Here is a 115,343-nt window from a genome sequence, read left to right on the forward strand (position 1 = left end):
GTTGCGGTTGATTCTGTTCCATCTCTTCGCCCTCCAGACAACAGTTCCGTGTGTATTTTTCACTCTCATGTCAGTATAACATAAAAAAAGAGCCAGCTTGATGGAAGAGCCTCCCAACCAAGCTGGATCTTGAATTAGACTTGTGATGATTCCTGTAATTCTTCAAGCAAGGCTTCGATGTAGTGTTGCGCGTTTTGCGCAGCAATCGAACCGTCGTTCGTCGCTGTGACGACTTGACGAAGTGTTTTTTCACGTACGTCGCCGGCTGCAAAAATGCCTTTGATGTTCGTTTCCATTGCTTCGTTTGTCACGACATAGCCTTGGTCGTTCAGAATACCAAGATCCTGCACATATCCTGTGATCGGGTTCATCCCGATGTAGATGAAGACGCCATCGATTGGATACGTCGTTGTTTCCGCTGTTTTCGTATTGATCAATTCAATGCCGCCGACTTTTCCGTTATCTTCGTTGATCTGTTTGACCGTATGGTTCCAGATGAAGTCGATTTTCGGATTGTCGAATGCCCGTTTTTGAAGAATTTTTTGAGCACGTAATTCTTCACGACGGTGAACGATCGTGACTTTTTTCGCGAAGCGCGTCAGGTAGACACCTTCTTCGACAGCCGAGTCACCGCCACCGATGACGAACAGTTCTTTTTCTTTAAAGAACGCACCGTCACAGACTGCACAGTATGACACTCCGCGTCCGCCGAGTTCTTCCTCACCCGGAACACCGATTTTCTTGTACTGCGCTCCTGAAGCGATGATGATCGCACGGGCATGGTAATCCTTGTTGTGAGCATGGACGGTCTTGAAAGCCGGACCGTCTTCAATGCTGCGGACGTCGCCGTATGCATATTCTGCACCAAACGCTTTTGAGTGGTCGAACATTTTTTGTGAAAGATCCGGTCCGAGAATGCTGTCGTAGCCGGGATAGTTTTCGATGTCTTCCGTATTGGCCATCTGTCCGCCCGGAATACCGCGTTCGATCATCAATGTTGAAAGGTTCGCACGTGATGCGTAAAGTGCTGCTGTCATTCCAGCAGGACCGGCACCAATAATGATAACGTCATAAATTTTCTGTTCAGTTTCTGTCATGATTCCACCCCATCTGTATTTTCGTTGTAACTTGAGTATAGGTGAGAATCGTACAAACGTCTAACACTTTGCACGGGCCGGGTTTAAAAGTCGTTGATAGGCACGGATCATCGCTGCCGTATCCTCAAAGGAAACGTGGACGAGTGCCGCACAGTCCTCAATCAACATGCCGTCGCGGACATCATGGAATAAATAAATCAGAGCCGCAGCCGACTGTTCGACCGAATCAAACGTTTCACCGCTTAAGACGAGTCGCGCAAACCGTTCGTAAAAATCACCTTCGAGGCTCATCCGTTCTTCATCCGAGACAAATCGTTCCGCAAGGCGGATCGTCATCAAGGCACGGTGAATCCGGGCATCGACGACGTCGTGCTCCCCGTTCATCTCATGAATGATTTGTTCCGTCAGCAAGAGGACCTCCGGATGATCCGTTACTTCCGGCATCATCGACAAAGCAAGCTTGGCTTCTTCATCGTTCAGCTTGCCGAGTAACAACGCTGTAAAAATCCGTGAGACGTCGTCTTCCGTCTTCAAGGCTTGAATCAAAGCCGAGCGGAACTGGAGGTTATGACGGATGTCGTAAGCTTCCTGTTCTTCCCGCATACTTTGCGCTTCTTCTGATTGAAGGAACGCAGCCGCTTCTTCGACGTGTCCCGTCTTGAAGGCCGAGATCGACAGCCAGTGTCCGAACAACGGATCTCCACGGTAACCGCGGCGTTCGAGCAACTTCAGTTCTTCGTAGGCCAAATCGTGACGACCGATGATGGCAAGCGTCGAAGCGACCTTGTAGCGTGTCTCAAGGTTGACGGAGCGAACGTGCTCGAGTTTGTTCGACAAACGGTGCGCTTCTTCATCCTGTCCCATCTCGTGCAACAGCACAAGCGTGTTACAGAGAGCATGCAGGTTTCCGGGATTTCCATCGAGAACCTGTTCCAGTGAAGCAAACGCCCGGTCGTTTTCACCGAGGTAAAACTCAACGATGGCAAGATTGTTGTACGCCGGCCAGAAGGTCGGATACTGGACGATCAGGGATTCAAGCGTTTCCTGTGCCGCAAAGAGCATCCCTTTATCGATTTGGCGTTGTGCCTGAGCATGTAAACGAATCAATTCATCCTCATCGTCATCTTCCATCTCTTGTTCGAGATCGATTAATTCCACGAGCGCGGCCGATGCCTCTGCGTGTTTCCCGTTTGGTGCACTAGATAAATATTCAAGCGCGTAATTTTTTGCCTCTTCATATAAAGAGACGTGCGCGTAGTTATTCGCTAAATAAAACAATGATTCGGTATTTGACTGGTCGAGCGTCCGCACTTGCTTCAAGACATCATTGGCATGATTGATCTCGCCTGTCTCGAACAAAACACGAGCGTAACGTAAAAGATAACGGACATCACTCGGCTGAAGCGTCGTTGCTTCATCAAGGTGATAAACCGCCTCTTCCAGTCGCCCTTCCCGGTGCGCCTTCCGTCCGCGGAAATAAAAAAGCTCCGCTTGGCGCGTTGTAATCGCAAAGGGGTCTGCTTTGTATTCAGTTAATTCCATCATGATTCAAGCCCCCATAGATCTAAATCTGGTTTCGTAGTTGCAGAGACAAGAATAACCTATCTCGGAAACCGTTGCAACAGAAAAAAACGCCGGGGTTTATCCCCAACGTTTCGCATAAATCGATTCCAGTTCCTTGTAATTCTCTAAGCATTTTTGTACGAAAGCATCCGTTTGCGGGTTTTGTCCATTCAACCGTTCAACTTCTTTGTCGAACGCTTGCCGTAGGCTTTCGGCGTAGCACGGAATCTCGCCTTCATAGGCATAAACGACACCGGGAGCAACTGTTACTTTTTCGTGCGGGTGTAAGGCAGTACGGACATGGAAGAGCGGCACGTCGACCTGATTCGGATTGTGCAGATCACCTTGAACCGGGTGTTTCTCGACGGCCAGTACCTCGACGACCAATCCTTGCGGACGTTCGGCAAATAATCTTCCGAAATACTTTCCTGTTTTATACGTAAAGCGGATATGACTCATCTTGTCCTCTCCTTCCTCTCACATTTTCGTCACATTTCGTGCCGGCGGAGCGGCTGACTCGACACCCGTTCCCCGGGCAGAATATCCCGATGGACGACGGAACCGGCTCCGACCATCGCACCGTCCCCAATCGTCACGCCGGGTAAAATCGTCACGTTTGCGCCAATCAAGACGTCATTTCCTATCGTCACGTTGCCGATCCGGTATTCTGTCGTCAAATATTCGTGACAGAGGATCGTCGTATTGAAGCCGATGATTGTATTGGAGCCGATCGTAATCCGTTCCGGGAACATCGTATCCGGCATGACCATCAAGGCCAGTGCCGTCCGGTCGCCGATCTTCATCCGTAAACACGTCCGGTAAAGACTGTTCTTGAAGCGGAGCGACGGCGAGAAGCGGCCGATCGTAATGATGATGAAACACCACATGACTTTGAAGAACGATACTGTCCGATACATATGCCAGAGCGGATTTGTCGCTCCGACGTGATACCGGTCAGTCCGCCTTGGCATTTTCAGCCTCAATCCAGTCGCCCAACTGTTCCATCGAATCAATGATCAAATCCGGTTCGAGCGCTTCGAGATACGGACGTCCTTTGATGGCCCAGCCGACGGCAACGGTTTTGAGACCGGCATTTTTCCCGCCGTGGATGTCCGTATCGTTGTCACCGACCATGATTGTTTCTTCGCGTGTTGAACCGAGCAACGCCATCGCCTTTTCAAACGGTTCGACGGCCGGTTTTTCTTCCGTCACGTCGTCTGCCGCGATGACAGCGTCAAACAGATGCGACAGTCCAAACAGTTCGATTCCTTTTAACGCCACACGCCGGCTCTTTGAAGTGACGATTGCCATCTTATAACCTTGTTCCTTTAATCGGCGTAATCCGTCGAGCACACCCGGATACTCAAGAACAAGTGCATCATGCATCGCAATGTTGTAACTCCGGTAAAACGCGACCATCTCTTTCCATTGGTCGGCGTTCAATTCCGAGAACGACTTTTCAAGCGTCGGTCCGATGAACGGAAGCAGTTCTGCTTCCGTGAAGGTCCGATCCGGATAATAATAATCGAGCGTATGAGCAAAACTTTTTAAAATGAGGGGATTCGTATCAATCAACGTCCCGTCGAGATCAAAGAGAATCGTTTGAATCATCGGTTCATTTCGCCTCCCGTTTTGTTCCATCCAAATAACGGACAGCATTTTTGCGGATAAACAGCATGATGACGCCGAAGATGATCAGACAAATCGACACGATTTGCGCCGTCCGGAGACCGCCGCCCATCATTAAGCTGTCCGTCCGTAAGCCTTCGATGTAAAAACGTCCAATCGAGTACCAGATCAGGTAACCGAGGAAGACGTAACCGCGTCGTGGATTGAACTTCATCCGCCAAACAATTAACAGAATGACACCGATGATATTCCAGATACTTTCATATAAGAACGTCGGAATATAATAGACCCCGTCAATGTACATCTGATTGACGATCCAGTCCGGTAAGTGCAACGTATCCTGCAGGAAGGTCCAGGTCGTCTCGCCACCGTGGGCTTCCTGGTTAAAGAAGTTGCCCCAGCGTCCGACCGCTTGTCCAAACAAGAGCGACGGTGCCAAAATATCGGCAATTTGCCAAAACGAGATGTTTTTCTTGCGTGTATAAATCAGGACAGTCAAAATCGCACCGATGATGGCACCATGAATCGCAATCCCGCCTTGACGGATGTTGATGATTTGATCGAGATTCTGACCATAATAATCCCATTCGAACGCCACGTAATAAATCCGGGCGCAGATGATACTGATCGGAATCGACCAGATGACGACATCAACGGCATATTCTTCGTTAAAGCCGATCCGTTTAGATTCAAAGATGGCAATCATCAGACCGACGACTGCGCCAAGTGCGATGACGATCCCGTACCAATAGATCGGGATTGGCCCGATTTCAATCGCCACCCGGTCAAACGTCGGTTGGACACTCGCTAATGTTCCCATCAAAGACCACCGTTCCCATCTTCAATCGCTTGCGCGAGACGTCCCGCAAACTCTTCTGCTGTATTGATGCCCATGTTTTTCAGACGATAGTTCATGGCAGCCACCTCGATGATGACGGCCAGGTTTCGTCCGGGACGAACCGGAATCGTCAAGAACGGAATTTCCGTATCGATGATTTGTAAAGTTTCCTGGTCCAGTCCTACCCGGTCGTAGACTTTCGCCTGATCCCAGATTTCCAAATTACAGACGAGGCTGATTTTCTTGTGCGAGCGAACGGCACCGGCACCGAATAACGTCATCACATCAATGATACCGATTCCGCGAATCTCAAGCAGATGCTGAATCAATTTCGGAGCGGTCCCGACAAGGATGCCGTCGCCGGTCTGACGAATCTCGACCGAATCATCAGCGACTAAACGATGTCCCCGTTTGACGAGTTCAAGGGCTGTCTCGGATTTCCCGACGCCGCTTGCCCCTTTGATGAAGACACCGACGCCGTAAATATCGACGAGCACGCCGTGCATTGCCGTTGTCGGTGCGAGCTCCGCTTCAAGGAAGTTCGTAATTTGTGATTCGACCGATGTCGTATGTCCCTTCGTCGTCAAAAGAGGGACGTTCGTTTCGTCCGCTGCCTTGACGATGGCTTCCGGTACATCAAAACCACGTGTAATCAAAATTCCCGGTGTCTCATCCGTACAGAGGACGTTTGCCCGCTCGAGCTGTTCCTCATACGTCAGGTTGTTGAAAAACGTCAATTCCGTTTTCCCGAGAATCTGCAGACGTTCTGCCGGGTAATAGGCATAATAGCCGGCGAGGACAAGACCCGGTCGACAAAGATCAGCCGTCAGAATCGGACGGTGCAGTCCTTCTTCTCCGGTGACGATTTTTAAATTGAATTGCTTTACGATTTCAGCTGTTCGCACTTTTGGTTGCACGCTCAATCAGCCCCTTTCACTTGAAGTATTGTACCATATTTTTCTCAAAATCAAGGATTTCGATTAGAAGTGGGCAATCTTGGGAATGGAGTACAGACAGGAAAAAAAGGAGGTTTTATCATGATGGAATCAACAGGTAGCGGAATCGGCATTATTATCATCATGATTTTATTCGCAATTCTCGCCATCGTCGGCTTTGTTTACCTTATCATCGCCTTGATCGATATGTGGAAAGCCTATTCGCGCAACCAGGATCAAACGGCATTATTATTCTTCATTATCTCGATTATCGGAATCTTCATCAGCGGTTCGTTTATCTCGTACATTTTAGCTATCATTTTCTACTGGAACCGCTCACGCCGCAAGAGTTGGATGGGAATCGGCTTAATCATTCTCTCGATCGTACTTGCCATTGTCGGTGTCATCACACTTTTATCGTTTGGATATGACATGAATAACTTCGAAAACATGAATTTTGACGATCCGATGATGGATCAAGACTACAATTATTAATCCATACCGGCATTTCATCCGGCGACTCCCTATCTTCTGATAGCGGGTCGTCTTTTTTCGGCAAAAAAATCCTGTCCCTTAAGAATCAAGGGACAGGACTCGGATTATAAAGCTTGCGGACTTAAGTGAACACCGTGCGTGACGGAAATCGTACCCGTCTTCGTATCAGCGGCGACTTCAATCTTCGGAGTCCGACCACGACCTGACAGGAAGTGGAGTTTCCGGTTGACGACTTCTTTTTGATCGCGAATCAATTCCATTTCGTCAAGGTTACAGTTCAGCCCGCCGAAGTTCGTTTCCAGTTCACCGTAGACTTCCGCACCGTGCGGCAACATCAAGGCGATGCTTCCGGCAAGCGACGACGCTTGAATCTTCGCATCCTGGACTGTCTTCAGTTCGCACCGGACGTTACCGTTCGCCGTCTTCAAGTCAGACCGCTCAAACACGCCGGTCGCAATGACTTGACCGTTGGCCGTTTTCGCTTTTAACGACTTGATTTCCGATTCCTCGATTTCGATGGAACCGTTGGCGGTTGACGTCTTCACTTCTTCGCTGAACAGGTCACGGACATGAATCCGTCCGTTGGCTGTCATCAGCTGCACTGACGTCGCATCAAGCGAAGATAACGTGACTTCACCGTTTAACGTCTGCAAGACGAGTGATTCATAGTGACGGCGTGGAATCTTCAAGTGAACCGTCGCGCGAACGCGTTTATCCTTCAGACGAATCGACAACGTGTTCGCAGAAACAGAGTGCTGAAGTGCTGCTTGCAGTTGCTCCAGCGCTTGTTCTTCGTTCACTTGACGGAGCGGACGACCGGTAACGGTCAGTTCACACTCTTCCAAATCACCCGGTTCGACAATCGCATTGGCATTAAATAAATCCAAATGAATCGTCTCGCCGCTGAACGGGAATTGTTTGACATACGTGACGTTCGGTCCGGACGTTTGATTGAGTGACAAGTCACTCTCTTTGATCCGGTTGACGAGGCCGTCAAAAGCTGACATGACTTTTGATGTCAAGGAGTCGACCGTATAATGATCGACCCGGTCGTATTGTTCCGGTTCGTCCACGTATTTATGCTCACTTGCCGGCGACTGCTTCTGATCGATCGCTTCGAAGCGTTCGAGTTTATCGAGCGCTTCGTCAATCGTCAACTTTCCTTCTTTCACTTGTTCAAGTATCAGTTGGCGCATATCCTGCTTCATCAATATTTCCCTCCTCTGATCTGGTACACGTTAATCGATAGGACTTGCTTGTTTACTTCGTTCTACTTCCCTTACTTCCCTTTTTACGATTCCTGAATCAAAAAAGTTTCATGATTCGATTCGGGCGGCGTCCCGTTCAAGGACCGGCGCCAGATAATGACCGGTATATGATTCCTTGACGGCTGCGATGTCTTCCGGTGTTCCGGTCGCGACAATCTTCCCACCGCCGTCTCCGCCTTCCGGTCCAAGATCAATCAGATAGTCGGCTGTCTTGATGACATCGAGGTTGTGTTCGATGACGAGCACCGTATCGCCGTTGTCGACGAGTCGTTGCAAGACTTTCAGCAGACGGGCGATATCATGGACGTGGAGTCCGGTCGTCGGCTCATCGAGGATATAAATCGTTTTCCCGGTCGACCGCTTATGCAACTCGGAAGCCAGTTTGACCCGTTGTGCCTCTCCACCGGACAGTTCCGTCGCCGGTTGTCCAAGACGCATGTAGGTCAGACCGACATCGGCAATCGTCTGCAGTTTCCGGCTGATTTTCGGAATCTTATCGAAGAATTCCAAAGCATCTTCAACCGTCATCTCAAGCACATCGGCAATCGTCTTCCCTTTATACTTCACTTCCAGTGTTTCGCGGTTGTAGCGTTTGCCGTGACAGATTTCACACGGTACATACACATCCGGCAGGAAGTGCATCTCGATTTTGATGATTCCGTCCCCGCGACAGGCTTCACAGCGTCCGCCTTTAATGTTGAAGCTGAAGCGGCCTTTTTTGTAGCCACGGAGCTTCGCTTCGTTCGTCGAGGCAAAGACGTCGCGGATATCGTCAAAGACGCCGGTATATGTCGCCGGGTTCGAACGTGGTGTCCGACCGATTGGTGACTGGTCGATATCGATGACTTTATCAATTTGGTCAAGTCCGGAAATCCCTTTATGGGCACCCGGTTTTTCCTTCGCCCGGTTCATCTCGTGAGCAATCGTTTTATAGAGAATCTCGTTGATCAACGTCGATTTCCCGGAACCGGATACACCGGTCACGGCGACGAACAAACCAAGCGGAATGTCGACATCGACGTTTTTCAAATTGTTTTCCGACGCTTTGTGAATCCGTAACGCCCGGCCATCCGGTTGTTTCCGTTCAGACGGGACCGGAATGAACTTCTTGCCTGACAGGTATTGCCCCGTCAAGGAGTTCGGGTCTTTCATCAGTTCTTCCGGACGTCCGGCTGCCGTGACGAATCCGCCGTGGTCACCGGCTCCCGGTCCGATATCAATCAGGTAATCCGCTGCCATCATCGTATCCTCATCATGTTCGACGACAATCAAGGTGTTTCCGAGATCGCGCATCGTCTTGAGGGTATTGATCAGCCGGTCGTTATCGCGCTGATGGAGTCCGATTGACGGTTCATCGAGGACATACAGAACACCGGTCAGACGTGACCCGATTTGCGTCGCCAGACGGATCCGTTGCGCTTCCCCGCCGGACAATGTGCCGGCAGCCCGGGAAATCGTTAGATAATCGAGTCCGACGTTTTCCAGGAATGATGACCGTTCATGAATTTCGCGGACGATCATCCGGGAAATCGTCTGATCCTTCTCGGATAGTTTGCTTGGCAACTCTTCAAAAAAGACGACGGCCTGTTTGACGGACATCTTCGTCACTTCACCAATATGGATTCCTGACACTTTGACCGCGAGGGATTCGCGTTTCAAGCGGTGTCCTTTACAGGTCGGACATGCTTTTTTCGCCATGTAGCCTTCCATCTGTTCCCGGATGTAGTCGGACGATGTCTCTTTGAAGCGGCGCTGCAGGTTATTCAGGACCCCTTCAAAGAACAGCGACGTATTGCGGACCATCCCGAAGTCATTTTCATAACGGAACTGTATTTCTTCCTTGCTGCTGCCGTTTAACAGAATATCGCGGTGTTCATCTGACAGCTGTTCAAACGGTGTATCCATGTCGATATTGAAGTGGCTGCAGACAGCCGCAAGCAACTGCGGATAGTATTGTGAACTGGTCGGTTCCCAGGCGATGATCGCCCCTTCGTTCAACGATTTATCCGGATGCGGTACAACAAGATCAACGTCGACTTCGAGTTTCGTCCCGAGTCCGTCACATGATGTACAAGCTCCGAACGGTGAGTTAAACGAAAACATCCGCGGTTCGAGTTCTCCGATTGAAAAACCGCAGATCGGGCAGGCATGATGTTCGCTGAACAACAATTCGTTTCCATCCATTGTATCAACGATGACACGACCGTCCGCAAGACGAAGCGCCGTCTCAAGTGAATCTGCGAGGCGGGCTTCCACGTCCGGACGAACAACGACCCGGTCGACAACAACTTCGATCGAGTGTTTTTTATTTTTTTCGAGCTCAATGTCATCTGTCAAATCGATCGTTTCGCCATCAACGCGGACGCGGACGAACCCTTCTTTTTTCAGATCTTCGAAGACTTTGACATGGGCACCTTTGCGGCCGGAAATGATCGGTGCGAGAATCTGAAGACGGCTACGCTCCGGCAGTTCCATCACCTGGTCGACCATCTGACTGATCGTCTGGCTCGAGATCTCAATCCCGTGATTCGGACAGATCGGTTTCCCGATCCGGGCATACAACAGACGGAGGTAGTCATAGATTTCCGTGACGGTCCCGACCGTCGAACGCGGATTTTTACTAGTCGTCTTTTGGTCGATCGAAATGGCCGGACTGAGTCCTTCGATTGCATCGACGTCCGGTTTGTCCATCTGTCCTAAAAACTGGCGAGCATAAGCGGACAGACTTTCGACATACCGTCGTTGTCCTTCCGCATAAATCGTATCAAATGCAAGAGACGATTTCCCGGACCCGGATAAGCCTGTCAGGACGACAAGCTGATCGCGCGGGATTTCGACATCGATGTTTTGTAGGTTATTGACGCGAGCGCCCTTGATGATGATTTTGTTCTTTTTTTCTGCCAACTTAGGCACCTGCTTTCAATTCTAAGATAAGGTCACGCAATTCTGCTGCCCGTTCAAACTGCATATCTTTCGCTGCTTGACGCATCTCTTGATCGAGTTGTTCGAGCAGTGTTTCGCGTTCCGGTTTTTTCAGTTTGTTGAACTTCTCGAGTTTTTCGACTGTATCGTCGCTCTCGATCGTCGTACTGATGACACCACGGACATCCTTTTGAATCGTTTTCGGCGTGATGCCGTGTTCTTTATTAAAGGCGAGCTGAATGTTGCGCCGCCGTTCCGTTTCATCAATGGCCCGTTGCATCGAGTCGGTCATCTTATCGGCAAACAGAATGACATGCCCTTCCGAGTTCCGCGCTGCCCGACCGATCGTCTGAATCAGCGACCGTTCCGAACGCAGGAACCCTTCCTTGTCGGCATCAAGTATCGTCACGAGTGAGACTTCCGGAATATCCAGTCCTTCCCGCAACAGGTTGATTCCGACGAGGACATCGTATTTCCCGAGCCGTAAATCGCGGATGATTTCAATCCGCTCGAGCGTCTTGATTTCCGAGTGCATGTAGTTGACCTTAACGCCATGCTCCTTCAGATAATCCGTTAAATCCTCCGACATCTTTTTCGTCAATGTCGTCACGAGAACCCGTTCATTTTTCGCAACCCGCTCGCGGATGTTATCCATCAGGTAGTCGATTTGACCGGTGATCGGATGAATCTCGATCGTCGGATCAACAAGTCCGGTCGGACGGATGATTTGTTCGACCATCTCTTTTGTATGTTCGATTTCGTAAGGACCGGGTGTCGCCGAGATATAAATCGCTTGGCTGACCTTCTCCTCGAATTCCTCGAACCGGAGCGGCCGGTTGTCCTTCGCTGACGGCAGACGGAAGCCGTGGTCAACGAGGACTTGTTTCCGGGCCTGGTCGCCGTTGTACATCCCGCGGATTTGCGGCAACGTCACGTGCGACTCATCGGCGACCAGTAAAAAGTCTTTCGGGAAGTAATCGATCAACGTGTACGGTGTCGAGCCCGGCGGCATTAAGTTCAAGTGACGGGAATAGTTTTCGATCCCCGAGCAGTAACCCATCTCGCGCATCATCTCAAGGTCATAGTTCGTCCGCTGTTCGAGCCGCTGAGCTTCAAGCAGCATACCGTCTTCCCGCATCTTCACGAGTTGCGTCTCGAGTTCTTTCTCGATGTTCGCAATCGCTTTTTGCAACCGGGTATCCCCGGTCACGAAGTGGGACGCCGGGAAAATCGAGATGTGCTCCCGGTCGGCGATGATTTCACCGGTCAATGGGTCCATATCACGGATCCGTTCAATCTCATCTCCGAAAAATTCAACCCGGACACACTGTTCGTCACGCGACGCCGGGAAGATTTCGACGACGTCTCCCCGGACGCGGAACCGTCCACGCTGGAAATCGATATCGTTCCGTTCATATTGAATGTCGATCAGACGACGCAACATCTCGTTTCGTCCCATCTCGTTTCCGACACGTAACGACAGCACATGGTTGTTGTACTCTTCCGGATTACCGAGACCATAGATACACGAGACCGAAGCGACAATCAGAACGTCTTCGCGTTCAAACAATGCTGACGTCGCCGAGTGACGCAGCTTATCGATCTCATCATTGATCGACGAGTCCTTTTCGATGAACGTATCCGTCGACGGCACGTACGCTTCCGGTTGGTAATAATCATAAAAGCTGACGAAGTATTCGACCGCGTTGTTTGGGAAGAACTCTTTGAACTCCGAATACAGCTGACCGGCAAGTGTTTTATTGTGCGCGAGGACAAGTGTCGGCTTCTTAATCTCTTTGATGACGTTCGAGACGGTGAAGGTTTTCCCCGTTCCCGTCGCTCCGAGCAACGTCTGATGGCGCTCGCCGTTCTTGACGCCTGCAATCAATTTTTCAATCGCTACCGGTTGATCGCCACCCGGTTCAAATGGTGATACTAACTCAAAATCCATCGTATTCTTCCCCCTCATCCAGTTCACAAAATCTATTTCTATTGTACCACTTTACGAACAAACATTCGATTTTTAAGTGCTCCATTTAAAAGTTACCCGTTTTTCACGAAAAGAAAAAGTCCAGCCCGCAGGCTGAACTGTTTTTTACGCTGAATTTTAAGTTTGAGTCACTGCAGGGTCCGGATTTTCGTCCGTTTGTTGCCGGGTTCACTGACGAACAAAATCCCGAGATCGTGATGATCCTGTTCATAAAAAGCCCGCTGTGCGAATCGGACGTCCCCATTGTGATTCATGACTTCGAGACGAAGGTACGGTTTGTGTTTTTGAATCGCTTCGTAAAACGACTTCTCCGACTCGACGAACTCTCCGTTGACTTTATAAATCGCTTCACCCGGGACGAGACCCATCTCAGAAGCCGGCTTCTCCGGTAACGTTCCGAGGATGACGACCCCGCGTTTTCCGTTGAGGAACAGCGGCGTCTGCGAGCGGTTGAGTCGTTTAATCCGCTGATGCAAAATCAGGTGCACGATCAGCAGGACGGGCAGCCCGTATAACCAGGCAGCCTGTCCGGTCAGGAAGGCGCCTACCGCAAGCACGACGGACAAGCCGAACGTCAGCAGTCGCCCCTGGATCAGCGGACGGATTAACTGGTCCGGCAACTGTCCGGTAAAGAGGAAACTGAATCCGATTGGCAAGAACATCACAATCGGAACAAACTCCGGAAACGACCATTGTGGAATGAGCGTTTCCAGACTGCTGCCCGGTACAAAGACGACGAGCGGAATCAGCCACAGTTTATTCGACGAAAGTCCGCCGATGTAACGTCCCCGCTTCGATAAGACCAAGGAAGGTGATAAATTCTTTTTCCCCCGCCAGATCAGCAGGACCAGTTCAGCACCTAAGGACAAGGCCGCAAGCAACAGCCAGTCGCTGACCGTGACATCCCGGAGACTGTCAACCCGGTCGCCCGTCATGAACCAGGTGACGCCGGCGAGCAGGACGAGCGGTCCGAGCGGTAAATTGAAGCGGATGACACCGGTCAACAAAATCAGGAACGTCAGCACCATGAAGGCGATCAGAAACTCTGTTGAGACCGTCAACGTCAGGCTCACACTGATGACGGATAAGACAAGACCAACCACGAAGCCCGGAACAAGCGTTTCGAAGAGATCGGTCCGTTTGCTACGCGTGCGTGACCGGAACAGATTCCGTTCACGTTTGACACGTCGCATACTGAGTAAAAAACTGACTAGAACTGCTAACCACAAGATTGGACTAGCGAAGAGACTAATCACTGTCCAACCGATTCCATCGAGTAATTCCACGCCCATTCAGACCTCTTTCTGTAAGTTATTGTGCAGCGACTTCCAACGCCTTGATGCGCTGGACATCATTTTTTTCGTCTTCCAGTTTCTTCAGGAGACGTGTTTCCATCTCGGAAGCCGTCACCTGATCGATTTTACCGGTCACCTCAAGCTTCGCGTCTTTTTGGAGACGCTCGACCGCCTGCTTCATCGTATCGCCGAAGTAACCGTCCTGTCCTTTCGGATCAAAACCGATCGCTTCAAGAACCAGGTGTGCGTTTTCGACAGGCTTGCCGTAACCCCCGCTTGCAAGCGTCTTATTATCCGTCAGAATCTTCGTGACGTTAAAGTAATCCGGCTGTTTGACTTCGACCGTCGGCTTGACGCCTTTTTTATGAATCCAGTTGCCATCTGGTGTCAGCCATTTATTTGTCGTCAGCTTCAAATCACTGCCGTCTTTTAAATCATAAGCGCTTTGGACGATTCCTTTTCCGAACGATTTCGTCCCGACCACTTCAGCACCGGCGCCTTCTTTTAATCCGGCGGCCAGAATCTCCGAAGCCGAGGCCGATCCGCTGTCTTCGAGGACAACGAGCTTATAAGGTTTCTTCTCTTCCGCTTTCCCGAATTCCTGCGTCCGTTCCCCTTTGTTGTCTTCCACCTGGAAAATTGGTGTGTCCTTGGGGATGAACGGCGCAATCATTTGTGAAACGGCTGTCAGCAAGCCACCCGGATTTCCCCGGACATCGATGACAAGACCATCAATGTTTTTCTCCTCGAGGGCTGCGAGTTGTTTCTCGAACTCTTTTGCCGTCGGATCCGAGAATTGTGTCACTTGCAGGACACCAATCGTCTTCCCGTCGATTTTTTCTGTTTTCGAATAGACCGTTTCGATCGGGATCGTATCGCGGACGATCGTAATCTTCATCGGATCCTGTCCGCCGCGTTGAATCGTCAAGACCACTTTCGTGCCTTTTTCACCGCGGATTTTTTTGACCGCCTGATCCGTTTTCTGACCCTTCGTCGATTTACCGTCGATTTCTAGGATGACATCCCCCGGTTTGATGCCGGCTTTTTCAGCAGGCGATCCCTTGATCGGCGAGACGATGACGATCGATTCACCTTTTTGTTCAAGCGTCGCACCGATTCCTTCAAATGAAGACGATAAGTTCGTATTAAACGATGCCGTTTCCGATTCATCCATGTAGACTGAGTACGGATCGTCGAGGACTTCCGTCATACCGGTTAATGCCCCTTCCAGCAATTCCTGATCCGTCACGTCCTCCAAATAATTTTGTGAAATCATCTGCCGGACCTGATCGATCTTTTTCCAATCCCCCGTTGCATTGGATGAAGAACTTGTTGCCACTGAATCCGTTCCACCTGTCGCTAACATCCCGACAGCACCTGCTCCGAGACCCAGGCCAAACGTGCTGACCGCTATGACGGCCGTTGTCGATTTTTTCACGCGTAATTCCTCGTTTCTGGTCTAAACCTGCTATTTTTTTCAGTATAGCAAAAAAAGATAGGTTACCCTATCTTTTCGTCAGTCGCGTATTGAAGTTATAAGATGTAAGGCGCCGGATCGACCGCATTTGGTTGGCCGACGGCCCATTCACCGCGATGAATTTCAAAATGAAGATGTGGTCCCGTCGACCAGCCCGTCGAACCAAGTTTACCGACGATGTCGCCCGGCATGACCGTTTGCCCGGCTTTGACAGAAACCGAATCGAGATGCCCGTAAACGGTCGTCCAGACTTTGCCGTCAATCAGGTGCGTAATCATGACGACATTTCCGTAACCGGTCGCACTGCCGGCCCGGAGGACAATCCCGCCGGCCGCCGCTTTGATCGGCGTCCCTTTCGCATTAACGAGATCGAGTCCGGTATGCCGTTCCGACTTTCCGGTCAATGGATTGGTGCGGGGACCGAAGGGTGACGAGACGTAGCCGGTTACAGGCAACAGGAACGGTTTGACCGACGTACTTGGACTAGATGTCGCCGGTTGGGACGGGGCTTCCGACACCGGTTCTGAAGCAGCCGGTGGACGAGACGTCGTGTCGTTCCGTTCTTTCTGCGCTTGTGCTTCCTGTTCCGCCTGTCGCTGCGCTTCTGCTTCTGCCTCTGCTTCCCGGGCAGCAGCTTCTGCAGCTCTCTGTGCCGCTTCCGCCCGTTCTTTCGCTTCCTGTTGCGCCCGTAGTTCGACAGCCCGCAACTCTTCCAATTGACGGCTGATCAGACGTTGTTGATCTTCAAGAATCGCCGCTTCTTCCGCTTTTGTAAACTGTTCCTGTTGCAACTGTTTGACCTGGCTGTTCAACCGGACGACCAATGTCCGTTTGATTTCCGATTCCGCGATGATTTGGGTCTGCAGAATCAGCAGTTTCCGTTGCTCTTTCTTTAATTGTCCGAGAACCAGTTCCTGCTCGGATCGTTGTTCGGTTAATTGTTTGACGTTTGCCTGATAGGTCTGCAGGACACCGTCATCCTGCTTGATGATTTCACTGACAGTGCTGAAACGCGAAATCAAATCTCCAAAATCCTTTGCATCAAGCAATACTTCGATGTATTTGACGTCACCGTCCCGTTGAACGGACCGCAGACGGTCTCCGATCAACTTTTCCTGCGCCCGGAGTTTCGATTCGGTTTGACCAACGGCACGGGTGACGGTCGCCAATTCTTCTTTGGCAACAGAAACAGCCGCCTGTTGATCCGCAATCTTACTCGCTAAATCTTCCAGACGGCTGTTGACTTCATCAAGACGCGCTTTTGCTTCCTTGCGCTCCTGTTTCGTCAAGATTAACTTCTCCGACGTCTGATTCTGCGATTGTTCCGTCTCTTGCAGACGGGACTCGACCTCCTGTTGTTCCTTCAACAAATCTTCCTTGGACGTTGCCTGAACGGACACACTTGAACCAATTAATGCCAAGCTTAGGACGGTGGAACAGAATCGGACCTTCATGAGAAGCATCTCTCCTCTATACTTTTATTTGATTTTTAGAATTTAAATCTTCAAGAAGCGGCCAAGCGACGTCGTTGATCCCCATACACCGATGAAAGCACCGAGTGCAAGCAGAATGACAGACACTTGAATCGACAGTTCACCGGGTGGAATCAAGGTGAAGATCGACGCATTCAAGGATACGAGTTGCGGTTGCAACGCATTGTACGTCACTTCATAACCGAAGTAGACGACGGCAATCGGGATCAACGCCCCGAGGACACCCATCAACAGTCCTTCAATGAAGAACGGAGCACGGATGAAGCCGTTTTTTGCACCGACGAGGCGCATGATTTCAATCTCACGGCGACGTGAGAAAATCGTAACCTTGATCGTATTCGAAATGAGGAACATCGCCATGAATGTCAAACCGACAATCAGGATGATACCACCGATCCGAACCCCTTCAAGGAAGTTGAACATCTTCTCAACATAATCTTCGCCATATTCGACACTATCTATATTTTCCATTTTTTTGACTGTATTTGCAATAGTTTCTGTCTCATTTGGTGAAGTTGCCTTGACGATATACCGGTCATGGAGCGGATTATCCTTCTCAACCGACTGGTAGGCTTGCGATCCTTCGCCAAGCTGTTCCTTGAAGCGGTCCAGTTCTTCTTCTTTTGAGCTGTAACGAACAGATTCAACACCCGGCATCTGTTCTAGTTTTTTCCCAACTGCATCGATTTTTGCCTGATCGGACTCTCGTTCGACGAACACCTGGATTTCGACGTCTTTTTCGACGTTATCGGAAATCTTGTTGACGTTGAACATGACCATCGCAAAAATGCCTACGAGTAATAAGGTCACGGTAACGGCACTGACGGAAGCGAATGTCATCCAGCCGTTTCGGACGAGACCTTTTGCCCCTTCACGTAAATGACGGAATCCATTAAACTTCATAGCCGTACATTCCTTTCTCTTCGTCTCGGACGATTTTTCCACCGTCAATCGCAAGAACGCGATGACGCATCTTATTGACGATATCTCGGTTGTGTGTCGCCATTACGACCGTTGTCCCACGGCGATAAATCTCTTCAAACACTTCCATGATCTCCCATGCTGTATCCGGGTCGAGGTTTCCGGTCGGCTCATCGGCGATGACGAGTGACGGACGATTGACAATGGCTCTCGCGATCGAGATCCGTTGCTGTTCTCCACCGGATAATTCATCAGGATAGTTCCGTTCCTTGTGCTTCAGTTTTACGAGTTCGAGTACTTCAAGTACTTTCTTGCGGATCTGAGATTTGTCTTCACCGACAACTTCAAGGGCGAACGCGACGTTTTCATAAACCGTCAAGGACGGGAGTAGTTTAAAGTCTTGGAAGATGACGCCGATTTGGCGACGAAGTTCGGGGATTTGGCGGTTTTTTAACTTACCTACTTCAATTCCTTTAAATAAAAACGAACCGCTGGTCGGTCGTTCTTCGCGATACATCATTTTCATGAACGTCGATTTTCCGGCTCCGGATGGACCAACGATATAGACGAATTCGCCTTGGTTGATCGTCAAATTGACTTCACGAAGTGCCGTGACACCGTTCGGATAAATCTTGCTGACTTGTTGCATCTTGATCACTTGCTTCACATCCTTACTTGATTACTGATGGTGATCAGATAGGTCTTAACGCCTACCGAACCCCATTATAACAGGCAATAATTTTTAAGCACATTACAATCAAATGTCATTTCCGGCGGATTTACATAAAAAAAGGGAGCCGGATAACAAACATTTGTCATGTTCGTCATCTCTAGCCCCATACTATCACATATTTATTTTTTGTCAGCTAACCAGTCTGCCACCGCGACGATTTCTTTATCGTCTTTTAAGACGCCGGCCGGCATTTGACCTTTACCGTTTTTGATGATTTTTTGAATTTCTTCTGATGAGTACTTCGCGCCGACTTTCGTTAAGTTCGGTCCGACATTCCCTTCAAGGTTTTTCCCGTGGCACGTCGCACAGTTATTGGCAAAGATTTTTTCAGCGTCGACGGCTGTATTTGTTTTTGACGAATCATCGCTCATCGTCGATTCGTCCTTCGATGTATCCGATGAACTCGAATCATCACTGCCACATGCACCGAGTACAAGTGTCGCACCGAGTCCGGCTGCGAGTAAAAGGTTTTTCAGTTTCATTCTTATTCCCCCTTAGTTAAGTACAAAACGACATCGTTATCTACTAGAGTATAACCGTTATCCGTACTTTCTAAGCGTGATTTCACAAAAACTTCACTCTTTCCAAACGTTTACGGCACATTCCGGTAACGTTTGTCGTCCGAGAAACCGAGCCCAAGCACTTCGTGGGCCTCGCTGACGACCAGAAAAGCGTTCGGGTCGATATGTTTGACGATTTCTTTAAGCGTCGTGATTTCTCCCTGCCGGACGACGACCATCAGCATCGGTTTGCGCGTCCGGGTAAATGCACCGGCGGCTTCAATTTCCGTCGCTCCCCGGTCGAGTGTCTGGAAAATCTCTTTGACGAGTGCTTCCCGTTGATCGGAGATGATATAGGCCAGCTTATCGTTCGTGATACCAAGTTGCACGACATCAATCATCTTGATCGTAATGAACAAGGCGACGAGAGCATACAACCCGATTTCGAGCGAAAAGATGATGGCGGCACTGATAACGATCGTTCCGTCGAGCAATGCGATACAGAAATGGAGCGGAATTTTCGTGAAGCGGTGCAGAATCTGGGCAATCAGATCCATCCCGCCGGTCGAGGCACGGGCTTTAAAGATCAGACCGAGACCAATCCCGACACCGGCTCCGCCGAAGATCGCAGCAAGCATCGGATTCATCGTCGCTGCCGGCACCTCAAACCGTTCATAAACTAAGATGACGACCGGTAAAAAAATCGAGCCGACAAGCGATTTGACGCCGAAGCCCATCCCGAGAATCATCCAGCCGATGGCCAGCAAAACGATATTGGCAATCAGCTGAAACAAGCCCGGTGAAATTCCGAACAGATCGTTCAAAACGATCGACAGACCGCTGACGCCTCCGGAGGCCAACTGGTTCGGTGCCAAAAATAAACTGAAGGCACTGGCGACAAATACTGAGCCGAGTAATAAATACACATAGTCGCGGACGACTTCCTGACGTGTTGATGTCATAACGTTACATTTCCCCTTATATAAGTTCTACAACCCGTTTTTCATTTTAGCGGAAAAACAGAGGAGCGACTAGAAGGGCTGAGCAACTCGCAGTGGTTCTCTTATACCGCACTAAAGGGTTTCGAGTACCTGACTATCCCCGTGACTCCTTTTAATGCCTGCCGTTCAAGCGGCATGACTAGAAAGACATCCGTCGGAACCGGGAACGGGGCTTCGATGCCGTAATCGACCGCCCGCTCGAATCCGAACTGCGGATAATAACTGTCATGACCGAGGACGACGATATGCGATTCACCGGCTTCTCGCGCATCTTCAATCACTTGTCGGATCAGTTCCGAGCCGATGCCTTTCCGTTGCCAGTGTGGTTTGACACCGACCGGAGCTAACGCAAGCGACGGAATGTCCTCGATGTAAATCCGGCTCAGTAAGACATGACCGACGATTTCTCCCTTATCGGTGACGGCGACGCGGCTGTAGTGCGGCAGCGACTCCTCCTCTTCCCGCAACGCTTCGACGAAATCGGCTTCCGTCCGTTGACCAAACGCAGCCTGATGCACAAGCCGGATTCCGGCCGCATCCTTGAATATTTCTGTACGAATCTGCATCTGTTGCACTCCTTCAATCGAATTGGTAGAAAAAAACCGCCGACACAAAGGCCGACGGGATATCCACTTACATATTCATTAAGCGCAGGTACGCATCGATGAAGCCCATGATGTCCCCATCCATCGCGCCTTGCGTATTCCCGACTTCGTAGTTCGTCCGGTGATCCTTAACCATGCTGTATGGGTGGAAGACGTATGAACGAATCTGACTGCCCCAGGCGATGTCTGATTTTTCGCCGCGGATTTCGTCGAGTTTCTTTTGTTTTTCTTCGATTTCACGTTGGTAGAGTTTCGCTTTCAACATCTTCATTGCCGCTTCACGGTTCTTGATTTGCGACCGTTCCTGCTGACATGACACGACGACACCTGTCGGAACGTGCGTAATCCGAACGGCAGAGTCCGTCGTATTGATGTGCTGTCCACCGGCACCGGATGCCCGGTACGTATCGACACGCAAGTCTTCTGTCCGGATCTCGATATCGATATCATCGTTGAATTCCGGCATGACGTCACACGATACGAACGACGTATGGCGACGGCCTGACGAGTCGAACGGAGAAATCCGCACGAGACGGTGAATCCCTTTTTCCGCTTTCAAATACCCATAGGCGTTGTGCCCTTGGATCCGGAGCGTAACCGATTTAACACCGGCTTCGTCACCCGGCTGATAGTCCATCGTTTCGACTTTCCAGCCCTGCTTGTCGCAGAAACGTTGGTACATCCGAAGCAACATCGACGCCCAGTCCTGCGACTCGGTTCCGCCGGCGCCCGGGTGCAATTCGAGAATCGCGTTGTTGGCATCGTATTCGCCGTTTAACAGGATTTGCAGTTCGAACTCGTCAAATTTCTTTTTGATGTCGCCGAGTTCCGACTCCAGTTCTTCCTGGAGTTCAACATCCGGCTCTTCTTTAATCAATTCGTACGTCAAGACGATGTTTTCGTGACCGTCCGCGAGGTGCTGGTATTTATCGACCATCGCTTTCAGACCGTTTGATTCGTCGATGACTTTTTGAGCCGACTCCTGATTGTTCCAGAAGTCCGGGTACGTCATCTCGTTTTCAAGCTCCTCGATGCGTGAGATCTTCGTCTCGAGATCGAGTGATGCTTTGTATTCATCGAGTTTCTTTTCCATCCACTCGGCGGTATTACGTATTTCTGCTAATTCCATTGTGTTCCACCTTCTCTTTCCGTCAAAAGAGGCAGGAATCTCCCGCCTCTTTCAGCCGCTTCGCCACTTATGCCTGACGGCCGTGACAGTTCTTATATTTTTTACCGGATCCGCACCAACATGGGTCGTTACGTCCGATTTGTTCATTTGGATTTTTCCGGACCGGTGCTTTCTTGACGACCTTGTCCTCTTTTCCGGAAACAGCGACTTCGTCTTTAACGACTTTTTCGCGTTTCAGGTTCGGATCAAGATCTGCCCGGAGAACGAACTGCGTCACTTCTTCCGCAATCGCTGCGTTCATCGTATCAAACATCATCGAACCTTCCGATTGATACTCACGAAGTGGATCATTCTGACCGTAGGCGCGTAAGTGAATTCCTTCACGCAATTGATCCATTTGATCGATATGGTTCATCCAGTGCTGGTCGACGGCGCGGAGGACGATGACTTTCTCGAACTCGTCAAACGCTTCAGCCGGCACTTCCGAGCGTTTGTGCTCGTAATGGGCGAAAGTCCGTTCTTTTAACAGTTCGATGATTTCTTCGCGTTCCTTACCGAACAGATCCTGCTCGGAGACTTTTTCTTCGAGTGCAAGCGTCTGGTTGGCCCACTCTGCTAACGCAGCGATGCTCCACTCTTCCGGAACGAACTCGATTGGCGTGTACTGATGGACACCCGCTTCAATCGTCTGTTCGACCATTGGACGGACGATGTCAGAGACCGACTGGGCATCAAGAATCGCCGCCCGGTCCGCATACATGACTTTCCGTTGATCGGCCATGACGTTATCGTATCCGAGAACCTGTTTCCGCGCATCAAAGTTATTTCCTTCAACCCGTTTTTGAGCCGATTCAACGGCACGTGAAACCATCCGGCTTTCGATTGGTTGCGAATCATCCATTCCGAGACGATCCATCATCGATTGCAGGGAATCCGATCCAAAACGACGCATCAATTCATCTTCAAGTGACAGATAGAACTGGGATGCTCCCGGATCTCCCTGACGTCCGGCACGACCACGGAGCTGGTTATCGATCCGGCGGGATTCGTGACGTTCCGTCCCGAGGATGTAAAGACCGCCTTTTTCGATGACGCCTTGTCCGAGCTTGATGTCGGTACCACGACCGGCCATGTTCGTTGCAATCGTGACCGCGTTCGGTTGTCCCGCATTCTCGATAATTTCTGCTTCCCGCGCATGGTTTTTCGCGTTCAAGACTTCATGGCGGATGCCACGTTTCTTGAGGATGCTGCTGAGCAACTCTGACGTCTCGACGGCAACTGTACCGACGAGGACCGGTTGTCCTTCACGGTGAGCACGTTCGATTTCGTCCGCGACTGCGGCAAACTTCCCGTTCATCGTCTTGAAGATCAAGTCAGCGCGATCATCCCGGACGATCGGTTTGTTCGTCGGAACCGGTACGACGTGCATGTTGTAAATGTTACGGAATTCTTCTTCCTCGGTTTTCGCTGTCCCGGTCATACCGGCAAGCTTCGTGTACATCCGGAAGAAGTTTTGGTACGTGATCGTCGCAAGTGTCATCGATTCGCGTTGAATCTCGACGCCTTCCTTCGCTTCAATCGCCTGGTGCAGCCCTTCCGAGTAACGGCGGCCTTCCATGACACGACCCGTGAACTGGTCAATGATCATGACTTCGTCTTCACGAATCATGTAATCGACGTCCCGGTGCATGACAGAGTTGGCACGGAGCGCCAGGCTCAAGTGATGGTTCAAGGCAATATGATCGAGCGCAAACAGGTTATCGATGCCGAAGTATTTTTCAGCACGATCGATTCCTTGTTCCGTCAGCAATACACTTTTCGTCTTGATGTCGACCGTATAGTCTTCATCCGCTTTCATCATTTTCGCGAACATGTCGGCTTGCGAATAAAGCGCTGTTGATTTTTCGGCAGAACCGGAGATGATCAACGGTGTCCGTGCTTCATCGACGAGAATCGAGTCAACTTCATCGACGACGGCAAAGTAAAGCGGACGCTGTACACGGTCTTCTTTGTAGAGGACCATGTTGTCACGCAGGTAATCAAAGCCGAACTCATTGTTTGTTCCGTATGTGATGTCACAGCTGTACGCCGCTTGTTTTTCCTGGCGCGACATGCTCGACAAGTTCAGACCAACCGATAAGCCGAGTGCTGCGTAGAGGGGTTCCATGATGTCCCGGTCACGTTTTGCCAAGTATTCGTTGACGGTGATGACGTGAACGCCGTTGCCGGCGAGGGCATTCAAATAGACGGGAAGTGTCGCGACAAGCGTTTTCCCTTCCCCGGTTTTCATTTCAGCGATATCGCCGTTATGCAGGACGTATCCACCAATCAATTGGACACGGTAATGACGCATCCCGAGGACACGTGTTGAAACTTCGCGACAGACCGCAAAAGCTTCCGGTAAAATATCATCGAGGTCTTCCCCGTTCTCAAGACGAGTCCGGAATTCGACCGCTTTTCCTTCTAATTCCTGATCCGATAAGGCAGCGACTTGTGCCTCAAATGATTCCACGGCATCCGCCGCTTTTTCTGCTTTTTTCAGAACACGTTTCGTCGGTGCGAATAACTCTTTTAGAAAATTAGCCATGCCTTACAGTCCCCTTACTTCGAACGATTCTTTAAACGAACAGAATTCCGAGATTTTTCCTTTATTCAGTGTACCGAATACGCCGTCAAATTTCAACAAGCGGAGCGACTGCGTCTTATGAAATCCAACTTTAGTCTGAGACATGTTCTATTCATAAATAGTTTTTCATCATACCAAAAGAGGACTTACTCCGGAGAGTAAGTCCTCTGTAGATTCATTATTCTGGTTCAATCAAGCCGTAACGGCCATCTTTCCGACGGTAGACGACGTTCGTGTTACCCGTTTCAGCGTCTGAGAAGACGAAGAACGTGTGACCGAGCATATCCATTTGAAGAATCGCTTCTTCCGTGTCCATCGGTTTGAGTGTGAAACGTTTTGTCCGAACGAGTTCGAGTTCCGCTTCATCCTCTTCGTAGACAGGTGCTTCTGCCTCCGGTCCTTCGAGCGTTTTGAAGTACTCTCCAATACCGCCGTCTTTGGCACGGCCTCTCCGGTTGATTTTCGTTTTATGTTTCCGGATTTGACGTTCGAGCTTATCGACGACGAGGTCGATTGCTGCGTACATGTCGCCATTGACATCCTCTGCCCGTAGCAAGAGGTTTGGCATTGGAATCGTCACTTCGACTTTTTGTTTCTCATTGTTGACTTTGAGATTGACATAAGCCGTTTGCGCTTCCGTAGGAGTTGTAAAATAACGAGTTAACTTTTCAAGCTTTTTCTCGACGTAGTCCTTGAGAGCATCTGTGACGTCCAAGTTTTCACCGCGAATGTTGTAGATCATGTAAACTCCTCCTTAAGTAACCGGTTGAACCTATGAATTCGTCATTGCTTCAGTCGTTTCCTTCTGAAGATTCAAAATTCTTTTGGTTCGTAATTATTATACCACGATAAGCCTTACAAGGAAATGAAAACGGTGACATTCTGTTGAACATCTCCTGCTAAACCTAGCGCACTATAATAGTTGTTGCTTGTTGATATTAGCGTATATACCCTTAACAAATTGAGATGAAACAAAAAAACCGCTTTTAGGAAATTCCTAAAAACGGTGGTGGCTGCTAACGGAATTACAGTTTCGAGACGTTTGCCGCTTGCGGTCCACGATCGCCGTCGACGATTTCGAATTCTACTTCTTCGCCTTCTTCAAGTGATTTGTAGCCATCTGCTTGAATTGCCGAGAAGTGCACGAAGACGTCTTTTGCATCCGATGTCTCGATGAAGCCGTAACCTTTTTCAGCATTAAACCATTTTACTTTACCTTGTTCCATTCGAATTCACGTTCCCTTCGCAAACTGGATTGCGAGAGCAAGCTCTCTACCGAGTATACTATCAAAAGAAGCAATTATTGACAATTAAAAATTCTGATTAATTTGAATTAAATATTCAATTGAATTAAATTCCCTTATGTATTGCTCTATTTTTCAAAAAATTACATTGTCATTACAGGTGTAGTATTGTATTATATCGTTAGTAATTACCTATTTTATCCATTGTCCTATCTAAGGAGGATGTAGTCGAATGCGACCATTCCATAATGACGAAAAGTATCGAATCACGAAACGGACCGTTGCGATTTTACCGTGCTATGACATGATGAAACAATCCATCATCGTCCTAGAAGACGGATCAACGATCATGACACCGCTTCGTCCGTATCAACTCCTGCAGCTCTCTTGCAGACAGTACAACAGTTCCATCGAGGAACGGATCGTCACCGCCAAACGTGTCGCTTCCGTGAAAGGAAAAGTCCCTGTCGTCATCGAACCGACACTCGGTCTCGTCTTTTTCCCTACCAAATCACCAAAACGTGATGATTGCGAGTGGTACGCCTGGAGCCACATGTCCGAAGTCATCGAGGAAGACGGACAGACTAAACTCAAAACTCGTAACGGCATGATCCTTCCCGTAAACGCCTCTCCTTACATCGTCCGCAACCAAATGAAAGCAACCGGCGAGCTGATGGCTCGTTACCAGCAATTGAACGCGATGACATTAGAGGACCGCTTTAATGCAATCAAATCGTAAAAAAAATGGGTTGGGCGATGATTTCGCTCAATCCTTTTTTGTTTGTGCCGATATATAATAAGATGAAGAATTTTTCAAGAAAGGAGGTTCATCGATGAATATCCAGATGAATCCAACGAGTCCGACCCGTTCCGCCCCCACCACCACCTTATCGGAGACTAAAACATACAGCGGGACCGTCCTTGAAAAGACGGGTCCGAATACGGCCCTCGTTCAGGTCGGCCGCGAGAAGATCGAGATGACCTTCACCGGCGATGTTCCGGAAGGCACGTTTCAATTCCAGGTCAAAGGCCAAACGACAGAAGGTTATCTGATCGAGCAGGTAACGGAACAGACCGAGCCTGATGTCCCGGTGACCGGACCGGCTAAACCGGATTCGTCTGGTGTCGATGCCACCTTACTCGACAATCTCCCACCGGAATTAAAACAGGCCGTCGCCCGGCTGCTTGCGACCGGTCAACTGCCGCAGACACCGGAAACGGTCGCCCGACTCGTCGCTGCCCTGCAAGGGACTTACAAGGACCTGGTCCTCCAGCTCGTCACACGTCCGTCCGACAGTGCGCTGCCGGCTGACGCCGACGTCCTGATCGCCCAGTTGCTCGGCTCAACCGATTCGCTGGTGGAAGTCTTACCGGAACGGCAAGCGGTGATCGAGAAACCGACGCTCAGCAATGTCATCGCACTCGACGTCGCCCGCGCGACACTTCCGACACACCATGACATCGATCAGGCGACACCGGTCGCCCTCCGGCAAATCGCAATGCATGTTCCGGCAGACGTCCGACCGGACATCCTCGCCCGGATCGACCGCGGTGACCTGCCGGCGGTGCGGGAACAACTCCGGTCTTATTTCCCGAGTGAACGACCGGTACTTGCGGAACGTCCGGCACCAAGTAAACTCGAACAATTGACGGCTGTGATTGCTCAGGCACAAGCAGTGCCGACGGAAAAAACCATTCCGGCTCTATCCGTCGCTCCCGTCCGGTCAAATTTGACGGTCATTGCTGAAGTGACACCACGGCTGGCCGAAGTGACAAATGATTTCCGCAGCCAACAGCGGACGATCGTCTCGCAACTGCGGCAAATCGAACCACTCGTCGAGGAACGGCCGCTCCAGATGGCACAAGTGATTGAAAGTACGGCGAACCGGCTACGGCAAACGTTTCAGCAGACCGATGCCATGTTACATACGAGCATGCGTGACGAAAAACAACTGATCCAACTGTTGTCGAAACTCGAACGTGGAACGGAACTGGCCCTGCTCGGACGCGGGACGGAAGCGAAAGCCGTCGTCCAGGAAGTCCGGCTGGCGCTGGAAGCATTCCGCTATGCACCGGCAAACGTCCGGACCGCCTACTTACCGGAACTGAGTCCAGGCTTACGGCCAGCTGTTGCCAACCCGCAACAACCACTGGTTCCACAAGCGAACCAGTCTGTTTCATCAAACCAACCAGCTCCAGCGCAACGACCGATTCCGTACGAACCGGGTCAAAACAGTCCACGTGTCTTACAGGAGACGGTTCAAAAAACGCTTCAGTTACAGACGGCGGAGTTGAAACTTGCGACACCGGCCGCGAATCCGGAAGCCGCTAAACTGCAGACCTTCCTGAACACGCAGCAGCAGGTCAATAAACCGGACAACAATCAGCAGTTACAGCAACTGTTGCTCGCGCTGCCCGTTCAGCTTGTCGAAGGGACGGCCGGACTGCACGTCCACTTACAAAATAAACGACCGGATGAAGTGATCGACTGGGAAAACAACACGTTGTATGTCCAGCTCGAGACACCACGCCTCGGCGACATCGGCGTCCGCGTCGAGACCGTCAACCGGAAGATGCAGATTACGATTGAAAATGATTTCCCGCTCCTCGAGCGCCTGGCGACACCGTTCCTCGAACGGACGACGGAAGCCCTGCAGGCGACCGGTTATCAGGACGTCCGGATCCGGTTTGATGCCTTTACGAAAGATCAAACGACACCGGAAACCGTCAAACCGGACGAAACACCGACCGGTTACGACTACCGGATTTAAGGAGGCCCTATGTACCAGAAAATTGATTTAAAACATCGAAAATCAGCGGCCGTCCTCCGGTATGATGAAGCGTCGGGGAATGCCCCGATCGTCGTTGCCCGGGCAACGGGTGCCGCAGCGGACCGGATTTTACAGGAAGCCCGAGCCAGCGGCGTCGCAATTGAACAGGATACGTCGTTGCTCGGTCACCTGCTTGACCTGGATCTCGGAACGGCGATTCCCCCGCAACTGTATGATGTGATGGCAGAATTGCTACTGTTGATCGAAGAACTCGATCACGCGAAAGGACGGAACACATGACCGAACAAGAACTGTACCAAATGACTCCACAACAATTGACGGAGACGATGTTAAAAGGCCTTGTCTTTCAATATGACCAGGCGATGATCAGTCGTGACGAGCGCCGATTCGATCGCGTCAACGTCCGTCTGCAAAAAGCGTACCAACTGCTCGAGAAACTGCAGGCCGGTCTGAACGACGAAGGCGGCATCATCACGGCCCAGCTCGATCAACTGTATTATTACTTAGCGGAACAGACGTTACAGGCTTACATTGAGCCGACACGCCTCGAAGAACTGTTGCAACTGACGGAAGAACTGCTCGTTACCTGGCAGGCAGCCAGTCTGAAGAAAGACCGTCCCCTCGTTCGGGCGGCACACCATGAGCGTTACGAAGGGATGGACTATTAATGCGGATTTCAAACAACGTACAGGCTTTAAAAGCCTACCGAAACCTAAGCGCCAATCAGGTGAACGTCAAGACGACGATGGATAAACTGTCGAGCGGTCAAAAAATCAACCGTGGCGCTGACGACGCGGCCGGTCTCGCCATCTCGGAAAAGATGCGCAACCGTCTCAAAGCACTTGATAAAGCGGAACAAAACGTCCTCGACGGGATTTCAATGGTCCAGACGGTCGAAGGCGGTCTCGGCGAAACACACAACCTGTTGCAACGGATGCGGGAACTGGCTGTCCAGGCCGGGAACGATACACTCGCGACAGAGGACCGGACGGCAATTCAGGAAGAAATCAACCAGTTGACGAACGAAGTTTCACGCATCGCTGAGACGACGCAGTTCAACGGCAAAAAATTACTGACGGGCGCTTATGATAAAGACAATGCCGTCTTCATCCAAACGAATGCCGGTGCAAGTGAAGGTATCTCTTTGACAATCGATGATATGCGGGCGCGCAACATCGGTATCGCCTCAACGACACAACCGAACGAAAGCGTCCGCGCCCTCGATTTCCCGAGTGACGACGGTCAGCCGGAATACGCCCTCAGCGTCATGACGAGCGATGATGCCGAAGAGGCGATCAGCCATTATACGAAAGCGATCGATACGATTTCCCAGCAACGGGCACAGCTCGGAGCCGTTCAAAACCGGTTCGAAGCGATGTCGTCCGTCCTCAGCGTCAGCAAGGAAAACCTGACGGCGTCCGAGTCACGGATCCGCGATACGGATATGGCACGGGAAATGATGGAGTACGCCAAATACAACATCCTCAATCAATCCGGTATGGCGATGATCGCCCAGGCCAATGCCTTGCCGCAAGGCGTCTTACAACTACTTAACTAATCGAAGGAGGAATCACTGATGGACATCCGGCGCATCCAAGAAACAAGCCGCCTGCAGACACCGAAGACCGGACCACGTGAGGTCGAAGCCTCGACTACGTTTTCGGCGTTAATGCAGGGCAAACGCGAACATAAAGGGTACGAACGCCTGCAACAAAAACTGATGCTCGTCGAAGAGCACGGTCAGTTGCTCGCGGAAAGCCAAACAATTGAGCATCTCGAAGCCTATAAAGAAAAAATCAAAGACTTCTTAAAAGATGCTCTCGACCAGTCGCAACAGCTCGAAGAAAAACGCGGTTTTAACCGCCGCGGCCGCACAAAAATCTACAAAGTCGTTGAACAGGTCGATACGAAATTACTGCAGTTAACCGACACAGTCATTTCCGGCGAATCCCGCCGACTGGAAATTCTTGATCAGATCGGTGAAATCAAAGGAATGCTCGTCAACGTATTTGTCTAAATTTATCTCGAGGAGCAAGCATCATGCCCGATCTTTATCTTAAAAAATGCCGTTGCCCCTACTGTCTCAAAGAAACGGAGACGAAACGTGTCCTGAGCCGTCACATCCGCGTCGACAAGACGGATAGGGACGGTATGATTCATTACCAAGGACCAAACGTCTACTTTTATGAACCGGTTCAGTGCAACCACTGCCGGTTTTTATTTCACGATACGTTCGGCAAGTTACCGCTCGATGTCCGAGAGACACTCGCCGTCAACATCCTGCCGACGTTACCGATCCTGCCGTTCGCTGCAACCGAACGGACGGCGGAACAAGCGCTTCAACTTTATAAACTCTGTCTCTACACGGCACAAATCACCCGTCAAAAAGACGCCGTTCAAGCGATGCTCGGCGTCCGGATTGCCTGGCTGTACCGTTTGATCGGCAATCACGAACAGGAACTGCTCTGGATGGAGCGGGCTGTTGTGAAGTATGAAGCACTTTATGAATCGTATACCGATCCGGTCGACACCGGAATTCCGGAAGATGTTCTGTTGCTCCGGCTCGCCGATCTGCACGCCGTCCTGGAACGGACGTCAGAAGCGCGGACCTGGTACAGCATCATTTTCCAAAGCAAAACAGCCTCGGACCGGATTAAAAAAGATGCCCGGCACCACTGGGAACTGTACCGGGAACAGCACGGCCTCTAACCCTGTTCGTCTTCGATGTGCGAGATGAAACAGGGTTTTCTGACTTCATGCCGAAACAGAACTATAACTACTTTATTCAGAAAGGAGGCGAACCCATGACCCGACGCCCCGCCCTCATCCTGTATCTCGGTCTCATCTATTTGATTTTATTCACCACGTTTGATCCGGTCCTCACACCGATGATTGCCGGCATCAGTACGTTAATCGGTTTAAGCTATTGTGCCCGCTTGGCTTATCTCCACTTTCTTAAGCCGTCCGAGCACACATATCGTTTGATCGGTCAGGCCGTGTTGCTGTTTTGGCTTGGTCTTGTCATCAACTTCGTATTGGCTTTATTACCGGACCGGTTTCATCCTGTCTGGTCGGATGCACTGGCAAACGTCACGTTGACGCTCTTTTTATTCATGACGGCGCTTGTTCTGTTCCGGCTGATTGACTGGTCGTCGTTCCAGCAAAACCGCTTGCTGTATCTCGACGGTTTTATCCTGTTTGGCATGGTGTTCGTCTTCAGTTATGTTCTGATTTTACGGCGGCTCCCCGACTTCGCCCGGACGCCGCTTGAACTGGTCGCGATGACGGTGTATTGCTGTTGTTTTTCACTCCTGTTACTGGCCTTTTTAATGCTCTATACGACCGGACTGCGCGGGAAAACACAGCATCTTTTGATCCAGGCGGTCACCCTGTTTTGCGTGACGAACCTTGGGTATTATATCTTTTTAGTCCGCAATCAACTCGATCTCGCAGCGTTCTTTTTACCGCTTTATCCGGTCAGTCTTTGGGGGCTGTTGCTGTATTTCCATGATACACCGCCTGTAACATCAGGACAGCGGCAATTGTCACGACCGTACCTGCCTTACCTCAGCCTTGTTTCGCTGTTGATCTGGATTACGTTTTTTGATGTCCCCCGGATCGTTTACCTCTTAGCGGTGACGATTTTATTTTCACTGTTCTTGATGCGGCAAGTCTTATCGGAACGGTTGAACCGACAACTGTTACAGGAACACGAAGTCGTCCAACTCGATCTCGCCGATCGGGTCAAAGCAAAAACCGCCCTGCTCGAAATCCGGAAAGAAGAGTACCGCCGGCTGTTTTTAGACCATCCGCAACCGATTCTCCAAGTCACGCGGACCGGCGCTGTGCAAGCGATGAATCCGGCGGCATACGTCAGTTTCGGCGAACAGATCCCGGAACGTTTATTGGATCAGGTACAGCAGAAAATCACTCAACTGGAGAGCAGTCTGAAACTGCTCTTACAGGACCATGATTTGACCTATGAAACGACGCTGATTCCGGTGCCGGACCAGGATTATGTCTATGTCCTGTTATCTGACATTACGGAAAAACTCGAGCAGCAACAGTGGCTGGAGGAGCTCGGCTATCATGACGTTTTGACACGGTTACCGAACCGCCGGTATTTTGAAGATTTTCTGCAGGAACGACTGGCACAGATTGACGCCGGTTCGTTGCTGTTCGTTGATCTCGACGGTTTCAAGCAGGTCAATGATTCGTACGGTCATGATGCCGGTGACTATGTCCTGCAAGAGACGGCGAACCGGCTCCGGCTCCATCTCGAGGAACAAGAAGTCGCGGCCCGGCTCGGCGGTGACGAGTTCATCGTCTTCTTACCCCGTTCGAAAGCAGAAACGATTCGCTACACGGAAGACTTGATTGATCAGCTCAACCAACCGTTCTGGTTCCAGGGGACGGCGATGTCGGTTACACCGTCAATCGGGATTGCCCGCTATCCGGAAGACGGCGCGACGACAAGTCTGCTGTTGATCCGGGCTGACGAAGCGATGTACAGTGTCAAACAGCATGAAAAAAATGCCTATCGGTTCAAATGAAAAAAGGATCTTCCGCAGGTGGAAGATCCTTTTTTCGTTACAACGACTCGCGCCGATATTTTTCTTCTTCATACGCATCCGGTAAATCAGAAATCGGCCGTTCCGCTTCTTCCCAGGATTCCGACTCGACATCCGGTTCGATAAACTGATCGTACGAGCCGTCAGAGCGATAAAATGGTTTGACGACTTTTCGTTTCTTGTCTTCACGTTTTGTCACGCGCGATCCCTCCCTAAGGCTAGAAAGTTACTGACGAGAATCAAAATACGGTGAAAAGCTGCCTTCGACTTCTTCATACGGATCGATATACGATTTCCGACTCGTTTTCGTCTGACGCAATTGATTGATTTGTACCCCTAATTTAGCGGTTTCTGACGATAATTTCAAGTCGATTTTTTGACTGTCGGCGACAAGCTCCTGAATAATGGCTTGATTGGCACCGGCCAGTAAGTTCGAATGGGCCGCAATGAACGCTTCCCGTTCATTGAGCAGGTTCTGAATCTTCACTAGCCACTCGTCGTAGACGTCCTCTTCCGGTGTTTGTTCCAGCAGTTCCATCAGATGTTTCGTCTTCAGACGGAGCGGATCAAGCGGACTCATCGTTGACGCGCGAGCTTCATCGCTTCTTTCCACGTCTCCCGGAATTCTTCTGCAAAACCGATCACTTCGTCGATCGCCACGACGTCATTCTTAACGTTGGCATCAATCAAACGACCCTGCATGTAGTCGTAGAGATTATTTAAGTCTTTTGATAAGGCAATCGACTGGTTGAGCGTCAATTGCAACTCCAAGATAATCGCCTGTGCTTTTTGGATGTTTGTATTTTTTTGTTCGATTAAACCTTGTTCGATTGCCCGTTTTGAAAGCATTGAGAACTTAATCAGTCCTTCATACAGCATTAACGTCAAATCTTGCGGTAGTGCTGTCGTAACAGAGTTCGTTTGGTATGTTGCATACGGGTTTGCCATCTGAAGTCCTCCTTATTGTCCTAAGTATGAAGCGAGGGTCGCCGACTGGCTGTTCGCCTGGTTCATCGCCTGTTCCATCGCGGCAAAGCGACGGTAGTAGGCATTCTCTTTTGTTTTTAGCTTATCTTCCCACGTCACCATACTCTTATCGAGATCGGCTAACGATTTACCGAGACGATAGGTCGTCGCAACGGCACCATCGAGCCCGGCCACCTTTGAGATTTTATCGCGCATCGTCGTCGCAAACCCTTGAATTTGACGGACAAATCCATCGAGTCCACCTGGATTTGGCGTAACGGAACCATCAGAATTTTTAACCGGTTCCGGCGCGTCCGCCGTGAACAGCTTATAGACACCATCCGGATGTTCTTCCAGCATCTTTTTCAGTTTCGTTTCGTCGATTTTGAGTTTCCCGCCGTCACGGAAGTCACTGGTCGATGTGATGCCGATTTGTGACATGTAGTTCAATTCTACTGATTTTGAGTCGACCGTATAGGAATAACCTGTATCAATTTTCGAAGAAATAGTACTACGAAACGCGTCCATTCCTTCACGCAGGAAACTATCATTTTTCAGGACACCACTCATCGCCTTTTCTTCCCACTTCTTGACTTCATCTTCACTCAGTTCTTTGCGTTGTGCATCCGTCAACGGCTGGTAGTCACGGTATTTTTCTTCCCGGACTTTTTTGTTCATTTTGTCGATTAGATCATTATACTTATCGACAAACTTCTTAATCGAATCAAAGTTTGCTTGTGTGTCGAGTTTCGTGTTGATTGTTGTAGCTGAATCTGTCGTCCCGTTTAACGTTATCGTCAGACCGTTTTGGGTGAAGGTGTTCGTTTTTTGTTCCAACTCTGTTCCACCAATGCTATAAACCGCATTTTCCCCTGCGACTGTTGTTTTACCAGGTGCTAGTGATGTATCCATGATTTGATTTTTATCCGTCCATACGATTTCATTGTCTGCTGCGAGTTTACCGGTACTTTGACGTGTTAAAACTAATTTCCCAGTGATATCGTTGAAAATCGCACTAAGACCCAGTGACTTATCATTGTTGATCTTTGAAACTAAATCACCCACTGTCGCTGTTCCATCAAACTTCATCGTCACTGGTGTTCCCGCCGTTCCATCAGCTTGATACGTTGTGAGTTCCAACTCCATATTACCGGCACCGTCTTTTCCAACGAGTCCACTAGTATCCAGTTTTGTTTGACTGGAAATGGTTCCCGGAAGTGATGCATTACGAGAAATGACAAGCGAAGAGGCTGATGCAAGCTTTGTCACGCTGTCGATCGTGACACTGCCTGCCGTTGCACCCGGACTTGCGGTGGCAACAACTTTTGATGGGTCCGAACTGGTTGCTGTCTTCGCCGTGTAGTTTTTAGATAACAGCATATCACTTGCTGCTGTTCGTAAATCCAGTAACCCCCGGTTCATTTCGCGGTAAGCATCACGTTGCCATGTCAACGTCTGTTTCTTTTGTGACAGACGATCGACCGGTGCCCGTTCCGCCTGCATTAATTGTTTAATCATCGTTTCTGTATCAATCCCACTTGCCAAACCACTGAGACGTATCCCCGCCATCCAATCAGTCCTTTCCGTTAAATCCGTTTATCGATTAATTGATTAAATTCCATGAAAGCCGCGAAAAAATCGAGTTCTTTTTTACTCGGAATTTCTTGAACAACGTTATTATTTGTATCGACGACTTGAATATAAAATTCATTGAGTTTTTCATGTTTGACGAACTTTAAGCCCGTTCGTTGCGCTTCAAGCTGGACGTTCGCTTTTTCGATTGCCGTTTCAAGTTTTGTGATATGCTGCGGCGTCGGCAAGATGACAATACCGTCCTGTGCTAAATCTTCTTGATTTGCTTCGACGAAGACATTTCGTGTCGCTTCGTATGGTAAGACATTTTCAGGCAGGTGAAGCCGGATTTCCGTATTGATGGAATTCATGGACAAACACTCCTTTTTCTTCTCTATGTAGTATATCGGTTTAGATCATTCTTTTTATTAGTTTTATTTTAAAGTTCTTAAAATCGGGAATAAAGAACATATGTTCTTTCGGAGAGGAGTTTTATTATGCTGATTGATACATTATCAAAGGCTCAACAAGCTGTTCTGTTAGCAAGTATTTTAGCAGATGGTGAAATCACAAAATGTTATCCGAAATCTCGGCGAAAAAATAATAGTTATCGAGAGCATTTTGGCGAGCCTCAACGATTTTATCGGGAATGGAAACAACGTCAACTGACCGAGATTTTATACATTAGGCAAAATAATCTCGTCTCTAAATCGCTCCCATTAATGACCGAGCTGTATCCCTACTTTTATCCAAATCATAAAAAGATGATTCCCTTTGAACTGCTCTCACGTTGTGCACATCCGTTATTTTTGCTGACACTCTATTTAGATGACGGCTCACTTATGATTTCTAAGCGAACAAACAAATCTAATCAATTATATGTCACACCTTCCATCGCCCTCTATTTACAGTCGTTCTCAAAAGAAGAATTGACTCCTTTCTGTAATTGGTTGAATCAGACATTCCATCTCAACTTTCGTTTGTCACGAACACCAAATGGTTGTGGTTATTTCTTAAAAACAACTCGTGTCGCAGATACACTCGCCTTTTTGAAGCAAGTTGCATCATATACAGTGGACTTACCGAAGTTTGCTTACAAGTTAGACTGGGAGCATCGTCTCAATCAACTTCAGCATGATCATCCACAGTATCGTGTACTATCATCATGCCCTTCTCGACCATATACACTAGAAGAGTGCACTACCATTTCGGAACTCAAGACAAGCGGATGGACGACGCAGGCAATCGCTGAAAAACTCAATCGGACATACTGGTCCGTCACCTATAAATTTGAACAACTAAAAAAGGCCATGGAACAAGTCCATGACCTTTAAGTAAGCTATACGACCAATTACGATTAACGGAGTAATTGGAGAACGCCTTGCGGCTGTTGGTTCGCTTGCTACGCGCATTAGCTTTCGCTAATGATAAGACTATATCTTCATCCTAGATACACTAGGAGCTGGGCACTTCCCCCGCCGCTTACGGAGTACGGATTTCATAACCATCGGACATGTCCATTAGGTCGTCTATCCTAGTCGTTGAACCTTCACCAAGGTTTCCCTACAGGTGCTTGGCTGCTGATTGTCCAATCCTTGATGTTTTTCAAAACGATCACGCTCGCCGTTTCCAGCCACGTTGTCGTACATCAAGGCTCTCAGGAGTTCCAGCAATTCACCCAGTCATGCTCTGATCAGTTACCCGATCAGACGCCCGGTGGAATCAAATTACCGAAGGAGTTGAAGCACGCCTTGGGGTGTTTGATTCGATTGAGCCAACATTGCTTGTGCAGCTTGTCCAAGAATCGAGTTCTTCGTTTGGTTCATCATCTCTTTCGCCATATCAACGTCACGGATACGTGATTCCGCAGCTGTGAGGTTTTCAGACGATGTTTTCAAGTTGTTTGTTGTATGCTCTAAGCGGTTTTGGTATGCACCTAAGCGCGAACGCTCAGAAGATACATTTTTGATTGCTTGGTCTAATACTTTGGTAGCAGCAGAAGCTTTAGTAGCATCTGAAATATCAAGCGCTGTTTCGCCTGCTGTCGATACATCACTTAAAGTGTTAGCTGCTGATGCACCTACGAAGCTTGCTCCACTGACACCACCGTCTTTACCAGAAGCAGCTCCAGCAGCAGTTCCAGCAATACCAAGTGCACTCGCACGCATATCGTTGATTGTTACTGTGAATTGTTGAGATTGATTCGCACCAATTTGTAATGAAGCAGCTCCTTCTTTAACAGAAGCGGCAGCACCAGTTGCTGTAGTTGCCGTGAGTCCTAAATAGCTTAAACTTGCAGCCGTTGAGGAAGCATCAATACTAATTGAAGAAGAAGTCCCCGTAGTTCCAGATGTCAACTTTAATTTTCCAGAATCTATTGATGCAATAGTAGAACCAGCAGCTGTATTAATTTTTCCGACTACCGCAGCCAAAGTATCTGAAGTAGCGATTGTAGCTGTTTTACTCGCTCCACCATCAACTTTAAATACTAAGTTTCCAGCATCTCCTGCGACTGCTGCTCCAGGTGAAACAGCCCCCGTAACAGTTCCCGCAGTAGCAGCAAGATTAGTAAGAGAACCTTCTTTGTTACCATTCAACAATTTTTGTGTGTTGAACTCAGTGTTATTACCGATACGGCTAACTTCAGAAGTCAATTGATTCATTTCTTTCTGAATTTCAGTGCGATCGTCCGCATTGTTTGTATCGTTGGACGCTTGAACCGAGAGTTCGCGCATACGTTGAAGGATATCGTGCGTTTCGTTCAATGCACCTTCAGCTGTTTGAATCATTGAGATACCATCTTGTGCGTTACGTGACGCTTGGTCAAGTCCACGAACCTGCGAACGCATTTTTTCAGAAATCGCAAGACCAGCTGCATCGTCGCCTGCTTTGTTGATACGAAGACCTGAAGCCAGTTTCTCCATTGATTTACCTTGAGCAGCAGTTGCGCTCGAAAGTTTGTTGTGTGTGTTCAATGCTGTAATGTTGTGATTGATAATCATTTTGAGTTTCCCTCCATAGGAATGAATTTTTTGTCTCTTTGAAGATCCGTCTTCTCCGAGATGTGCCCCCTGGCCGGCCCAAGAGTAGCACGGTGGTTGTAGTCGATGACTGCTTCCACTCTATATATCGTCGTCGCGCTGAAATGTTTAACAGTTTCTCTCAAAAAAAATAAAAAACTTCAAACAAAAATCGCAGACGCTGATGTCGTCTGCGATTTCTGATTTACAGACGCGTTGCGCCTGTCTCTTCCTGTAATTGTTCGGCGACGGCAACAAGTTCTTCCATCGCGCCGTTGACTTCACCGAGTGAAGCTGCCTGATGGCTAGATGCCTTTAAGACCTGCTCGGCATGTTTCGATGCTTCTTCCACCATCGCGAGGATATTCGCTGTCGTTAAACCAACCTGATCGATTTCCTTATCCGACTTAATGACGAGTTGGTCGACCGACTGAACACGCGAATAAACGCTTTCCGTCGACTGATGAATCTCTTCAAACGATGAACCCGCTTGTTCAACAAGTCCGACACCGGTCGCAACTTCTTTTTGAACATCCGTCATTGCATTAGCCGTATCGTTAACAAGACGTTTGACACCGGAAATTAAATCGGTGATTTCTTTTGCTGATGTCGCTGTTTGTTCCGCGAGTTTCTTGACTTCGGCCGCAACAACCGCGAAACCACGTCCGGCATCCCCGGCACGTGCTGCTTCAATCGACGCGTTCAGACTGAGTAAATTCGTCTGGGCTGAGATATCACTGATGACATCGGTAATCCGTGAGATTTCACCTGTCATATCGGTCAAGCGACCGTTGAGTGTCGCCGATTGTTCCATCTTGCTTGAAATCATATGCATTGCTTCGACCGAATCGGTTGCCAGTGTCTTCCCGTTCTCCGCTTCCGTCTGCATGACCGTCGCCGATTTTAAGGCTTCGTTCATCTCTTTTGCGACTTCATCCATCGTTCGTTTAACGGCACCGAGCGCGTCCATCGACAGGTAAGCTTGATCGACGTTTTCGTTCATCTTTGTCGACAGCTCAGCCATCGCCGACTGGATGCTTTCACCGGATGCATTGCCTTCCTGAACCGCAGCTGCGATTTCCTGCGCTGACGCCGTCAATTTATCACTCGAATTGCCCATCTGTGTTGCTTGTTTACGGATATGTAAGACCATGACTTCAAGTTCATGCATCAATTGATCGACTTCGTCGCCGCGTTTTGCTTCTTCAAAATCAACGTTGAAGTTGCCGTTTGCGACTTCCCGTGCTGTCTCCGTTGCCTTTTCAATCGCTTTGATTGGTTGACGGAGAATCAACTGGATCAAGGACGAACCGATAATCGATAAAATCAAGCCGATCCCGGCCCCAATCCAAATCGATGTTCCGTCGGCAACGTTTAATCCCCGGTGGAGGAACAACGTCAATTGAGCTGAAATTCCGCCGGTCACAATTGAAATTCCGAGTACCCAGACAAATAACCGCATTTTTAAATTTTTCCGTAACTTGTTCATCTTCGAAACTCCCTTTCCTGTTTCAAATCTCATCATCTTCTTTATCGGTCACTTCTGAGAACGCTTTAATAGAATTGACCTGATTTTGCAGTTGCTGCTTATCACGCTTTTGTCACATCTGAAATCGACAGCATAAAAAAACATCCAGTCAACGCTTTCTCATTAGAAAGCAGTCAACTGGATGTCAGTTCGTTTCATCTATTATTTACGGTCAATCTCGACATACTTATACGAAATATCTGTTCCGACATTGTGACGGGCCAGGTTTTTGACTTCCGTATTTTGGAGGAAGGCATTTTTTCGTTGGTAAACCGGTGAAATCGCTTGATCGTCGAGCAACATCGTTTCCGCTTTGCTTAAGAGCGCCAGGCGTTTGTCTTGATCAAGTTCGTTTTCCGCCTGTTTCAAGAGACTGTCATATTTCTTGTTCGAGTAGTCCATCATGTTGAACGGGTTGCCGGTCATGAAGAGGTTCAAGTACGTTGTCGCATCTTGATAATCGGGAGCCCAGCTCGCGAGTGACAGGTCATAATCCCCTCGTCCTTCTCGCGCCAACCGTTCTTTTTTCGGGAGGGACAACAGTTTGACGTCGACGTTTTGTTGTTTCAGCGAGCCTTGAATGTACTCACCGATTTTCTTTGAGACATCGTCATCTTCAATAATCATCGTCAGTTCGAGATTTTGATCGGCGAGGACTTGTTTCGCTTGTGCCGCATCAAACGACGGTTCAATCTGACGGGTCTTGTCGTAGTTCGGGTCGAGTTCTTGCGGGACGATGTAATCCGCCGGCAATGAACCGTTTCCGAGTAACGTTTCCGTCAGTGCTTTTTTATCGTACGCTGCGTCAATCGCTTGACGGGTCTTCTGATCTTTCAAGGCATCCGTTTTTTGATTCATCCGGATAAAGAACATCCGTGAGTCACTGAACGTGTTGTACTCTTTTTTGTTTTTGTACGTGACGACGTTTTCCGAGTTCAGTGGTGCGACATCGAGTTCGCCTGTCTCAAACAGGTTGATCGCAAGCATCGGGTCCTTGATGATTTTGACGTCGACTTCGTCAATCTTAACGTTTTTCCGGTCCGCGTAGTCAGCGTTTTTCGCGAGCGTGTAACCTTGCTCGGCCTGATATTTCTTGAACGTAAACGGTCCGTTGTAGACGTTTGTTTTCGGATCGGTTCCGAACTTGTCGCCTTGCGCTTTGACGATATCTTCCCGGACCGGCATATATGTGCCGAACGTCGTCATACTGAGGAAGTACGGTGTCGGGCGTTTCAGTTCGATCTGTAACGTCTGATCGTCAATGACTTTTGTTTCCTTGACCGGCTCAAGCAGATACGCGAACGGTGAGTTCGTCTCGATGACACGCTCATACGCATACCGGAAGTTTTCCGCTGTGACCGGTTTACCATCCGACCATTTCGCGTTCGGGTCGAGTTTAAACGTATAGACTTTGCCGTCTTCCGACACGCTGTGTGACTTCGCTGCTGCCGGTACGAGTTCGTTCTTGGCATCAAAGCGGTAGAGCCCTTCGTAAATCTGGTTGAAGATGTTTGACGTGATGGCATCGGCCGGGTCGACCGACAAAAGGTCATAACTTTCCATCGTGTGCAAAACTTTCTTTTCGTTTTTATTAGGTGTTTCTGTTTCCGTATCCGTTGTGGAGCATCCTGCCAGCAGGAACGCCGTACTTGCCGCCGCGATCAATGTCTTTTTCATCAAAAATTCCTCCTAAAGATAATGTGCGTTGGATGATTCGGCGTTCCTTGACGTAAAACAAAAGACGCCCTCTATGCACAGCAAAAGCTGATGCATAGAGGACGCCTGTATCCGCGCGGTGCCACCTCTAGTTGAGATTAAAAATCTCCTCTTGTCGCTGGTCCAACAACCAGCTAGCCCGGTAACGGGGGCAACCGTCCTGTCTACTGAATCGTTCAACAGGCTCTCAGCGGTCCATTCCCTGATCAGCTTACCGCGTCAGGCTCTCACCTTTCCTGACTCGCTTTGTCGGCAGTGTTGACGGTACTTACTCCGCGTCGTTGATTTGTTTGATATGGCTTAACTTGTTGTTTACTTTACACGGCTTGTTTTATCCTGTCAACGAAAAAAGCTTAGAACGGATGATCCTCTTTGCGTTCCTGTTCTTTCCGGACCGGACGCGGACGAATCGGTTCGACGCGTTGTACATGTGTCCGTGTGAGAATCCGGCTTCCGAATGCCGCATCCAGTAAAATCGTGATCGCTGCCGCCATGTGCAACAGCATCCCGACGACCGGAATGACACCGACCGTTGACGCGACAATCCCGACGATGTTCCCTTTTGACACGCGACCCGCTCGTGCCGTCAATACGACAACGACGATGTGAAACGCGAGCATTAACCAAAGGGCATTGTAACCTGAGAAAATAACAATCGAACCACCTAAAAACGGAATCCCGAGCATTGCCTCTAAACCACCTGATACCCACTTCAACGTCCGTAATGAATCTTGTCGACCGTCCATGACGTCGCCTCCTCTTTTTTTCCATATGTGTAGTATACGACAAATCCTGGAGAAGGTTTCAGATTTCTTTTAGAATGTGAACTTGTTTTTTCCTGTTGTTCACTTCACCACTTGTCATCAGTTTCCTAAAAAAAAGTTTCCGTTGTCCGGGCTCGACTCCTACGGGAAAAGGAAGGGCCTGTCCCTTCCGTCAGGAAAAGGCAAGACCCAATCGTCCGAAAAGGACGATCGCGGCTTGCGTTCCGCCCGAGGAAAGCGCGCCAACGGACGAGCGGAAACGATATCGTATTTCTGTAATAAATAGAAAGACCTATGGTCTATTAAAAAAAGCCCACTCGCGTGGACTTTCTGCAAAACGATTATAAGCCGAGCACGTGGAACTGATAACCACGTCCGACAACGAATCCGGCATCTTTATACAAATCAAGCGCCCGTGCGTTGTCTGTCTCAACATCAAGTTCAAGCTGTGTCCGACCAGTCCGGAACATCGCCTGGACCATCAGCTTCAGCATCTTCTTGCCGTATCCGTTGCCTTGTGCTTCCGGACGGACGGCAAACGCGTGAATGCTCGCTTGCGTCTCGGACGCCAAGTAGGCCCGAATGACACCAACCGGTTGACCGTTTGCGACACCGATATACGTCACACGATCGTCTGACTCAATCGCCTGATAGATCGATTCTGCTTCATCCGCTGTATTGCCGAATGACGAACCGAGTGTCTCGACGATGAACGGGCGATCGTCCGCTGTCGCTTCCCGCAGTTCAAAATCCGGATCCGCTTTTAAGAACAACTGAGCTTTTTTCAGGACCATGTTGTATTCCGTCATCCGGTACTCGGCACCGAGCTGACCAAGAACGGCTTGGCCGGACTTGCTGGCGTCATCGATGACGAACGTAAATGCTTCGACGCCTTGCGGACGGGCTGCTTCTTTTGCCGCTTCGACGAGTTGTGTAAAGATACCTTGTTTCCGGTAATCCGGATCAACAAAGACATTGATTTCCCATTCGGTTGGCAAGTAGGCAAAGGCCTGCAGGTATCCGACCAGTTTCGTGTCGTCGTAGACTGCAAAATCATTTTGTCCAACCCAGTCCGCCGCGACTTTCAGTTCAATCCCGTCGTGATCGTTGACACATTTCTCAAGTTGTAAAACTTCTGTTGTTTGTTTGACTTCTGTTGCTGTCCATTCCATTTCACTTCACCTCAACCTTTACTATATCGGACCATCAAAAGAAGCACTAGCAAAAGCTGGTGCTCCTTGCAGTTTCCTTATTTTAATTTAAATGTTTTCATCATCGTCGGAACATCACTTGTGATGAGCTTAGCAATTTTCTCTTTGCCGGCTGCCCCTTTAACCGCTTCCGTCGGTTGGACATAATAGTACGTTTTATTGCCTTTTGTCCCGAGATAGGTGCCGAATCCGACTTGTTTCTCAAATTGTTTTTTCGTTAATTTTTTCGGTTCAAAGTTCAAGTTCACGAGCATTTGATCTTTGCCCTTTACTTTATAGTAGAGCGAAAACGTTCCGCTGCGTGTCACGGTACCGTATTTCGTCTTGACCGTTTTGTTTTTGACGACATCGACTTTGTCCTGCTTGATCGCTGTCTGTAAGGCGGTCGTCGCCTTGACGGAGTAGCCGAAGTCCTTATTTTGGATCGTGCCTGTTTTATACGTCACGTTACTTGCGCCGAAAGCTGTCACTGGAATTAGACATGCTCCGATTAATACCCCTGTCATTGCTACTCGTTTCATGCTAACTCCCCCTTAACTCTTCGATAGTAAATCAATTCCCTTTTGTGAAATAGGTAAACTCTATTCTTGAAAAAGATTTGACGGAATTGTCTAAATTTCTTACGATAGAACTAACGAAACGAAATGGGGTTAAACTGATGGCTGAACAAGAACTATTAACGCAAGAACAGCTCGATAATCTGCTGAAGAATTCGTTTGCGATGCAGGTACCAATCCTCGAGAAGTTCATGAAAGATACACATGACCGCTACGCACTCGCAACGACATCGTTCAAACGTGATATGGATACGATGAAAGAATCAGAGTGGCACCAGTTCTTCGCCGGTAAGTTGTTACCGCACTTCTTCCTCGAGCACCTCGGATTCGGGGCGTCGTTCCGCTTTAACGGACACGACAAGGAAGTGGATCTTCCGGAAAACGTCGTCCCGGTCCGCAATGATGCCGATGACCAAATCGCGAAAGTCGTCCTTGGTGTCGAAAAAGCGATGAAAGACATGCACATCAAAAACCATAGTCTGGTCGCAAAATTCTACCAGGAGACACTCGAACTAGCTTGCCAGATGGGCAGCCGTGTCGGGATGAGCGATGAGTTCTATACGCTCGTCAAACCAAGTCTCGTTCAAGCAAACGACTCCGAATAACCAGCAGGTCCCGCTCTTCACTCCGGTGAAAGACGGGACTTTTTTTGCACAGATTATTTGAATTGAATATAAAAACAGGCACCGCCAAGTGAACTGTCCCGGACACCGTACGCTAAACCGTGACTGTCGAGAATCAACCGGCTGATGGCGAGACCGAGACCATGACCGGAGCCGCCGGTCTGTTTGACATACAAATCCCAGATCGTTGACCGGTCGTTTTCTGCGACACCGGTTCCAGCATCCTCTACCGTCAACTCGGTTGCTGTCAGCCGGACTAACACCTCGCTTCCGACCGGCGCCGCGACCCGGGCGTTCATCAGAAAATTGACGAGAACCCGTTCGAACATCCGGCGATCAAGCGAATACAAAACCGGTTCTGTCTCGATCGTCAAACGAAGACCGTCTTTTTGGAACGTCGATTGTAACCGTTCCGCTGTTTCTTCGAGTAATCGCTCGAGTGCCACTTCGGTCCGTTGTAGCGGCATCATTCCGCCGGCCAATTTCGAGTAAACCAACGTCTCGTCAATCAGCAGACCGAGCCGATCCGTTTCTTCGATGATGCTGGTTGTGACGTCCGGCAGTTCGTCGATTGGAATCACGCCCGCTGCCAAAGCTTCCGTCTCATTACGGATGATGGCGAGTGGTGTCCGCAAGTCGTGGGTGATCCCGGCAATAAACGATTTCTGCAATACTTCTTTTTGGACAAGCTGTTCCTGCATCTCATCGACGGCATGAATCAGATCCCCGACTTCATCATTCGGGCGGTCCGGTAACAGAACGTCTTTTCGTCCGTCGCCAATCTGTTTGGCGACCATCCGAAGCTCCATGATCGGCCGGATGAATTGCCGTCCCATGTAATAAGCCAGTCCGGTTGCCAGCAGTAAGGCGGCAAGTAACGCTACACCAATCGCCAGATAGACACCGTCCAACGCACTGCTTGCGAGCGGGGCTTCACGGATTGTCGTGATGACGGTATCACCGCTCGTCAACTGATACGTCAACAGCCGGTTTCCTTGGACTTCGATACTGTCCTGTTGTTGCAGGTCATTCAAAATCGGCAGTTCGACGACTTGCCGGCCCCGTCCTCCGATTCGTTCCGTCACCCCGTCACGGGTGATAAATCCTTGAATTTCCCGGGGCACCGGACGGTCTTCTGCCAGTGCCTCCTTGATGATGTTCGCTTCCCGTGTCAGTTGACTGTAACGTTCATCTTCCGCAAAGCGGTTGACGAGAAACGCCGTCAGACTAAAGCTGAGTACACCCATAATTAATAACGGCGCAAGGACCGCCAGTAAAAACTTACGCATCAATTTGCTCATTCGATCGCCTCCAACCGATAGCCGACCCGGTGAACCGTCTTCAACTGCTGTTTAATCGTCGGCAGTTTATCGCGCAACTGTTTAACGTGTGTATCGACTGTCCGGGTATCACCGCCGAACGTATAGCCCCAAACTTCATCGAGAATCTGATCCCGCGTCAATGCTTCCCCAAGATGCTCAAAGAAGTAGACCAGCAGTTCGAACTCCATCTTCGCGAGACTAATGGTCTCCGGTCCATTTTGGACACGACGCGCTTTCTCATCAATCGTCACGTCACCTAACCGGCGACCGACCGGTAACCGTTGTTTCAACGCCCGCTCGAGCCGGATGATCAGTTCCTTGAGGACAACCGGTTTGACGAGATAATCATCTGCTCCAAGTTCCAGTCCAAATACACGATCGTCGGCTTCCCCGCGTGACGTCAACATGAAGACGACCGGTGACGACGCCAGCGCTTTAATTCCCGGAACGAGCGACCAGCCGTCGCCGTCCGGTAAGCGGACATCGACAAGAGCCGCATCAAACGTTTCCTTCTGAAGTATTCCTTTCGCTTCCGCCAGTGACGCGGCAAGCGTGACCGTATATCCATGATGGCGCAGGAAACGTTCCGTGACCTGGGCCAGTTTCAGTTCATCCTCAATCACTAAAATATTCATCTTCATCCCTCCACCTGTAGTGTACCGCCTTTTTTGACCGGTTGACGTTTCTTTGCGATTTCCTTGCAACTTCCTCACAACTTCTGTTCGGATGCCCGCTAACATAAAGGGTGAAAGGAGTGATCACCCATGCAATTCAAAAAACAATGGATCACCGCATTGACAATCAGCGCACTAACAGTTGGAGGAGCTTCCGCATACGCTGCCACAAACGACAGTTCGACAGAAACGAAATCAGAGCGGCATCACTTCGAAGGAATGAAACGACTCGACTTTACCTTACTGCTGAAAAAACTCAATCTGACGGAAAAACAGGCGGATGCCGCCCGTGAAAAGGGATTATCGATCGCCGATCTCGCGAAACAAAAAGGAATTTCCTTTGCTGACTATAAAAAGGCGGAACTGGCTGCCGCAAAAGAACAGCTCGCTTCCCTCGTCAAATCCGGTGACTTAACGAAATCACAGGCAGCGGATATGTTAAAACACCATACGGAACGCTTCAGCGGCGTGACAAGCTATGCAGCCTTAAAAGAACAGATGCCAAAAGGACCGCATGGTGACAAAGGCGGCTTCTTCAATGAATCGCTGATCGCCGACGTCTTAAAGGCACTCGGACTCAGCCAGAATAAGTTCGATGCTGCGAATCAATCCCTCGCTGCCTATGCGAAAGCCCAGTCCATCAAGTTCTCTGACTATAAAAAAGCCTTGCTTGCGGCTCAAACGACACAACTTGATCAACTCGTCAAAGACGGTAAAATGACGAAAAAACAAGCGACGGACATCAAAGCCCGGATGACGGAAGAATTTTCCGATGCCAACAGTTACGATGACTTACCGGACCGCGGTCAACACGGACCAGGTGAACACGACGGACCAGGTCATGATGTCTTCGGTGATACGACATCTGCCATCCTGAAGCGGTTGAATCTCGACGCGGCGAAGTTCAAGGCAGCGAACCAACCGTTACCGGAATTTGCGAAAGCGAATAAGATTTCGTTTGCTGATTTTGAAAAAGCTGTCCTTGCCGAACAAACGAAAGCAATCGATGCCAAAGTCAAAAGCGGTGCCATCACGAAAAAACAAGCGACGGCAATCAAAGAACGGATGCAGGAACGGGCGGATGAAGTATCAAGTTACGATGACTTACAACAAGGACCACGCGGCGGGCACGGACCGGGACGTCATCACGGTCCCGGCATGAACGATTCCGACCGTCCGGACCAAATGGATCCTAATGCCAGTGATACTTCGGTTGACCTTGCCATCTAATTAAGTTGAACCCCAGACAAACTTCGACATGTACCGCTCAGCGGGAACCGGCGGGGTTTGTCTTTTTGTCTTTTTGTCTTTTACATTTTTACGTTCTTGTTCTGAACGAATGATTTGTCGAAGTCTGCTTTCGAAGCTTGACTTCTACTGGAAAAGGAAGCTCTGCTTCCGACGGGAAGAAGAAACATCCGTCCGAGAAAAGTGAGCAAAAGAGAGAGGTTTCCTTTTAATCCTTCCCTCTCTTTTGCACATCATTCTCCAAAAAACGATTCACTTTTTTTGAAAAATAAGTCTATTCACCGAACTTTGATTGCAATCTTAGCCTGTTTCCTCCGATACTAGAAAGAGAGTTAAAAATTTCAGTGAGGAGATTCGACTATGACTTTTTTCAGAGCGATGCAACGGTTAAGTCGTTCATCATCCCCCCTGTTGATTGGTGGATTGGAATTATCCCGTCCGGAGCAGGTCGAACCGTTCTTCAGGCAAACGACGGATGCGGTCTTTTTCTTTAATCATCAAGGTGAAATCATTTATTTTAACGAATATCTTCCTCAAATGCTTGGTTATTCGGAAGACACTTTGTATAAACATTTTTCCGTCTTTAATCCACCGGAACAGGTTGAGGCCATTACCGCTTTCTTCAATCGGGCACTGGCCGGTGAAACCGTTCACTATACAGCTCAGGGGCTTCATGCGGATCAGCACCGTCTAACGCTGAAAATCACGAATATGCCGATTGAACAGAACGGACAGGTCGTCGGAGTGTACGGGGTCGCCCGGGACATCACACGGGAAAAACAGCTTGAAGACGATGTCGTCCAAATCCGTTCTGAACTCGAATTAACAAAACAAATTCCGGAACTAGTTGTCTTTCAGTATAATCTGACGACCGAGACCATTGACTATTCTTTGTCCCTGCTGAAGTATCTCGATTTATCACAGGAAGAGCTCGCACAGCTGACAAATGAACAGTTATACAGTCGAATCCACCCGCGTGATTTTGATCCACTCCGTTTTCAGATGATGCGGCTTGTGGATCGTGAAATTGATTCGTTTGAACAGGAGATTTCACTGTTAAATACAGATCATCAATACCGGTTGCTCCGATTAAAAGCCTTGCGCCGGGAAGAAGACGATCAGCAACTGTCAATCATTCTATACGACTTATCCGAAGTCAGTGAAGCACGCCGGCAGTTGCAACTCGAGCGTCAGCAAACAAAAGAAATTTACGAAGCACTTGAAGCCGCCATCTCACAGATTGATTTATCGACCGGACGCCTGCTGTTTCATTCCAAAGGATTTTTCCAGATTTTCGAAGAACTCCCGGAAAATCTGGTTCTCAGTCAGGACTGGTTGTTTGAACGGCTCGACCCACGGGACGCCCCGTCAATGAAACGGTTCATTCTGCAACTGAAGTCTGGGAAGGCGAGTACAATCCAGTATCGATTGCGCTTTCCTGACGGACGACTGAAATGGATTGAGGATCAGCAGATTCCCGTCTTCCATCTTGACGGATCCATCGCCTATACGAACAGTATCATGCATGATATTACGCTTCAAAAAGAATACGAAGAACGGTTGCGACAACTCGCGTTACATGATTCCATCACCGGTCTGCCGAATCGTCTGTCCTTGACTGAGACGACGCAAGACTGGATTCAGTCCGGTATCGACTTTTCGGTCATCTCCATTTCGTTTAACCGGATCACCGACATCAACAATGCCTTTGGTCACACGTCCGGCGACCAATGGATTCAGGCAACAAGTGCCCTGCTCTATACAACGAAACCACCGGAAGTCTTTTTCGGTCACCTCGGTGGTGACGAATACGCGATGTTGATTCCATCCAGCTTCAAGAAAGATGCTACGTCATGTGCCGAACGGTTGCTTGAACTGGCCACCCAGCCGATTTTGATTGAACCGTATGCCCTGTTCGCCCGGGTTTCAATCGGAATCAGTCGTTTTCCCGATGACAGCTGTGATCCGATTGAATTGATGAAGCACTCTTACACTGCGCTGCGCCGTTCGAGACGGGAGGATCACAGTGCCCTGCATCATTACGCATCGAACCTCGATATCGACTATTACCGCCGTTATCGGCTCGAACAAGACCTGCATTATGCCATTGAACGGGACGAACTGTTTCTTGAGTACCAACCGAAAGTTGACAGTTGGACCGGTAAAATCATCGGTCTTGAAGCGTTGATCCGGTGGCAGCATCCCGAATGGGGCCGGATTCCGCCAAACGATTTCATACCGCTTGCCGAGGAAAGTGCACTTCATATCGCAATCGGCGACTGGGTCGTCGAGACCGCTTGTCGGGCGATGACTGCCTGGTCTGCTGCCGGCGCTGAACTCGTACCGATTTCTGTCAACGTCTCACCAAAACGTTTTCTGATTCCCGGCTTCGAACAGCAAATCGAGCAGTTGTTGACGACATATGGATTGCCGGCACGTTTACTCGAACTTGAAATTACGGAAGCCGCCCTGATCATGGACGATCCGACGGTCAGCCGGACACTTGAAGCCCTCAGCAAACTTGGTGTCCGGATCGCCCTTGACGACTTTGGAAAAGGTTATTCTTCAATGGTCTACTTGCAAAGGTACCCAATCGATGTCATTAAAATTGACCGTCAGTTCGCGACACACATTACGGAAGACCACAAGGCACAAGCGATCGTCAAAAGTATTCTGTACATGGCGTCAGAATTTAATTTGTCCGTCATTGCGGAAGGCATCGAGACGATTCAACAACTTGAGACATTTCGCGCGCTGAACTGCCCGAACATCCAGGGCTATTTATTCAGCCGACCGGTACCGGACACCGTCATGGAAAGTTTCCTGATTCGCGAAGTTCTGTATCCGATCGAAGCCTGTTCGCTTGCGTCAGATAACGTCCCGAGCTTCTCGGTTCAAGGCAAGATCAAGATGTTGCAACACCAGAATCAAACGTTTGACTTCAGTTTTTCCGAGATTCAAGCTCAGCGGACGAGTACGCGTCACCTTTACTTCACGACCGACACGTCCTTGCCGTTAACCGCACTCTTTGAAGTCCGGTTATCGGACGGTCTGCAACTGGTCACCTGCACGTTATCGGTCACGGCGTTCGCGAACGGACAATACACCGGGCGCTACACGACACCGCAGGAAGCGGAACTGGTCTTACGGTTTTTCCAAACTTTACGATACAACGGATGAAAAAAGTACTAAGGTCGTTCTCGCGTGCCTTAGTGCTTTTTTGTTATAGTAATGAAAAGTGTCTACAAAAAAGGAGGGGTTCGATGCCCGCTGCTGAACAGGCAAAACGACACCGCCGTTCGACGAAATGGCAACTGGTGCGACGCCTGTTGCTACTGACGATCGGTGCCGTGATTTTCGCCATCGGACTCAAAGGATTTCTTGTTCCAAACAGTATCATCGATGGCGGAATCGTCGGTATTTCCATCATCGGTTCCAAACTGACCGGCTCGACACTGGCACTGTGGCTGTTCTTTCTGAACATCCCGTTCATCTTCTTCGGTTACAAACAAATCGGGAAGACGTTTGCCTTGTCGACCCTCTATGCCATTTCCATCATGGCGGTTGCGACGAAATTGCTCGAAGGTATCGGTCCGATGACGCAAGTCGATCTCCTCGCGACCGTTTTCGGCGGATTGATTCTTGGAATCGGTGTCGGAATCGTCATCCGGGCGAGCGGTTCACTCGACGGGACAGAAATTTTGGCTGTCTCATTCAGCCGTTCGACCCCGTTTTCCGTCGGAGAAATCGTCATGTTCTTTAACGTCTTCATTTTAGGGGCAGCCGGTTTTGTCTTCGGCTGGGACCGGGCCATGTATTCCTTGATTACTTATTTCATCGCCTTTAAGACGATTGATGTCGTCATCGACGGACTCGATCAGTCGAAAAGTGTCTGGATCATTTCTGAAAATCATGAAGAGATTGGTCTTGCCATTATGGACCGGCTGGGTCGGACGATGACGTACCTGAACGGGGAAGGTGCCTTTTCCGGCGATGATAAAAAAATCATCTTCTGTGTCATCAGCCGGTTGGAGGAAACGAAGCTGAAGGAAATCGTCCGCGACTTCGATGAGGAAGCCTTTATCGCGATCGGGAATATCCATGATGTCCATGGCGGTCGTTTCAAGAAAAAAGATATTCATTAACGTACTCTACTGGAGAGAGGAAGAATCGCCGTGTCGCTGTTGAAAAAACACCGCAAGAAACTGATTGCCGGGCTGATTATACTGATTGTCTTAGTTCTGATTGCCATTGTCGGAATTTCTGCTTATGTCGGTTCTTCCTTGACGGAGCCGACCCGGGAACCGCTGACGACCAATCCGAAAAAGGCGGAAGGTCTCGCTTACGAAAACGTCTCGTTCCGCTCTTATAAAGACCGGACGCGGCTGTCCGGCTGGTGGATTCCAAGTGAAGATGCCAAGCTGACGATTGTCTTTGCCCACGGGTACGGGAAAAACCGGGAGCAAAATGATGTCCCGATCCTGCCCTTGTTCAAGAAATTCCATCAGGCCGGCTACAATGTGCTGACGTTCGATTTCCGCGGTTCCGGTCAATCGGAAGGGAAACGCGTCACAGTCGGTGCGAAGGAGCAGGATGATTTATTGACTGCCGTCCGCTACGCGAAATCACGCGCATCGGAACCGGTCGTCCTCTATGGCATCTCGATGGGCGCCGCGACGTCTCTCGTCACGGCACCGAAAGCCGAAGTCGCCGGTGTCATTGCCGACAGTCCGTTCAGTGATCTCAAGAACTATCTCGAGACGAATCTGCCGGTTTGGAGCGGTCTGCCGAACTTCCCGTTCACACCGGTCATCCTGCAGGTGACACCACTTCTGACCGGATTGAATCCGGAACGTGTCCAACCGATTGAAGCCATTCGCCGGATCGACTACCCGATCCTGATGATTCACGGGAAAGACGATGACGCGATTCCTGTCACAGAAAGCATGCGGCTGCAAAAAGCAGCACCGCGGTCTGAATTATACGTGACGGAAAATGGCGGTCACGTCCAGTCGTACAAACACGACCGAAAAGCATATGAAAACAAAATCCTGTCTTATCTCGAAGATATCCGTTAAAAAAAGGAGGCACTGTTCCCGAGGAACAATGTCTCCTTTTATCTGTCCATTAACGTTTCAGCACGGCACTCCCGACAATCTTCAAGACTTCCGGGCGGCTCAGTTTTTCTTTGCCCTTCGCCAAAGCATCAAGCGTTCCGTGAGCAAGCGCAAGCGGAATCTTACAGAATTCATAAATCGTCGTCTGTTTCGGAATCGACGCGAGGTACGCATCGGCTTCCGCCAGATTTTCCCGGGCATATTCGAACATCGTCTCCGTCGTCCAACCCGGTGGGAAATAGCCGACACCCCGCTCTGCGTCTTCCTGTTGATTCCGCAGAATGTTAACCGCCTGCAGTCCCCGTCCGAATCCGATCGCTTGTTGTTTATCCGTCACGATACCGGCTTTCCAGTACCAGATGTCGGATAACATGACGCCGACGAGTCCCGCAACATAATACGTGTACTCGTCAAGATCGGCTTCCGTTTTGACTGTCCAGTCCCGCTCGGCCCAAGTGGCCATGCCTTCCGCCATCTCAGCCGTCGAGTCGAGAACTTTCGCCCGAATACCAACCGGACAATACGCGATCCATTCCGCAAGACGCAACGTCACTTCCGGCAACTGATCCGCATAATCTGCAATCATCGACTGATAGGCGTTCGCATCAAACGTCCCACGCATCATCAAGGCTGTTTCCCGGAGTAAGGTCGTCTTGACCTCGGTCGGCAGTTCCTCATGGTCCTCGATCTCATCGATTGCCCGCATACATAAGTAAGCAGCACCGACGGCTTCCTGTAATTCCTGTGACAGACGGCTGATCGGTATATAAAAGGTCCGGCTCGTCGCTTTTAATACACGATTCGCATCTTTCTTCAGCTGCTTCGTCTCATTCATCCCTTACACTCCCTCTTTAGTCAAAAAGGTTTCTTTTCTCTACATTACTATACACGATTCGAAAGAAATGAGCATTTTTTTGTTGAACGAAAAACAGGACCGACATGAAAGTCCGCCCTGTCCTGCTTATGAATCGGTCCGTTGTTTCAGCAACTGGCTCATCAGACTGGTACTCTGTGAGGCTTCCGCATTTTCATCCTGAATCGCGAGATAAATTTCTTTCCGGTGAATGTCGATGTACCGGGGCGCATTGATGCCCAGTTTGACCTGGTCTCCTTCGATGGCGAGAATCGTCAACTCGATGTCATCCCCGATTTGAATCGCTTCTCCCGTTTTGCGTTTTAAGACGAGCATCAGCGGCCACCTACTTCGGTCAGACTGCCGATCATCCGTCGATTGGCATACGTTTCATCGAGAATGATTTGTTTGGCCTGCCGGCGTTTCGTCTCCATGACGAACGGTGCCCGCAGGTTAGTCGTCGATTCCTGGAACGGTTCGCGTAGCGTGACCGTCGTATAGACCGCGACTTGTGCCGTTTCCTGAATACCGAGCTGCTCTTTCGCCGATTCCGGTAATTCAAAGACATAGTCCGGATCGATCCAAAATGGATTCGTTACGACAAAGGCACACTCCGGCTGGTCAATCGATTGGAAGGACCAAAACGGAATCCCTTCTCCGAACGGTAAGAGGATAAAGCGGCGTGCTTCCGGAAAACCCGGTACTTCCGAAGCGAAGGTGATGATTTCACTTTCATCGACTTGAACCGGACCAAAAAAATCAGTAGTGATTTGCATATGATTATCCTTCCCCATCGAACATGCCGCCGACCGGCCACATGTCCAGTTGATTTTGTTCCCGCAGATAAATGTCGACCGTACCTTCCGTGACCGTCAATTCGGGACGATTGACCTGAACATCGATTCGCGGTCGTTCGGCCGTGTAATTGAGCTGCACTTCAGCCGGTGTATAGTTGATTTTGACACGTTCGAGACTACGCGGGACAAAGCCGAGCGTCGTCACTTCGGCAGGCGGTGTATCCCGTGACTTGGCGACACGGGCGACGGCATTACCGCCTTGTTCGATCCGCATCATCTGATCGCCTTCTGCGGATGCCTGACTTGCGGCCTGTTGTCCCATCTGGCGTCCATAGTCTGCATAACGCTGGACCGATTCCAAAGCCGGAATCCGTCCTGACTCAATCAGCGCCTGCGTCGAATCGATTTCGAGCCGTGCGGCGACGGTCTCGATCGAGAGTTTTCCTTGCGGCTGTTCGATTGATAATGTCGCCGGTGCCTGATGTTGCTCAAGCGTCGCCCGTGTCGTTTGGATACCGATCTTCGCTGACGTTTGACGCATCTCAAGGTGCGGCAGATTCATCAGACGTCACCTCCTTAACGTAAGAAATCAAGCAGGGTCGGCTGAATGATCCGCGCGCCGGCACTGAGTGCTGCCCGGTGTAACGTTTCGTATGATTTTAGTTCCATGATGACTTTTTCAGCTTCAATGTCTTCATTGTCCGACATGACTGTCTTGACGATGATTTCCTGGTCTTCGAGCCGGGACGCATTCAGTTCGAGCCGGTTGACCCGTGCCCCGAGATCGGCCCGCGTTTCGACCGTCTGATTGACCATCACATCAAGGTCTTTCAGCATCGCCGACAACTGGGCGCCGTTGTTTGAGCTGTCCGCTGTTCCGCCGGTTTCCGAGACACCGCCGAGCGCGTCATACAGCTTTTTCAGGGTCGTGAACGTTTCCGGACTAAAGACATCCGTCGGCGAGATGTTGACCTGGACCTGAATGCCGGATGAGATTTCGTACTGGATGACCTCACTGTCTTTCGTCGCCGGATCACCGTCTGTAAAGACCGTGTCGACCGGCTTCCCGGAAGACGTCAAGTAATCGCGGAGCCCTTCGATCGATACGAACGGTTTATCCGTCGCCGTACCGTTGAAGATGCCTTTTTCGTTATACTTCGTATTGGCCATCGTCCCGATGTGTTCAATCAGCTGACCAACTTCACTTTGAATCGCTTTTCGTTGTGTCGCATCATACGTATCCGTCGCGGCTTGCGTCGTCAATTCCCGGACCCGGCTCATCGCCGATGTCACTTCATTGAGGGCGGAATCCGTCAAATCCATCCAGCCGGTCGCTTCGTTGACGTTTTTCTTGAACTGTTCGACTTCCCGCACCTCGGTCCGGTAACGGATTCCCTGCATCGCGACAACCGGATCTTCCGATGGACGTTGGATTTTTTTGCCGCTGATCAATTGTTCCTGCATCGAGCTCAGCTTTTGATAACTGGCTGATAAGTAACCGATATTCGTTTTCGTCAACATCGTCTGTGTTACGCGCATTTAGTCATCACCGTCCTACGATTCCCATACCGTTGATGATTTTATCGAGCATTTCATCAACCGTCGTAATATTACGCGCTGCCGCGTTGTATGCATGTTGGTACTGAATCATCATCGTCATCTCTTCATCGATCGAAACGGCCGAAACGGACATCCGGCGCTGTTCGGCGCTGTCCATCAAGACAGCCGAGCTTTGTCCCAGTCGTCCTACCTGATCGGTCGCGACACCCATGTCACCGATGACATTCTGATAAAATGAACCAATCGTCGTCGTTGTCACGGACGTGGCAAACAAAAGGCTCGTCGTCTTCATCTGAGCGAGCTTCAGCGCCCCGGCACTGTCGCCGATATTCCCGTCCGTCGATGTTGCGATATTATCGAGACTGCCTTTGATGTCCTGGCCGACGGCAATCGTCGCTGCTGACATCACGCCGCTCGTCGAGACGAAAAATTGATCCGTTCCGTTCGTCTTGTCTTTTTTGAAGTTCGCCGCATGCGCCGCGTTGAATGCCGTCGCGAACGTCGTAGCCATCTCATCAAGATTTCCTTGCATCTTGACAAATTCACCGGTCGGCTGACCGTTTTTAATCTGTCCGTACATCTCCAGTAATCCTGCAATACGTCCATTTGCGAAGCCGCCGCCGGCCGCGTCAAAGCTTATGGTTTGGCTGTTTGTTTCAAAACCGGTATATAATCCTTGATCGTTTGTTGTAAATGACAACGTTCCTGCCTGGGCAACGTCAGAGTCGACGGCTGTCAACTTGTTTCCATTCGGCAGTTTAACAAGAATATCGATTCGTCCTTCGGCAGTTTTTGTAGCGTTACCCAGTTTCCCCTGCGTAATGGCTTCCGCATCGACGGACACTTTTTCGAAATCGACATACTGCGCCAACTCATCCATGTACCGGTCGCGTTCATCATATAAAGCGTTCGGCAATACACCAAGCGGTTCAACCGTATGAATCTCAGCATTGATGTTATGAATTTTCTTGAACAGATCGTTGACTTTTTTGGTTGAAACGTCAATCTCACTCTTTAAGTCTTCCTTGACCTGACTGAGCGATTTCGACATATAGTTAAAGGTTTGCGTTAATGTCTCCGCTTTTTGCCGGACGACACTGCGGGCACCGGAGTCCTGCGGATTCGTCGACAACGTCTGAAGCGATTCCCAAAATCCGTCAAACGCTTTCGCAAGGCCTGTATCCGACGGTTCATTGATGATGTCTTCCATCCGTCCGAATGCGGCTTCTTTTGTTCCGTAATATGCGGTTTTCGTCGCTTCATCGCGATATTGTTTATCGAGCATGACGTCACGGACGCGTTCGAGAATTTCGCCCCGGACTCCGGTCCCGATTTGTCCCATCTTACCGGTCCCGATAGCCATCGACAGTTGCTCCGTCGTCGCCATGACCAGACGTTGCCGTGAAAATCCGGCCGTTCCTGCATTGGCGATATTGTTTCCCGTCGACTGGAGCGCCCATTGGTTCGTCGTCAGTGCACGACGACCGGTTTCAAGCCCCATGAATGTTGAACCCATGTCTTTGCCTCCTTAAGCATTTCGATTGAAATGTGCGCGATCAAGCGCGGACTGACCGTATGTAAAATCATCAGCTTCTGGTATCAGCAGTTCCAGATGCCAGTTTAAGTAATGTAACGACTGGGTGAGCAGTTCAGCGTTTAATTCGTTGAGTACTTTTAACTGCCCGATTGTCTGAAGCAACCGACGCATGGAATCGACATCCTCTGGGTGGGTTTGAAGCCACTCCGTCATCGTCATCGTCCCCATCTGCGCGAGGCGTTGCTGCTCCAACTGTTCGATTCGTTTCAAATGAACCGGCTCTTCCTTGACGAGCTGCGAAAGACGTTGCATATCATTTTGAATCAAAACCTGCTTTTTTTCTTCTGCCAGTTTAAGTAATGCGGCATGTTCCGCCGTCAGCTGATCGATGAGTTCCATCCGTCCTGTCCTCCTCTTTTGTCTCTATTCGTTCATATAAAAAGCGACCCGCGCATCCGTGCCCCGAGTCGCCTCTATTGTTTAGGTTAGTCTTCTTACAAGTTCAAGAAACGTTCTGCGATTTTCTTCGCATCCGGTTTGTAGGTTCCATCCTGAATGGCTTGTCGAAGGGATTCGATTTTTTCGGTCCGTGAAGGCGTCGTTTCGTTAAAGCGCAGACGTGCTTCGCTTGAAATCGTCACTTCATCCGGCCGGTTCGTGCGTGTTGGTTCTGTTCCTTCTACTTTTTGATTTCTTTCATACGTTTTAGGCATGTTAACCCACTTCGTAGAATCAATTCGCATGTGAACACCTGCTTTCTAGACTACAAGATTCTTAATTCAAGTTCGATACGTTCGCGGTTTCGAAGGGGTAGAAGAATCAAGCATCGCTTGGGCGAGTTCACGTCGTAATCTTTCACGACATTCGGCACAAATCGTGCCATCACGGGAGGGCTTCCCGCAACTCTCACACATGATCTCCATCTGAGAAATTTCAGAGATCAACAATCGCCCTTCTTTGATGTAACGGAAGACCGTTTCTCTCTTTACTCCGATAGCCATCTCAACATCTTTAGGTGAGGTTCGGATTTTCCGCCGTTCTCGCAGGAACTCACGCACCTTCTCAAAATCAGTATGATCTTTTCTGATACAATCGATACACAGATCAGAAGATTGACGAACAAATAACTTCCCGCAAGTTTTGCAGTTTAATACATCCATTTCCTTCACCTCATATTGAATATCGGCAGGAATGAAGATTTTTTAAACACTTCGAAATAAAGTTACCGCAGAAATTTCTTTCGCACCGGCTTCATACAGCCGTGAAGCCGCTTGGTGCAAGGTGATTCCGGTCGTATAGACATCATCGACCAACAAAATCGATTTTCCGGTCACCGGCTGAATGACCTGATACGGATTGTCCCGTTCCAGTCGTTCGTTCCGTGTCAGATGACTGAGAGCGACGCCGTCCGCCCGTTCGAGCACGAGCCGGACCCGTCCCCGCATCATCCGGGCAATCAGTTCGGCTTGATTGAAGCGGCGTTCGCGCAACCGAGCCGGACTGAGCGGAATTGGCACAATCCAGTCCTGTTTGACTTTTACCTTCTTGAGCTCCGGTTTAAACACATCGAGCAAAGCCGTATCCCCGAGAAACTTATACCGTTTCATAAACGTCTTGGCGTGTGACTGATAAAGAAACAGCGGATGCGTCACGAGTCGTTGATTCCGGTCACTCCAGTTCTGACAATCTGAACAGAGCACTTGTCCCGGCTTCCCGCAATCCTCGCATTCCCCTCTTTTTACAAATTCTATTTTACAGGTCGGACATAGGGTTTGCCTAGTCCAAACATTAGCTAACGTCCAACTGGGTAAAAAGTCCCGGCCGCATAACTGACAGTTCATCGAAATCCCTCCCGGTTCGCTCGTTTGATCTGATCCATTGCTTGATACATCGCGTCAGAGCGGTCATTCGCAAACAATACGACATCCCCTTCCGGAAAATCAGCACTCCGTCCGACGCGTCCGCTGATTTGAATCAGGGCGGCACTGCTGAAGGACTGATCGGCATCAAGAACCGCGACCTGAACGTCGACTAACGTCACGCCGCGCTCGAGAATCGTCGTCGTCAACAGCACACCCGTCGTTTGACGGAACCGGGCGACTTTCGTAATCCGGTCCGGATCGGCCGCATGAACGGTTTCGCACGTGATGCCTTCCTCCTGTAAACAGGTTTGCCACGTCTCAAGCGCCTCGACTTGCGGTACGAACAACAGACGTGGTTTACCCGCATGCATCAGGACCCAGTTCACGACGTCCCCTTTCCCGTAAGGAACTTGCAGACGGGGTGTCGGCAACGGAAAACCGTGATACCGCCGCATCAGGCGGACCGTCGGCAGTCGTCGATCGCGAAGTGAAGGGGTCGCGCTGAGTAAAATCAGGGAAGCACCGGGAGCCGTCGCCTGCCGGACATACCGGTGTAACGTCCGGTCGGTCCGGTACGGAAAGGCATCAACCTCATCAATGAAGACGACGTCAAAACAGGCCCGGTAATGAATCAATTGGTGGGTCGTGCTGATTGTGATATCGCCGAGCCCAAGCCGGTCTTCGGACCCTCCGAACAAGGAGACGATCGTCGCTTGTTGAAACGCACGTCGCAGATGGCCCGTCAATTCCCGGACGACATCTGCCCGCGGTGCCGTGATCAGAACACGGCGATTCGTCGAGAGAGCCCGTTCAATCCCTGGAAACAACATCGGTGTTTTACCGGCACCGCAAACGGCATGGACGAGCAACCGTTTCCGTTGATCGATCGTCCGGACGATGGCCTCGGCAATCCGTTGCTGATCAATCGTCAAATTCAGTTCTGTATGACAGTCAGGACGGACGGGATCAAGCGGACGCGGGTCTGTGACGAGACGGTCGCACGTCCGCAGTTTGCCGAAAATCAGACAATGCCGACAATAATAACAGCGTTTGCCGCATGTACACGGTCCCCGGGTCGGTAATTTTCCGCACCTCCCGCAACGCCACGTCACAGCCGGTCGGTACTCCAAAGGATGATCTACCGATTTATCGAGCCGGTAGTCGGGAATTAAACGTCCACGTAAGTCCATATGCTACTTCCTTTCATTTGACTGACTTCCCCCTCCCTTTCGGCAAGACGAATAGACTTCCTGCTGATGCCCGCACGCACTGCTGTCGGATAACCACACAAAAAAGACGTATCTGTTTTCACAGATACGTCGTTGTGTCATGTAAGCCCTACGGTTAACACAGGATTACGCTTCTTGATACCAGGTGATGCCGATCGCACCGGGTCCCAGATGGGTTCCGATGACCGGACCGAACACACTCATCTCCATCCGGGCGTCCGGGAACCGTTCTTGCAGGACGGCAATTTCCGCTTCCGCTTTCGATGAATCTTCCGCATGAATGACTCCGATGACGTATCCGGCACCAGTTCCTTGAATCGTCTCGTCCATCATTTCTTCAATCCGTTTGACAGCTCGTTTGAACGTCCGGATTTTTTCAAACGGAACGATTTTCCCATCGACGAAATGAAGAACCGGTTTGATTTTAAGGAAAGAACCGACGACGGCCTGCGTCATGCTGAGACGTCCGCCGCGGTGCAGGTGTTCGAGGTCATCGACCACGAAATAGGCACGGATGACGTCTTTTAATGCTTCAAGACGAGCGACGATTTCAAGTGCCGTCGCGCCGGCGTCACGCATCCGAACTGCTTCCTTGACCAGGAAGGCCTGCGGCATACAGGAGATCCGCGAATCAATCGGATGCACCTCGACGTGTTCGACCATCATGTTGATCGTATGTAGTGCCTGGTATGTCCCGCTGATTCCGCTCGATAGCGTGATGCCGATGATATCCGTCCCCTGCGGCAACTGTTCAAACGATTCGACAAGATCGCCGATGTTCGGCTGTGATGTCGTCGGTAAACTTCCCGTCTGAATGCGTTGATAAAAATCAGGTACGGAAATATCGAGTCCTTCACGATACGCATCTCCGTCGAAGATGACACTAAGCGGTGCAACATGGACATTGTTTTTTTCACAATAGGTAGTTGGCAGATAGGCAGTACTATCCGTTAAAATCACAATTTGGCTCATTCGTGAATTTCCTCGCTTTTAAGAGTTCCGTCGTGACATAAGGTATTCTGACAGGTCACAATCGCTTATTTATCATATCACAGGTTGAAGTTTTAAAAAAAGAAAGACGGAGCCGAATCGGCTTCCGTCCGTACTTAAACGACGACGACCCAGCCGCGGCGAATCGCTTCGACGACAGCACCGGTCCGGTCGGGCACATTCATTTTACGTAAAATAGAGGAAACGTGGTTTTTAACGGTCTTCTCACTGATGAACAACGTATCGCTGATCGCCCGGTTCGAGAAGCCGTCCGCGAGTAGCTGCAGCACTTCGCATTCCCGGCGGGTCAACACGTGCAACGGTGCTTCGGCGACACGTTTTTCAATCGGTTGCGAAGACATCGTCTGCTTCATCTTCATCAGACGACGGTATTCCTGTAACAAGTTCGGTGTGACTTTCGGGTGAACGTATCCGCCTTCCCGGTACACGGACCGGATTGCATTGACCAGTTCATCCGTCGCCATCTCTTTTAAGAGATAACCGACTGCACCTGCGCCAAGCGCGTGCATGACATAGGTTTCATCGTCATGGATCGACAGGATGATGACCCGGACTTCGGGATGGACTTCCATCAAACGTTTTGTCGCTTCGACACCATTGACTTTCGGCATATTTATATCCATTAAGACGATATCAGGCTGATGCGTTTCAACGAGTGGAATCACGTCTGCTCCACTCTCGCCCTCCGCGACGACGACGAACTCCTCTTCAAAATCAAGAATCCGTTTGACGCCTTCCCGGAATAACTGATGATCGTCGATGATGACTACTTTTACTTGCTCGTTATTCACAGTGTTTCTCCTCTCGCTCCGGATTCCTCAACCGGAATCCTTACCTTGATGACTGTCCCTTTACCCGGCTGCGTCTCAATCTCAAACTCACCGTCTATCAATTCAATCCGTTCCCGCATCCCGATCAGTCCGAATGACTCATCACACGATTCGACAATCGAATCAAAATCAAATCCAATCCCGTTATCTTTAACATGAATCCGGACGGAATGTTGATACTGTTCTATGATAATACGAATGTCCCCTGCTTTGGAATGCTTAACTGCATTTTGGACCGCTTCTTGGACAATTCGGAAGACTGCGACTTCATAGGTCGATTCAATCCGTTCGCCGCCCCCGAGATAATTAAAGTGAATCGGGATGTTGGAAATTTCCTGCATATGTCGTAAATACCGTTCAAGTGTCGGGACGAATCCGAGATCATCGAGCGTCATCGGACGTAAATCATAGATGATGCGGCGAATATCGGCAAGTCCGTCGCGGATCAATTTCCGCAGACGGTGGATTTCTTCAAAAGCCGCTTCCGCACCGTTATGCTGGTGGATCTTTTCAATTAAATCAGCGCGGATTAATACATGTGCAAGCGTCTGCGCCGGACCGTCATGCATATCCCTCGACAGGCGGCGCCGTTCATTCTCCGCCGACTGGAAGACCTTTAAGCCCATCTCCTGTTTTTGCATCGCTTTTTCGTACTTTTCATTCATGACCTGCATGTCGTCCGTCAGGAAGTTCAGCACGACTGAAACCCGGCTGATCAGCATGTCGGCACGTTCAATCGTTTCATCCAATTGAACGAGACGGCGTTCCAGCTCGTCCCGGCGCTTTCGGCAGTTCATCTCATCGCGTTGGTTGATGAACGATTCGAGTTGGAGTGCGTTGGCTGTCTCATAAGCAGTCCGGATGTCTTGTTCTGAGTAGTTGTCGAAGTTCTTGCTCACGATGACGAGTCGCGCTTTCGAATCCTTAATATGTCGTTCTAGCCGTTCAGCTTCTTTAATATAGTCGTGAACGCGTGTCTTCAGTTCCCGTAACTCCTGCTGGATTTCAGCATACTGTTCCCGTGAACTTTCCGTAATCCGGACGATTTCTTCCCGGCTTTCTTCTACGACACCAATGATGTTCTGTACGATATCATTCAAGGACAGTCGCTCCCCCATCTCATTCGTCATACTACTCCCTCCGTTCCTTGCCAGTCCCCACGGTTGTCTCTCTCTCAAATCGTCGTTATGCTAGAAAGAACTAGTTAACGAGGAGGACATTTTTGATTATGACATTATTTAATTATTATACAGTAAAAGAAAACGGTTTCCATGAAATCATTATCCAAAAGTCACGATTTATTACATATTTGGCGCGTGCCACCTCGGAAGAAGAGGCACAGAGCTTCATTGCCGACCTCAAAAAAAAACATTCGGATGCCAATCATAATTGCTCCGCTTACGTCATCGGCGAGCGAAATGAGATTCAAAAAGCCAACGATGACGGGGAGCCGAGCGGAACCGCAGGCGTCCCGATGCTTGAAGTCTTAAAAAAACGGAATCTCCGCAACACCGTCGTCGTCGTCACCCGTTACTTCGGCGGTATCAAGCTCGGCGGCGGCGGCTTGATCCGGGCTTACGGTTCCAGTGTCTCTGAAGGGTTGAACGCGATCGGTATCGTTGAACGGATCGCCCACGATTTGGTCGAAGTCACGGTCGATTATACATGGCTCGGAAAGCTTGAAAATGAATTGCGGGCAACCGAACATATCATCGATCAGATTCATTATCTCGATCATGTCAAAATCGATGTCTGGGTCGAAGAAACCGCCGTCCCTGCTTTTTTTGAGTGGATGACGAATTTGACGAACGGGCAGGCAACACTCGAGAAAACCCGTTCGCGCTACGTCGAACGTGACATTCAACCTTGACCTGCTATACTGTTTATAAAGAATTTAAAAGTTTTTTAATAATTCAGTAAAGTAAGGAGTAATGAACCGTGGATGATTCCAAACGATCCCGTTCTGCCAAACCAAAACCAAAGCGATCGTGGTTTAAAGTGTTCGTCACCGTCTTTCTGGTCGTGTTCATCGCTGGAGGTGCTGCATTTGCCTATGTCGCCAATAAAACGTTCCAAACAGCTAAACAATCGGAAGTCGAACTGTCGCGCGGCGATAAATCAGATAAACGGGCTGCTGCCGTCGACTTAACGAAAGATCATTTTTCCGTCCTGCTCGTCGGAACGGATGAACGTCCCGGCGATACGTCTTCACGTGCCGATACGATGATTGTCGCAACGTTCAACAAAACGGATAAACAAGTTAATCTGCTGAGTATTCCTCGTGATTCCCTCGTCATGATCCCGTCTGTCGGATACGAAGATAAAATCAACCATTCCTATGCGTTCGGAGGCATTGATTCAACGATTGAAACCGTCGAAACGTTACTTGATATTCCAATCGATTATTACGGTTCGATTAACTTTAATGGTGTCGTTGCAATCGTCGATGCCGTCGGCGGCATTGACGTCGATGTCAAACTACCGATCGATACGTTGAACTCCTCCGATAAAAAAGGCGGCGTCAAACTCGAACCCGGTCTGCAACGATTAAATGGTGAGGAAGCCCTCGCTTACGCCCGGATGCGATATGAAGATCCGGAGGGTGATATCGGCCGGACCAAACGCCAACAGCAGGTCGTCCAGGCGATTATCGACCAATCGACGTCATTCGGATCCATCACGAAACTGAATAAACTGATGGATGCGACGGGTGATAATTTCACAACGAACATGTCACTGACGGAAGCCTTTCAATTACAACCGTTCGTCAAATCCTTGAACACCGTCAACCGGATTGACTTAAAGGGAACGGATACAAAAATCAACGGTACCTACTATTATCAGCTCGACCCGAGTTCACTCGCCGATGCGAAAACGATGTTAAAGGAACAGCTGAACTTACCGGAGACGGCTGACGATTCGACCTCTACACCGGAGGTTTCCAATGATTCGACCGTTGAAAGCAACTGATTATCCGGAACTGTACCGGCTCCAGCAACAAGCGTACCGTGTCGAGGCTGATTTAATCGGTGCCACTTTCTTTCCGCCGCTTCTTCAAACGGAAGCAGCACTTCACAAAGAACAACCGGCCGGTTACATCATACGGCTCGACGAACGGCTCGTCGGCGCTTTGACCGTCGAAGGGGAAACCATCACCCGGCTGCTCGTCTCCCCGGATTATTTTCGTCAGGGCATCGCAACGCAATTGATCCGGCATGCTTTGAAACAGCAACCGCTTCGTGTCGTTTCGACGGCCGCCTTAAACGAACCGGCTGTCGCCTTGTATCACCGATTCGGATTCCGGGCTGTTCATCAAGTCAGACGGGACGCAATCGTCCTTGTGACACTCGAACGTGACGACGCACTGGATACGTAAAAAATGATAAAAAAAGGGACTGACTCAAGAGCCAGTCCTTACAAAGATGAGGGTGGCAGAATGATAATCTGCCACCCTCATCGCGTACAAAAAAGAATCACTCGCTTCACGCCACTCCTACAGGAAAAAGCGCGATTTTGCGCTGTCAGAGATAAACAAGATCCGCTTTTCTTCCTGAATGAGGCAGGAAAACCGGCTTGTATCCCGCCTGAGGAAAGGGCGTGAAAAGAGGAGTGATTCTTTTTTAAGTCATCCCTTTTCAACTGTAAAAACTCGTCCGTTTAACGTCAATCAGAACCAACCCATGATCGATCCAATCACTGCACCGAGGATAACAATCCGGAGCGGTGATTGTTTGTAGAAACGGAGCAGGCAAAACAGTCCGAAAGCAATCAAAAAATCGACTCCTGTTTTGACACTCGACGTGAAGATTGGATCGTATAACGCAGCGAGCAGAATCCCGACGACCGCTGCATTGACCCCAATCAACATCCGCCCGACCTGCTTGTTGCTACGGACCCGGTCCCAAAACGGCAGGACACCGAGGACAAGTAAAAATCCGGGCAGGAAAATCGCGAGCGTCGCAAGGATTCCGCCCGTCAATCCGTTCACGACCGTCCCAAGATACGTCGCGAAAGTAAAGAGTGGGCCCGGAACAGCTTGCGCTGCCGCATAACCGGCCAGGAAACTATCGCCGGTCAAAAAGTCCGGTACAAGTGATTGCTGTAAAAACGGCAGAACGACATGTCCGCCGCCGAATACGAGGGCACCCGCACTGTACATGATACTCGTCAGCTGAATATTCCCCATGGCATTCGCCGCCAGAAACGGTGTTACGACAAGCAACACGACGAACAAAATCAATGCCCCAATACTGAGAAGACGCGGAACACGAATATCTAATTTCCCGCCACCTGCAGGTTCATCTTCAAACCAAAATAAACCAATCACTGCCGCAACAAGTAAGACACCGACTTGCGCGAGTGGATGGGCAAGCAACAAGACCCCTGCCAATGCCAGCAGCATCAAAAACAACCGTTTCGGCCCGACGGCAAGTTTTGTCCCCATACCGAGCACGGCGTCCGCAACGATCGCGACGGCGACAAGCTTGAGACCATGAATGAAACCGGCTTCCGTCAAATCGAATTCGGTTGCGAGCACTGCGAACAAAATCAGTAAAATACTCGACGGTAACGTAAATCCGATGAATGAGACGATCGCACCGACGACGCCTCCCCGAACGAGACCAATCCCCATCCCGACCTGACTGGAAGCCGGTCCGGGCAGAAATTGACAAAGGGCTACGAGATCGGCGTATGCTTTCTCATCCACCCACTTCCTTCGTTTGACATATTCCTCGTAAAAGTACCCTAAATGGGCGACGGGTCCGCCAAATGACGTTAATCCAAGTTTTAATGACACGATGAAAATTTCGATCCATCTGTTCATCTGATCACCTCCACGCTAAATTATACGAAAACTTTGTAAATTTTCTGTGACCATTCAGGTGTCCCGTGATTTTTCCCGTCCATATGTGACAGTTCTCCAAAAAGTCTCGACCGGCCCTTGACGATACCGCTTTAAGTACCAGCTCGAGAAGATGACTTGTACCATCAATACAGCGATGACCAGCAACGTACCTTGCCAAAGCGGAATCGTCCCGTACCGTCCGGTCACGAACAGTACCAGTGTAAAGAGGACCGTCTGCATGAGGTAATTCGTTAACGCCATCCGTCCCAACACCTGAAATCCCCTTAACGGACGTCCTGACCGGACAAGTAAGGCAATTCCCGCCGCATACGTGACAGCAAGCGTACGACCCGACAGCCAGACGAAAAAGTAATTGGCCAATCCGTCCGGGAAACGCCCTTGATGAATCTGAACGATTGGATAGAGCAACGGCAACGACAGCAACAGACTGACACCAAACACAAGACGAATCGTCCGGGTCGCCGGCGGTCGGACCGTGAACCGTTCCATCAAGTAAGCTCCGATTAAAAACAGTGAAAGAATTTCCGGCCAGATTGCCAGGGAATTCGACAATCCGTGCGGTAATTGAACGGTCGCATGATAGGTGACGAATGCCGTGACGTCATGCGCTGCCACGACCGATTGCAGCGTCGTATCCGGGTCCGGAATCGACCGGTCGCCGACGGACTCGGCATATTGATAAATCGACAGATATCGGAAGAAGATATACAGCTGTAAGGCGAGAGCCGCCCACAGCTTCGTCGACGGTCGTGTCTGAACGAACGCAAGCAGCATCAGACCACACAGGGCATACGTCTGCAGGATATCTCCTCTCCAGAACAGCAGATGGATGAGACCGAACAGAAATAAAGCGAGTAAACGCCGGACGAAGATCCACAGTGATTTTTTCTTTACCCGTAGCCGGTTGATGAACAGAATGAAGCCGGCTCCGAATAAAACGCTGAACAACGTATAGAATTTTGTTTGGATGAACAGGTCAAACAGGAGACGCAACAGCTGATCGGTGCTCCCCATTTCGCGTGTGAAACGTTCGCCGAGAAAACTCGGCATATTAACAAAGAGGATGCCGCATAAAGCGAATCCCCGCAACACATCCAGATAGATAATTCGGTCGGCTCGTTCAATCGGATTCATTTCGACTCCCCTATCGCCAAATCAGCCGCCCAAATTCCTTTGAGCGGCTGATTAGTCATTTTGATGTCATTCGTTCCAGCAAATTCAGTAACGGTCGATAGCGCTCGCCCAGTAATCCAAGCGATTCGACTAAAATATCGAGTACGAGCAGTAACATCAGCAAGGAAACGAGTGCTCCTAGCGAAGTCGTTTGTGAAAACAGGACCGCTGTCATCCCGAAGACGGCACACAGTCCGTAAATGACGAGCACCGCCTGCCGCATCGTAAATCCAAGGTCAAGTAACCGGTGATGAAGATGGGCTTTATCCGGTGCAAACGGTGGTTTTCCCTGTAATACCCGGCGCACAATCGCAAACAGCGTATCGGAAATCGGGATGCCGAGCAGGATGACCGGCACTGCAAGTGAAAACAGGGTGACGTTCTTGAAACCAAGCAATGACAAAACACCCAACATGTATCCGAGGAATAACGCACCGGTGTCTCCCATGAAAATCTTGGCCGGATAAAAGTTGTGGAACAGAAAACCGAATGTACTCATCAATAAAAGAATTGCGACAATCGTCACGTAGACATTGCCCTGGATGACGGCCAGGCTGATCAGTGTCAGCAGGACGATACTCGAAACTCCTGCTGCCAGTCCATCCAGTCCGTCAATCAGGTTGACAGCATTCGTGATGCCGATGACCCAGAGAAACGTCAGCGGGACACTCCACCAACCGAGATACAATTGTTGATCGAACGGCAGATTGATGAACTCAATTCGGATCCCGCCGTTTAAGACGACCACGGCCGCGACGATCTGCCCCATCAGTTTCAGCCGGGCATTTAATTGAAAACGGTCATCGAGTGCGCCTGTCAAAATCACGACAAAGCCTCCGACCAGAATATGTGTCGCATACGGGCTTGAAGGTTGCAAAATAAAGTAACCGATCATAAATGCAATGTAAATCGCAAGACCGCCTAAGCGCGGCATAATTCGTACGTGTACCTTTCGTGCGTCCGGACTGTCAACGGCACCGACGGCAATCGCAAAGCGTTTTACGACGGGTGTGATCAGTAAGGCCGCGATAAAACAGACAATGGACGCCGTCCATAACATAATAACATCACGCTCCTGCGCGAATTATATCATAAAAAAAAAGAGCCGACGAGCGGCTCACATGAAGATTGGGACTTCTGCAGATGGATCATATGTATAGATGCCGCGCCCGACTTTTTTAATCGCCGGATTCGCTTGTTCCACTTTCGCCATCAGTTGATAGATGTTGCTGATTTGGTGACGGTACCGGAGTTCCAGTTCCATTTGAATGTCCCGTGCCGACATTGATTCGCGTTCACGCATCAAGTCGCTGATTTGATGGACATAAACTTCCAGTGGGTAACGTTGGTTGACACGGCGTTGCTTGAGCGGACGCTCCTGTGTCACGGCAACTTCTTTTGCCGAATCGCTTGTTCCCCGACTTAATTCTGCGATTAAATATTCAGCGCGCCGTTGCAAACGACGGTATTCCTCTTCAATTTCCATCAGTTCTCGGTAGATATGTTCACTCGATCCCATTTGTTAACCCACTTTCCTAAATTAAACATAAATATTTCAATTATGTTTCAATTGTATGTTTTTTGAAATAAAATAAGCTACAATTTGCCTCTTTAATATATAATTTTATTATATATTTAATTATTCTGTAATATTTTTCTCTCATTGGTTGTCACTTGGCTACACTTCATATTAACAGAAAGGAGATAGAACGGAACAGATAAATTATAAATTAAACTATTTTAAAAATACTTAATTGACTATATAAGCTTTTCTACGTATTCATTCTACTTAAAAGGAGACTGGAAATTTAATGGACAAATTAACTAAAATCCTCACAATGACGCTAGTACTTTTGCTTCTGGTGACCATCGCTTTTCCGTCCTCATTAGTATCGGCTGCTTCCGGCGTAACGTTTACGAAAACTAGCTATCAAACGACAGATTTACTGAATTTACGTTCGTCTGACTCGGTTTCCTCTAAAAAATTAACAACGATCCCGAAAAAAACGTCACTGACGTCCAACTACCGAATCGGTGACTGGTATCGTGTCACTCACAGCGGAAAGACCGGTTACGTACTCGGTCAATACTTAACGAAAGTCGTCAACGGGACGCCCTTTGCGGAGACGGCTTACCAGACGACGGATGCCTTATCGTTGCGTCAAGCCGCTTCGACATCTTCGGCCCGCCTTTTGACCATTCCGGTCAAAACAACGATTACGTCGAACTTCCGCGACGGCGGTTGGTACAAAGTGACGTATAACAAAAAAACCGGTTTTGTCTCCGGCGCTTATTTAAAGAAAGTGACAGCAGCATCGACAGCCTATACGACGACGGAACGGCTGAACTTCCGGACTGCACCGACAACCTCGGGCAAGCTGTTGATGACGATTCCGAGCAATCAAGTCGTCCAGTCCTTATCCGTCAGCTCCAACTGGCATAAAATCAGTTACGGCGGAAAAACCGGATACGTCATGGGGACGTATCTAAAAAAAGGCACGGCTTCTCCAACCGTTCCGACTGCCGGAACGGCTGATTACAGCGGCAGTAAGATGTATGTCCTGATTGATGCCGGAAGTACCGTCGCCTTACGGGCATCCGCTTCCATCCTCAGTGGACAAGTGACCCGTCTCGGACGCGGTACCCCACTTCTCGTGACAAACACGTTCCATCAGACACGCGGTTTCGTCGCAGTCCAAACAGCGGACGGACGCCGGGGCTATGTCGAAGCCACTTATTTAACGCTGTTCCAACCGAGCCCGACGAATCGTCCGTTGATCGTTCTCGATCCCGGACACGGTGCTTACGATCCGGGCGCTGTCCGTGCAGGACTCGCAGAACGGGACATCGTCCTGTCTGTTGCCCGTCAAGTCGCCGGTCTGTTGGCAGGAAAAGTGGATTTGACGTTAACACGCTACACAAACGATTATTATCCGTCACTCGGCGACCGGAGTGCGATGGCAAACGCCTTGTCGACGTCGCGGTTCGTCAGCATCCATATCAATGCTTCGAATGGCACCAGTGCGTCCGGTGCGGAAAGTTACTACTATAAAGGAACAACTTCTGTTCAGCTCGCACAGGCGATTCAGCAACGGCTGACGGGTTACGCCGGCATGCGCGACCGCGGTGTCCACTTTGCCAACTATGCTGTCATTCGCGGAACGCAGGCACCGGCCGTCCTGGCGGAACTCGGTTTCCTATCGAATGCGTCGGATCGTGCGAAACTGGCAGACCCCGCTTATCAGGCACGTTATGCCCAGGCGATTGCTGACGGTATTCTCGCGACACTTTAAGTTAAAAGACTATAAAACGCTCATTCCGTCTATCGGAACGAGCGTTTTTTATATGACAAAAGGACCGCTCAGGGAAGCGGTCCTTTTGTACTCACATGAAAAGAGATTAATCAGATAAAACCATCTGCCATCAGGGAATGGCGGATGTTCATTAGCGACTAGCTAGAATCTGCTCAAGGGAAAGCAAATCCGTCGAATCGACACGATAGTCTGCCTCATGTAACGTCGTTTCCGGACCGACTCCGACAGCATACATACCCGCTGCGTGAATGGCCGTGATTCCTGCCGCTGCATCTTCTACACCGATGCAACGTTCAGGTGCGACGCCAAGCGCCTCTGCTGCCCGTAAAAACACTTCAGGGTGTGGTTTTGACTGGGCGACAGTTGCTGCATCGACGATGTCATCAAAATAGTGCCGGACTCCAAGTGCCTCAACGACAGTCAACGCATTTTTAGAGGCTGACGCCATTCCGATTTTCAGCCCAGTCGCACGGATTTCATCCAGGAATGCAATGATTCCCGGTAAAAGATCCTGTTCTGAGATATGTTGGATCAACGTGACGTAATGGTCGTTCTTTTTCGTTGCGAGCGCTTCTTTTTCCTGAGCGGTAAAAGCATCCTGCTTTCCGCCCAGTGTTAAAATCCGCTCCAGTGAATCGGTCCGACTGACGCCTTTCAGTGTTTCATTAAACTCCCGGTCGAACGGAATGTCCAACTCCTCACCCAGTTGTTTCCAAGCCAGATAATGATACTCGGCTGTATCGGTAATTACGCCGTCCAAGTCAAAAATGACCGCTTCAATCGTTGGTGCCATCCGACATCCATCCTTTCATCCATCGTACATGAAAGACAAGAAATCGAATGATTTGCGCAAACGATTGCACTTGCCTCAAGAATTATTTTACCTGTTCACCCCACCCTTTGCAAGCGTTATCAAAAAACAAATCCAAATCGTTTACCTTTCTAAAAAGAAACCGTTTTCAATTCCAAGGGAATGTTTTACTTATTTCGTTCTTTACTATTCGTTTTACAATTTTTAACTGTTATAATAAAAGCGAGTTTGACAGTCGAACCGAAGGAGTGACCAATCATGTTTCAGCGCGTTAAACAATTAATAGATGAACAAAGCCGCAGAATGCGTCGTTATGAAAAAACCGTTTTATTAATTAACAGCTTAGAAGCAGAAATGGAACAAAAAACGGATGAAGAACTACAACTTTTGACAACATCCTTAAAAAGTCGTCTGCAGGCCGGTGAGAAGATCGAGGCAATCACCGTGACTGCCTTTGCCCTTGTCCGGGAAGCCAGCAAGCGGACACTCGGTCTTCGTCATTACGATGTCCAGTTGATCGGCGGACTCGCCCTTCTGTCCGGACATATCGCCGAAATGGCGACCGGTGAAGGAAAAACACTCGTCGCGTCACTCGCGAGTTTCACCCAGGCCCTTCATGGCCAAGGGGTCCATGTCATCACAGTCAACGAATACCTCGCTCAGCGTGATGCGGAACAGATTGGTCAGATCCATCGTTTCTTAGGTTTGACAGTCGGCATCAATTCAGCAGAACTGTCATTCGAAGAAAAACAGCAGGCTTATGCCGCTGATATTACATACGGAGTCGGAACGGAATTCGGCTTCGACTATCTGCGGGACCATTTGGTCATGCGGCAGGAAGATCGTCTGCAACGCCCCCTGTGCTTCGCGTTAATCGATGAAGTCGACAGTGTTTTGATTGACGAAGCAAAAACGCCCCTCATCATGGCGGAACGGGATACGGTTCACGAAGGCTTACAACAGTTGGTCCGTCATGTCGTAAAAGACTTTACAGAAGACGCCGACTATACGTTCGATGAAGAAATCAAGGCGGTCGCCTTGACGGATCAGGGCATCGAGACGATTGAGCGGACGTTCGGCATCGATCAGCTGTTTGCAGCGGAACATGCGGTGCTGTTCCACTATGTCATCCAGGCACTGCGGGCTCATGTCGTTCTCCAACGAGACGTCGATTACATCGTCAAGGACGATAAGATTGCACTCGTCGACCTGTTCACGGGCCGGTTGATGGAAGGACGCAGTTTATCGGACGGTCTCCACCAAGCACTTGAAGCGAAGGAGCACGTCAGCGTGACCGAAGAAAACCGGACGACGGCGCAAATCACGATCCAGCATTATTTCCGTCTCTATCATCACGTGTGCGGGATGACCGGAACCGCCGCCACTTCCCGTGATGAATTTTTGAAGACGTACCGGATGGATGTCGTCTCGATTCCGCCGAACCGTCCGAAAATCCGAATCGATGAAGCAGATGTCCTGTTCTTGACGAGTCCTGAGAAATACAGTGCGATTGCGGCAGCGACCGAAACGGCTCATGCGACGGGACAACCGGTCTTGATCGGAACGACTTCCATCGAACAATCCTTAAAGGTCGCAGACGTTCTCGATCAGCGGCACATTCCTTACGAGATTCTGAACGCCAAAACGGTTGATCAGGAAATTCGGATCATCGAGTCCGCCGGTCGCCACGGCCGGGTGACGATTGCGACGAACATGGCAGGACGCGGAACGGATATCCTGCTCGATGATGCGGCGAAAGCGCAAGGCGGTCTGTTCGTCATCGGCACGGAACGTCACGAATCGGTCCGGATCGATAACCAGTTGCGCGGCCGGGCGGGACGTCAAGGAGATCCCGGTCTGACACGGTTCTACCTGTCGCTCGAGGATGAACTGCCTCGGCGGTTTGCCCGGGAACGGTTAGAGCGCGTCAAAAAGAAGCTCGGTCCCGTCACCGGTCCAATCAGTGCAAAAGAAGCTCAGCAGCTGATGGCTTATGCGCAGGAAACGTGCGAATCGGTCAACCGCAGTGTCCGTGACGATCTCGTCCAACTCGAGGAAGTCATCAGTGAACAACGTCTTGCCATCTATCGTCTCCGCAACCAAATCGTTGATTCCACGACACTCGACCAATTTGTCCAGCCGTTTGCCGCCCGGACAGTCCACGCCTATCTCGATCAGTATTTGACGGACGACCTCGTTCCGGAAGAATGGCCGATTGAATTATTGACGACGGAACTGGAACAATTGTTGCATCAACCGGTCGAACTGCCTCTGGCCGACTCGATTGAAACAATCAAACAGCAACTGGAACCGCTCATTGCTGCGGTCGACCAGCGAATGGCCTTACAGATCACCGAAGATGAAGAAACGGCGCGTCGGTTCATGTTACTGGCACTCGACGAACAGTGGACGAGTCATTTGACAGCGATGAATTCCCTCAAGGAAGGGATTCATTTACGCAGCTACGGTCAAGAACAGCCGGTCCGGATTTTCGAACGGGAAGGCATGGATTATTTCCGTTATGCGATCTTCAGTTTTGAAAAACAAGTCGTTTCCGGACTATGCCGTCTGGAAGAAACCACTCTGCAAGGAGGACTGCTTCATGCAACCGTCGATTGAAGATGAAATTCAACCCGCGCTTTACTTTACCGAGGATATGCCGATCGTTAAAGAAGACGAGTATGTTTTTCGGTACGCACTCAATCAGTTACCGAAACTCGGACCGAATCAGTTGGCCATCCATCTCTTTCAGGTGTTGCAGACAGAACCGTTGCAGCTGATTGCGTTGTTCCAAAATACACTTGAACGTTCTTTCCAGCTCAATGATCTCGTTGTCCTCGTCCTGTCAGGCGATCAGCTCGTCGCAAGGAAGACATTTACGATTGAAGAGGTACCGGTGCTACTTCCGAAAGCGACCTTACCGCTTTGGCTCGACTTTTCGGAGGAAGAGCAGTTCGTCGAGTTGTCGACGCTTGATGCTCCGCTCGAACTGGTCTTCTCAAATGAACAGTTAACGGATCTCGTCATCGATGATTCCTTTACTGCTCCGGAGCAACGCCTGATTCGTCAAATTGCTTTCTCTCACCCTGCTCCGCCGACAGACGGCTGGTCCTTGTTGCCGGTCTCAATTTTCAAACAGGAACAGATCGTCGAGTCCATTTTATTGGTCCGCAATCCGAGTGGACAAACACTCGAACTCGACTCGCTTGCGTTTGAGTTGTTGCTTGGGGATCAGGCGGTCGCCGTAACCCGGCATACCTCGGTAACCGTGTCTCCGCAAAGTGAACAAGCAATCCGCCTGCTGTTTGACTACACGGCGCATCCGAGTGATGCCTTGGCTTTACGGTACCTGCCGGAATAATTCCTTCAAAAAAAGGGGCTTCTCGTCAATGACGAAAAGCCCCTTTTGGATTATCCTTTTAATAAACCGATGACACGAACGTTGACCGCTTTCGGCTGGAATGCCAACATGTTTTCCATGTCTTGGGCAATCCGTTCCTGTACTTTTCCTGCTGTCTTGATGATCGACATCCCGTATTTGATATGAACCGAAAGACTGACCGTAATGGCACCGTCCTCGTCTTCGACCTTCACGAGCTTAACCATCTGTTTTTCCTGTAACTTCGAATCGTCCTGAGTAAAGGCAATTCCTTCTGTTTCCTGAACCGCTACCCCGGCAATCACTTCAATAACTTGTTGAGAAACGTTGACGACACCATCCGCATTGTTTAAGTTATACGACATACTTTCCACGCCCTTCATCTATTAATCGCTCTACTTTAAAGTGTATAGCATTTAACCTTTTTTTGAAAGGTCTTGTCGTTCTTCGACGATCGGACGAATATCGATTTCGATCAACGGACGCATCAGACGGACAATCAGCGGATGAATGATGACGCCGACAATTAACAAGGCGACACCGATGACAATCAGCAGGGCGAGCCAGGTTTGCGGTACGAAGGCTGTCGTCACGTACTGCCGCCATGCCATGACGAAGAAGACGTGCAACAGGTAGACATATAAACTGAGCTCCCCGGCCCGTGTCACGAGCGGAAGACGACGCATCGGGACGAGCATCATGAAACCAAGCGACGCGGTAATCGACAGGAAATAGATGACACTGTGCTTCAACACACCGATCCAGGCATCACTGTCATACTGTTCAACATACGGGAAACGATGCTTGAACGCATTTGCCAAGGCGACGATTTCCTGTGGTGTATCACGCCATGCTTCAAACAACAGAAAGCCGACGACGCTTGCGAAAGCCAGTCCGCCAATCAACCGGACGTTCATCCGCCGTTTAAAGCTTTTCGGCATTTCGAAAATCCGGATGAATTCGTGTTCCGACAAGTAGTTTCCGAGCAGGAAGTACGGATAGAACATGATCAATTTTCGTAAAGCCAGAAATCCGGTGTTTTCTAATTCAAAACCGTATAATAAAGCAAAAGCGAGCCCGAACCAGACATAGCCGCGCAGATGGACGACATACGGCGTGACGGTATACCAGACGACCATGACGAATAAATACCAGAGTGCCCAGTACGGCCTTAGCAGATGCGTTCCAAGATTTTGTCCGGATAACAACGGCAATCCTTCTCCAAACGTTGCCCATGAGCCAATCAGAATCTGCCAGACACAATAGACGGCAAACAGTTGAATGACACGCAAGTATTTATTTTCCCGGAAGAAGTAGCCGCTTAAAATAATGAATAATGGCATGTGAAACGAATAAATGACCAGGTATACCGTTTCGAGTAACTTTCCATCGTAATCAAACCGTAAATCCGTCAGCATGTGACCAATTACTACGAAAATGACAAGGAATCCTTTGATATTATCAAACCACGGATTTCGATTCATGTTACACTACCCCTTATACTCCCTCGAAAGGAACGATTGTTTTATGAAAAAAGCACTAGTCATTCTCTCGGTCGTCGCCAACGTCGTCCTCCTCGCGTTATTGCTCGGACGTAAACCGATCGAGTTATTCGAGCAGGCCTTTCCTGCGACGAACACACAGCCTATTTCGACATTCCAATATACGAAAAATCCGAACTACGTCCGCTTGAATAGTCTCTTCCATACTTATCAATACCCAAAATCACCGAATTCTGTCATGCTCGGTGACTCGATGACGAATTTTGGTGATTGGCGGATACTGCTCAATGATCCGACGATTGTCAATTTCGGAATTCCCGGTGATACGACGGAAGGCTTCCTGACCCGTCTCGACCTGATTGTCGAGATGAAACCAAAACGTGTTTTCCTGATGGGCGGGATCAATGACATCCGGCACTTTACCCCGATTCCGACGATTACAGAAAACATGACGACGATCGTGACGACACTGCGAAAAAATAACATTGATGTCGTCATTCAGTCAACGTTACCCGTCGCACCCAAGTACTCCGATTCGGTTCGCGTCAATCGTGACGTCGAAGCTCTGAACCGCAACCTCGAGCAGCTTGCCAAATCAGCCGGTGTTCCGTTTGTCGATTTACGGCCGGAGTTGACCAATCAGCAGGGTTATCTTCAGAACCGGATGACGTACGACGGACTCCATCTGGTCGGCGGCGGCTACCTGCGATGGAGCGATACCTTAAAACCGTTTGCGGAACGGATTCAAATTACGGAAAACAAATGAACGACAGTCAAAAAAGGAGATTCCGATTTTTACGGAATCTCCTTTTTCGACGTTTATCTACACGGTGACAGGCACCGTGTCATTAGTCTTCCTGGTTTTTGACACCCATGTACGCGGCGACGCTCGATGCTGAAAATACAGCGATTGCGACGATGCCGACTGCAATCCATACGACTTGATCCATCATTTCTCCCCCTTGTATGTAACCGTTCACTTTCTTTTTTTAGCGTACACGAAATTCGTCAAGAAAGAAACACATTTTCTATGTCTAACGACTGGACGTTTCGGGAAAAAGTAACTATAGTAGAAGGACAACTATAAATTGTCAGAAAATTCGATATTTTAACGAGGAGGTGATTCTGATGTCAACCCCAATCCTAAAACCTCGACTCCAGATGAAGCAACGAAGTATGGTCAACTTTAGTTATTGGTTCGTCATCGGTCTCATTGGATGGACGATGCTCAGTTTCGTAACCGGACTTCGCGATCGACTGGCGAGCCTCCCCATCTACGAAAGCATTCCGCTTGTGTTGGCTGTCCTCTTGACTACCGGCGCCCTGTTAAAAATGACCCGGGATGAATGGTGGATCCGGTACCTCAATCGTCAAACCCAGTTTTACATCGGTCATGAAACCGTCGTGACCTGGTGCCTCATCATCGACAGCATGTGGTTGATCCGTAAACCGATGCGCCGTGAACTCCGTCATCTCTATCGACACATCACCCGGACAAAAGCATCTCAGGAAGCCGTCGAGACGCTTGCAAACGAACTCGTCGAACGTGGTATCCTCATCGTGTATTCCCGTCCTAAGAGTGACCATCCTGCTTGAACATAAAAAAAGCATGGAATGTCAGGACATTTGCTCCCTGCATCCCATGCTTCTTTGCGTGCCGTTATTTTTGATTCAGCCAGGCAGCGGCTGCTTCAATCGTCGGCATGACGAGCTGATGACCATGGTTCGACCAGGTCACATCGACCGTCGCTCCCGCCTGTTCGAAAATCTCTTTTAAATCTTCCGTCTCTGAAGCCGGACAAATCGGATCATTGGTTCCGGCTCCGATAAAGACGCGAACTTGTGACGAATCCGGTAACGTCACGCCGCGACGCGGTACCATCGGATGCAACAAGATCGCCTGTTCAAACAATCGTTCTTCGAACATCATATTCGCCGCGATGTTCGCACCGTTTGAATAACCGACCGGAATGACGTCTTGAAGGGAAAAGCAGGACGTACGGCTTGTCTCTTTTACGAAATCCATCAGACGGGCTGTCCGCAAAGCGAGGTCCTCTTCATCAAAGACACCTTCCGCCAATCGTTTAAAGAACCGCGGCATCCCGTTTTCCGTCACTTCGCCCCGGACCGACAGATAACCGGCCTCCGGATCAAGGAGTCGAACGAGCCCGACTAAATCCTGTTCCGTGCCGCCTGTTCCGTGTAATAAAAGAAAAATCGGTGCTCCCGGTCGTTTCGCCGGTTCAAATAAATGAATCATACAAGTCTCCCCTTTGGTAGTGTAATTGGTGCGACATGTCCTTCGATCGTCGCCCGGTGTGCTTCAAACTGTTCCGGTAATTTCAGATCTTCTCCCAGCAGCTCAAACTCTTCGTCGACCGTAAATCCCGGATTGTCCGTCGCGATTTCATGCAGAATCCGTCCCCGATCGTGGAAGTAGATCGATGTAAAGTAATTCCGGTCTTTCACTTCCGTCGTCATCAAGCCGAATGCATTAAGTTGTTTCATCCAGTCCAGTTGTTCGGCCTGATCGTCGGCCCGCCACGCAATATGGTGGACTGTGCCGGCACCCGGACGACCGACCGGTACGTTCGTATGCAAAATATCAATGGTATTGCCGAACTCGCCTTCCGCTGTATAGCGGTCCATCGTCTCGGAGCGTTTCGCAATCGTTAATCCGAATGTTTCCGTCAACAGACGTGCCGTCTCGACGGGATCATGTGACAACAACGTCGCACCGGCAAAACCTTTGATCGCGACGTCCATCGATATCCCGTCGATTTCAAAACGGCTGTTCGGACCTTTGCTTCGTTCGACCAATTCAATCTGTAATCCGTGCGGATCTTGGAAGACAAGCTGCTTTTCTCCGAATCGTTCTGCTTCTTCGAACGTCACCTGCTTTTCCGTCAAACGGTTTTTCCAAAAGTCATAGCTACCTGTCGGAATGGCGTACGCCGTCGTCCCGACTTGGCCCGCTCCGACTTTCCCCTGCTGCATGCCTTCAAACGGGAAAAAAGTGATGATCGTTCCAGGTTTACCCGATTCATTGCCGAAATAAAAGTGATAGGTTCCCGGATCGTCAAAGTTGACCGTTTTCTTAACGAAACGCAGACCAAGCGTCGTACCGTAAAAATCAAGATTTTCCTGTGGATTACCGACCATTGCTGAAATGTGATGAATGCCTTTTGTTTTCATATTCATTCACGCTCCCTTCTCTTCGTTTCCTTTAACACAATAATAGTAACTTATTTACTAAAAGTAAATAATTATGCTTGAACATCTCTTTTTTGGAACCTTTCTTCCATTTCCCCGTAAGAATAAGAGATACTTCAACTGGACCATGCATTTCATTTGAATGAAGGAGGACTGATTCCATGCTTGAAATTAAAGCCATCACGAAACGATTCGGGACGTTCACAGCGGTCGACGATTTATCATTCGAAGTGCCGGAAGGACAGATTTTCGGATTACTCGGAGCGAACGGCGCCGGAAAAACAACGACGTTCCGGATGTTGCTCGGTTTATTGCAACCGACGGAAGGATCAATCACGTGGAAAGGACAACCGATTCCTTTATCGAAAATCGGTTACCTTCCTGAGGAACGCGGCTTATATCCGAAAATCCGGGTCGACGAACAATTAATCTTTTTGGCCGAGCTCCGCGACATGAAACGAAAAGATGCCAAAGCCTCTTTACTCGAATGGCTCAACTACTTCCAGATTCCGCAGTACGAAAAGATGCGGGTCGAACAATTATCAAAAGGAAATCAGCAAAAAATCCAACTGATTTCTGCCGTCCTACATAAACCCGACTTGTTGATTCTCGACGAACCGTTCAGCGGACTCGATCCCGTCAACGTCGAACAGCTGAAAAAAGCGGTTCGGAAACTGACGGCGGAAGGCACGACAATCGTCTTCTCAAGCCACCGGATGGACCATGTCGAGGAACTTTGCGAACATGTCGCCATTCTCGATCACGGGAAACCGGTCGTCGCCGGTTATCTTCCGGAAATCAAGGCAGGATACGGCAAGACGCGTGTCTTGTTAACGACCGATGCGCCTGCCCTGCTTTGGGATGGACTGCCGGGCATCCTTCAAGTCGAATCGGATGGAACCGGTCACAGTTTACAAGTCGAGTCCAAAGAAGCGGCTGACTCGCTGCTCCGTCATTTGATTACAGAAGGATTCCATGTCGAACGATTCGTTTGGGATCAATTATCCCTGCAAGACATCTTCATCGAGGAGGTTGGAAAACGTTATGAACCGTAAATTCCTGACATTGTATCGTTTCAGTCTGTTTCAAAAATTACGGGCGAAAAGTTTTCTGATCTCGACCGTCCTGATGGTCGTGTTCCTTGTCGGATTCAGCAATATCGAGCGGATCATCGACTGGTTCTCAGGAGACGATCCGAAAATCGCGGTCGTCAGCTCGCTTGAAGCTCCGATCGTTCCGGTCCTAAAAGAAGTCGGTATCAAAACAAAGATCACCGAAAAAGACTATTCCCTTAAGCAGGCACGACAAGTCGTCGACAAAGGGACGTATGACGCAGTCGCCTTGTTGTCCGACGATCCATACCGGGTGACGTTAATCAGTGCCAGTCCGGAACAGGAGTTGCAGACCCAACTGTCGACTGCTTTAAAACAAGTCCGCGACCAGACGATCATCACTGAAGCCGATGTCGATCCGGCTCTACTGGCTTCGCTTGCCGCTCCGATCGACGTGAAACAGGAATTGACCTCAACCGGCGGTAAGAGCGAGGACGAATTATTCGCTGCGTCGGCTCTCGTCTATGTGTTGCTGTTCCTGATGTACTTTACGATTGCCATTTACGGCGGCATGATCGTGACGGAAATCGCCAACGAAAAATCATCCCGTGTCATGGAGCTACTGATTTCCGCCGCCAGTCCGATTCAGCATATGTTGGCGAAAATCACGTCGATTGCTACCGTCAGTCTGATTCAATTATCGTTACTCGTCGGAGTCGGCTATTACAGTGCCCAAAGCAGCAGCCTGTTTGATCAGTTGTCGCTTGATTCCCTGAGCGTCAAAACGATTGTTTACCTGTTCGTCTTTTTCCTGCTCGGTTATCTGCTGTATGCGACGCTCCTCGCCGCACTCGGTTCACTCGTCAGCCGGGTCGAAGATGCTCAACAGGTCACTTTACCGGTCATCATGTTGATCGTAGCCGCCTTTACGGTCTCCATCTTCAGTCTGAACGCTCCGACGAACCAGGCCGTCGTCATTCTGTCATTCGTGCCGTTCTTCACCCCGATGCTGATGTTCCTACGCGTCATGCTGACGGAAGTCCCGGTCTGGCAAGTTGCGTTATCGCTCATGCTGATGGTGATCAGCATCGCAATCGCCCTGTTTGTCGGAACACGATTCTACCGCGGTGGTGTCCTCTTTTACGGATCAAATCCGCTGAAGCAATTGCGCCGTATTTTAGGCGGCCGCCAGTAGTAGTTTACAAGACGAACCGTTTCCGCTATCGTTAGGTGAGAAAAAGCCTTGAGGAGGAATTACGTTATGCGGTCTCGTTTTTGGGCAGCGATTTTATTCACAGCTGCCGCCATCGTCTCGTCCCTTGTCATGTTCACGAAATTTCCACAAGCAAGTGAGACATGGAAGCTGGTCCTCGCTTACGGCGGAGTGACATTCATCGTCAGTTTATTTTATTGGTCTTTCGTCGCTGTACGGGTCCAGTCCTCGCGTTTATTCGGAAGCTGGATCGGCGTCTTTATCGGCGGAACGACGGTTTTACTCGTTTGTGTCGCTCGTTTCCTGATTCGGGGAGACTTCATGATGATTTTAAAATGGCAGGCCATGCTCGGCAGTCTGACTTTAAACTTCGGCTATGTCGGCTGGGTGCTTGTCATCGCAAATGCCATCATCGGTTTCTTGATTGGACGGACACGACAAAAAGGACGCCGGGCTCCACGTCCTGCGCCACAGCGTTAACCGCTAAAAAAAATATCCCCGGCTTTAGCGTCGGTGTACACAAAAGAGGAAGACGGATATTTGATCCGTCTTCCTCTTTTTGTTTGGCTGAACATCGATTTCGGTCGTTCATTTGCGGTGATAACGTGTTCGGTCGATTTTTCGGCTGAACTCCGTATAACAATCGGTTGTCGTCGTCTCGGTCTCTTCCGTCAGACGGTTGAGGTATTCATCGAGTTGAAGCATCGTCGGGAGTTTGTCGGCAAACAGTTCAAACGTCTCTGTCGCGTCTTCCCGTTGCAATTCCCCCGCCTCCATGACCGCTTCCACCAGTTCGTGAAAAATTCGTTGTTCCGTCGCACTCATCGTCTGTTCAATCCGTTTGACGTCTTCGTCATACATCAAATCAAACAGACGCATCCGTTCTTCCAGCTGCTGTTCAATCATGGTTTCGTCTTGTCCCATTGTCTGTTCATACGCCAATCGCATTTCTTCAAGCGGCGTTTTTTCCTGCATGACGAATTTCAAGGACTCCCCGGTCCAGATATGCCGTGCCAGATAACTGGAATCGATATGCAGGGCTTCCGCTAAGGATTCGATATAAGCTTTCGTCGGATACACTTCGCTGAGTTCCGTCCGGCGGATGAAATAGGGAGCGACCCCGAGATTGTCCGCCAACTGGTCGATTGAGATTCCGGCGCGTTCCCGTAAGATTCGGATGCGGTCACCGTATCCCCGGTAAGGTGAATGGTCCAGCATGTTACCCCTCCTCGCTATGCTATTATCATACCCTCGAATCCGGTATCGGATACATCGAACTTTCGCACGATTTTTTTAATAAATAGCGCGGATAGCGGACCCATAACGGCAGGATACTGATGAAATAACAGCCGGTGACGATTCCGATCCAGGTGAAGGACAATGGAAGAAACGGACCAATCTCGAGTCCTCCTTCCGATATGATGACTTGAAAGAGCAACCAGGCATGAAAAATCGAAATAAAGTACGGAACCATCAACACCGTACCGTATTTGATGAACAGGAAACGGCGAATGCTCTCTTTACTGAAACCAAGCGCAAACAGGGTCTTCAGCCGTTTTTGTTCACGCTCCGCCGTCATTTGCATCCAGACGTGCAGGAAGCTCGCATTGATGACAAACAGCCAGACCGTCAACAGGATGACGACGAACGAGACAAGACGGATGATCCGGATCCCGTCCAGTTTATCTTCCGTCTCATTGATCAGTTGATAAGGAACCGGTGCTTTTTTACCGAGCTCCGTTTTCGATTGGATGTCGCGGACGATCGACATCCAACTCGTCCAACGGTCCGTCCCGTAATCGGCGTACGAAGGTGTATCAAAGACACGGATCCGGGCAGACGGACGATTCATCGTCGCAAAAGCCCGGTCACTGACGACGAACAACGTTTCAATCCGGTCGTTGTATCCGAATAACAGACCGTGCTCGGCCATCGGCTCCAGCTGATAACCGGCTTGCTTCATTTCCGATTTTGCTTTTTTCATCGTCGGCGTCACTTCCTTGACTTGAACCGGACGGGCCGGAATCATAAACGTCTGTTTGTCCGTCAACAACGTCCGTTGCTCGTAACCTAAATGCTTCATCAGCTGATTGTAGTCCGACAACGGAATCACGTACCGGCTCTTCACACCTTTGAGCCGGACATCCTGCCGGTATTTATCCGGAAACGCTTTTGTCATCGTCCGTTCCAGCGTCTCCAGACGACCGGACGGAACAGAGGATTCTTCGTAATAGACCAGTCCGAACTGATTGTCAGACGAGAGGTCAAACGCGATCATTTGAAAAATAAAGATCAGACCGACAGCCGTCAAGGCACAGGAGGTCAAAATTGTCCCCAACGCAACCAATGTACTGTTCGTCCGTAATTGAACCGCGATTTCCGAGACGATTAACTTGCGTAACGACAACCGGCGGGGCCGGTAGAGTTTGAGCGCGACCGGAATGACGTGACGGCAGAAAAAGAACGAACCGACGAAGATGATGAATGGAAAGACAAACAGAAAGTTATCCTGCCGCGTCAATGCCATGAAATAGCCGTAAAACAGGATCAGTACGGCCGTTCCCTGCATCGCAAGACCGAACCGGACACGAAGCCGGGAACGGATTCGGACAGGCCGGTCCGGACGGAATCTATAAATCGCGAGGACCGTAGCAATCAACAGTGTCAACATCGCTCCGGCAATCAATACTAAAAAAGAAAGAACGGAAAGCTCAATCGTCAGGCGCGGTAAGAACATGACTTTTTCAATCGAAAGTAACATCAGCTTCGTCAGGACAACGCCGAGCGTGATGCCGCCGATAATCGCGAGCCCGCCGACAATCAGGATTTCAATCATAAAGTATTTCAGAAAATGTGAAAATCCGCTCCCGAGCGTCCGCATGATCCGCAAGTCGTTTTTCCGGTGCTCGAGCATCGTATAGGTCGTCGAATAGATGAATAAAATGCTGAAAAATAGAATGATGACTTCCGCAATGAACACAAAGATCATCGTAAATTCAATGACCTGATTCAGTTGGCTCAGGACTTTGGCAATGTTCTGAAACGATTCGCTGACGACGAGGTTCCAATAACTGGTTGCAATCGTCATCGCGACGATGATCGTCAACGCATAGCCGTAATAAAGACGTTGATAACGTCTGATGTTACGTAGGGCGTATTGCAGATAATTGATGTTCATCCCCTCCTAATAACGAGAGCGATTCGATGACACGCTGGAAAAAGACCCGGCGCGGTTCATCGCGGAACAGTTCCGTCTGAATGCTGCCATCCTTCAGGAACAGGACATGATTGCAATACGAGGCGACCGTCGGATCATGGGTGACGATGACCATCGTCATGCCGGCCGCATTCAATTCTGCCAGCAACTCCATGACGTGTTTCGTCGCCTGAAAATCAAGTGCCCCCGTCGGTTCGTCGGCGAGCATCAGACGCGGTGCATGAATCAAAGCCCGTCCGATGGCGGTCCGTTGCCGTTGCCCGCCTGAGACCTCGTCGACTTGTTTATCAAGCAACTCATCAATCTGTAACCGTTTTGCGAGATGCTGCATCTCTTCCCGGGCTTCCTTCGTTTTTTTACCGCTGAGCATCAAAGGAACAAGCATATTCTCAGCTACCGTCAACGAATCGAGCAGGTTGAACTCCTGAAAGATGATTCCGAGCGTCTCGCGCCGGAAGCGGGTCGTTTCTTTCCGTTTAAACGTCGCCGTATCGATGCCTTGAATCGAAATCGACCCCCAGCTCGGTTGATCCAGCGTCGCAAGCAGATTGATCAAGGTCGACTTGCCGCTGCCGGACGGTCCCATGACGGCGACCATCTCCCCTTCTTCCACGCGAAAATTAATATCGGTCAACGGCTGTTCCGTCACCTTTCCGGGATAGACTTTTCCTAACTGTTTGACTTCAATCATCTTGTTTCCCTCCCACAAGCGTCAGACGACAGGTCGTCCCGACCCCTTCCGTGCTGTCGAGTTCAATCGTATGGCCGAGCTTCAGGCAAATCTGACCGACGAAGTACAATCCCATTCCGGTTGATTCGCCGTAACGCCGGCCGTTTTCCCCGGTGAAGAAGGCGTTAAAGACACGCGGCAGATCGCGTTTCGGTATGCCGACACCGTCATCCTCAATCGTCAGCACGATTTTCCCCGATTGTTCGACGGCACGGATATAGACTTCATGTCCGTGACCCGCCGTATATTTGACGGCATTCGTCAGCAATTGCAGGACCACGAAACGGAACCACTTGGAATCGGTATAGATATACAGCTCTGGAGCAAGCTCAAGCTTCGGATACACTTTATTTTTGACGAACAGCCGTTTTTCCTGATTGATGATGCCCGTCACTAATGTCCGCAGATTTAGCCGTTCCGCCTTTAAGTCCGTCTCGATCGCTTCGAGGCGCGACGAATACAACATCTGATCCAGTCCGATCCGCAACCGGTCGACTTCATGGCGTAAGTCCGCCTGGAACTGTTCGCCCGGATGTTCCAGTATCAACTCGATGACCGACAGCGGCGTCTTCATTTGATGAATCCATTGATCGACATACCGGTGCCGTTCCTTTTCCTTCCGTCGTTCAGCAAACAAGCTGTTTCGAAAGACGGTCTGTTGACGCTCCAAAAAATGCTCGACGGCTGCTGCCAGCGGTTCATCACTGTCCGCCCGGATCGGTTCCGCGACCGACTCAATCGGTGTCTGCAATCGTTTGAGCAACGGTAACATACTGAAAAAGCGGTAACTTAAATAAATCAGCAAAGCGATTGCATTCAAGAGCGCGATGTAAAAAAAGGCCGCCGGACGATAGAGGTCGTATAACCACAGGATAAGAAACAAGGCTATCATCTGCCCGCTGAAGAACAGAACACCCGGAATCGTATGTTTGAAGAAAAGTCTCATTTGTCGAGGACCAATTTGTAGCCGACTCCCCGGACCGTCTCAAGGCCGCCGATGCCGATTTCCGCCAACCGTTTCCGGACACGGGTGATGTTGACGTTCAGAGTATTTTCGTCGACGAACGCTTCATCATCCCAAATCCGTTCCAGCAAGTCACCCCGACTGACGATCCGCGGGCTCACCGTCAACAACATCTCTAAAATCAAGCCTTCTTTTTTCGACAGCTCGATTGACCGGTCCTCGTGCTCGACGATATACCGGTCCAAATATAATGTCAGTCCGGCACGACTGACCGTCCGCTCGTCACTTTCCTGCGACAATGTCCCGTAAGCGCGTCGGATTTGACTTTTGATTTTCGCGATGACGACGGCTCCCTGGAACGGCTTGACGATGTAATCATCCGCACCATATTCGAGTGCCATGACTTGATCCATCTCCCCGACCCGGGCCGAGATGAACAGAATCGGCGCCCGTGTCTTCATCCGGAGCTGGCGGCACCAGTAAAATCCGTCAAACTTCGGTAAATTGACATCAAGCAGGATGACGTCCGGTTGCGTTTCTTCGAATCGAGCGACGACGTCTCCTAATCCATCTTCATGAATGACGTTAAAATCATACCGTTCCAACAATTCTTTTAATAACAGTGCAATCTGTTGATCGTCTTCTACCAATAAAATCGTTTCCATCTGCAGATTCAACTCCTTCTTCTTCCATGATACCGAACAAAAAATGGACTGGAAACGATTAATCGTCTCCTGTCCATTTACATTAGATGACAATCCGTCGATATGCGCGTACCGTGACGAGATAGTACACGAGATAAACGACGGTATAACAACCGATTGCAAGCGACATCGGTAACCGCAAATCATAGTTTAATAATTTTTCCAGAACCTGCATCGCAAACAGGCTGTGAACAAGACCGAGCAGATACGGCAGGACGAACATGAAGCCGACCGACCGCCGAATGATACCGGTCTGTTCTTGCTGATCGACGCCGATCTTTTGGATGATCGTAAACCGTTGTTTCGATTCTTCCGCGTCTGCGAGCATCTTAAAGTAGATGATTGATCCCGTCGCCAGTAAAAAGACGAGTCCGAGGAATCCAGCGGCAAAGGCAAGCAGGCCTGTCGTCGCCGTCGTCATGGCATAGACCGGATAATAAGCCGCCATCTCCGTCTCCGCTTTTTTGCCGTACAATTGCTCTAGTCGTTCGATCAGTCCGTCATCCGAACGTTCGTCCGAGAACTGATAGTTTGTCAGCATCGCTGCTTTTTCCGGCATCATGGCAAAGGTATCATCCGAAACGGCAAAAGCCAGTCGTTTTTCCGCATAGAGTTGAGTGAGTGGTAAATTCGTCGCACCGGTAATCCGAAAGGACGAGTGAGCGTCTTTAAACGTCACCCCTACTGGTGACTTGACCGATTCCTTCAGCAAATCGTTTCCTTTGAACGTCTCAAGCACGATCGCTTCTCCTGCTTCCGGTTCCGGCAACTGCTTCTTCCCGTTGCTCTTGGCCAACTTCTGATAATCAGAATAACTGATGTAGCTGAACTGTCCCGGCTCGCCGTCAAATCCGAATGTCTGATAGGACATCGTAAACGACAACGGATTCGGTAACTCCTTCAATGGATGATTCACCGTCTTGACGTTGACCATCGTCCGAGATTCAATCGTTTGGTCGGATGATCGGATCAATTTTTCGGCCGCCTGTTGCTGGCTTGCAATCGATAAACTGTACGGCATCTGTTCCTCGACTGTCCGGTCAATATAATAATAAATCGACGTCGCGGTTCCGACCGTCGTCAAAGTGACGGCTGTGATGACGGTAATCGTCGACAACATGACGGCATTCGATTTAATCCGTGACAGCAGCTGACCGTGTAAGATCAGGTTCGTACCGCGATAATGGCGAACACGGTTGCTGAGGACACGGAGTAAAAAAATCGTGAAGTAACTCATCGTACCGAACGTTCCGACGATGATACAGAGCATCAAGACCGGCGCAACGATTGTAAAGTGTGCGAGTAATGGTTCCCCGGTCAAATAATACCCGACACCAATCAACAGGACGGAAACGAGAGCCAGGACCGGATGGACTTTCGGAATCGTTTCGACCTGCTGCTTCGCCTTAAACAACTCGATCAGGGTAAACCGGTAAATCGTCCGGGCTGACCGGAGCGCAATTACAAGGAAGATCGTCAAAAAGACGACAACCGTCTGACCGATTGCTCCGGCATTGATGGAAAAATCGGCTTCAATCGTCATTCCCATCACGTAGGCCAACAGTTGAACAAAGTATTTCGAGGCAATCGTTCCGAGTGAAACACCAATCAACAAACCAATCAGTCCATACCCCATCGTCTCAAGAAACAGCAATTTGGCAATTTGCCGGCGTTCGAGACCGAGCAGTGCATACAGCCCGATTTCCTGTTTCCGGCGCCGCAGGAAAAAATCACTCGAATACCAGATGAAGACGGCGGAAAAAAGAGCCAGGATGACGCTTGAACCGGTAAAGACCGTCCCGAGTTTTCCATATAATTCATTAGCTTGTAACATCGCCTCATTGGAACGGATGGCTAAAAATGTGTAATAAATCAAAATCGCGAACGTGACGGCGCCGAGATACATCATGTTCTGCCGGATGTTCTTTAAATTCCGGAAAGCTAACTTAAACAAGTTCACGGACCGCACCTCCGAGTTCACGTTGGACTTCCATGATCTGTTCGAAAAACTCCTTGCGTGTCCCGAACTGATGAATTTCCCGGAACAACTCTCCGTCTTTGACGAACAGCACCCGTTCCGCGTACGATGCGGTCACCGGATCGTGGGTCACCATTAAAATCGTTGCACCCTGTTCATTCAAGCCGACCATTGCTTCAAGCAGACCGGTCGCTGATTTCGAGTCGAGTGCTCCGGTCGGCTCATCCGCTAAGATCAGTGACGGCTGATGAACGATGGCGCGTGCAGCAGCCGTCCGTTGTTTTTGACCCCCTGACAGTTCAGACGGCCGTTTCGCGAGTAAATCCTCAATTCCAAGCTCCCGGGCGACGGATGTGACCCGGACGAGAATATCGGCTTTCGGCATTTGTTGTAACGCCAGCGGTAAGGCAATGTTTTCTTCGACCGTCATCGTATCGAGCAGGTTAAAGTCCTGAAAAATAAATCCGAGCTGTTCCCGCCGAAACCGGGCCAACTGTTTTTCTTTCATCCCGGTCACGTCTTCTCCATTGATATGAATTGTCCCGTCCGTCGGTTGGTCAATGGTCGACAAAAGATTTAATAAGGTCGACTTCCCTGCGCCTGACGGTCCCATGATACTGACGAACTCTGCGTCGTGAATCGTCAGTGTCGTCGGCCGGAGTGCCTCGTGCCGGGCATTTTTCGTATGATAGACTTTCGTGATCTGTTCTGCGTGTAAGATGGATTTCATGATGTGTTTCCTCCCGTATTCTTGATTTTGCTGTCAGTATACCGGGCAAGCCGTCTTTCACAGAATCGGTCAGACTTTCATTCACCTTACAAAATAGTAAGTTCGGGTAGGAGACGACAAAAAAGTCCCTTCGTCTTAGACGGAGGGACGTATTCGTTACATAATTATTTATGTGTTGCTTTGAAGAGTTCTGTTTCGCCTGCGACGACAGATGTTCCTTCAGCCGGTACTGCAGAAAGTGTAAATTGATCGTGGTTTGTCACGATGATTGGTGTGATTGTAGATGGTGCGTTTGCACGGATGAATTCGAGATCGAACTCAACAAGGACGTCACCGGCTTTCACTTTATCGCCAGACTGAACGTGTGCCGTGAAGCCTTCACCTTTAAGGTTAACTGTGTCTAATCCAACGTGGATCAACAACTCAAGACCGTCTTCGCCTTTAAGACCAATTGCGTGTTTTGTCGGGAAGATTGTTTCGACCGTTGCGTTGATTGGTGAAACGACTTTACCTTCCGTCGGCTCGATTGCGATACCGTCACCCATCATTTTTTGCGAGAAAACTTGATCAGGTACGTTCTCGATGCTGACGATTTTACCTGTAAGGGCAGAAGCGATTTTTGTGTTTCCTGCGTCATTACCACCAAACAATTTTTTAAAGAATCCCATGATACTATCCCTCTACTTTCTCGATCGTTTTCTTCTTATAAGAAGATTCGATTTTTTTATAGGAGCCAGTTAAATGCAAACTCGCTCACGTTCTCACAAAAAGCATACGTTTGTAACTCTGGTTTTGCAAGTATTTTTGTGTGATAATAGTTAGAAATCACAAGGAGGCGCTTACATGTTAACATTTTCAGAACTTACATATGTCCGTCCTGACCTGAACGTCCTTGAAACTTCTATGCATGCTGCCATCGACCGCTTGCGTGAAACAACAGATGTCGATACAGCAAACAATGCCATCTCTGAGATTAATACCCTTAGAAATCAATTTGAAACAGCCAGTCAGTTGGTGGAGATCCGTCACACGATCGATACGCGTGACGGTTTCTACGAAACAGAGCAGGGTTTCTTTGACGAAGCCGGTCCGGTTTACCAAGGATACGTCTCGAGTTATTATCAGGCACTGACGACTCATCCTCTCCGTTCTTCGCTCGAATCGACATGGGGCAAACAGCTTTTCTTACTTGCGGAAGCCAGTCTGAAAACATTCTCTGACGCCATCATTCCGAAACTCCAGGAAGAAAATCGCCTGGCCAGTGAATATACGAAACTGATGTCGGCGGCGCAAATCGAATTCGACGGCAAAACGTTGAACTTATCCCAGTTCGGTCCCTATCTCCAGTCAGCCGACCGGACTGTCCGAAAAGCTGCTTCTGAAGCACGCTACGGCTATTTAAAAGAACATGGTGACGCCATCGATACGATTTACGACAAACTTGTCCATGTCCGGACCGATATCGCGAAGACACTCGGTTTCCCGTCGTTCGTCGAACTCGGATATGCCCGGATGTTGCGTGTCGATTACGACCAATCGATGGTCGAAAACTACCGGGAACAAATTCTCGAGACAATCGTCCCGATTGCGACATCTCTCAAAGAACGCCAGCAGCGCCGGATCGGCGTCGATTCCCTCTACTATTACGATGAAGGATTTGCTTTTAAAACCGGCAACGCGACACCGCAGGGCGAAGAAGCATTCATCATCGAAGGCGGGAAAAAGATGTACCGCGATATGTCACCGGAGACAAATGAGTTCTTTGAATACATGCTTGAACGCGGTGCGCTCGACTTAACGGCAAAACCGGGTAAAGCGGGCGGCGGCTATTGCACGTACATCGCTGATGAAAAACTTCCGTTCATCTTCTCGAACTTCAACGGAACGGCCGGTGACATCGATGTCCTGACACACGAAGTCGGACACGCGTTCCAGGTCTATGAAAGCCGTCATTTCACCGTGCCAGAATACGGGTTCCCGACGTACGAAGCCTGTGAAATTCACTCGATGTCGATGGAATACTTTGCTTACCCGTGGATGGAAGAATTTTTCGGCGATCAGACGGCCAAGTACAAGTTCAGTCACCTTGCAGGCGGCGTGACGTTCCTGCCTTACGGAGTCGCCATCGACGAGTTCCAGCACGTCATCTACAATCAACCGGAACTGACACCGGCTGAACGTCGGACGGCATGGCGTGACATTGAGAAGAAATATCTGCCGCACCGGAACTATGAAGAAAATGATTATCTGGATTCAGGCGCTTGGTGGCATCAACAGGGTCACGTCTTCGGCAGCCCGTTCTACTATATCGATTACACGCTCGCGCAAGTCTGTGCCTTCCAGTTTTATGCCTGGATGGAGCAAGACCGGGAAGCTGCCTGGAAATCGTATCTTGAACTCTGTAAAGCGGGTGGATCGGAAAGCTTCCTGACACTCGTTGAACGTGCCGGACTGAAATCACCGTTTGCTCCGGGAACCGTCGGGGCAGCCGTCGAACCGATCAAAGCTTATTTATCCGAAACGGATGATCTCGCACTCGATCGTCTTTGATTGATTCGCCGAAAAGACGGTCTGTTTCTTAATGAACAGACGTCAGGCTTGCAACTGAAGTTAACAAAACGAACCGTTGGATCCAGGAATCTGGGAAATCCTTCGGTTCGTTTGTTGTTTTTACGGCAGGACGTTCCGACTCCACTAAAAAAAGTGACCGCTCCCGATACAGCCGGGAGCGGTCACTTTTCGTATGCGGATGAACGGATCATCCGGACTGTTTGATATCTTCTTGATAACGGTCATACCAGATTTCGAATTCCTCAGCCGGAATCGGACGGGAGTAATAGAAACCTTGACCATACTCACAATCGAGCTTTCGTAAGTTCTCCCCCTGCTCGGCCTGCTCGATCCCTTCCGCCACGACATCATACTTTAACGTATGGGCGAGTCGGATAATCGTCTCAATCAACGGTGCGTTCGAACAGGCATCCGTTCCACTGATGAACGAACGGTCAATCTTTAGTCGTTGAATCGGCAGACGGCTCAAATACGACAAGGACGAATAACCAGTCCCAAAGTCGTCAATCGCCAGACGGTAACCGAGGTGATGTAGCGTCTGCAAGGCATCAAAGACCCGCGTATCGGAAAAGACACCAAATGACTCGGTAATTTCCAGCTCCATCCGTTGTTCAATCCCGGGATACCGATCCCGGACATCCGTCAACAACTCAACGATCCGTCCGGAGACCAGTTCTTTGACCGAAAGATTGGCGGACACACGAAGTGATTCAAGCGGTGTCCCTTCCCATCGTCTGACCTGATTGACGGATTCCTGGACCACCCACATTCCGATTTCTTCAATCAACATCGACCGTTCAGCAATCGGAATGAAGACGGCCGGACTGATCATCCCTCGCTCCGGATGGAACCAACGCAACAAGGCTTCGCATCCGTCGACGGTCTTCGTCTTCAGGTTGACTTGCGGCTGGTAAAACAGTTGCAGTTCGTTCCGGGCAATCGCTTCCCGCAACTCGGCTTCCAGAACGACGGATTCCCGGTATTCTTCACTCATCCAGGACTCAAACCAGATCGGTCCACCGGTCTGTTCCCGTTTCGCATGTTGCATCGCGATGTCGACGGAAGACAGCAACGACGTCACTGCGACCGCATCATCCGGATAACGGACCATGCTCATACTGATACTGACATCGATTTTTTCACCGTCGATCCGGTAAGGACGTTCCAAAATCGTTTTCAGATCGCGGTAATCGACAATCTCCTGTTGGAAAATCAGGACGGCAAACTCATCGCCGCCAATCCGGGCTGCCGAACCTGTGCCGATGAAATGGTGACGCAAGCGGTTTGCCAGTTCTTTTAGGATTTGATCACCGGCACTATGTCCGTAGATATCGTTAATCCGTCTGAACTGACGGACGCCGATCGTCACCAGTTCTCCCGGTTGCGGCGCAGCGATGGCTTCCTCCATCTTTTGCTCAAACCCGTTCCGGTTCAACAAAGAGGTCAGCACATCAAACAGAGCCAGTTGCGTGATCCGTTCTTCCCGTTTAAATTGATCGGTCTCATCATGACAGGTCAGATAAAGTGCCGTTCCGTTGCCGTTTTTCGAGGGAACATGAATGATATTGACGAACATGTTCCGAATATCCTGCTTGAAAATCATCTGGCATCGGATGGTCTGGCTGTACCCGTCAATCGCCCGAATGAGCGCCCGACGGACGCGGTTTAAATCGGCCGGATGTATCAGTTCTTCGATCGTCATCAATTCAGACGACTGGGCCAACTGTTTAAAACGGTCGTTCCCGCTGAGCAGTTGAAAATCAGACGAAAGCGCAACAATCGGATTCGTATTTTGCGAAAATAAAGATTCGATTTCCGCTTTTTTCTGTTTGATTTCCATCGTTTTTTTATCGTTGTAATCGAGTAACCCGGAAATGATTGTCGTCATCGTCCGGTACGCTTCGACGACCGGGTGGAAGTCGTTTAATTCCGGCACCTGATGATGCGACTGTTTCGGACCTTCTGCAAAAAAGTCAGCTTCCGCCTGCAAAATATGTAAGTCCTTTCGGAATGCCCGCAATAGTGATAAGGTCAGCCAAAGCAGGAGCAGAATTAGACAGCACGTCGCAATGAACATCAGCCAGGCATTTCGGATCAGCGTATTTCCATGATCCGTCATCTCGGTCTGGACATCGTCAATCCCTTGATCAAACGATCGGTACATACTTGTTTGATAGCGATCCACCACTTCGTCCATCGTTCCATATTGTTTCAGTTCCGGTTGATTGATGGTCGCATCAATCATTCGTAAATAGGCGTACATCTGATTGCTCATCACGGAGATATCACGGCGAAGCTCTTCACCCTCCGGGCGCATTGTCGCGTAGAAGGACTGAATCAAGGCGTTGTTCCGTGAGTTCAGCTCCTGGCGTGTCTGACGAAGGCGCAACAGATCAATCGAATTCAATTGCTCCTCCTGGTTAATGCTCACTAAGAACTGTCCGGCCCGGCCAAGCTCTTCCTGCATCAAAAAGAGGTTCGAGAAAAACGTATAGTAGGTCCCGGTCTCGCCGCTCAAATACAGTTGGTTGAACAGGACTTCACTTTTATATGCAGTCGCTGCCTGAAAAAATTGATGCTCTGACTGATATCCGCCGGTCTGCAGACGATTGATTTCAGATAGGAGTTCTTTTTGAGCAGGTCCCTCCATCTGGAGATCTTTAATCTGCCGGCCAAGTGCCGTCAGTTCGGTTTTCGTTTGCTGCCACGTTTCGGCCCGTGCCGGAACGGTATCGCCCGTTGTTTCACTTAAGGTGAGGTAATACTCATTCGTCACACTCCGTTCGACCTGATTGAGTCGTTCAAAAATATCCATCATTTCGCTTGAGCGTTTAAACTGATATCCTTCTTCCAGATTCTTAACCAGTTGTTGCGTCGCAATCAACAACGCTAACAGACCAATAACTGAAATCATCCATGAGAACGTTTTGTAGTAGGAGCGTTTTCGGAATGCTTCTACGATGGAGACTGGTGATAAACGTCGCAACACATCGTCCTCCCTAACTTGTCATTATGTTTCTATATCGTCCCGTCGGACCGGTTCGTGAAGTCAAAAGCAGTTAAAAAGGGTCAATAAAAAGCACTTCTTCTCACTTTTCGTGAAAATCAGTGCTTTTCATACTAGATTTCAGTATTTAACGTTCTCCCGTGCCACTTTTTTAGCAAAATAGTCAATGATATCGCGCCGACGGATGATGCCGATAAAGTGTTTCCCGTCATCGATGACCGGTACGAAGTTTTGATCGGTGATGACTTCAATCATCTCTTCCATCTGGGCTGTAATGGACACGGGTTTATACCGGACCCGTTGTTTGATATCGGTTAAGCGGGTCTGTAAGACATGATCGTAATCTGCATGTTCGAGATTCTTCTCAAGCGCCCACAGGACATCCCCTTCCGTCAGGGTTCCCGCATATTTTCCTTTGTCGTCAACGAGTGGGACCGACGTGAATCGATGATGTTTCATCTTTTCAAGTGCTTGTCTGACCGTTGATTCAGGATCTAAGTATTTCACTTCGTCTTTTGGTAATAAGAAAAAAGCAATATTCATGTTCGTTCCTCCCTAGCCACTCTTCTGTGACACCACTTCTATTTTATCATGAACTCAGGTTTCGTTCAGTTCCCAAATCATGAAAATCTCCCCACAATTCCTTCATATTTAGTACTACCCTTCCGATAATCAGAATAGACAGATTTTAAAGACTATTTCAAAAGATAGGAGAATTACATATGCGTCTTCCAATCACACGCCGGCTTTTCATCGGGTTGATTTTACTGCCCGCTCTCACGTTAGGAGTCTCGACCTGGTTTTCTTATAATCAGACGAGTCAGACCGTCGAACGGTTGGTCGATTCGACCTCCCAAACGGCCTTAAAACAACTTGAGCAATCCTTCTCCCGTATCATCGATGACACGAAAAAAGATACGACCCTGTTGGCCGGCCTCCCGTTTAACCGGACGAAAGGACAACTGCCGAGTTACATAAGCAACACACCGGAAGCGGGAGCGGAACTCCCGTCCCAAAAAGCGAAAGACATCTACAGCGTCCTTGAAAAATACGGTTCATCCAAAATCGAAAATTCCTTTGTCCAGTATGCGGATACCAAGGGCGGTTATTTAAACTGGCCGAAACAGGAAGCCGCGTCGGGATACGATCCACGCCAGGACGTCTGGTACAAACAAGCGTTGGAAAATTCGAGTACGGTCGCGATGAGCGAACCGTACTATGATCAAGCCACCAAACTTTCAGTCATCGGTTTTTCAAAAGCAGCGCTCGATGATCAAGCAAATATCAAAGGTGTTCTATCCGTCTATAAAAGTGTCGACCGGTTATCGGAAGACATGAAACGGATTGAAATCGGTCAAAAAGGATTTGTCTTCAGTTATACAAAAGACGGTCAGATCGTCACGCATCCGAATAAAAATTATTTCTTTAAGAAGGTCGACCAGTTACGTGAAGATGGAAAAGCGTATTTCGAAGCCCCTAAACAAATGATCAGCCAAGAATCCGGTTCGACGATCATGGAGGTCGGCGGAAAAAAATCAGTCGTCATCTGGCAACTGTCTTCGAAGACCGGCTTCAAACTAGCGGTCGTTCTCGATTATGCCTCGTTGTATGCTCCTAAGGATGCGATGCTGACACAATCGTTGATCAACTTCGTCATTGCAATCGCCTTGGCGACTTTAATCGCCTGGCTCATCGGCCGTTCCATCAATCGGCCGTTAGCTGGTCTTCGCAGTGAGGCATTAGCCATCGCAAGCGGTGATTTACGCACAACGACCCGCCCGAAACGATGGATCAGCGACGAACTGTCGGATCTCGGTGAAAACTTTGACGCCATGCGCCAAAAGCTTCGTCAAACGATCACAGCGATGACCCAGTCCGCCGGAACCGTCCGGGATGCTTCGCACGATCTATCGTCGAATGCCGTTCATGTTCAAAATGCTTCGGTTCAAATCGGACAGACGATGGAGGAAATCGCTGCTGCCGGCGAGACGCAGACGAAACAAGCGGAACGGTCTTCCCATGCGGTTTACGGCGTCAAAGAACGATCAATCGCGATGCAGACCGCCGCTACCGAAACGCTGACCGAGGTCGCATCTGTCGCATCTGCCGCGACACGCGGCAGTCGTCTGACGAAACAGACCATCACGGATCTGTTGCAGCATTCTGATTCATTGGAACAGGAGATTCAAAATACATCTGACTTCCTCGGCAAACGTTCTGAAGAAATCGGCAAGATTCTCGGAACGTTACAGGCCATTTCCAGTCAAACCAATCTGTTGGCTTTAAACGCGGCCATCGAGGCGGCACGTGTCGGGGAACAGGGACGCGGGTTTGCCGTCGTCGCGAGCGAAGTGCGGAAACTGGCCGAAGAAAGTGATCAGTCCGCGAAACAAATCAAACAGTTACTCGATAATATCCAACACGAAACGCAGACAGCGATGGGTGCGATGAACGGCGTCATGGATGACTTAAAACAATCGCTCGAATCGGTCAAAACGACCGGTGTCGATTTCGAACAGATTGCCGGCTCCGTCCAGCATGTCTCGAATCGGACAGAATCTTTGACGGGAGATATCAGTGCCCTGACCCATGCGACCGAAGAGGTTTCTGACGCGATGGGAACGATTCTTGCCTTGACGGAAGAAAATGCAGCCGGAATCGAGACGAGTGCCGCAAGTATCCAGGAAACGAATGCGACGATCGAAGCCGTCACGACAGCAGCGGCTCATCTTGCACAAATCGCAACAGAACTTCATGCCCTGACCGTCGATTTCCAAGTTGATGAACCAATCGACGGGGATGAACTTCTCGCGCCCGCTGAAACACCTGAACCACTCGTTCACGACCTGTCTTACGACGAAGTGGCGGCGGCTTCACTCGATGAGCGTGCTGAAACCGAGCAAACTTCAACGGACGATGAATCAGCTGATCCGGCTGACTCAGACTCTTCTGACGATGCTCACCGGTAATCGATTTTCCTCCCAATCAACAAAAGACATCAACCGCCTGAACACCCGGGCCGTTGATGTCTTTTGTTTTTTTGAATGTCTTCCCGCCTTCAATTGATTCTTGCTATACAATCGTCTGGACTCGACGTAAACTGAAAACAACACGTTTTTGAAGAACGGAGGAATTCCAGTGTCGCCCTTATCAAAAGAAGATTTGATTCAAATCGCGGAAAGTCTTTACGGGACGACGGGCTTTTTTGTTTCGTACCAGTCCCTAACCGGTGAGGAACTGGATATCAGTCCGGCCGCGCCTTCGCATCCGAGCCGGTTATCGATTGAACAGGAATGGCCGGCACCGGAGCAGACACCGCTCCTGTATACCTTAAAAGATGGTACGGCTTACCTGTTTATTCCTGTCCAGGAACAAGGCCAGTACCGGATTGGTCCGGTCTTACTGCAGTCGGCCCTGTTCCGCGCACACATTCAGGATGAAGCGTTCCATCAATTTTATAAAGCATTGACCCGGACGACGGAAAACCGGTTGATCGACTGCGCTCATCTGGTCCACCGTTTACTGACCGGCCAACAACTCGCCAAACGCGACATCCGAACCGAATCGGAAATCGAGGATCAGGAGATTCCATTAATCGCTGATGTTTCTCCGCATACGGCAACGACCGCCTATATGAAGGCTTGGGAACGGGAACAACAGATTATTGAATGGATTTCTTCCGGACAAAGTGAACGTTTGGCAACGACTTATTCTCTGCCGGCATACGGCGAATTTGGATCCTTGGCGCGCCATCAACCGTTACGTGCTGAAAAAAACCTTTTGCTCGGTACCGTCCTGTTAAGCGCGCGCGCCGCAATCAGAGGTGGTCTTGAACCGGATGAAGCGTTTATGCTCAGCGATCGGATGATTGAGTCCATCGAGGCGGCGACCAGTATTTCAGAATTGCGAAACCGTCATGTCAAAATTACGGTCAGCTTTGCCGAAGCGGTTAAAGAAGTTCAGGAACTCCGTCATTCGCCGCATGTTTTGGCTGCCATCCGTTACATTCAACAACATCTGTACGAACCACTGTCGGTCTCTTCAATTAGTCAAGCCATTCATGTTTCGTCCAACTACCTGTCCGTTCTGTTTAAGGAAGAAACAGGATTACCGCTTGCCCGATATGTCATCCGTGAACGTATTCGTGAAGCGAAACGGTTACTTCGGTCCACCGATGATTCTTTATTAACGATTTCAAATAAGCTGCACTTTTCGAGCCAAAGTCATTTTAGTCAGGCTTTTAAACAAACGACAGGAGAAACACCTACACACTACAGACAGAGTCATCGTTTTTAAGTGATTTCTGCACATACCCGGTTATTTATGGTACTTTTTAAGAATAGTCTTTAATAAAGGAGCATTTTCATGAATTCCATTAGTGTCATCATCCCAGTGTATCAAACCGAATCACAAGTGAATGCCGCGATTCAATCCGTCATCGAACAATCGGTGGAATCACCGGTCGAAATCATCGTCGTTTTTGACGGCGAGAGTGCTTACAGCCAGGATCTTCAAGCCGCTTTCCCGCAAATCAAAGTCGTTGAGCAACCGCATCAAGGTGTTCACAATGCGCGTCATACCGGCCTACTTCAGGCAACAGGAGAGTATATCATCTTTTTAGATAGTGATGATATATTGTCTCCCCGAGCCCTGTATACATTTTCAAAAGCGGCTGAAAAAACAAACGGTGAAGTCATTATCGGAAAAGTTTCTCCCGTCTACAATAAACAGAAATGGTTTATGCCGATTGAAGATGACCGCTACTTTTTCTACACACGGTCAAAATTTAACACCAAACATTTAACGAGTATCCATGGGTGGATGATAAAAAAATCGTTATTGTTAGATCTTTCTCTGTTTCAGACGACCTGGTTCTCAGATACAGCCATCGCCCATACCGTCATTTCACAATTAACGAATTTCACTTCTGTGAACTACGTGGTGTACGGTAGAAATTCGCGAAGTACTCCACTTGAAGGACAGTCTTTGTATCAGTTACGGGATATTCAAACACTCGCAGATATCTCGCGCATGTACGGTATCCTATCAGCAGATACGACAGATAAATCTGTTCAGTCGTTTCTGAACAGATGGTACAAACGCTTCATCTCAAGACGCGGACGCAGTTTATTGGAAAAAGGTGATTTACAGCAACAAAAAATGATTTTTAATTATGTCGCGCGAGACTTGAAGCAGGCGAAAGCGAAAAGTAAATATCTCAAGGCATGGTCAACCGGATCCTTCACTTTGTTCCGGTTATACATCAGAGGAGTTCAATTAAAACGTTTCGTAAACTCAGTCAAACGCAAAAAAATCAAAAATGGCTTAATGCTTTATCGCGCATTCCAAAAACTTCCGGTGAAAGAAAATCTCGTATTATTCGAAAGTTTCTTGGGACGCAGTTATTCCGATAACCCAAAAGCCTTATACCTTTACATGCAAAAAAATTATCCTCATTTGGATCTGGTTTGGATCTTTGCTAAAGAACCAACGGAAGACGTCAAAGAAGCCTGTCCAAACTGGATCTTAAAAAACAGTTTGGCTTATTATCAGGCCATGGCACGCGCGAAATATTGGATTTTTAATACTCGACAGCCCGCCAGTTTGAGTAAACGCGAAGAAACCATTTATCTTCAGACATGGCACGGTACACCACTCAAACGACTTGGTCTCGATATGAAAGAAGTTCACATGGCAGGAACTAATGCCATCCGTTACAAACGGAATTTCTACAACCAGGCGCAGGAATGGAACTATCTGATTTCACCGAATCCTTATTCAAGCGAAATTTTTGCTAGTGCTTTCGGTTTCCAAAACGAATTGCTTGAAACTGGTTATCCGCGAAATGATTTATTGTATACCGATAATCAAGACGGCTTAATCAGTGAAATTAAAACAAAACTGAATCTGCCGCTTGATAAAAAAGTGGTGCTCTATGCTCCAACCTGGCGTGATGATGAATTCATCGCACGCGGAAAATATCGTTTTGATCTTCAACTGGATTTAAAACAGATGCAAGAACGACTCGGTGACGAGTATGTTGTCCTTCTTCGGATGCATTATTTGATTGCTCAAAACATGGACATTCAGAATTTCGAAGGGTTTGCTTATGATGTCTCGTCCTATGGAGATATTGCGGAACTATATTTAATCAGTGACGTATTGATTACCGATTATTCGTCTGTTTTCTTTGATTATGCTCATTTGAAGCGTCCGATGATTTTCTTTACGTATGACTTGGAGAAATATGCTTCGACATTACGCGGTTTCTACTTTGACTTTGAACAGGTTGTCCCTGGCCCTCTGTTAAAAGAAACGAATCAAGTCGTCGATTATATCGAAAACATTGAAGAGAAATCGGCTCTGTACGATAAAAAGTACGAACGTTTCCTGAAACAGTTCTGTAGTTTAGATGACGGAACAGCCAGTGAACGGGTTGCAGTTCAATTGTTTGGTCCACCCTCTGAAAACAGTGACGCGTCGGAGCAAACGGAAGAATAATACTTTCTTGAATTGATACAAGGAACAAAAAAAGACGCTGTGACTCTCGAGAATGTTTCGAGAGAGTCACAGCGTCTTTTTGTATTACGATTTGTTTCTTATGCTTCGTTTGTTTCACGTACAAAGAGCGCAACGCTCTCGACGTGTGTCGTATGCGGGAACATATCGACCGGTGTGACTTCCATCAGCTTGTAGCCGAGTTCAGCAAGAAGCTTCGCGTCACGCGCTTGTGTTGAAGCGTTACAAGAGACGTAGACGATCCGCTTTGGCGCGACTTCAGCAGCAGCACGGAGGAATTCTTCGTCACAGCCTTTACGCGGCGGGTCAACGACGATGACGTCAGGCTTGATGCCACCTTTGACGAGTGCCGGCATAACGGTTTCTGCGGTTCCGTATTCGAACGAGACGTTATCGATTCCGTTTGCTTTTGCATTGCGGCGTGCGTCGTCAATTGCTTGCGGTACCATTTCGATACCGTAGACGTGTTTCGCCTGTTGCGCGAGCGATAATGAGATCGAACCGATCCCGCAATAGGCATCGACAACGATTTCATCGCCTGTCAATTGCGCATATTCGAGCGCTTTTCCGTACAGTTTTTCGGTTTGTAACGGATTGACCTGGAAGAATGAATGCGGTGAAATTTCATACGTCAATCCGGCAATTTGATCGCGGATGACAGACGGTCCGTGTAAGACGATGTTCCGTTTTCCGAGGATGACATTCGTCTCATCCGGGTTGATGTTTTGTTGGATTGATGTGACGTTCGGGACAGCTTTTAAGATGCCTTCGACGATTTTATCCGCACCGCGCAACTGTTTGACCTTCGTCACGAGGACGATCATCAATTCGTTTGTGTGGTAACCGTGGCGTGCCATGATGTGACGGATGACACCGCTGTTTTTCTTTTCATCGTAAGCCGGAACCTTCAGGTCAGCCAGTACTTTGCGGACAGCTTGAATGGCATCGTCATTCTCTTTATTTTGGATCAGACAGTAATCCATGTCGATGATCCGGTGACTGCGTTTTTGATAAAAACCAGCCATTAACTTGTTAGATTGGAACGCGACCGGCACTTGTGCCTTGTTGCGGTAACCCCATGGATCTTCCATGCCCATCGTTTCGTGGACCGGAATCTCAAGACCGGCAAGACGCGCGAACGCATCACGGACACGGTTGTGTTTGAATTTCAGTTCCGCCTCATACGAGAGATGCTGCAGCTGGCAACCGCCGCACTGGTTGTAGACCGGGCAAGGCGGCTCGACACGATCGACACTCTTCGTTTTTTGACGGATGATCCGTCCGAAACCGTATGATTTCGTCGTTTTCGTAATTCTGATTTTGACTTGTTCCGTCGGCAGGGCACCTGGAATGAAGACCGTGTAGCCGTCAATCCGGGCAACTCCTGAACCGTCGTGCGTCAAGTCGACGATATCGACGACGTGCTCATCGTTTTTTTGTACTGGAATCATATTATTTTCCTCCTAGAAAATCCCGCGTCTTACGCGAGATTTGTTTCCTGTTCTTGTGCCTGTAGCTGTAAATTGATCGTTTCCATCTCGTCGATCCGGAACTTCGGCGTCATGACGTCGAAATGCGATTGAAGATTCGTCATCTCCCCTTCACAAATTCCGCCAAACTCGCCATCGATGTTCAAGCTCATCTCGGATGTGTTTCGCATCCGGACGAATGACGTCGTCACATGTTCAATACATGGATCAGAGAAGTGATCTCCCTTTAACGCCAACCGCATGACGCGGATTAACTCAACGAGATTACATTTTTTCAAAATGAATAAATCAAAGCGTCCATCATTGAGGGAAGCATTCGGTGAAAGTTTTTCAAAACCGCCTACAGAATTGGTGTTCGAAGTCAAAAACAACATGACTTCGCCTTTAAAAATCCCGCGTTCATGTTCGAGCTCGACATAGGTCGGACGGATTTGCGGGAGTTTTTCCATCCCTTTGACGTAATACGCCAACTGTCCGAGTGCCGTCTTCAGTTTTGATGGAACTTCATACGAGAGTTCCGTCATGATGCCACCACCTGCGATGTTGATGAAGTAGTGGGTACCTGTCGTCCCTTCGATCTTTCCGATGTCGACGGGCATCGTGTACCCGGTACAGATGACATCCATCGCCCCTTCAATCGTCAAAGGAATCCGCATCGCCCGGCCAAAGTCATTCGTCGTTCCGACTGGTAAGACACCGAGTTTCGGACGCACCGGATACGATGCCATGCCACTGATCACTTCGTTTAACGTGCCATCTCCACCTGCAGCAACGACAAGGTCAAATTCGGCTTCACAGGCCCGTGCTGCTTCATATGTCGCGTCACCGACCGCTTTCGTCGAATAGACGGAAGTCTCATAACCCGCTGCTTCCAGCCGGTCTAAGATATACGGCAGATTACGCTTTACCATCTCTTTCCCGGAAGTCGGGTTATAAATCACTCGCGCTCTAGGTCTCATAAGATTTTCTCCTTTTTTACTCAACCGATCCATTTGATACATAACTGTTTTATTTTACATGAAGTACCGGCACATTACAAAGGCAAAAAAAAGAAGCACTGCTTCCTTCCCTTGGTTTAAGAGAAGAGAGCAGTGCTTCAGCAGGGCTTATTTTAATTTTTCGAGTTCTTCGTAGAACAGCTGATCGAGCAGTGCCGGATTCGCCATTCCTTTTGTCTTTTTCATGATTTGACCGATGACAAAACCTTTTTTCCGGTCCCGGCCGTTGACCAGTTCTTCAACGACTGCCGGGTTGGCTTCAAACATCTCGACGACCAGTCCGCGGAGCAGTCCTTCGTCCGAGATTTGCGCAAGTCCTTGTTCTTCGACGTAAGCGCGTGGTTCGACGCCTTGTTCGATGACTGCCGTAAAGACTTGTTTCGCGATTTTCGATGAAATCGTGCCGCCGGCAATCAGTTCGATCATTTCAGCGAGACGGGCCGGTGTCAGCTTGATCGTGTCGAACGTTTCCGTTGATTTGTTCAAGTGACCTTGGACTTCCCCGACCGTCCAGTTGGCAGCGGCTTTCGGTTCAGCACCGGCTGCAATCGTCGCTTCGAAGTACTCGGCCATCTCACGTGTGACCGTCAATTGTTTCGCATCATACGCTGACAGACCAAGCGCTTCCTGATAGCGGACGCGGCGGGCATCCGGTAATTCCGGAATGCCGGCGCGGATTGCTTCTTTCCAGTCATGATCGAGGACCAGCTTGACGAGATCCGGTTCCGGGAAGTAACGGTAATCGGACGCGCCTTCTTTGACACGCATCAGGATCGTTTGTTTTTTTGTTTCGTCAAAGCGGAGTGTTTCCTGACGCATGACGCCGCCGGATAACAACAGCTTACGGTGACGGTCTTCTTCAAACTCAAGACCTTTTAAAACGTTTCCGAACGAGTTCAAGTTCTTCAACTCGGTTTTCGTTCCGAACTTCTCTTGACCGTATGGACGGACGGAGATGTTACAGTCGCAGCGTAACGAACCTTCTTCCATCTTGACGTCCGAGACACCGGCGTATTGAAGAACTTCCTTGAGTCGTTCAAGGTAAGCGACCGCTTCTTTTGCTGAGCGCATGTCCGCTTCACTGACGATCTCGATCAACGGGGCACCTGTCCGGTTGAAGTCGACGACCGAATGGTTGGCACCGGTGTGGTTCATTTTCCCGGCATCTTCTTCAAGGTGGACGCGTTCAATCCGGAAACGTTTTGTTTCGCCGTCGACCTCAGCATCGATGTAGCCGTCAAAGCCGATCGGCTGATCAAACTGCGAAATTTGATAGGCTTTCGGTGTATCCGGATAAAAATAGTTTTTCCGGTCGAATTTCGTTTGATCGGCGACATGACAGTTTAACGCCATCGCAGCACGAACCGCGAGTTCAACCGCTTTTTCGTTGATTTTCGGCAGGACGCCGGGATGTCCAAGACAGATCGGACACGTCTTCGTGTTCGTTTCTGCGCCGTATTCCCGGGCACAGCCGCAAAACATCTTCGTATTTGTATTTAATTCGGCATGGACCTCAATACCGATGACCGTTTCAAAGTTCATAAGGCATTCTCCTTTATAACTTCGGAAGCGCGAATCCGCCGGTCGCAAGCTCAAATGCATGCGCCGCACGATAAATCGTCGCCTCGTCAAAGTGTTTTCCGATGATTTGCAGACCGACCGGTAATCCGTCAACAAGACCGGCTGGGACCGAAATTGCTGGAACACCTGCTAGGTTGATTGGAATCGTCAGGATATCGTTGGCATACATCGTGACCGGATCGTCGTTTTGGGCACCGAGTTCGAACGCAGGTGTCGGAGCAGTTGGTCCGATGATGACGTCGTAGTTGGCAAGGACTTGGTCGAAGTCTTGTTTGATCAACGTCCGCGCTTGTTGTGCTTTTTTATAATAAGCATCGTAGTAACCTGAGCTGAGGGCATATGTGCCGAGCATGATCCGGCGTTTGACCTCGTCACCGAAACCTTGAGCGCGTGAATACTTAAAGACATCTTCGAGTGCATCGGCTTCGGCACGGACACCGTAACGGATTCCGTCGAAACGTGCGAGGTTCGATGAAGCTTCTGAAGAAGCAAGCAAGTAATACGTCGCGAGCGCATATTTCGAGTTCGGAAGCGAGACTTCGTCGACTGTCGCGCCAAGCGATTCAAGTTTCTTGATGGCGGCACGGATATTTTCTTTAACGCCTTCACTGATTCCTTCGCCGAAGTACTCTTTCGGGACGGCAATCTTGAGTCCTTTAATATCACCTGTCAATGCTTGCGTGTAATCGGTCGGGTTGACGTTCGCTGACGTCGAATCCATTTCACAGTGTCCGGCAATCGCACTTAATAAGTACGCATTGTCTTCGACTGTCCGTGTCAATGGACCGATTTGGTCAAGTGACGACGCAAAGGCGACGAGGCCGTAACGCGAAACGAGACCGTAAGTCGGTTTCAATCCGACGACACCACAGTAAGCAGCCGGTTGACGGATTGAACCACCCGTATCTGAACCGAGGCTGAACAAGACTTCTCCAGCCGCGACAGCAGCTGCTGAGCCGCCTGACGAACCGCCCGGGACGTGTTTCGTATTCCACGGGTTACGGACCGGCTTGTAAGCCGAGTTTTCATTTGATGAACCCATCGCGAACTCATCCATGTTGAGTTTCCCGATTGTGACGGCTCCTGCTTCATGCAGACGCTCGACGACTGTCGCATCGTGTGCCGGGACGAAGTTTTCGAGGAACTTCGAACCGCATGTCGTCGTCATCCCTTTCGTGACGATATTGTCTTTGACACCAATCGGTAAACCGAATAACGGGTTTGCTTCGTGTTTCGCAATCTCGTCCATCCGTTTTGCCTGTTCGAAAGCATCTTCGTTTAATGATAAAAATGCGCCGATGTTTCCGTCGACACGGTCAATGCGGTCAAAGGATTCCTGGACAAGTTCGGATACTTTGACTTCTCCGTCTTTGACGAGTGTGTGTAAGTTCTTTACACCATGTTCAAAAAGTGACATATCGGTGGTCTCCTCCTTATTCGAATACTGCCGGGACACGGACTTGTCCGTCTTCCCAATCAGGTGAGAGTCGTTCTACTTCCGTACGCGGGAGCGACGGGCGGACTTCGTCTTTACGCAAGACGTTTTTGAGATCGAGGACGTGTGTCGTTGGTTCGACGCCTGTCGTATCGAGTTCATTTAATTGTTCAGCGAACCCGAGAATCTTCTCAAGTTGAACGGTAAATTGTTGGACTTCTTCATCTGTTACGGCGAGACGTGCTAAATGCGCCACATGGCGGACTTGTTCTTCATTAATCTTTGCCATCTGATTCCACCTCCGGAACTTTTTCAATATATTTTACACTATTTTTAATCATAGCACTTTTTGTCCAGACAAAAAAGACGATGGTGCATCGGGGGGAGGTCCGCACCATCGTCCTTATAGGGGTAGCAAAGCTTCCGGGCAGAAAGCTTCTAGTAATGAATTACCCGTGCTGCCGGTAAGCAAAACAAAAAATCTGATTATTCAAAATAAAAGATCACCCAGCAGATAGATATTAAAGACGATGACGATGCTGACGATCGCCCAGGCAATCCCTTTCGTCAACGGCTGATTTTTATATTTGCCCATGATCCGTTCACTCGATGTCGCACGAATCAACGGAATTAAGGCAAACGGAATTCCGAACGATAAGGCGACCTGACTCCAAATCAACGCACGGGTCGGGTCAAAGCCGGATAACAATAAGATGATCGCCGGTAGCATCGTCACACTGCGTCTGAGGAAAATCGGAATCTCCATCTTCAGGAATCCCCGCATGATGGCGTCGCCGGACATCGTCCCGACACTTGATGAAGCCAGTCCCGAAATCAGCAACGCTCCGCCAAACAGATAAGGTGCCGCGCCGCCGAGCGACGTCCCGAGTCCGTGAAAAATACTTTCCAGTGTCTCCGCCTGTTGGCTCGTTCCGAAGAAAACCGTCGCGGCAATGACAAGCATTGCGCCGTTGACCGCCCCCGCAATCAGCATCGCCGCCCAAATGTCCATCTTCTGAATCCGTAACAATCCTTTTTTATCCGCGATTGTCCCCATACGGCGTTTCGTTAAATCGGAATGGAGATAAATCGCATGCGGCATGACGGTCGCCCCGAGCATCCCTGCTGCCAGAACAATGCTCGACGTTCCGGAAAATCCGGGAATCAATCCGCCGGCGACATCGCGCAGGACCGGTTTAACTTCAATGACCTGAATCGCAAACGCCAGCGCGATGACCAGGACCAATGCTCCGATGACAGCTTCAAAATGCCGTAACCCTTTCCGTTCAAATCCAAGAATGATGAACGAAGCAATCGCCGTCAGCAAGGCAGCGATTTTCAAATCGATGCCGAACAATAGGTTAAACCCGAGTGCCGCTCCGACGAACTCCGCTAAATCCGTTGCCATCGCGACGAGTTCGGCCTGCGCCCAATAAATGATTCGCATGACCGGCGACAGTTCATCCCGAATCACTTCCGCAAGGCTCGTATTGCTGACCAGTCCCAGTTTCGCGGACAGCGTCTGAATCATCACCGCCATCAGGTTCGCGGCGACAATTACCCAGAGCAGTAAAAATCCGTACTGGGCTCCTGCCGTCATGTTCGTTGCAAAATTCCCCGGATCGAGGTAAGCGACGGCGGCGACGAAAGCCGGTCCGATATAGTGTCTTTTTTTCAAACGCTCCACTGGAACGATGGGTTGACTCGCCATTTGCCTCACCTCTCTTTAGTTGTTAGTATACGCTTTTTTTGCGTGTAGGCAACATATATGTTTTATGTAAAGATATGTTCACTAAGTTAGTTTCTTCTATAGAAAAAGAATGTCCGGCGCATGAGGCACCGGACATTCTTTTTTTAAGCATCAAACGACTTTCCGTTGTTGTTCCGCTCCTTTGAGTTGAGCCTGTACTTCATCGAATTCATCATACATCGCTTGGCTTGGTGCTTTCGTCAAGAGACTGCCGATGACGAGTGCGACCGTCGAAGCGAGGAATGCAGGAATCATTTCATACATCTCCGAGATGTAGAACGGAAGATCTTTGACGTACATCTTCACTAAAATCCAGGCGATGACGACGACTGACCCTGTAATCATCGAAGCAAGCGCCCCTGTTTTGTTCATCCGGCGCCAGAGCAGGCTGAACAGGACGACCGGTCCAAAGGCGGCACCGAATCCGGCCCATGCATATCCGACCAACGTCAGGATGGACTTTTGCGCGCCGAATGATAAAGCGATCGCAAGCAGTGCAACGACGAGAACCATGATCCGCCCCATGACCATCAACTCTTTATCTGATGCATTCCGTTTCAGGAAACGCTGATAGAAATCATTGGTTGCAGCACTCGACGAGACGAGCAGTTGCGTCGAGATCGTCGACATGATCGCCGCGAGCAATGCTGCGAGTAATAGCCCTGTAATGAAACCTGGGAACAAGTCACGCGACAATTGAATGAAGACGTTCTCCGGATTCTCGAGTGTTCCGCCTTGTTGTGTGAAGTAGGCGTATCCGAATAATCCCGTTACCATGGCCCCGATAATCGAAAACGTCATCCAGATCATTCCGACCCGACGCGCCGATTTCATTTCATGCAGGTTTCGAATCGCCATAAAACGGACGATGATGTGCGGCTGGCCAAAGTATCCAAGCCCCCATGCCAGCAGGGAAACGATCCCGATCACGGTCGTCCCTTTGAACAATTCGAGTTTCGAACCGTCCGTTGAACGAATTGTCTCAAGCGTTTCATTGATTCCGCCGCTGAGCGTCAGCGTCACAGCCGGAACGATTAGCAAGGCGATGACCATGATCATGCCTTGAACAACGTCCGTCCAACTGACGGCAAGGAATCCGCCGAGGAAAACGTATGCGATGACGACAGCTGCCAAAATCCATAAGCCGGTTGTATATTCGAGTCCGAAGACGGATTCAAACAGACGACCACCGGCAACAAAACCACTTGAAGCGTACATTATAAAGAATATTAAGATAACTCCAGCTGAAACTGTACGCAGGACACCACTTTTATCGTGGAACCGTTTTTCAAAGTAGTCGGGAATCGTGATGGCATCCCCGGCATGCGCTGTATACGCACGTAAGCGTGGTGCGACGAGCAGCCAGTTGGCATAGGCACCGAGCAATAACCCGATTACGATCCAACCACTGGACAGACCAGTTGCAAACATCGCACCCGGCAATCCCATCAATAACCACCCACTCATATCACTGGCTCCGGCTGAGAGCGCTGTGACGACAGGTCCGATTGTTCGTCCTCCCAGCATATAATCGTTCATGTTTTTTGTCCGATAATACGCGACGACGCCTAGTGTGACCATCAAACCCAGATACAACAAAATCGCGAACCACATTCCGTTCATCTCGTGCTCCCCCTTTTCTAAAAGAAAAACGGGTATGCAGGTTGCATACCCGTTTCATCTATTAAACATCATTTTAGAACATTTCAGAAGTAGTTTTTGCTTGAAGATGTAAAGTCAAGTAATCCGGTCCGCCTGCTTTTGAATCCGTTCCTGACATGTTGAATCCGCCAAACGGTTGGTACCCAACGATTGCACCTGTGCAACCGCGGTTGAAGTACAAGTTACCGACATGGAAGTTCGCACGTGCGTATTCCTGGTTCGTACGATTTTGAGTGATGACGGCACCTGTCAAACCGTACTCCGTGTTGTTGGCAATGTCGATTGCTTCTTTGAAATCTTTTGCTTTTGTGAACGCAACGACCGGTCCGAAGATTTCTTCCTGCATCAGACGGTCTGTCGGTTGGACGTCAGCAACGATTGTCGGTGAGACGAAGTATCCTGTCGAATCATCCGCTGTACCACCTGCTGCAATCCGGCCTTCTTGTTTCGCGACATCGAAGTACGATGTGATTTTCTTGAAAGCTGCTGCATCGATGACAGGTCCGACGTTGTTCGTCACATCGACCGGGTTACCGATACTGAGTTTGTTTGTGTTTTCGACGACTTTCGCAAGCAACTCGTCATAAACCGAATCGAGTGCGACGACACGTGAACAAGCTGAACATTTTTGTCCCGAGAAACCGAATGCCGCTTTTGTAATCATATCTGCCGCATAGTCGAGATCAGCCGACTCGTCGATGACCATCGTGTCTTTTCCGCCCATTTCCGCGATGACGCGTTTGAGCCAGATTTGACCGTCGTTCAATTTTGAAGCACGTTCGTTGATGCGGAGTCCGACATCACGCGAACCTGTGAAGCTGATGAAACGTGTTTTCGGGTGGTCGACGAGATAGTCGCCGACTTCCGCCCCTGGTCCCGGAATGAAGTTCAAGACGCCGGCTGGAAGACCCGCCTGTTCCATGACTTCGACGAATTTAGCAGCGACAACCGGTGTCGTCGATGCAGGTTTCAAGAGGATCGGGTTACCTGCCACGATCGCAGCAACCGCTGTTCCTGCCATGATGGCGAGTGGGAAGTTCCATGGTGAGATGATGACACCGACACCAAGTGGAATGTAGTCGTACCGGTTGTATTCGCCCGGACGGCTCTCGACTTTCTTGCCTTCTTTTAAGACAAGCATTTGACGCGCATAGTATTCGAGGAAGTCGATCGCTTCCGCTGTATCCGCATCTGCTTCGTTCCATGGTTTACCTGCTTCTTTGACGAGGTAAGCCGAGAATTCATGTTTGCGTTTCCGGATGATGTTTGCGGCTTTGAATAAGACGTCCGCACGAACACTCGGATTGACGAATTTCCACGTTTCAAATGCTTTGACAGCTGCCTGCATTGCATCTTCAGCGTGTGCTTGTGTCGCTTTCGAAACGCGTCCGACGATTTCTTCTTTGTTTGCCGGATTGACAGAAACGATTTTGTCCTCTGTCGTCACACGTTCTCCCCCGATGACGAGCGGATAATCTTTTCCAAGCTCTTTCGATACAAGTTCAAGCGCCTCTTCGAACGCTTTCTTGTTTGCTTCCTGTGAGAAGTCCGTGAATGGTTCGTGTTTGTACGGAATCATCTCTATTCCCCCTTTTATACTTGCTTTTAATCGCTTACATTCTCCATTGTACAGAAGCATGTCGCCGCTTACAATTATTCTAGACAAAAAAATGAAGAAGACCGTTTCGGCCCTCTTCATCCGCTGTTCATTGCTTGGCTTGTGAAAAGACAATCTCTTCATTTTGGACGGATACTTCGACATCCTGTCCCTGGAACAGCCAATCATCCTGATCGGAGACGACGAAATGAATCCCGTCGACGGTTTCTTCGACTGCTGCCCGTTCGACAGTCTCCATGTGAACTCCGACCGAGAATCCTTGCGTTAAATCGGTAGAGCCGCCGTACTTGGCGAAAAAGCGGATCGTATCGCCTTCTTTTGCTTCCATCTCTTCTTTAAAATATTGTAACGCTTCGTCTGTTACGTGAATTTTCATGTTGAACCCACTCTCCTTTATGCTAGTGTACCTATTCCCTACTCAAAAAAGCGAATTTCCTGTATGGTGAAGACATAATGCAAGATGTTGTTCATATAGGAGGAACTGAAATATGAAACGATTATTGACGGTACTCGTGTCGACAGGGATCATCCTCGCCGGATGCGGAAACGATTCCGCTCCGTCTACTGATACTGAATCCCCGAAGTCGACGGAAACGAAACAAACGAAACAGGCAAGTCAAGACGTTCTCGATGTTTATGCGACCTATCAAAAGACAATCGGCCGGTCCGGCACGGCAGATGCCAAAGCACTTGCCGCGATTGAGTATACGGGGGATCAAAAGTTGTTACGGGCCGCGACACTCG

General features: G+C 49.4%; 111 protein-coding genes and 1 other annotated feature (2 of these 112 cut by a window edge). Of the genes, 32 read left to right on the top strand and 79 right to left on the bottom strand.

The window, feature by feature from the left end; genetic code table 11:
• The 8 genes from rapZ to hprK all read right to left on the bottom strand — a co-directional run.
• Positions 1 to 22, bottom strand: partial view of an RNase adapter RapZ gene (gene rapZ / locus R7V76_RS02020; protein ID WP_012371271.1) — the 5' end (the start) only. The gene continues 848 nt to the left of window position 1, outside the view; only the first 22 of its 870 coding nucleotides appear in the window; its start codon is at positions 20 to 22; the stop codon falls past the left edge of the window.
• A gap of 112 nt (positions 23 to 134) precedes the next feature.
• Positions 135 to 1,097: a thioredoxin-disulfide reductase gene (gene trxB / locus R7V76_RS02025; RefSeq protein ID WP_012371272.1), complete on the bottom strand. Its 963-nt coding sequence runs from the start codon at positions 1,095 to 1,097 to the stop codon at positions 135 to 137.
• A 60-nt stretch (positions 1,098 to 1,157) separates the two neighbouring features.
• Positions 1,158 to 2,642 (bottom strand): tetratricopeptide repeat protein, encoded by a 1,485-nt coding sequence (locus R7V76_RS02030; protein WP_318091084.1) that lies wholly within the window; start codon positions 2,640 to 2,642, stop codon positions 1,158 to 1,160.
• A 96-nt stretch (positions 2,643 to 2,738) separates the two neighbouring features.
• On the bottom strand, positions 2,739 to 3,119 hold the full coding sequence (gene kapB / locus R7V76_RS02035) for a sporulation phosphorelay system protein KapB (RefSeq protein WP_318091085.1): 381 nt from the start codon (positions 3,117 to 3,119) through the stop codon (positions 2,739 to 2,741).
• A 29-nt stretch (positions 3,120 to 3,148) separates the two neighbouring features.
• Positions 3,149 to 3,631 carry an acyltransferase gene (locus tag R7V76_RS02040; protein ID WP_318091086.1) on the bottom strand — a complete coding sequence of 161 codons (483 nt, stop codon included), beginning with the start codon at positions 3,629 to 3,631 and terminating at the stop codon, positions 3,149 to 3,151.
• Positions 3,615 to 4,271, bottom strand: coding sequence for a pyrophosphatase PpaX (ppaX, locus tag R7V76_RS02045; protein WP_318091088.1), 657 nt, complete (start codon positions 4,269 to 4,271; stop codon positions 3,615 to 3,617). Before ppaX ends, R7V76_RS02040 begins: the two co-directional genes overlap by 17 nt.
• Positions 4,272 to 4,275: 4 nt before the next feature.
• Entirely contained in the window at positions 4,276 to 5,109 is an 834-nt protein-coding gene (gene lgt / locus R7V76_RS02050; protein WP_318091089.1) for a prolipoprotein diacylglyceryl transferase, read from the bottom strand.
• A complete protein-coding gene (hprK, locus tag R7V76_RS02055; protein WP_012371278.1) occupies positions 5,109 to 6,044 on the bottom strand; it encodes an HPr(Ser) kinase/phosphatase in 936 nt (311 codons plus the stop codon). The genes lgt and hprK overlap by 1 nt, the downstream gene beginning before the upstream one ends.
• Before the next feature lie 120 nt (positions 6,045 to 6,164).
• On the opposite strand from hprK, the gene R7V76_RS02060 reads away from it, so the two are divergent.
• The gene (locus tag R7V76_RS02060) at positions 6,165 to 6,557 is read left to right on the top strand and encodes a hypothetical protein (RefSeq protein WP_214765785.1); all 393 of its coding nucleotides are present in this window, start codon (positions 6,165 to 6,167) and stop codon (positions 6,555 to 6,557) included.
• Between the two features lie 104 nt (positions 6,558 to 6,661).
• Here the strand turns inward: R7V76_RS02060 and R7V76_RS02065 are convergent, their stop codons facing one another.
• The 16 genes from R7V76_RS02065 to R7V76_RS02140 all read right to left on the bottom strand — a co-directional run bounded on the left by R7V76_RS02065 (position 6,662) and on the right by R7V76_RS02140 (position 25,743).
• Positions 6,662 to 7,765, bottom strand: coding sequence for a DUF4097 family beta strand repeat-containing protein (locus R7V76_RS02065; RefSeq protein ID WP_318091091.1), 1,104 nt, complete (start codon positions 7,763 to 7,765; stop codon positions 6,662 to 6,664).
• 108 nt (positions 7,766 to 7,873) lie between these two features.
• Complete coding sequence (gene uvrA / locus R7V76_RS02070; protein WP_318091092.1) at positions 7,874 to 10,729, bottom strand: excinuclease ABC subunit UvrA; 2,856 nt, start codon at positions 10,727 to 10,729, stop codon at positions 7,874 to 7,876.
• A 1-nt stretch (position 10,730) separates the two neighbouring features.
• On the bottom strand, positions 10,731 to 12,698 hold the full coding sequence (uvrB, locus tag R7V76_RS02075; RefSeq protein WP_440137033.1) for an excinuclease ABC subunit UvrB: 1,968 nt from the start codon (positions 12,696 to 12,698) through the stop codon (positions 10,731 to 10,733).
• Between the two features lie 167 nt (positions 12,699 to 12,865).
• Positions 12,866 to 14,029 carry a PDZ domain-containing protein gene (locus R7V76_RS02080; protein ID WP_318091094.1) on the bottom strand — a complete coding sequence of 388 codons (1,164 nt, stop codon included), beginning with the start codon at positions 14,027 to 14,029 and terminating at the stop codon, positions 12,866 to 12,868.
• A gap of 19 nt (positions 14,030 to 14,048) precedes the next feature.
• Positions 14,049 to 15,470 (bottom strand): S41 family peptidase, encoded by a 1,422-nt coding sequence (locus tag R7V76_RS02085; RefSeq protein ID WP_318091095.1) that lies wholly within the window; start codon positions 15,468 to 15,470, stop codon positions 14,049 to 14,051.
• 95 nt (positions 15,471 to 15,565) lie between these two features.
• Positions 15,566 to 16,963, bottom strand: coding sequence for a peptidoglycan DD-metalloendopeptidase family protein (locus R7V76_RS02090; protein WP_318091096.1), 1,398 nt, complete (start codon positions 16,961 to 16,963; stop codon positions 15,566 to 15,568).
• Between the two features lie 42 nt (positions 16,964 to 17,005).
• Positions 17,006 to 17,905 (bottom strand): permease-like cell division protein FtsX, encoded by a 900-nt coding sequence (ftsX, locus tag R7V76_RS02095; protein ID WP_012371286.1) that lies wholly within the window; start codon positions 17,903 to 17,905, stop codon positions 17,006 to 17,008.
• On the bottom strand, positions 17,895 to 18,581 hold the full coding sequence (gene ftsE / locus R7V76_RS02100; protein ID WP_214849545.1) for a cell division ATP-binding protein FtsE: 687 nt from the start codon (positions 18,579 to 18,581) through the stop codon (positions 17,895 to 17,897). The genes ftsX and ftsE overlap by 11 nt, the downstream gene beginning before the upstream one ends.
• Before the next feature lie 194 nt (positions 18,582 to 18,775).
• Positions 18,776 to 19,138 carry a cytochrome c551 gene (cccB, locus tag R7V76_RS02105; protein WP_318091097.1) on the bottom strand — a complete coding sequence of 121 codons (363 nt, stop codon included), beginning with the start codon at positions 19,136 to 19,138 and terminating at the stop codon, positions 18,776 to 18,778.
• A gap of 110 nt (positions 19,139 to 19,248) precedes the next feature.
• The gene (locus R7V76_RS02110; protein WP_012371289.1) at positions 19,249 to 20,118 is read right to left on the bottom strand and encodes a YitT family protein; all 870 of its coding nucleotides are present in this window, start codon (positions 20,116 to 20,118) and stop codon (positions 19,249 to 19,251) included.
• Positions 20,119 to 20,219: 101 nt separating this feature from the next.
• Complete coding sequence (locus tag R7V76_RS02115; protein WP_318091098.1) at positions 20,220 to 20,723, bottom strand: GNAT family N-acetyltransferase; 504 nt, start codon at positions 20,721 to 20,723, stop codon at positions 20,220 to 20,222.
• A 67-nt stretch (positions 20,724 to 20,790) separates the two neighbouring features.
• Positions 20,791 to 21,891 (bottom strand): peptide chain release factor 2, encoded by a 1,101-nt coding sequence (prfB, locus tag R7V76_RS02120; protein ID WP_012371291.1) that lies wholly within the window; start codon positions 21,889 to 21,891, stop codon positions 20,791 to 20,793.
• Positions 21,892 to 21,958: 67 nt separating this feature from the next.
• Entirely contained in the window at positions 21,959 to 24,478 is a 2,520-nt protein-coding gene (gene secA / locus R7V76_RS02125; protein ID WP_214765809.1) for a preprotein translocase subunit SecA, read from the bottom strand.
• Between the two features lie 3 nt (positions 24,479 to 24,481).
• The gene (locus R7V76_RS02130; protein WP_318091099.1) at positions 24,482 to 24,622 is read right to left on the bottom strand and encodes a hypothetical protein; all 141 of its coding nucleotides are present in this window, start codon (positions 24,620 to 24,622) and stop codon (positions 24,482 to 24,484) included.
• Between the two features lie 73 nt (positions 24,623 to 24,695).
• Positions 24,696 to 25,259: a ribosome hibernation-promoting factor, HPF/YfiA family gene (gene hpf, locus R7V76_RS02135; RefSeq protein ID WP_012371293.1), complete on the bottom strand. Its 564-nt coding sequence runs from the start codon at positions 25,257 to 25,259 to the stop codon at positions 24,696 to 24,698.
• Between the two features lie 283 nt (positions 25,260 to 25,542).
• Entirely contained in the window at positions 25,543 to 25,743 is a 201-nt protein-coding gene (locus R7V76_RS02140; RefSeq protein ID WP_012371294.1) for a cold shock domain-containing protein, read from the bottom strand.
• Between the two features lie 250 nt (positions 25,744 to 25,993).
• On the opposite strand from R7V76_RS02140, the gene R7V76_RS02145 reads away from it, so the two are divergent.
• The 8 genes from R7V76_RS02145 to R7V76_RS02180 all read left to right on the top strand — a co-directional run bounded on the left by R7V76_RS02145 (position 25,994) and on the right by R7V76_RS02180 (position 33,106).
• Positions 25,994 to 26,500 carry a competence protein ComK gene (locus R7V76_RS02145; RefSeq protein WP_026827557.1) on the top strand — a complete coding sequence of 169 codons (507 nt, stop codon included), beginning with the start codon at positions 25,994 to 25,996 and terminating at the stop codon, positions 26,498 to 26,500.
• Positions 26,501 to 26,594: 94 nt separating this feature from the next.
• Positions 26,595 to 28,532, top strand: coding sequence for a hypothetical protein (locus tag R7V76_RS02150; protein WP_318091101.1), 1,938 nt, complete (start codon positions 26,595 to 26,597; stop codon positions 28,530 to 28,532).
• A gap of 9 nt (positions 28,533 to 28,541) precedes the next feature.
• Complete coding sequence (locus tag R7V76_RS02155) at positions 28,542 to 28,832, top strand: EscU/YscU/HrcU family type III secretion system export apparatus switch protein (protein WP_214849554.1); 291 nt, start codon at positions 28,542 to 28,544, stop codon at positions 28,830 to 28,832.
• Positions 28,829 to 29,221: a flagellar protein FliS gene (locus R7V76_RS02160; RefSeq protein ID WP_318091103.1), complete on the top strand. Its 393-nt coding sequence runs from the start codon at positions 28,829 to 28,831 to the stop codon at positions 29,219 to 29,221. The genes R7V76_RS02155 and R7V76_RS02160 overlap by 4 nt, the downstream gene beginning before the upstream one ends.
• Positions 29,221 to 30,111 carry a flagellin N-terminal helical domain-containing protein gene (locus tag R7V76_RS02165; RefSeq protein WP_318091104.1) on the top strand — a complete coding sequence of 297 codons (891 nt, stop codon included), beginning with the start codon at positions 29,221 to 29,223 and terminating at the stop codon, positions 30,109 to 30,111. The genes R7V76_RS02160 and R7V76_RS02165 overlap by 1 nt, the downstream gene beginning before the upstream one ends.
• A gap of 18 nt (positions 30,112 to 30,129) precedes the next feature.
• Positions 30,130 to 30,570 carry a YaaR family protein gene (locus tag R7V76_RS02170; RefSeq protein WP_318091105.1) on the top strand — a complete coding sequence of 147 codons (441 nt, stop codon included), beginning with the start codon at positions 30,130 to 30,132 and terminating at the stop codon, positions 30,568 to 30,570.
• Positions 30,571 to 30,593: 23 nt separating this feature from the next.
• A complete protein-coding gene (locus R7V76_RS02175; RefSeq protein WP_318091106.1) occupies positions 30,594 to 31,262 on the top strand; it encodes a DUF2225 domain-containing protein in 669 nt (222 codons plus the stop codon).
• Positions 31,263 to 31,357: 95 nt separating this feature from the next.
• The gene (locus R7V76_RS02180) at positions 31,358 to 33,106 is read left to right on the top strand and encodes a GGDEF domain-containing protein (protein ID WP_318091107.1); all 1,749 of its coding nucleotides are present in this window, start codon (positions 31,358 to 31,360) and stop codon (positions 33,104 to 33,106) included.
• A 37-nt stretch (positions 33,107 to 33,143) separates the two neighbouring features.
• On the opposite strand, the gene R7V76_RS02185 is transcribed toward R7V76_RS02180, so the two are convergent.
• From R7V76_RS02185 to R7V76_RS02205, 5 genes are read right to left on the bottom strand one after another with little or no spacing between them, the layout of a single operon-like run.
• Positions 33,144 to 33,323, bottom strand: coding sequence for a hypothetical protein (locus R7V76_RS02185; RefSeq protein ID WP_012371303.1), 180 nt, complete (start codon positions 33,321 to 33,323; stop codon positions 33,144 to 33,146).
• Positions 33,324 to 33,350: 27 nt separating this feature from the next.
• On the bottom strand, positions 33,351 to 33,704 hold the full coding sequence (locus R7V76_RS02190) for a hypothetical protein (protein WP_318091108.1): 354 nt from the start codon (positions 33,702 to 33,704) through the stop codon (positions 33,351 to 33,353).
• Positions 33,701 to 34,072, bottom strand: a complete 372-nt coding sequence (gene fliS, locus R7V76_RS02195; RefSeq protein WP_318091109.1) for a flagellar export chaperone FliS — start codon at positions 34,070 to 34,072, stop codon at positions 33,701 to 33,703. The genes R7V76_RS02190 and fliS overlap by 4 nt, the downstream gene beginning before the upstream one ends.
• A gap of 12 nt (positions 34,073 to 34,084) precedes the next feature.
• On the bottom strand, positions 34,085 to 35,659 hold the full coding sequence (fliD, locus tag R7V76_RS02200) for a flagellar filament capping protein FliD (RefSeq protein ID WP_318091110.1): 1,575 nt from the start codon (positions 35,657 to 35,659) through the stop codon (positions 34,085 to 34,087).
• A 17-nt stretch (positions 35,660 to 35,676) separates the two neighbouring features.
• Positions 35,677 to 36,033: a flagellar protein FlaG gene (locus R7V76_RS02205; RefSeq protein ID WP_114595090.1), complete on the bottom strand. Its 357-nt coding sequence runs from the start codon at positions 36,031 to 36,033 to the stop codon at positions 35,677 to 35,679.
• A 126-nt stretch (positions 36,034 to 36,159) separates the two neighbouring features.
• Here R7V76_RS02205 and R7V76_RS02210 point away from each other — a divergent pair, with 126 nt between their 5' ends.
• Positions 36,160 to 36,996 carry an endonuclease gene (locus R7V76_RS02210; RefSeq protein ID WP_318091111.1) on the top strand — a complete coding sequence of 279 codons (837 nt, stop codon included), beginning with the start codon at positions 36,160 to 36,162 and terminating at the stop codon, positions 36,994 to 36,996.
• 393 nt (positions 36,997 to 37,389) lie between these two features.
• On the opposite strand, the gene R7V76_RS02215 is transcribed toward R7V76_RS02210, so the two are convergent.
• The 6 genes from R7V76_RS02215 to R7V76_RS02240 all read right to left on the bottom strand — a co-directional run bounded on the left by R7V76_RS02215 (position 37,390) and on the right by R7V76_RS02240 (position 44,422).
• Positions 37,390 to 38,664 (bottom strand): flagellin N-terminal helical domain-containing protein, encoded by a 1,275-nt coding sequence (locus R7V76_RS02215; protein ID WP_318091112.1) that lies wholly within the window; start codon positions 38,662 to 38,664, stop codon positions 37,390 to 37,392.
• A 223-nt stretch (positions 38,665 to 38,887) separates the two neighbouring features.
• Complete coding sequence (locus R7V76_RS02220; protein ID WP_318091113.1) at positions 38,888 to 40,171, bottom strand: methyl-accepting chemotaxis protein; 1,284 nt, start codon at positions 40,169 to 40,171, stop codon at positions 38,888 to 38,890.
• 201 nt (positions 40,172 to 40,372) lie between these two features.
• On the bottom strand, positions 40,373 to 41,887 hold the full coding sequence (locus R7V76_RS02225; protein WP_318091114.1) for a peptide ABC transporter substrate-binding protein: 1,515 nt from the start codon (positions 41,885 to 41,887) through the stop codon (positions 40,373 to 40,375).
• A gap of 94 nt (positions 41,888 to 41,981) precedes the next feature.
• Positions 41,982 to 42,217: a binding site (T-box leader), on the bottom strand.
• Between the two features lie 62 nt (positions 42,218 to 42,279).
• Positions 42,280 to 42,672, bottom strand: coding sequence for a hypothetical protein (locus R7V76_RS02230; protein ID WP_318091115.1), 393 nt, complete (start codon positions 42,670 to 42,672; stop codon positions 42,280 to 42,282).
• A 359-nt stretch (positions 42,673 to 43,031) separates the two neighbouring features.
• On the bottom strand, positions 43,032 to 43,862 hold the full coding sequence (locus R7V76_RS02235; protein WP_318091116.1) for a GNAT family N-acetyltransferase: 831 nt from the start codon (positions 43,860 to 43,862) through the stop codon (positions 43,032 to 43,034).
• Between the two features lie 77 nt (positions 43,863 to 43,939).
• Positions 43,940 to 44,422 (bottom strand): hypothetical protein, encoded by a 483-nt coding sequence (locus R7V76_RS02240; protein ID WP_012371314.1) that lies wholly within the window; start codon positions 44,420 to 44,422, stop codon positions 43,940 to 43,942.
• Positions 44,423 to 44,559: 137 nt separating this feature from the next.
• Here R7V76_RS02240 and R7V76_RS02245 point away from each other — a divergent pair, with 137 nt between their 5' ends.
• Positions 44,560 to 45,063: a hypothetical protein gene (locus R7V76_RS02245; RefSeq protein ID WP_114595083.1), complete on the top strand. Its 504-nt coding sequence runs from the start codon at positions 44,560 to 44,562 to the stop codon at positions 45,061 to 45,063.
• A 53-nt stretch (positions 45,064 to 45,116) separates the two neighbouring features.
• Here the strand turns inward: R7V76_RS02245 and R7V76_RS02250 are convergent, their stop codons facing one another.
• Together R7V76_RS02250 and R7V76_RS02255 are read right to left on the bottom strand one after the other, a co-directional pair.
• Positions 45,117 to 46,382: a HAMP domain-containing sensor histidine kinase gene (locus R7V76_RS02250; RefSeq protein ID WP_318091117.1), complete on the bottom strand. Its 1,266-nt coding sequence runs from the start codon at positions 46,380 to 46,382 to the stop codon at positions 45,117 to 45,119.
• The gene (locus R7V76_RS02255; protein ID WP_318091118.1) at positions 46,379 to 47,038 is read right to left on the bottom strand and encodes a response regulator transcription factor; all 660 of its coding nucleotides are present in this window, start codon (positions 47,036 to 47,038) and stop codon (positions 46,379 to 46,381) included. Before R7V76_RS02255 ends, R7V76_RS02250 begins: the two co-directional genes overlap by 4 nt.
• Before the next feature lie 129 nt (positions 47,039 to 47,167).
• Here R7V76_RS02255 and R7V76_RS02260 point away from each other — a divergent pair, with 129 nt between their 5' ends.
• From R7V76_RS02260 to R7V76_RS02275, 4 genes are all read left to right on the top strand, one after another.
• A complete protein-coding gene (locus R7V76_RS02260) occupies positions 47,168 to 48,307 on the top strand; it encodes a hypothetical protein (protein ID WP_318091119.1) in 1,140 nt (379 codons plus the stop codon).
• A gap of 378 nt (positions 48,308 to 48,685) precedes the next feature.
• Positions 48,686 to 51,505 (top strand): sensor domain-containing protein, encoded by a 2,820-nt coding sequence (locus R7V76_RS02265; protein WP_318091120.1) that lies wholly within the window; start codon positions 48,686 to 48,688, stop codon positions 51,503 to 51,505.
• An 83-nt stretch (positions 51,506 to 51,588) separates the two neighbouring features.
• Positions 51,589 to 52,470 (top strand): YitT family protein, encoded by an 882-nt coding sequence (locus R7V76_RS02270; protein ID WP_318091121.1) that lies wholly within the window; start codon positions 51,589 to 51,591, stop codon positions 52,468 to 52,470.
• A 30-nt stretch (positions 52,471 to 52,500) separates the two neighbouring features.
• Positions 52,501 to 53,403 (top strand): alpha/beta hydrolase, encoded by a 903-nt coding sequence (locus R7V76_RS02275; RefSeq protein WP_318091122.1) that lies wholly within the window; start codon positions 52,501 to 52,503, stop codon positions 53,401 to 53,403.
• Between the two features lie 49 nt (positions 53,404 to 53,452).
• On the opposite strand, the gene R7V76_RS02280 is transcribed toward R7V76_RS02275, so the two are convergent.
• The 14 genes from R7V76_RS02280 to R7V76_RS02345 all read right to left on the bottom strand — a co-directional run bounded on the left by R7V76_RS02280 (position 53,453) and on the right by R7V76_RS02345 (position 64,251).
• Positions 53,453 to 54,277 (bottom strand): phytoene/squalene synthase family protein, encoded by an 825-nt coding sequence (locus tag R7V76_RS02280; RefSeq protein ID WP_318091123.1) that lies wholly within the window; start codon positions 54,275 to 54,277, stop codon positions 53,453 to 53,455.
• Between the two features lie 126 nt (positions 54,278 to 54,403).
• A complete protein-coding gene (gene csrA / locus R7V76_RS02285; RefSeq protein ID WP_318091124.1) occupies positions 54,404 to 54,631 on the bottom strand; it encodes a carbon storage regulator CsrA in 228 nt (75 codons plus the stop codon).
• Complete coding sequence (gene fliW / locus R7V76_RS02290; protein ID WP_318091125.1) at positions 54,631 to 55,071, bottom strand: flagellar assembly protein FliW; 441 nt, start codon at positions 55,069 to 55,071, stop codon at positions 54,631 to 54,633. Before fliW ends, csrA begins: the two co-directional genes overlap by 1 nt.
• 4 nt (positions 55,072 to 55,075) lie before the next feature.
• Entirely contained in the window at positions 55,076 to 55,654 is a 579-nt protein-coding gene (locus R7V76_RS02295; protein WP_318091126.1) for a DUF6470 family protein, read from the bottom strand.
• Positions 55,655 to 55,668: 14 nt separating this feature from the next.
• Complete coding sequence (flgL, locus tag R7V76_RS02300; RefSeq protein ID WP_318091127.1) at positions 55,669 to 56,631, bottom strand: flagellar hook-associated protein FlgL; 963 nt, start codon at positions 56,629 to 56,631, stop codon at positions 55,669 to 55,671.
• Positions 56,632 to 56,638: 7 nt separating this feature from the next.
• Entirely contained in the window at positions 56,639 to 58,168 is a 1,530-nt protein-coding gene (gene flgK / locus R7V76_RS02305) for a flagellar hook-associated protein FlgK (RefSeq protein ID WP_318091128.1), read from the bottom strand.
• A gap of 12 nt (positions 58,169 to 58,180) precedes the next feature.
• Positions 58,181 to 58,588 carry a flagellar protein FlgN gene (locus R7V76_RS02310; RefSeq protein WP_318091129.1) on the bottom strand — a complete coding sequence of 136 codons (408 nt, stop codon included), beginning with the start codon at positions 58,586 to 58,588 and terminating at the stop codon, positions 58,181 to 58,183.
• A gap of 95 nt (positions 58,589 to 58,683) precedes the next feature.
• Positions 58,684 to 58,932: a flagellar biosynthesis anti-sigma factor FlgM gene (gene flgM / locus R7V76_RS02315; RefSeq protein WP_012371329.1), complete on the bottom strand. Its 249-nt coding sequence runs from the start codon at positions 58,930 to 58,932 to the stop codon at positions 58,684 to 58,686.
• A gap of 36 nt (positions 58,933 to 58,968) precedes the next feature.
• Positions 58,969 to 59,349 carry a hypothetical protein gene (locus R7V76_RS02320; RefSeq protein ID WP_318091130.1) on the bottom strand — a complete coding sequence of 127 codons (381 nt, stop codon included), beginning with the start codon at positions 59,347 to 59,349 and terminating at the stop codon, positions 58,969 to 58,971.
• Positions 59,350 to 59,391: 42 nt separating this feature from the next.
• A complete protein-coding gene (locus R7V76_RS02325) occupies positions 59,392 to 59,889 on the bottom strand; it encodes a ComF family protein (protein ID WP_318091131.1) in 498 nt (165 codons plus the stop codon).
• 137 nt (positions 59,890 to 60,026) lie between these two features.
• Entirely contained in the window at positions 60,027 to 61,241 is a 1,215-nt protein-coding gene (locus tag R7V76_RS02330) for a helicase-related protein (protein ID WP_318091132.1), read from the bottom strand.
• 165 nt (positions 61,242 to 61,406) lie between these two features.
• Positions 61,407 to 62,252: a DegV family protein gene (locus R7V76_RS02335; RefSeq protein ID WP_318091133.1), complete on the bottom strand. Its 846-nt coding sequence runs from the start codon at positions 62,250 to 62,252 to the stop codon at positions 61,407 to 61,409.
• Between the two features lie 134 nt (positions 62,253 to 62,386).
• Positions 62,387 to 63,082, bottom strand: a complete 696-nt coding sequence (locus R7V76_RS02340; RefSeq protein ID WP_214765865.1) for a response regulator — start codon at positions 63,080 to 63,082, stop codon at positions 62,387 to 62,389.
• Positions 63,079 to 64,251 (bottom strand): sensor histidine kinase, encoded by a 1,173-nt coding sequence (locus R7V76_RS02345; RefSeq protein WP_318091134.1) that lies wholly within the window; start codon positions 64,249 to 64,251, stop codon positions 63,079 to 63,081. The genes R7V76_RS02340 and R7V76_RS02345 overlap by 4 nt, the downstream gene beginning before the upstream one ends.
• Before the next feature lie 98 nt (positions 64,252 to 64,349).
• Here R7V76_RS02345 and R7V76_RS02350 point away from each other — a divergent pair, with 98 nt between their 5' ends.
• The 3 genes from R7V76_RS02350 to R7V76_RS02360 all read left to right on the top strand — a co-directional run bounded on the left by R7V76_RS02350 (position 64,350) and on the right by R7V76_RS02360 (position 66,497).
• A complete protein-coding gene (locus R7V76_RS02350; RefSeq protein WP_318091173.1) occupies positions 64,350 to 64,991 on the top strand; it encodes a YigZ family protein in 642 nt (213 codons plus the stop codon).
• A 68-nt stretch (positions 64,992 to 65,059) separates the two neighbouring features.
• Positions 65,060 to 66,091 carry an LCP family protein gene (locus R7V76_RS02355; protein WP_318091135.1) on the top strand — a complete coding sequence of 344 codons (1,032 nt, stop codon included), beginning with the start codon at positions 65,060 to 65,062 and terminating at the stop codon, positions 66,089 to 66,091.
• Positions 66,066 to 66,497, top strand: a complete 432-nt coding sequence (locus tag R7V76_RS02360; protein ID WP_318091136.1) for a GNAT family N-acetyltransferase — start codon at positions 66,066 to 66,068, stop codon at positions 66,495 to 66,497. The genes R7V76_RS02355 and R7V76_RS02360 overlap by 26 nt, the downstream gene beginning before the upstream one ends.
• Positions 66,498 to 66,788: 291 nt before the next feature.
• Here the strand turns inward: R7V76_RS02360 and chrA are convergent, their stop codons facing one another.
• From chrA to R7V76_RS02380, 4 genes are read right to left on the bottom strand one after another with little or no spacing between them, the layout of a single operon-like run.
• Positions 66,789 to 67,946 (bottom strand): chromate efflux transporter, encoded by a 1,158-nt coding sequence (gene chrA, locus R7V76_RS02365; RefSeq protein ID WP_318091137.1) that lies wholly within the window; start codon positions 67,944 to 67,946, stop codon positions 66,789 to 66,791.
• A 54-nt stretch (positions 67,947 to 68,000) separates the two neighbouring features.
• Positions 68,001 to 69,122: a DUF418 domain-containing protein gene (locus R7V76_RS02370; RefSeq protein WP_318091138.1), complete on the bottom strand. Its 1,122-nt coding sequence runs from the start codon at positions 69,120 to 69,122 to the stop codon at positions 68,001 to 68,003.
• Positions 69,123 to 69,177: 55 nt separating this feature from the next.
• Positions 69,178 to 70,221, bottom strand: coding sequence for a glycosyltransferase family 4 protein (locus R7V76_RS02375; RefSeq protein WP_012371341.1), 1,044 nt, complete (start codon positions 70,219 to 70,221; stop codon positions 69,178 to 69,180).
• A 57-nt stretch (positions 70,222 to 70,278) separates the two neighbouring features.
• Entirely contained in the window at positions 70,279 to 70,680 is a 402-nt protein-coding gene (locus R7V76_RS02380; RefSeq protein ID WP_012371342.1) for a Rok-like winged helix domain-containing protein, read from the bottom strand.
• Between the two features lie 319 nt (positions 70,681 to 70,999).
• On the opposite strand from R7V76_RS02380, the gene R7V76_RS02385 reads away from it, so the two are divergent.
• A complete protein-coding gene (locus tag R7V76_RS02385) occupies positions 71,000 to 72,454 on the top strand; it encodes an N-acetylmuramoyl-L-alanine amidase (protein WP_318091139.1) in 1,455 nt (484 codons plus the stop codon).
• A gap of 151 nt (positions 72,455 to 72,605) precedes the next feature.
• Here the strand turns inward: R7V76_RS02385 and pgmB are convergent, their stop codons facing one another.
• The gene (gene pgmB, locus R7V76_RS02390; RefSeq protein ID WP_214849598.1) at positions 72,606 to 73,268 is read right to left on the bottom strand and encodes a beta-phosphoglucomutase; all 663 of its coding nucleotides are present in this window, start codon (positions 73,266 to 73,268) and stop codon (positions 72,606 to 72,608) included.
• Positions 73,269 to 73,544: 276 nt separating this feature from the next.
• Here pgmB and secA (R7V76_RS02395) point away from each other — a divergent pair, with 276 nt between their 5' ends.
• Together secA (R7V76_RS02395) and R7V76_RS02400 are read left to right on the top strand one after the other, a co-directional pair.
• A complete protein-coding gene (gene secA / locus R7V76_RS02395) occupies positions 73,545 to 75,905 on the top strand; it encodes a preprotein translocase subunit SecA (RefSeq protein ID WP_318091140.1) in 2,361 nt (786 codons plus the stop codon).
• Complete coding sequence (locus tag R7V76_RS02400) at positions 75,889 to 76,647, top strand: SLAP domain-containing protein (RefSeq protein ID WP_318091141.1); 759 nt, start codon at positions 75,889 to 75,891, stop codon at positions 76,645 to 76,647. Before secA (R7V76_RS02395) ends, R7V76_RS02400 begins: the two co-directional genes overlap by 17 nt.
• Positions 76,648 to 76,697: 50 nt before the next feature.
• Here the strand turns inward: R7V76_RS02400 and R7V76_RS02405 are convergent, their stop codons facing one another.
• The gene (locus R7V76_RS02405) at positions 76,698 to 77,030 is read right to left on the bottom strand and encodes an Asp23/Gls24 family envelope stress response protein (RefSeq protein WP_234944539.1); all 333 of its coding nucleotides are present in this window, start codon (positions 77,028 to 77,030) and stop codon (positions 76,698 to 76,700) included.
• A 51-nt stretch (positions 77,031 to 77,081) separates the two neighbouring features.
• A complete protein-coding gene (locus R7V76_RS02410) occupies positions 77,082 to 78,149 on the bottom strand; it encodes an acyltransferase family protein (protein ID WP_318091142.1) in 1,068 nt (355 codons plus the stop codon).
• 43 nt (positions 78,150 to 78,192) lie between these two features.
• Between R7V76_RS02410 and R7V76_RS02415 the strand changes: the two genes are divergently transcribed.
• Positions 78,193 to 78,933 (top strand): SGNH/GDSL hydrolase family protein, encoded by a 741-nt coding sequence (locus R7V76_RS02415; protein ID WP_318091143.1) that lies wholly within the window; start codon positions 78,193 to 78,195, stop codon positions 78,931 to 78,933.
• Positions 78,934 to 79,295: 362 nt separating this feature from the next.
• The gene (locus tag R7V76_RS02420) at positions 79,296 to 79,763 is read left to right on the top strand and encodes a hypothetical protein (protein ID WP_318091144.1); all 468 of its coding nucleotides are present in this window, start codon (positions 79,296 to 79,298) and stop codon (positions 79,761 to 79,763) included.
• Positions 79,764 to 79,827: 64 nt separating this feature from the next.
• On the opposite strand, the gene R7V76_RS02425 is transcribed toward R7V76_RS02420, so the two are convergent.
• On the bottom strand, positions 79,828 to 80,427 hold the full coding sequence (locus R7V76_RS02425; RefSeq protein WP_318091145.1) for an alpha/beta hydrolase: 600 nt from the start codon (positions 80,425 to 80,427) through the stop codon (positions 79,828 to 79,830).
• On the bottom strand, positions 80,424 to 81,368 hold the full coding sequence (locus R7V76_RS02430) for a ring-cleaving dioxygenase (protein ID WP_440137034.1): 945 nt from the start codon (positions 81,366 to 81,368) through the stop codon (positions 80,424 to 80,426). Before R7V76_RS02430 ends, R7V76_RS02425 begins: the two co-directional genes overlap by 4 nt.
• A 173-nt stretch (positions 81,369 to 81,541) precedes the next feature.
• Here R7V76_RS02430 and R7V76_RS02435 point away from each other — a divergent pair, with 173 nt between their 5' ends.
• The 3 genes from R7V76_RS02435 (at position 81,542) to R7V76_RS02445 (ending at position 84,125) form a co-directional block, all read left to right on the top strand.
• Complete coding sequence (locus R7V76_RS02435) at positions 81,542 to 82,435, top strand: ABC transporter ATP-binding protein (RefSeq protein WP_318091146.1); 894 nt, start codon at positions 81,542 to 81,544, stop codon at positions 82,433 to 82,435.
• On the top strand, positions 82,425 to 83,627 hold the full coding sequence (locus R7V76_RS02440) for an ABC transporter permease (RefSeq protein WP_318091147.1): 1,203 nt from the start codon (positions 82,425 to 82,427) through the stop codon (positions 83,625 to 83,627). The genes R7V76_RS02435 and R7V76_RS02440 overlap by 11 nt, the downstream gene beginning before the upstream one ends.
• 66 nt (positions 83,628 to 83,693) lie before the next feature.
• Positions 83,694 to 84,125, top strand: coding sequence for a hypothetical protein (locus R7V76_RS02445; protein ID WP_290827714.1), 432 nt, complete (start codon positions 83,694 to 83,696; stop codon positions 84,123 to 84,125).
• A gap of 108 nt (positions 84,126 to 84,233) precedes the next feature.
• Here R7V76_RS02445 and R7V76_RS02450 read toward each other — a convergent pair whose 3' ends face one another.
• The 8 genes from R7V76_RS02450 to R7V76_RS02485 form a co-directional block, all read right to left on the bottom strand.
• Entirely contained in the window at positions 84,234 to 84,863 is a 630-nt protein-coding gene (locus R7V76_RS02450) for a helix-turn-helix domain-containing protein (protein ID WP_214765898.1), read from the bottom strand.
• Between the two features lie 25 nt (positions 84,864 to 84,888).
• Positions 84,889 to 86,823, bottom strand: coding sequence for an ABC transporter permease (locus tag R7V76_RS02455; protein ID WP_318091148.1), 1,935 nt, complete (start codon positions 86,821 to 86,823; stop codon positions 84,889 to 84,891).
• Complete coding sequence (locus tag R7V76_RS02460; RefSeq protein ID WP_318091149.1) at positions 86,789 to 87,553, bottom strand: ABC transporter ATP-binding protein; 765 nt, start codon at positions 87,551 to 87,553, stop codon at positions 86,789 to 86,791. The genes R7V76_RS02455 and R7V76_RS02460 overlap by 35 nt, the downstream gene beginning before the upstream one ends.
• The gene (locus R7V76_RS02465; RefSeq protein ID WP_318091150.1) at positions 87,546 to 88,538 is read right to left on the bottom strand and encodes a sensor histidine kinase; all 993 of its coding nucleotides are present in this window, start codon (positions 88,536 to 88,538) and stop codon (positions 87,546 to 87,548) included. The genes R7V76_RS02460 and R7V76_RS02465 overlap by 8 nt, the downstream gene beginning before the upstream one ends.
• A complete protein-coding gene (locus R7V76_RS02470; RefSeq protein WP_290827721.1) occupies positions 88,535 to 89,221 on the bottom strand; it encodes a response regulator transcription factor in 687 nt (228 codons plus the stop codon). Before R7V76_RS02470 ends, R7V76_RS02465 begins: the two co-directional genes overlap by 4 nt.
• A gap of 82 nt (positions 89,222 to 89,303) precedes the next feature.
• A complete protein-coding gene (locus R7V76_RS02475; RefSeq protein WP_318091151.1) occupies positions 89,304 to 91,220 on the bottom strand; it encodes an ABC transporter permease in 1,917 nt (638 codons plus the stop codon).
• Complete coding sequence (locus R7V76_RS02480) at positions 91,207 to 91,968, bottom strand: ABC transporter ATP-binding protein (protein WP_318091152.1); 762 nt, start codon at positions 91,966 to 91,968, stop codon at positions 91,207 to 91,209. Before R7V76_RS02480 ends, R7V76_RS02475 begins: the two co-directional genes overlap by 14 nt.
• 164 nt (positions 91,969 to 92,132) lie before the next feature.
• On the bottom strand, positions 92,133 to 92,636 hold the full coding sequence (locus tag R7V76_RS02485; RefSeq protein WP_012371363.1) for a PTS sugar transporter subunit IIA: 504 nt from the start codon (positions 92,634 to 92,636) through the stop codon (positions 92,133 to 92,135).
• 175 nt (positions 92,637 to 92,811) lie between these two features.
• On the opposite strand from R7V76_RS02485, the gene R7V76_RS02490 reads away from it, so the two are divergent.
• Together R7V76_RS02490 and R7V76_RS02495 are read left to right on the top strand one after the other, a co-directional pair.
• Complete coding sequence (locus tag R7V76_RS02490; RefSeq protein WP_318091153.1) at positions 92,812 to 94,518, top strand: M3 family oligoendopeptidase; 1,707 nt, start codon at positions 92,812 to 92,814, stop codon at positions 94,516 to 94,518.
• Positions 94,519 to 94,743: a hypothetical protein gene (locus tag R7V76_RS02495; protein WP_318091154.1), complete on the top strand. Its 225-nt coding sequence runs from the start codon at positions 94,519 to 94,521 to the stop codon at positions 94,741 to 94,743. It abuts the gene before it with no gap.
• Here R7V76_RS02495 and R7V76_RS02500 read toward each other — a convergent pair.
• A complete protein-coding gene (locus R7V76_RS02500) occupies positions 94,727 to 97,528 on the bottom strand; it encodes a putative bifunctional diguanylate cyclase/phosphodiesterase (protein ID WP_318091155.1) in 2,802 nt (933 codons plus the stop codon). The genes R7V76_RS02495 and R7V76_RS02500 overlap by 17 nt on opposite strands.
• A 138-nt stretch (positions 97,529 to 97,666) precedes the next feature.
• Positions 97,667 to 98,089 (bottom strand): CBS domain-containing protein, encoded by a 423-nt coding sequence (locus tag R7V76_RS02505; RefSeq protein WP_318091156.1) that lies wholly within the window; start codon positions 98,087 to 98,089, stop codon positions 97,667 to 97,669.
• A 179-nt stretch (positions 98,090 to 98,268) separates the two neighbouring features.
• Between R7V76_RS02505 and R7V76_RS02510 the strand changes: the two genes are divergently transcribed.
• The 3 genes from R7V76_RS02510 to R7V76_RS02520 all read left to right on the top strand — a co-directional run bounded on the left by R7V76_RS02510 (position 98,269) and on the right by R7V76_RS02520 (position 104,047).
• Positions 98,269 to 100,515 carry a methyl-accepting chemotaxis protein gene (locus tag R7V76_RS02510; protein ID WP_318091157.1) on the top strand — a complete coding sequence of 749 codons (2,247 nt, stop codon included), beginning with the start codon at positions 98,269 to 98,271 and terminating at the stop codon, positions 100,513 to 100,515.
• Positions 100,516 to 100,684: 169 nt separating this feature from the next.
• Positions 100,685 to 101,842 (top strand): helix-turn-helix domain-containing protein, encoded by a 1,158-nt coding sequence (locus tag R7V76_RS02515; protein WP_318091158.1) that lies wholly within the window; start codon positions 100,685 to 100,687, stop codon positions 101,840 to 101,842.
• A 69-nt stretch (positions 101,843 to 101,911) separates the two neighbouring features.
• The gene (locus R7V76_RS02520; protein WP_318091159.1) at positions 101,912 to 104,047 is read left to right on the top strand and encodes a bifunctional glycosyltransferase/CDP-glycerol:glycerophosphate glycerophosphotransferase; all 2,136 of its coding nucleotides are present in this window, start codon (positions 101,912 to 101,914) and stop codon (positions 104,045 to 104,047) included.
• A gap of 98 nt (positions 104,048 to 104,145) precedes the next feature.
• Here the strand turns inward: R7V76_RS02520 and rlmD are convergent, their stop codons facing one another.
• The 9 genes from rlmD to R7V76_RS02565 all read right to left on the bottom strand — a co-directional run bounded on the left by rlmD (position 104,146) and on the right by R7V76_RS02565 (position 114,975).
• On the bottom strand, positions 104,146 to 105,516 hold the full coding sequence (gene rlmD, locus R7V76_RS02525; RefSeq protein WP_318091160.1) for a 23S rRNA (uracil(1939)-C(5))-methyltransferase RlmD: 1,371 nt from the start codon (positions 105,514 to 105,516) through the stop codon (positions 104,146 to 104,148).
• Between the two features lie 29 nt (positions 105,517 to 105,545).
• Positions 105,546 to 106,514: a diacylglycerol kinase gene (locus tag R7V76_RS02530; protein ID WP_012371373.1), complete on the bottom strand. Its 969-nt coding sequence runs from the start codon at positions 106,512 to 106,514 to the stop codon at positions 105,546 to 105,548.
• Positions 106,515 to 106,661: 147 nt separating this feature from the next.
• On the bottom strand, positions 106,662 to 108,095 hold the full coding sequence (gene gatB, locus R7V76_RS02535; protein WP_318091161.1) for an Asp-tRNA(Asn)/Glu-tRNA(Gln) amidotransferase subunit GatB: 1,434 nt from the start codon (positions 108,093 to 108,095) through the stop codon (positions 106,662 to 106,664).
• 13 nt (positions 108,096 to 108,108) lie between these two features.
• Positions 108,109 to 109,551, bottom strand: a complete 1,443-nt coding sequence (gene gatA / locus R7V76_RS02540; RefSeq protein WP_214767508.1) for an Asp-tRNA(Asn)/Glu-tRNA(Gln) amidotransferase subunit GatA — start codon at positions 109,549 to 109,551, stop codon at positions 108,109 to 108,111.
• A gap of 16 nt (positions 109,552 to 109,567) precedes the next feature.
• Positions 109,568 to 109,858: an Asp-tRNA(Asn)/Glu-tRNA(Gln) amidotransferase subunit GatC gene (gene gatC, locus R7V76_RS02545; protein WP_026827487.1), complete on the bottom strand. Its 291-nt coding sequence runs from the start codon at positions 109,856 to 109,858 to the stop codon at positions 109,568 to 109,570.
• A 201-nt stretch (positions 109,859 to 110,059) separates the two neighbouring features.
• Positions 110,060 to 111,280 carry an Nramp family divalent metal transporter gene (locus R7V76_RS02550; RefSeq protein WP_318091162.1) on the bottom strand — a complete coding sequence of 407 codons (1,221 nt, stop codon included), beginning with the start codon at positions 111,278 to 111,280 and terminating at the stop codon, positions 110,060 to 110,062.
• Positions 111,281 to 111,430: 150 nt separating this feature from the next.
• Positions 111,431 to 112,942: a sodium/proline symporter PutP gene (gene putP / locus R7V76_RS02555; protein ID WP_318091163.1), complete on the bottom strand. Its 1,512-nt coding sequence runs from the start codon at positions 112,940 to 112,942 to the stop codon at positions 111,431 to 111,433.
• Between the two features lie 73 nt (positions 112,943 to 113,015).
• Entirely contained in the window at positions 113,016 to 114,560 is a 1,545-nt protein-coding gene (gene pruA / locus R7V76_RS02560) for an L-glutamate gamma-semialdehyde dehydrogenase (RefSeq protein ID WP_318091164.1), read from the bottom strand.
• A 127-nt stretch (positions 114,561 to 114,687) separates the two neighbouring features.
• The gene (locus R7V76_RS02565; protein ID WP_290827751.1) at positions 114,688 to 114,975 is read right to left on the bottom strand and encodes a HesB/YadR/YfhF family protein; all 288 of its coding nucleotides are present in this window, start codon (positions 114,973 to 114,975) and stop codon (positions 114,688 to 114,690) included.
• 112 nt (positions 114,976 to 115,087) lie between these two features.
• Between R7V76_RS02565 and R7V76_RS02570 the strand changes: the two genes are divergently transcribed.
• Positions 115,088 to 115,343 carry the 5' end (the start) of a hypothetical protein gene (locus R7V76_RS02570; RefSeq protein WP_318091165.1) on the top strand. Its footprint extends 587 nt past the window's final position, so only the first 256 of its 843 coding nucleotides appear in the window; its start codon is at positions 115,088 to 115,090; its stop codon lies off the right edge, out of view.

The organism is Exiguobacterium artemiae (genome assembly GCF_033342815.1).
Lineage (GTDB): Bacteria > Bacillota > Bacilli > Exiguobacteriales > Exiguobacteriaceae > Exiguobacterium_A > Exiguobacterium_A artemiae_A.

Excerpts from the sequence above, each read along its gene's own strand:
- R7V76_RS02470 (WP_290827721.1), bottom strand. The coding sequence starts at position 89,221 with ATGGAAACGATTTTATTGGTAGAAGACGATCAACAGATTGCACTGTTA.
- trxB (WP_012371272.1), bottom strand. The coding sequence starts at position 1,097 with ATGACAGAAACTGAACAGAAAATTTATGACGTTATCATTATTGGTGCC.
- flgM (WP_012371329.1), bottom strand. The coding sequence starts at position 58,932 with ATGCGAATTGATTCTACGAAGTGGGTTAACATGCCTAAAACGTATGAA.
- R7V76_RS02410 (WP_318091142.1), bottom strand. The coding sequence starts at position 78,149 with ATGAATCGAAATCCGTGGTTTGATAATATCAAAGGATTCCTTGTCATT.
- pgmB (WP_214849598.1), bottom strand. The coding sequence starts at position 73,268 with ATGGCACCAACGATTGAAGCGGTCATTTTTGACTTGGACGGCGTAATT.
- R7V76_RS02415 (WP_318091143.1), top strand. The coding sequence starts at position 78,193 with ATGAAAAAAGCACTAGTCATTCTCTCGGTCGTCGCCAACGTCGTCCTC.
- R7V76_RS02370 (WP_318091138.1), bottom strand. The coding sequence starts at position 69,122 with ATGAATCCGATTGAACGAGCCGACCGAATTATCTATCTGGATGTGTTG.
- secA (WP_318091140.1), top strand. The coding sequence starts at position 73,545 with ATGTTTCAGCGCGTTAAACAATTAATAGATGAACAAAGCCGCAGAATG.
- R7V76_RS02220 (WP_318091113.1), bottom strand. The coding sequence starts at position 40,171 with ATGAACAAGTTACGGAAAAATTTAAAAATGCGGTTATTTGTCTGGGTA.
- R7V76_RS02165 (WP_318091104.1), top strand. The coding sequence starts at position 29,221 with ATGCGGATTTCAAACAACGTACAGGCTTTAAAAGCCTACCGAAACCTA.
- R7V76_RS02405 (WP_234944539.1), bottom strand. The coding sequence starts at position 77,030 with ATGTCGTATAACTTAAACAATGCGGATGGTGTCGTCAACGTTTCTCAA.
- R7V76_RS02040 (WP_318091086.1), bottom strand. The coding sequence starts at position 3,631 with ATGCCAAGGCGGACTGACCGGTATCACGTCGGAGCGACAAATCCGCTC.
- secA (WP_214765809.1), bottom strand. The coding sequence starts at position 24,478 with ATGGCTAATTTTCTAAAAGAGTTATTCGCACCGACGAAACGTGTTCTG.
- R7V76_RS02150 (WP_318091101.1), top strand. The coding sequence starts at position 26,595 with ATGAATATCCAGATGAATCCAACGAGTCCGACCCGTTCCGCCCCCACC.
- R7V76_RS02450 (WP_214765898.1), bottom strand. The coding sequence starts at position 84,863 with ATGCTGGACCATTCACCTTACCGGGGATACGGTGACCGCATCCGAATC.
- flgL (WP_318091127.1), bottom strand. The coding sequence starts at position 56,631 with ATGCGCGTAACACAGACGATGTTGACGAAAACGAATATCGGTTACTTA.
- R7V76_RS02345 (WP_318091134.1), bottom strand. The coding sequence starts at position 64,251 with ATGACGAATGAGATGGGGGAGCGACTGTCCTTGAATGATATCGTACAG.
- R7V76_RS02490 (WP_318091153.1), top strand. The coding sequence starts at position 92,812 with ATGTTAACATTTTCAGAACTTACATATGTCCGTCCTGACCTGAACGTC.
- gatC (WP_026827487.1), bottom strand. The coding sequence starts at position 109,858 with ATGGCAAAGATTAATGAAGAACAAGTCCGCCATGTGGCGCATTTAGCA.
- R7V76_RS02080 (WP_318091094.1), bottom strand. The coding sequence starts at position 14,029 with ATGGGCGTGGAATTACTCGATGGAATCGGTTGGACAGTGATTAGTCTC.
- R7V76_RS02295 (WP_318091126.1), bottom strand. The coding sequence starts at position 55,654 with ATGAATCTGCCGCACCTTGAGATGCGTCAAACGTCAGCGAAGATCGGT.
- R7V76_RS02430 (WP_440137034.1), bottom strand. The coding sequence starts at position 81,368 with ATGAATATGAAAACAAAAGGCATTCATCACATTTCAGCAATGGTCGGT.
- R7V76_RS02065 (WP_318091091.1), bottom strand. The coding sequence starts at position 7,765 with ATGAAGCAGGATATGCGCCAACTGATACTTGAACAAGTGAAAGAAGGA.
- R7V76_RS02180 (WP_318091107.1), top strand. The coding sequence starts at position 31,358 with ATGACCCGACGCCCCGCCCTCATCCTGTATCTCGGTCTCATCTATTTG.
- fliS (WP_318091109.1), bottom strand. The coding sequence starts at position 34,072 with ATGGCAAACCCGTATGCAACATACCAAACGAACTCTGTTACGACAGCA.
- R7V76_RS02480 (WP_318091152.1), bottom strand. The coding sequence starts at position 91,968 with ATGAAATCCATCTTACACGCAGAACAGATCACGAAAGTCTATCATACG.
- R7V76_RS02115 (WP_318091098.1), bottom strand. The coding sequence starts at position 20,723 with ATGCAGATTCGTACAGAAATATTCAAGGATGCGGCCGGAATCCGGCTT.
- R7V76_RS02485 (WP_012371363.1), bottom strand. The coding sequence starts at position 92,636 with ATGGGATTCTTTAAAAAATTGTTTGGTGGTAATGACGCAGGAAACACA.
- R7V76_RS02425 (WP_318091145.1), bottom strand. The coding sequence starts at position 80,427 with ATGATTCATTTATTTGAACCGGCGAAACGACCGGGAGCACCGATTTTT.
- R7V76_RS02335 (WP_318091133.1), bottom strand. The coding sequence starts at position 62,252 with ATGAGCCAAATTGTGATTTTAACGGATAGTACTGCCTATCTGCCAACT.
- R7V76_RS02235 (WP_318091116.1), bottom strand. The coding sequence starts at position 43,862 with ATGGAATGGACAGCAACAGAAGTCAAACAAACAACAGAAGTTTTACAA.
- R7V76_RS02030 (WP_318091084.1), bottom strand. The coding sequence starts at position 2,642 with ATGATGGAATTAACTGAATACAAAGCAGACCCCTTTGCGATTACAACG.
- R7V76_RS02160 (WP_318091103.1), top strand. The coding sequence starts at position 28,829 with ATGACCGAACAAGAACTGTACCAAATGACTCCACAACAATTGACGGAG.
- R7V76_RS02520 (WP_318091159.1), top strand. The coding sequence starts at position 101,912 with ATGAATTCCATTAGTGTCATCATCCCAGTGTATCAAACCGAATCACAA.
- R7V76_RS02330 (WP_318091132.1), bottom strand. The coding sequence starts at position 61,241 with ATGGACTTACGTGGACGTTTAATTCCCGACTACCGGCTCGATAAATCG.
- R7V76_RS02130 (WP_318091099.1), bottom strand. The coding sequence starts at position 24,622 with ATGTCTCAGACTAAAGTTGGATTTCATAAGACGCAGTCGCTCCGCTTG.
- lgt (WP_318091089.1), bottom strand. The coding sequence starts at position 5,109 with ATGGGAACATTAGCGAGTGTCCAACCGACGTTTGACCGGGTGGCGATT.
- uvrB (WP_440137033.1), bottom strand. The coding sequence starts at position 12,698 with ATGGATTTTGAGTTAGTATCACCATTTGAACCGGGTGGCGATCAACCG.
- R7V76_RS02445 (WP_290827714.1), top strand. The coding sequence starts at position 83,694 with ATGCGGTCTCGTTTTTGGGCAGCGATTTTATTCACAGCTGCCGCCATC.
- R7V76_RS02270 (WP_318091121.1), top strand. The coding sequence starts at position 51,589 with ATGCCCGCTGCTGAACAGGCAAAACGACACCGCCGTTCGACGAAATGG.
- gatA (WP_214767508.1), bottom strand. The coding sequence starts at position 109,551 with ATGTCACTTTTTGAACATGGTGTAAAGAACTTACACACACTCGTCAAA.
- gatB (WP_318091161.1), bottom strand. The coding sequence starts at position 108,095 with ATGAACTTTGAAACGGTCATCGGTATTGAGGTCCATGCCGAATTAAAT.
- R7V76_RS02280 (WP_318091123.1), bottom strand. The coding sequence starts at position 54,277 with ATGAATGAGACGAAGCAGCTGAAGAAAGATGCGAATCGTGTATTAAAA.
- R7V76_RS02110 (WP_012371289.1), bottom strand. The coding sequence starts at position 20,118 with ATGACATCAACACGTCAGGAAGTCGTCCGCGACTATGTGTATTTATTA.
- R7V76_RS02550 (WP_318091162.1), bottom strand. The coding sequence starts at position 111,280 with ATGGCGAGTCAACCCATCGTTCCAGTGGAGCGTTTGAAAAAAAGACAC.
- R7V76_RS02360 (WP_318091136.1), top strand. The coding sequence starts at position 66,066 with ATGATTCGACCGTTGAAAGCAACTGATTATCCGGAACTGTACCGGCTC.
- fliD (WP_318091110.1), bottom strand. The coding sequence starts at position 35,659 with ATGGCGGGGATACGTCTCAGTGGTTTGGCAAGTGGGATTGATACAGAA.
- R7V76_RS02350 (WP_318091173.1), top strand. The coding sequence starts at position 64,350 with ATGACATTATTTAATTATTATACAGTAAAAGAAAACGGTTTCCATGAA.
- R7V76_RS02530 (WP_012371373.1), bottom strand. The coding sequence starts at position 106,514 with ATGAGACCTAGAGCGCGAGTGATTTATAACCCGACTTCCGGGAAAGAG.
- R7V76_RS02260 (WP_318091119.1), top strand. The coding sequence starts at position 47,168 with ATGCAATTCAAAAAACAATGGATCACCGCATTGACAATCAGCGCACTA.
- ppaX (WP_318091088.1), bottom strand. The coding sequence starts at position 4,271 with ATGATTCAAACGATTCTCTTTGATCTCGACGGGACGTTGATTGATACG.
- hpf (WP_012371293.1), bottom strand. The coding sequence starts at position 25,259 with ATGATCTACAACATTCGCGGTGAAAACTTGGACGTCACAGATGCTCTC.
- R7V76_RS02505 (WP_318091156.1), bottom strand. The coding sequence starts at position 98,089 with ATGAATATTGCTTTTTTCTTATTACCAAAAGACGAAGTGAAATACTTA.
- R7V76_RS02250 (WP_318091117.1), bottom strand. The coding sequence starts at position 46,382 with ATGAGCAAATTGATGCGTAAGTTTTTACTGGCGGTCCTTGCGCCGTTA.
- cccB (WP_318091097.1), bottom strand. The coding sequence starts at position 19,138 with ATGAAACTGAAAAACCTTTTACTCGCAGCCGGACTCGGTGCGACACTT.
- R7V76_RS02225 (WP_318091114.1), bottom strand. The coding sequence starts at position 41,887 with ATGAAAAAGACATTGATCGCGGCGGCAAGTACGGCGTTCCTGCTGGCA.
- kapB (WP_318091085.1), bottom strand. The coding sequence starts at position 3,119 with ATGAGTCATATCCGCTTTACGTATAAAACAGGAAAGTATTTCGGAAGA.
- R7V76_RS02385 (WP_318091139.1), top strand. The coding sequence starts at position 71,000 with ATGACGCTAGTACTTTTGCTTCTGGTGACCATCGCTTTTCCGTCCTCA.
- R7V76_RS02240 (WP_012371314.1), bottom strand. The coding sequence starts at position 44,422 with ATGAAACGAGTAGCAATGACAGGGGTATTAATCGGAGCATGTCTAATT.
- R7V76_RS02210 (WP_318091111.1), top strand. The coding sequence starts at position 36,160 with ATGCTGATTGATACATTATCAAAGGCTCAACAAGCTGTTCTGTTAGCA.
- R7V76_RS02435 (WP_318091146.1), top strand. The coding sequence starts at position 81,542 with ATGCTTGAAATTAAAGCCATCACGAAACGATTCGGGACGTTCACAGCG.
- putP (WP_318091163.1), bottom strand. The coding sequence starts at position 112,942 with ATGAACGGAATGTGGTTCGCGATTTTGTTGTATCTGGGTTTGATGGTC.
- R7V76_RS02400 (WP_318091141.1), top strand. The coding sequence starts at position 75,889 with ATGCAACCGTCGATTGAAGATGAAATTCAACCCGCGCTTTACTTTACC.
- R7V76_RS02230 (WP_318091115.1), bottom strand. The coding sequence starts at position 42,672 with ATGGACGGTCGACAAGATTCATTACGGACGTTGAAGTGGGTATCAGGT.
- R7V76_RS02465 (WP_318091150.1), bottom strand. The coding sequence starts at position 88,538 with ATGAGACTTTTCTTCAAACATACGATTCCGGGTGTTCTGTTCTTCAGC.
- ftsX (WP_012371286.1), bottom strand. The coding sequence starts at position 17,905 with ATGAAGTTTAATGGATTCCGTCATTTACGTGAAGGGGCAAAAGGTCTC.
- rlmD (WP_318091160.1), bottom strand. The coding sequence starts at position 105,516 with ATGATTCCAGTACAAAAAAACGATGAGCACGTCGTCGATATCGTCGAC.
- R7V76_RS02140 (WP_012371294.1), bottom strand. The coding sequence starts at position 25,743 with ATGGAACAAGGTAAAGTAAAATGGTTTAATGCTGAAAAAGGTTACGGC.
- R7V76_RS02245 (WP_114595083.1), top strand. The coding sequence starts at position 44,560 with ATGGCTGAACAAGAACTATTAACGCAAGAACAGCTCGATAATCTGCTG.
- R7V76_RS02565 (WP_290827751.1), bottom strand. The coding sequence starts at position 114,975 with ATGAAAATTCACGTAACAGACGAAGCGTTACAATATTTTAAAGAAGAG.
- R7V76_RS02060 (WP_214765785.1), top strand. The coding sequence starts at position 6,165 with ATGATGGAATCAACAGGTAGCGGAATCGGCATTATTATCATCATGATT.
- R7V76_RS02455 (WP_318091148.1), bottom strand. The coding sequence starts at position 86,823 with ATGAACATCAATTATCTGCAATACGCCCTACGTAACATCAGACGTTAT.
- R7V76_RS02155 (WP_214849554.1), top strand. The coding sequence starts at position 28,542 with ATGTACCAGAAAATTGATTTAAAACATCGAAAATCAGCGGCCGTCCTC.
- R7V76_RS02320 (WP_318091130.1), bottom strand. The coding sequence starts at position 59,349 with ATGGATGTATTAAACTGCAAAACTTGCGGGAAGTTATTTGTTCGTCAA.
- chrA (WP_318091137.1), bottom strand. The coding sequence starts at position 67,946 with ATGAACAGATGGATCGAAATTTTCATCGTGTCATTAAAACTTGGATTA.
- R7V76_RS02265 (WP_318091120.1), top strand. The coding sequence starts at position 48,686 with ATGACTTTTTTCAGAGCGATGCAACGGTTAAGTCGTTCATCATCCCCC.
- R7V76_RS02090 (WP_318091096.1), bottom strand. The coding sequence starts at position 16,963 with ATGAAGGTCCGATTCTGTTCCACCGTCCTAAGCTTGGCATTAATTGGT.
- R7V76_RS02460 (WP_318091149.1), bottom strand. The coding sequence starts at position 87,553 with ATGATTGAAGTCAAACAGTTAGGAAAAGTCTATCCCGGAAAGGTGACG.
- R7V76_RS02375 (WP_012371341.1), bottom strand. The coding sequence starts at position 70,221 with ATGTTATGGACGGCGTCCATTGTCTGTTTTATCGCGGCCTTACTGATC.
- R7V76_RS02380 (WP_012371342.1), bottom strand. The coding sequence starts at position 70,680 with ATGGGATCGAGTGAACATATCTACCGAGAACTGATGGAAATTGAAGAG.
- R7V76_RS02170 (WP_318091105.1), top strand. The coding sequence starts at position 30,130 with ATGGACATCCGGCGCATCCAAGAAACAAGCCGCCTGCAGACACCGAAG.
- R7V76_RS02205 (WP_114595090.1), bottom strand. The coding sequence starts at position 36,033 with ATGAATTCCATCAATACGGAAATCCGGCTTCACCTGCCTGAAAATGTC.
- R7V76_RS02145 (WP_026827557.1), top strand. The coding sequence starts at position 25,994 with ATGCGACCATTCCATAATGACGAAAAGTATCGAATCACGAAACGGACC.
- R7V76_RS02190 (WP_318091108.1), bottom strand. The coding sequence starts at position 33,704 with ATGAGTCCGCTTGATCCGCTCCGTCTGAAGACGAAACATCTGATGGAA.
- R7V76_RS02310 (WP_318091129.1), bottom strand. The coding sequence starts at position 58,588 with ATGGAACTCATCGATCAGCTGACGGCGGAACATGCCGCATTACTTAAA.
- R7V76_RS02215 (WP_318091112.1), bottom strand. The coding sequence starts at position 38,664 with ATGATTATCAATCACAACATTACAGCATTGAACACACACAACAAACTT.
- R7V76_RS02440 (WP_318091147.1), top strand. The coding sequence starts at position 82,425 with ATGAACCGTAAATTCCTGACATTGTATCGTTTCAGTCTGTTTCAAAAA.
- fliW (WP_318091125.1), bottom strand. The coding sequence starts at position 55,071 with ATGCAAATCACTACTGATTTTTTTGGTCCGGTTCAAGTCGATGAAAGT.
- R7V76_RS02175 (WP_318091106.1), top strand. The coding sequence starts at position 30,594 with ATGCCCGATCTTTATCTTAAAAAATGCCGTTGCCCCTACTGTCTCAAA.
- pruA (WP_318091164.1), bottom strand. The coding sequence starts at position 114,560 with ATGATTCCGTACAAACACGAACCATTCACGGACTTCTCACAGGAAGCA.
- R7V76_RS02420 (WP_318091144.1), top strand. The coding sequence starts at position 79,296 with ATGTCAACCCCAATCCTAAAACCTCGACTCCAGATGAAGCAACGAAGT.
- flgK (WP_318091128.1), bottom strand. The coding sequence starts at position 58,168 with ATGGGTTCAACATTCATGGGGCTTGAAACCGGTCGTCGTGCACTGACG.
- R7V76_RS02255 (WP_318091118.1), bottom strand. The coding sequence starts at position 47,038 with ATGAATATTTTAGTGATTGAGGATGAACTGAAACTGGCCCAGGTCACG.
- R7V76_RS02510 (WP_318091157.1), top strand. The coding sequence starts at position 98,269 with ATGCGTCTTCCAATCACACGCCGGCTTTTCATCGGGTTGATTTTACTG.
- prfB (WP_012371291.1), bottom strand. The coding sequence starts at position 21,891 with ATGGAATTAGCAGAAATACGTAATACCGCCGAGTGGATGGAAAAGAAA.
- csrA (WP_318091124.1), bottom strand. The coding sequence starts at position 54,631 with ATGCTCGTCTTAAAACGCAAAACGGGAGAAGCGATTCAAATCGGGGAT.